The sequence below is a fragment of the Thioalkalivibrio sp. XN279 genome, assembly GCF_011089885.1.
In the GTDB taxonomy this organism is placed as follows: domain Bacteria; phylum Pseudomonadota; class Gammaproteobacteria; order Steroidobacterales; family XN24; genus XN24.
Map to the genome: position 1 here is coordinate 341,219 of NZ_JAANBD010000025.1, position 115,343 is coordinate 456,561.

Here is a 115,343-nt window from a genome sequence, read left to right on the forward strand (position 1 = left end):
CCGGCGACAGGTCGAGCCCCGAGTCCTTCGACAGCGTGCGCGAGCCCACGGGCTGGCCTTCACGCAAATAGCGCTCGACCAGCACCTTCAGCAGGTGCCGGGCGCGGTCCGACAGCTCAGGCTCGACGACACGGTTGGACATCCGGATCAAGTAAGCAACGCAAAAATTCCGGCGTCAAGGCGCGGTTTTGCGGCTGGCCCGCCCGGGGCGCTTCGTGCTACAAGAAACGCGCCGCGCCGATGCCACGGAAAACCCATGAGCCGCAGCTTCAAGACCATCGCCCTGACCGGCAAGTACCGTGATCCCAGAGTCGGTGACTCGATGCTGATCCTGGCCCGCCACCTGGCTGCGGCCGGCGTGCGCGTGGTGCTGGATCCCGAAGTGCGCATGGATTTCCAGGAGGCACCGGTAGAGACATTGCCCGAGACGGAGCTCGGCGCGGCCGCCGACCTGGTCATCGCCGTGGGCGGCGACGGCACCATGCTGTATGCCTCGCGTCTCGTGGCTGGGCGCGACGTACCCCTGCTCGGCATCAATCGCGGCCGCCTGGGCTTCCTCGCCGACATCACGCCGGGCGAGATGCTGCGCCGCCTGGACGAGGTACTGGCCGGCGACTACGACGAAGAGCACCGCCTCATGCTGGAGGCCGTGATCGACAACGGCGACGCGCCGCCGCGTCGTGCACTGGCGCTGAACGACGTCGTGCTGCAAAAACGCGACACCGGGCGCATGCTCGACTTCGAGAACTGGATCGACGGGGTTTACGTGAATACGCACGGCGGCGACGGGCTGGTGATCGCCACGCCCACGGGCTCCACCGCCTACGCGCTGTCGGGCGGCGGACCCATCATCCACCCGAACCTGGATGCCATCACCCTGGTGCCGATCTGCCCCCACACCCTCTCGGATCGTCCCATCGTGGTGCGATCCGACGCCCGCATCGAGGTGCGCGTGCTGCAACGCCCGGACACGCGCGCGGAAGTGGCCTGCGACGGCTTGCCCCTGGGAGAACTCGGCTCCGGCCAGCGGCTGAGCGTGGCGGCCGCGAGCGAGCGGGTGGTACTGATCCACCCGCGCGGCTACGACTATTTCCGCCTGCTGCGCTCCAAGCTGCACTGGGGGCGCGGCAGCCAGAGCCGTTTCGACGGTAGCCCGGACGGCTGAGCATCATGCTGACCAGCGTCTCGGTCCGCAATTTCGCCATCATCGACCAGGTCTCGCTGGAGCTGGGACCGGGCCTGACCGTGCTCACCGGGGAGACCGGCGCCGGCAAGTCCATCCTCGTCGACGCCCTGGGTCTCGTTCTCGGGGACCGGGCGGACGCCGGCGCCGTGCGCCATGGCGCGGAGCGCGCCGAGATCACGGCCACATTCGAGCTTGCCGGCCTGCCCGAAGCGGCCGCCTGGCTGGAGGAACACGAACTCGACGCCGACGACGAGTGCGTGCTGCGCCGGGTGATCGGCGCCGAGGGACGCTCGCGCGCCTGGATCAACGGCGCACCCGCCACGTTGCAGACGCTGCGCGAACTCGGCGAAATGCTGGTCGACATCCACGGCCAGCATGAACACCAGTCCCTGGGCCGTGCGGCCGCGCAACGGGAGCTGCTCGACGCGCGCCTGCCGGACAGCCGCCTGGTCACAGCGGTGCGGGACGCGTGGCAGGCCTGGCGCGACGCCAAAGAAGAGCGTGACCGGCTGCGCGGCGCGGCGCGCGATCGCGAACAGCGTCTCGACCTGCTGCGCTACCAGCATCGCGAGCTGGAGGCCTTCGCGCCGGAAGCCGGCGAAGCGGGCGGCCTGGAGACCGAGTATTCCCGGTTGGCCAATGCCGGCCGCCTCGCCGAGGGCGCCGGGGGCGCGCTGGAGCTGGTGTACGAGGGCGAGCATGGATCGGCGCACGGCGCCGTCAGCCGCGCCGCCGAGATGCTCGCGACGCTGCTGCGCCTGGACCCGCGCCTGGCAGCCCCGCAGCGGCTGCTGGCTGAGGCCGAGATCCAGCTGTCCGAGGCCGCCGCGGAACTGCGCAGCTACGTCGGCGACCTTGAAATGGACCCCGCCCGGCTGGATGCCGTGCAGGAGAGGCTGGAGGGGCTCAAGAGCCTCGCCCACAAGCACCAGGTCGAGGCGGATGAGCTGCCGGCACGCCGGGACGCCCTGGAGCGGGAGATCGAGGAACTGGAACAGGCCGAGGTTCGGCTGGGCCGTGCCGATGCGCAGGTGGCCGCGGCCGAGCAAGCCTATCGCCGGGCCGCCGCCGCGCTGGGGGCAGCCCGCAGTGCCGCTGCCGGGAGTTTTTCTGCACAGGTCACTGCACTGATGCAGCAGCTCGGCATGCCCGGCGGCCGCTTCATGGTCGCGGTCGCGCACGACCCGCAAGGGGCCTGCCAGCCGCAGGGCCTGGACGACATCGAGTTCCGCGTCACGGCCAACCCGGGCCAGCCGCCGGCGCCGGTGGCGCGGGTAGCCTCCGGCGGCGAGCTGTCGCGCATCAGCCTGGCGATCCAGGTGGCCGCCAAGACCGCACGGCCCATCCCGGTGATGGTGTTCGACGAGGTCGACTCGGGCGTCGGCGGCGGCGTGGCGGAGATCGTCGGCCGGCGCCTGGCCGAGCTCGGCGCGCGCGCCCAGGTGCTGTGCGTCACTCACCTGCCGCAGGTCGCGAGCCAGGCCCAGCATCACCTCAGGGTGGCCAAGCTGACCGACGGCGAGACCACGCGTACCACGCTCAAGGCGCTCACCGAGGCCGAGAAGGTCGAGGAACTGGCGCGCATGCTCGGCGGGGTCGAGATCACCGGGACGACCCGGGCCCACGCCCGGGAGATGCGCAAGCGCGCGGCGCCCGGCGGCGCGGACTGAGACCCGGCGCCGGCCCGGAGAGATCAGGCCTTGGCCGCTTCCTCGGCCTCGCGGGCGGCGAGGTGGGGGCAGTCTTCCTTGATGCAGGTGCCGTAGATCACCAGCGAATGGTCGGCGACGGTGAAGCCGTGCGCTGCCGCCGCGGCCTCCTGGCGGGCCTCGATCGTCTCGTCGACGAACTCTTCCACGTGGCCGCACTGCTGGCAGATGATGTGGTCGTGGTGAGCGCCGTCATCCAGCTCGAAGACCGCGCTGCCGCCTTCGAAGTTGTGCCGGCGCACCAGGCCGGCGGCTTCGAACTGGGTCAGGACGCGATACACGGTGGCGAGCCCGATGTCGGCCTCGGAATCCAGCAGGAACTTGTACACGTCCTCGGCGCTCATGTGACGCTCCGGGTGCGCCTCCAGGATCTCCAGGATCTTGAGCCGAGGCAACGTGACCTTGAGACCGACCTTCCTGAGTTCCTTGGATTCCATGCGCTGCTCCAGAAGAATTCGCACTTGAGATTGGTTATTATTGCCTACTAATACCCGCCGTCCAAATCGTGGCTTTCCATGACACAGCTCCCCCGTCTCTTCCTGCTGCTCGCCATCGCCCTGCTCGGCGGCTGCAGCGCCCTGCAGGGCTTTTCCTTGAAGCCCTATCGCATGAACATCCAGCAGGGCAACTACTTGGAGGCGGAGGCGGTCGACCAGCTCGAGGTCGGGATGACCGAGAGCCAGGTGCGCTTTCTCATCGGCACCCCGATGATTGCCGACCCCTTCAATGCCGACCGCTGGGATTACGTCTTCTTCTTCAAGGTCGGGCGGACCCGTAACGAGGTCGTCAGCAGGCTCACGGTCTGGTTCGAGGACGGCCGCGTGGTACGCATCGACCGGCCGGAATCGCTTGAGGACGCCGAAGAGGCCCGGCCCGAATTCGACGCCTGAGGCTCAGTCCTCGTCCGCCCCGTCGCGCCCGCCCTTCCCCATGCTCTTGCCGGCAGCCGCCAGCTCACGGCGCGCGGCGCGCGGATCCGCCAGCAGGGGGCGGTAGATTTCGACCCGGTCCCCCGCGTTGAGCACGCGATCAGGCTTGCACAGCTTGCCGAACACGCCCATCCGGTTCTTGCCCAGCTGGATGTCGGGAAACTGCTCCTCGATGCCCGAGAGCCGGGCCGCCTCGATGGCCGTGGTGCCGGCGGGGACCTCCACGGTGAGGATCAACTGGCGCTCCGGGCGCGCGTAGGCGACCTCGACCTCGATGGTCTCCTGCGGTTCCATGCGCGCTCAGGAAGTCGTGATGCCGAAGAAGTGGAGCAGGCCCGTGGCATGCAGGAACACCAGCAGGACGGCTGCCGGCGCGACCCAGCGCGCCAGGAAACGCCACAAGCGGTAGGCAGTCCCCGTGCCCAGGTCCAGCTCCTCCGCGGTCGAGTTCTTGCACATCACCCAGCCGGCAAACACCGTGATGAACAAGCCGCCGAGCGGCAGCATGATGTTGCTGGAGAGATGGTCCAGGTTCTCGAACAAAGTGCGGCCGAACAGCTTGATGTGCTCGAACTCGTTGAAGCTGAGGATGGTGAGGAAGCCCAGCGCCCAGATGATGACGCCGATCACGGTCGCCGCGGCTGCGCGACTGCGGCCGTGGGTCTCGACGCTCCAGGCCACGGCCGGCTCGATGAGACCGATGGACGAGGTCCATGCGGCGAAGGTCAAAAGGACGAAGAACAAGGTCCCGAACAGGTGCCCGCCGACCATGTTGCCGAATGCCAGCGGCAGGGTCTGGAAGATCAGCCCCGGGCCGGCGGCCGGATCCATGGCATGGGCGAAGACGATGGGGAAGATGGCCAGGCCGGCCAGCAGGGCCATGGCCGTGTCCGCGATCACCACCGAGATCGAGGTGTTGGTGATGGAGGTGCCCTCGGGCAGGTAGGCGCCGTAGGCCATGATCGCGCCCATGCCGATGCTGAGGCTGAAAAAGGCCTGGCCCAGCGCGGCCAGCATCGCCTCGCCGGTCAGCTTGGAGAAATCAGGCTCCAGCAGGAAGGCCGCGCCGGCACGGAAGTCGCCGTTGATGATGGCGTAGCCGAGCAGCGCCACCATCAGCACCGCCAACGACGGCATCAGGAAGCGCACCGCGCGCTCCAGCCCGCGCTCGACGCCGCGTGCCACCACCCACACGGTGATGATCATGAACAGGGTGTGCCAGAACGCCAGCACTTTCCAGTTGCCCAGCATGCCGCCGAACAGCCCGTTCACCAGGTCCGCGTCCGCGCCCTCGAAGCGGTTCAACGCCGCATGGGCGATGTACGACAGCGACCAGCCGGCGATGACGCTGTAGAAAGAGAGGATAATGATGCCGGCGATCACGCCCATGATGCCGACCAGCGCCCAGCTCGGGCGGCTGCCCTCCTCCTCGCCGACGATGCGCATCGTGGCCACGGGGTTGCGCCGGCCGCGACGACCGATGAGGATTTCGGCCATCATGATGGGCAGGCCGATGAGCGCCACGCACAGGAGATAGAAGAGGACGAAAGCGCCGCCGCCGTTCGCGCCGGCCACGTAGGGGAACTTCCAGATGTTCCCGAGCCCCACGGCGGAACCGCTGACGGCAAGGATGAACGCCATCCGGGACGACCAGAGGCCGTGGAGCGAGGTACGCTTGGCCATGGCGCGAAATCACCCTGCGCTTTCAAAGGCGGGCGATTTTGGATTAAATCCACGCCCCCGGCAACCGCGCCGTAACCGACACTGCCGCCGCCGAGGATACGACCAGACACACCATGAGCAGCAAGAACAAGAAAAGCGCGTCCGGCGACGGGACTTCGACCATCGCCCTGAACAAGAAGGCGCGCCACGACTATTTCATCGAGGAAAGCCAGGAAGCCGGGCTGGTCCTCGAAGGCTGGGAGGTGAAGAGCCTCCGCGCCGGCCGGGCACAGATCGCCGAGGCCTACGTGGTGGTGCGCGGCGGCGAGATCTGGCTGGTGGGGGCCAACATCACGCCGCTGACCTCAGCCTCCACCCATGTCCACCCCGACGCCGGCCGCAGCCGCAAGCTGCTGCTGCAACGGCGCGAGATCGACCGCCTCGTCGGCGCCGTGGAGCGTGCCGGGTACACCATGGTGCCGCTCAAGCTCTACTGGAAGCGGGGCCGGGCCAAGCTGGAGATCGGCCTGGCCAAGGGCAAGAAACAGCACGACAAGCGCCATGCCGAGCGCGACCGCGACTGGGAACGCCAGAAATCCAGGATCCTCAAGCACGCCGGCTAGGCCGGCAGGTGCCCCACCTTCACATAGATCGTGCAGCCTTCGCGGGTAAAGGGGCGATGCTGGCTCATGGACGGCGAGCGGAGCCAGCTGCCGGCAGGATATGAGCCGTGCTCGTCCTCGAAAGTGCCTTCCAGCACCAGGATCTCCTCGCCGCCGAAATGGGTGTGCGGCTTGAACACCGTGCCGGGCGCCCAGCGCACCAGCGCCACGTGCTCGGTCCCGAACTCGTGCAGCGGCATGACCGAAAGCCCGTCTACAAGGCCCGGCAGCCACGGCTCCGACCGGGTATCGATGACCTTCTGCACCAGGTCGGCAGGGTCGAACTGCATGAGCTTCACGAACAGCGTGCAGCCCTCCTCGCTCCACGGCGCGTGCGAGGAACCGGGCGGATTTCGCACGTAGGTGCCGGCCGGGTACACGCCCCGCTCATCGGCGAACGTGCCCTCCAGCACGAGGAACTCCTCGCCCCCGCCGTGGGTGTGAGCCGAGAACCGGGAACCCGGTGCATAACGCACGATGCTGGTGGCGCGGGCCACCTCGTCGCCCACACGGTCGAGCATGAGCCGTTCCACGCCCGGCAGCGGCGACGGCACGAACGCTTCGTCACCGGGGCGAACGACGGCGCGGTCGCCAAAGTCAGATCGAATATCCATTCCTAAATAATATCTCTATGAAATAGTAAGTTCTGCCGTTTTCTTCATGCTCACTATCCGATCTCGCCGACGTCCTGACCAGGCCGCACCTGCGTCGATACCAGCTGTCACCGGTAAAGATCCGCCTTGTCCGGCTTGCCCCAGGCCTCGTAGAGCGCCACCAGGGCCCCGGCGGTTGCAGCGACCCGCACGCTGCCTTCGCCGTCGGCCAGGACCGCCGATTCATGGACCGCCAGCAGCAGCGGCTCGGCCTCACCATAGCGCTGCCGGGTGACCAGCAGCCCGCCCAACGCCTGGCGATAGGCGGCAAGCCCCGGGCTTTCCTCAGCAAAGGCCCGCTCGGCGATGGCGAGCGCGGTCCGCAACTCCGCTTCGGCCTGGTCGAGCTTGCCCCCGAGCTGCAGCACGTAGCTGAGGCTCCGGTGACCCGAGGCCACGTCCGAGTGGTCCGGGCCGTAGGCTCGCCCCATCCTCGCGACCGCGTCCCGGAGCGCCGCCTCGGCGCCCTCGAGATCCCCGGCCCTGCTCAGCACCATCCCGCGGTTGTGCAACGTGCGCGCGACCTCGGGGTTGTCGTCGCCGAGTCCCTCGCGGCGGATCGTGATCACCTCCGCGAGGAGCTCCAGGGTGCGATCGATGTTGCCGAGACGATAGTGGACGTTACCGAGGTTCTCGAGGGCCCTCGCGAGCTCCGGGTGCTGCGCCCCGCCGAGCCGGCGATCGAGCTCGACGGCCTCCTCGAGAATCGGTTGCGCCTCTTCGAGCCGACCCTGGAGCATGACGAAGATGCCGAGATTGTTCAGCGCCGAGGCGGTCTCCATGGTGTCCGCGTCGCTCACCGCCCGCCGGATCGCGATCTCCCGGCGGCTCAAATCCTCGGCAAGGGCGTAGTCCTGGTGGGCGATCTGCGCCAGGACCGCCTTGGTCTGGTAGCACGCGGCGACCTGGAGCGACCGCTCGCCATGTAACGCGAGGCTCATCGCGAGGGCTTCCTCCGTCACCCGCTCGGCCTCCTCGTACTGCCCGGCGTCGGTCAGCAGCCGGCCGAGGAAATCCAGGGTCGTCCCGACCTCCGGACTCGGATCACCGAACACCCTGCGGCGAAGCTCGAGCAGCTCGTGCGCCTGAGCGATGGCCTCGTCGAAGCGCGAGTCCCGCCAGCCGAGCTGAGCGAGGGCCGCCAGCGTCTCGATGGTCTCCGGGTCCTCCCGGCCGAGAAGCCGGGTGCGCATATCCGCGGCCGCCTCGAGCAACGGCCTCGCGCGGTCGTAGCGCCCGAGGTTGTTGTAGGCATTGCCGATGGTGTGCCGCACCTCCGCCTCGACCCCGGGTTGCCCGACGAACGACAAGGCGATCTTGTCGGTTGCCTGGTCGAGCGCCTCGACCACGGAGACGTCGTAGCCCGCCCCCCACGGGTTGGCGGCACTCAGTGTGTCCCGCATGAACTGGTTGACGGCCCGCACCTTGGCCGCCTCGGCCTGGGCCTCCGCCCGCTGGCGCTCGGCCTCGCGCTGCCCCTGGATCGCGGCGACCGTGAGCACCGCCATCACGGCCACCAGCGCCAGCGACGCGCTGGCGACACCCAGCAGCCAGCGCTGTCGCCGGGCCGTCTCGCGCTGGACGAGTGCATCGAGGGGCAGCCCGGTGAGGCCGGCGACCAGCTTCAGCTTGGCCATCCGTTTCCCGTCGGCACCGGGCCGCAGGTCGGCGGCCACCGGCTCGGTGGGGTTGCCGGTCAGCTGCCCTTCAGCATCCAGCCTGAAGCGGAGCGCCGGGGGAAAAACCCCGCAGGTGTCGCGTTCGCCGGGGTCGCCTGTCGCGATCAGCGCGAGCACTCGGGCTTCGCCGTGCATGGTCTTGAACAGGCGGACTTCCTCGTTCACCCAGCGGGAGCCCGCGGCATCGGGTGAAGCGATCACGATAAGGAACATTGAATCCGCCAGCGCCTGGCGCAGCGTGTCCGACAGGTCAGCCCCCGCCGAGATCTCGTCACGGTCGCGAAAGATCGGCGTCAGCCGGGCGGGGACCGCGCCGATGCCGGTCTGCTCACCGACCAGCCGGGACGGCAGCCGAAAGCGCTCCAGGGCGCGATGGAGCCACTGGGCCACCGCCTTGTCCGCGTGGCTGTAGCTGATGAACGCCCGATAGCGCCACTTGTGAGCCATGCGCCCTCCTTCGCGCTCAAGGATCGAACGGCAGCCCCCGGCTGCCGGTGCGAAAGAACAATTGCCTAAAAAATAGATACTTCAGTGGGTTTCTTAACGCCAGGCATCAGGTCCTGACCGCCCTTTCCGACGCCCGGTCCACGCCCTTCCCCCGGTGCGGAGGCGCGCAGGCCCAGCCACAATGCCAGCGCGCCCAGCCCGAGCCCGAGCGCCGCCACCACGGCGGTCGGCAGCTCCCCGATGCTGCGGAAGGCCGCCTGCCAAGGCGCCCACCCCGCGAGCCACTGGAAGGCGATGCTGGAAGTGACGAGGAACAGCGCCGCCATCAGGAAGGGCCGGCCATGTTTCGGCGCCTTCCAGTAAAGGCCAAGGGCGATGGCGAGCCCGATCGCGTTGCCAAGGTGAACGCCGATGACGAACAGGTGCATGTCTTCCGGACCGCGGACCTGCAACCCGGGGACGTAAAAATTGAACAGCCTGGAGGCGATCGGCGTGGACAGCAGCAGGACTGTTGCCAGCAGGTAGCGGGCGTGGAGCTGGACTCGGCGGCGGTGGCGCAGCGCGCCGTAGTAGAAGCCGGCGAAAAACAGCACCGCCAGCAGGTCGAGCAAGCCGAGGCCTGCGCCGAAGACCTGGTAGAACGGGTGGCCCGCAAAGGTCTGTTGCGCCATCGACTTCAACACCAGGAAGCCGCTGCCCAGAAACAGGGGCGCGAGAACGAAACTGCTCCGCCCGGCCGCCCGGTGGAGGGAGCGCCTGCCATGGTGAATCGCCCAGCTTTGGGCCATCAGCATCAGTAGCCACAGAGAGGCCGTGATGCCGTGGGCATGAAGTGTCCACGGCACCTCGCCGAGGCGGGAAAAATAGCCGGGCCAGAAGGCCAGCCCGACCAGCGGAATCAAGGCCAGCAGGTACCAGTGAGCGTGTGGATACGGCATCGCTCTCTCCCCTCCACGTGGTTCCGGTTATTGTTTTTCTGCTGCGCGAGGCTTGAATATAGGCGCCCTCCTGCCACCCCGCCAGCCGGCCCCGATTGCTGGCGCGGCGGGAACCTTCAGCGTAGACTGCCGGTCTTACAGATCACTGGGGGCGACATGGCTTCGACGTGTGTCGCAAAACCCGGGGTGCATGCCGAGGTGCAGGGACCTCGTAAAACACTTTGCAAACTTTAGTTGCCAACGACGACAACTACGCACTCGCCGCCTAAAACCCGGTAGGGTGCCGTCTGACTGGACGCGTGCTTGTGAGCACCAGATTTCAGGCGTCATAACTCACAAGATCGCCGTGAAGCCCGCCCGGGGCGGAGCGGTTAAATTTCTCGAGGGATCGCCGTCTGTTTTCCCTGTCCGTCGGGTAGCAGCCGGTTAAAACAATAGACGCGAATAAGCATGTAGACCTCCGGGCGGAGGGCTCGCGGACGCGGGTTCGATTCCCGCCGCCTCCACCACTTACCAACCTAAGCCGCTGATTTTATTGGCGGCTTATTTTTTGGATTAGGCTCCAGAAGGCTGGATTCGGCTCGGTTTTGTCAGCATTTTGTCAGCCTCAGCAGAGGAGTAAGTTGCTGATATTTTGGCCGGCATGGAACCTCGGGGTTGGATTTTAGTCAGCCTCATCCACTTGAAGTCCAGCGCAAAACCGGCACTCGGCTTTCGCCGCCCACCAGTTCCGCGCCCGCCAAGTGCCTGGCTTCGTGATCTGCGGAATGTAACAGACGTCTGGTTCGTAGCTTGACGGCCACTCGCCTCTACTCTTTATGTATCCACGACATACGGCGATCTGGTGTCCCATAGATCGGATCGTTCCATCCCACCTCGTTAACTCGTTGATTCTTAGAGGCTCCGGATCCGGGATTGGGACGCTCGGCTCGGAGCTGCTCTCCCACCACCCGACCTACAGCAAAATCCGATAGTCACGGTTGTCCGCGTCGCTCGACTTGATAATCCGGTACTCCATTCCGCTGGCCACGGCGATCTGGTGGGCAAAGTCCTTCTTGGCCTGGACCACCGCTGCATCGATTTGGTTGTCGGCTTTGACCTCGACGATGACGTACTTCTCTGTACCATCAACCTCTTGGCGCAAGAAAACAAAATCAGGGTAGTAGCTGCGCACCGTCCGCGAGTCGGGATCGATGTACTGGATGAAGAAGTCGGACTGGCCATGGGTTAGCATCCCAGTGAAATAAATTTTCTTCACGCGCTGCTCACGGAGGAGATCCCAGAACAGCTGGTTCTCCGACCCGGAATCGAAGCAGTATGTATCTAAGTGGAAGCTCTTTGCGCGCTCCTCGTCCTTGATCACGCGGTCACCTCGGCGGACAATCTTGTCTCGGGCAGCGGTGACCTCGTAGTAGCCGTTAGACGGCACCTTAATCAATTCGACCTCATGCTCTTCGGTCTGCTGCGTCTCGTCCAGATCATAAAGCTGTCGGAACAGGCGAGGGATTATCTCGTCGTACAGCAACTCGTTGAACTCATTAGTCATCGCTACTAGTTCGTCCGTTCCTTCCTTGGTCGAGTCGAGCAGCTTCTCAAGCTCCAATGGGCTCCGATTCAGGTAGCGAGACACCTCCGCGACGAGGGTCATCCTGGAAAAGGTCCGCTTTTCACGAACAGCAGTCAGATCGAATGTTTGGCTAGCCGACGCGCGGGGGGCATCGGCGGCGACGAAGCCCTCCCACTGGGTTTCGATGAGCCGGTACTTCTCCACCAGTGCATTCCACACGTCACTGTCGGACCGGTCGAGCCCAAGTGCCTGACCTGGTTTAAGCTTCTTTTCGCGCATGACGTACTGCTTCCGGACGCGCACCAGCTTGATCTTGACTGACGGCTCGACCACGCGCACTTCGACGCGCTCCTTATCCTTGCCGGTCTTCTGTAACTCGTCCGCGCTTATACGGAAGTTCTGCTCCAGCTCGTCGTTGAGCGTGTTGAGGTTGGCTTCCGAGAGGAAGATGTGGCCGGTGTGCTGGGCCTGGCCAATGGCGCGCAGGCAACGCATCGTGGCCTGCAGGACAAACACCTTGGACTTCGGCTCGCGAAACAGGCCCACGCCGAATAGCGAACGGCAGTTCCAACCCTCACGCCCCTTGTTGACCAGCAGGATGAACTGCTTTTCAGAGCCTTCAGTGTCGAGCCGATTGAACTCGCGGATGTCGTCGTTGGTGGTGAGCTTATCGTCGCCAACGTTGACTAGGATGCGCGAGCTCGAGATGCCGTGCTTGAGCAGCGCGCGCTCCACGGCCGGTTTCAGCTCGCTGGTCAGCTCGTCGATGGTGGCGGCGAAGAACGCCATCTTCGGGGAAAGCCCCTCCGGCCGCAGCCCATCTGTTTCGTTTAGGAAACTCTCGATGGCGATGTCGACAAACTCGTCGGTCCGGGTGTTGGCGTAGCCGTGCAACGTCACCTTCTTGAGGTAGGCCTTGTCGATGGCCTCTTTCAGGCCGTAGGCGTAGACCACCTCGGGCAGCACCTCGCGCCCCACGTAGGGCGTGCCGGTGTAGTTGTAGCAGGCCACCACGCGCGTGCCCGCCGCACTCAGGCTGGCGGCGAGGATGTCGATGGTCGTGCGCAGGCTGGTGTCGGTTTCCTTCGCGCCCAAGCCCATGTCCTTGGCCAATGCCTTGCCGAAGGCGTGGTGGGCCTCGTCCACGTAGATGCCGAGCTGTTCAAGCCGGCGCAGCTTCTCAAAGCGCTGGTTGGTGGTCAGCTCGCCTTCTTCTTCCGGCTGGTCAAAATTGTAGAGGTCGGCGGCGTCGGCATAAACGCCGGTGGCCGCGAGGCTTTCGCCAGTCGCGCCGAACAGCTTGTCGACGGGGGATTTTTCCTTGTGCTGGCGCTTGAGGATGATCTTCTGCGTGTTGGAGACGATGATGTTGAAGCGCGAACGATCCAGCGTATCCAGGGAGGTGCCTGCCTCTTCTAAATAGTGGAAACGCAGGTGGGTGGTCAGGAAGTTGACGTACTCCGGCGGCACCACACGCGTCAGGTCGAACGACTCTATTTCCTTGAGCGAATGCAGCACCGTCTTGTCCGGTGCGAAGACCAGCGCGTTGTGGCAGTAGCGCGCATCCTTGCCAAACTTGTTGCCCAGCAGGAACTCATAGAAAATGCAGGTCGCCATGAGGATGGTTTTGCCAGTACCCATCGTCAGCGCGAAGATGTAGTTAGGGTAGACGCGCGAGTTTTTGCGCATCGCCGCGAATACGGCCTTGTATTGATCCTGGGTGATCTTGTCGAACAGGCCCACTTGCCCTGCACTGCCCGACACCACGCCGCCTTCCGCGCGATCTGCAAAGCGGCCTTGTTTTGCAAACCACTGCTCGAAGATCTCCTCGACCCTGGCGTTGCCGAGGAACTCCTTAAGAAAGACATAAATTTCCAGCGCCTCGAACTGCGGCTGGCGCAGGAAGGCCTTGGGGTTACGCTCCGGATTGTTGAAATCAAGGAACTTGCGCGTCAGCTCCTTGTAGTGCGTGCGGATCGTGCCCCGGTTGGCTTGGTAGAACTGCCAGAGGAACTGGAAGAAGGCGAAGTCGAGCGACGCGCTGACCGCCTTGGGCTTGCGCTTAGTCGTCATGGCTCACGCTCCCTTCCCACGACTCGGACAGCAGGTCGGTGATCTTCACGCGGATGGTGCCCGCATCCTGCGGCACCGTGTACGCGCCCTTGACCAGAGCGTTCTTGCCAGGGATGTCCACCACCGCCGGCTGCAGCACTGCGCCGTCGTAGTTCCAATCGATCAGCACCGCCTCGACCAGCTCTTTCCAGTCCTCGACCGATTCCTTCTGTAGCGAGAGTTTCTGCAGCAGGTTCATGGGGTAGAACTTCTCGATGCGCAGTTCGCCCTTCTTGATGGCCACCATGGCCTCCGAGTCGCGCTTGAACTCCAGATCGGCTTTGTCGCGCAGGATGTCCACCACCTCTACGTCGATCTTGAATGGCTTCGCAGCCAGTTCCAGTTGCGCGGCCAAGTCAGGTTCGTGGCCCATGCACACGAGGGTGATTTTCTCGACCGAGCGGTTTGGATTCTCGTTGTGGCGGTGCTGCCACGCCTTTTGGTCGAAGTTGTGGATCAGTTCGTTCAAATCGGCGCGTGTCGCGATGCGGTTTACGGGCATGATCTTAACCATGCGCCCGTCCTTCTCGCCGTCGAACACGGTGCTGAACTCTAGTTTCTGCACCTCCAATGCCTCGATCAGCAGTTCCTTGGCCTGAACAGGATTGTGAAAGATGTCGTAGTGGTTGACGTTGTATAGCTCGAAGCCGGTAAATTGTTTGGTCGCGCCACCAAGGGCTTTCTGGCGCAGGCCATCGGCAACGCCGATCAGGCGCTTGGTGGTCGTCTGGATTGCACCAAGGTTGATATCAGCGCCGATGAAACGGCGACCGAGCTTCATGGCTACGGCTTGAGTTGTCCCGGAGCCCATAAAGCAATCGAGAACCGTTGCGCCAACTGCCGAAGACGACTTGATGATCCGCGCCAACAGCTCCTCAGGCTTCTGAGTCGGGTAATCCTCGGACTCTGTAGAGTTGCTGGAAAGAGCTACAAAGTCTGTCCAGATCGATTGCAACTCCACACCGGGCATGTCATCCGAATACTGGATGGCGTTCGGGCGGCCCTGCCCATCCTTCGCCCACCGAATGCGGCCCTTCGCCTCAAGTTCGTCGAGCGCTTTCAGCGGGCTCTTTTTGGCATCATCGGACAAAAGGTGTTCGAGAAAACTCGGCACTGCCCAGTGCCTTCCTTTTCCAATCGAACCGGGGTTCAGTCCTTTCCAAGTCGCTCCAGACTCACCGCTACGCAAACCTGGTGCTGTGATTGGACTCTCGCGGTAAAGTCGTCCCGAGTCATCGGGCTTGAAGTTTGACTCCAGGTACTCCTTGCTGTATGGCGTGTACTGCTGATCCCAAGAGAACGTGGGCGTCTTTGTGTAGAAGAAGATGGTGTCATGAATGTGGTTGTAAGCGCCACTTCCCGATCGTGCAGTAGTCCGCCTCCACACAATTTCGTTCTGAAAGTTTGACGCACCGAATACCTCATCTAACGCGATTTTGAGGTAGTGCGCTCTTCGATAGTCGCAGTGGACGTAGATTGATCCCGTTCCCGAAAGCAGTTCACGCAACAGGATAAACCGCTCATACATGAACTGCAGATACTCGTCGTTAGTCCAGATGTCTCCGTACTGCTTGTCCTCAAATGAGACGTAGTCAGATGCGGTACTTTTTCCTCGTACCTTGATGGTTCTGCGGTAGTCAGCGCCGGAGTCAAACGGCGGGTCGATATAGACGAGATCAACTTGTCCCCGAAACTCCTTCAGCAGGTGACTCATCACCTGCAGATTGTCGCCCCAGAAAATCTTGTTGCGCCAGCCATCCGCCTCCTCGCCGTGGACTTCCTTCAACTGCGCCGGGTAGTACTGCGTCGAGGTGAACGGACGCTTGCCGCGCCAGTTGAGCATCGGGTAGCCCTTGATAGGTTCAAACTCGTACTTCTCGACGTTGGTGGTGCCACCGTCGGACGTGGACAGTTGCAGGGTTTCCTGCGCGGATGTGTTCTTGCTCATCAGTCGTTTTTCCTGAACTTCCAATTCTTGTTGTCGCAGTAGGCACGCATGTCGCAGCTCTGGCACAGCTTGGCCGGGCGTGCTTTGATCTGGTAGTCATGCCGCTCGATACGCGTGACGATATCGTCGAAGCGCGCGATGGTCTTGCCAATGGCGCGGTCGTCCTTGCTGAAGGAGACGTAGGGGTTGCCGCCGTCCTCGCCAGTGTAGTAAAGATGCATCCGGCTGACCTTTTGGCCGGTGCGCTCTTCCACCAAATGAGCGTACACTTCCAGCTGGCTCTGGTACTGACGCAGGCGATCCCGATCCTTCTCCATATCGGGCTTCTTCTCCGACTTAAAGTCGATGATCTCGACCGTGTCATGCTCGCCACGAATCAGGTCGACGCTGCCCTTGAGGATATACTGGTCCTTGATCAGCGAAATCTCGACCTCGGCTTCCTTGATGCGACCCCAGTTGCCGTTCTCGCGCTCGTAGTAGCGCAACACGTGCAGCAGCGCCGCCTGCTGCGAGGATGGCGCAAGGTAGACGCGCTCCTTCTTGGAGATCATCGCGTAGTTTGCCGAGAACCAGCCTTTGATGGCGTCGAAATTGATGGTGCCTTCCTCGCCGCGCAGCACGGTCTTGTGGATGTCCTCGATGGTCTGGTGCACCAGCGTGCCGAAGAGCATCGGGCTCTCACGGATGGGCGCGAACTCCAGATCCTTGAAGAAGCGATACTGCTCGGCGCAGTTCTCGAACACGTTGATGTGCGAAGTGAAAGAGTACTCGCGCTTGAGGTTGATCTGCTTGACGGCCTCGAAGGTCAGGGCTGAAAGATCGATGTCACGCCAACTGGGGAGCTCGTAAAACAGGCGCTCGAAATACTTCGACGGCGACTTGCCCCGGCCTTGCTTTTCCTGCGCCGCCAGCACGAGCAGGTTCTGCGCACGCGAAAAGGCCGTGTAGAACAACCGCCAGAAGTCGAAATTCTTGATGTGGTCGAGCGGCTCGAAGCGTCCCTTGGACAGGTGGCCACCATCCTCCAGGAGGACATCCAGCGTGCTGTACTGTTTGCGCGGCACCGCCTCCAGCGAGCCGCACACGACCACCGGGAACTCCAGCCCCTTGGACTGGTGAATGGTCAGGAACGAGACGCAACCCTTGGGCGCGTATTCGGCTTCGTCCTCGTACTCGCCGATGCCGCCGTCCCGCAGGAAGCGCAGGAACTGGTTGAACAGATCACGCAGATTTTTTTCCAGCCACTCGGGGTTGAGCACGCTGACAAAGTGCAGGTACTCGAACTTGGTGAGCAATTTGGAGAAGGTCCCAAGGTTGCGCGCGGCGCGCCCTTTGTCCACGCCTTGCACAGCCTCCTCAGTGAGGAAGTGCGAGAACAGCGGGAACTGCAGCAGTTGGTAGAACAGTCCGGAGAAGGAGTAGTCGGTGTTCTGCGTGAGCACGGCGTGGCGCTTGGCCAGCGGACGTGCCCAGTCCAACAGCGGTTTGTTTTCCGGTTTGCGCAGCTCGTCGATGAAGGGCTTGAAGCACTGGTGGTCGTAAAAACCCCAAATGGGCAGCGTGACGCCTTCGGCCCATGCCCGCACCTTGGGGAACTGCGGGAACAGAAAGATCAGCGCGCCGATCATCAGGCGGATCTCCTCGCGCTCGAAAAACATGTTCGAGCGGGGGGAGAACACGGGCACGCCCTCGGCTTCAAGGAAACGTGCGAGCGCCACCACCTTGTCGTTCTTCACCGAGCGGAACAGGAAGGCCGCCTGATTCCAGTCCGAGAGCTTGCCGGATGCCTTCAGGCCGTTGAGGAAGGCCAGCACCTCGGCGTGCCAGTTGGTGCTGTCCCCGTTGTCGTTGCTGGCGGCCAGCCGCACCGCCGTGGGCATGTCGAGAAAGTCGTCCTCGCGCGGGACGATCTGCTTAGCGAAGCGGAAGACGCGTGTGCCGTCGTCCCAGGTCTGTTCCCGCATCCACTCGTTGTAGAAGCGGATGATGTCCGGGTGTGAGCGGTAGTTGACGGTCAGTTTGACCTGCTTGCATTGGCCGTCGTCGAACAGCGCGGGGAACTCCAGAATGTTGCGGATAGTGGCCCCGCGAAAGCGGTACAAGCCCTGGTCATCGTCTCCCACCACGCACAGATTGCGGCGTTCTCCGGCGAGCAGTAGGAGGATGCGTTCCTGGATGGTGTTGGTGTCCTGGTACTCGTCCACCATCAGGTAGTTGAGCTTGTCGCGCAGCTGCGCCAGCACCTCGGGTCGCTTCTCCAGTAGTTGCAGCGCCTCGTACTGGATGCCGGAGAAGTCCAGAGAGTTGTGCTCGTGCAGCAATTCCTGGTATTTGGCAAAGCAGGCGGCCAAGGCACGAATTTCCGGCTCTGGAGCCGCCGCCAACGTGGCGACGTCAAGCGCCTCCTCGCTGACCTTGTTGACCCACTTGAGCAGGTTCTCCGACTGTGCCCATCGGCCCGTCTTGTCATCGCACATGACGAGCTGGGCGTCGGGCAGATCGCGGAAGTCCTTGATGTGCTGGTAGATGAAGTACTGCTGGTCGAACTGATCGAACAGCGTGAAGCTGCGCTTGAGACGGGTGAACTCGCGGAAGTCCTGCAGCAGCCGCAGGCAGATCGAGTGGAACGTGCCAAGGTACATCTCGTTCAGGTTGAACTTGATGCCCAGATCGCTTAGCCGATTGGAGATGCGGGTCGTCAGCTCACGCGCGGCCTTGTCGGTGAAGGTGACGACGAAGAGCGACTCTGGCGCGACAACCTTGTGCGTGATCAGGTAGACGACCCGCTCGACGAGCATGAAGGTCTTGCCGGAGCCGGGCCCCGCAATGATGAGCACCGGGCCATCGGTAGCGAGGATGGCCTCAAGCTGTTGTGGGTTAGCCTTTGACTGGAGGGCGGCGGCGCTGCTGGTCATTCCGCCCGCTCGTCGTCATCCACCATCGCCCTGCCGATGCGGCTGGCGATCCACTTGTCCAGGTCGCCGCGTCGGAAGCGCCAGGTGCCGCCCAGCTTGAATGCGGGAATCTTTCCGCTCGATGCGAGGCGGTAGACCGTGCGCTTGCCTGCCTTCAGGTAGGCGGCAACCTCGTCAATCGTGAGGATCTCATCCGGCTGGTCGCTCATCGGCTTTCCCATGTCATGTGTGCTGCGCTTGGTTCCTGCTATATGCTGTCATGATATTCCAAACTTATGCAGACTTGAGCAAACTTGGCATCAAGATTGGTGCCTGACCCAGAGGGAGTGCCCGTGGCGTCGAACTACGAAACAATTTGCGAGGAGAACCGGGAAAGCTACGGCACAAAAGGCGCTCAGAAGTCTGGGAAGCTGGCCGCTGGGCTGTACGACGACCGCACGCACTTCATCTTCGAGTTGCTGCAAAACGCCGAGGATGCCCTCGGTCGGCGTGGCGAGTGGAACGGATCACGCAAGGTTACGTTCACACTAGCCCCGACCCGCCTGACGCTCTCGCATTTCGGTAAGCCGTTTGACGAGGCAGACGTCCGAAGCATCTGCGATATCGCCGAAAGCACCAAGAACGAGTCCTCCATCGGCCGCTTCGGCCTCGGCTTTAAGTCCGTCTACACCGTTACTGATCTTCCGGAGATTCACTCTGGCGATGAGGACTTCTCGATTGAGAACTATGTCTTTCCGAAGCGGTTGACACGTTCGGTGCGCGCGGCGGACGAGACGCAGATCATCCTTCCCCTTAAGCCGGAGGACGCGAGCGCAGCGCAGGACATCACGGCGGGGTTCCGCCAGTTGGGCCCTAGCGCACTGCTGTTCCTGCGCCACATTGACGAAATCAACTGGAGCGTCGAGGGGGGCGCGTCGGGGTTCTATCTGCGCAACACTCCGGAATCGCTCGGTCCCAATGTCCAGCGCATCACGTTGATCGGCAACGAGGATGATCGGGAGGAAGTGGATCAGAACTGGCTGGTGTTCCACCGCGACATCTTTTCTGCCGAGGGGCACAAGGTAGGACGCGGGGAAATTGCCTTCTCGCTGGTTGCGGTAAAGGACACCCCTGGTCGCTGGGCAGTGCAGCCGCTGGCCAAGTCGGCGTTGGTGGTTTTCTTCCCGACGGTGGTTGAGAGCCACCTGGGCTTTCTCGTTCAGGGGCCGTATCGCACGACGCCAAGCCGCGACAACATCCCGCCCGGTGAGCCGTGGAACCTGCATCTGGTCAAGGAGACCTCCAGCCTCCTGGTGGAAGCGATGCGCTGGATGCGGGACAACGCATTGCTGGATATCGCGGCGCTGCGCTGCCTGCCGCTTGACCGTGGGAAGTTCCCAAAGGGGTCGCGGTTTGCGCCGATGTTTGACGCCGTCCGGCAGGCGCTTCAGGACGAGGAACTGCTTCCAACCTTCGATGGCGGGCATGTCACCGCCCGGCAGGCCAAGCTGGCGCGAACGCAAGAATTGCGCGAGCTGTTCAGCCCGGGACAGGTTGCGGCGCTGTTCGGTTCGGAGGCTGCCGCCTGGTTGTCAGGCGACATCACCCAGGACAAAGCACCCGAGATTCGCCAGTACCTGATGCGCGAACTCGACATCGACGAGATCACGCCGACAAAACTGGTATCGAGCCTTACGAAGGCGTTCCTTGAGGCGCAATCCGACGAGTGGGTATTGCGGCTGTACGAGTTCCTGAGCGGCCAGGAGAGGGCACTGCGTCGCCATCTGGACACTATTCCGCTCATCCGCCTCGATGACGGGACGCACGTCGTCGCTCGCGAGAACGGAAAAGCCAAAGCCTTCTTGCCCGGCACCATTGCCACCAGTTTCCCGACGATGCGCCGCGCGGTGTGTGCGACACCTGAGGTTCGCTTGTTCCTTATATCGCTGGGCATCAGCGAACCTGATCCGGTGGACGATGTTATCTGGAACCTCCTGCCGAAGTATCAGAAGCAAGAGGTGGATGTGGGCGACGATGCCTACGCCTCCGATATAGAGCGCATCCGTGCAGCTTTCAACACCGACTCAGCCGCGCAGAAGGAAAAGCTCCGGTCCGCCCTGCGCGATACCAACTTTGTTATGGTGGTCGACACCGGTGACGATGAAGCCTATGTCGCTAAGCCTAGCGAGGCTTACATCGCGACCGACCGCCTGCAGCAGCTTTTCGCAGGCGTGCCCGACATCTTCATCGTCGACAACGAGTACGACTGCCTGCGCGGTGAAGAGATTCGTGACTTGCTGGTGTCGTGTGGGGCAAGCCGTTACCTCATTCCTGAAGCAGCACGATCGGGACTTGGGAATTCCGAGAAGGAGCAGATTCGCAGAGAAACAGGCCTTGAACGTGCGAGCTGGGAAAACCAGCCAGAGGACTTCACCCTTCGCGGACTGACAGAGCTGCTGGAGTTTTTGCCAAAACTGCAACCCAAAGATGCCGCAGCCCGAGCAAAGGTGCTCTGGGAGGCCTTGGCCGATCTGGAGGCGCGCGGCACTGCTGCCTTCTACGGATCCTACAAGTGGGGCTATTTCCACGAGGCAAAGACTGCTCGATTCGATGCCTCCTTCGTCCGGACGCTCAACCCGGTCGCCTGGGTGCCGAATGCCGACGGCGAACTTGTGCCTCCTGGGCTCGTCGTGTTCGATACCCTCGGCTGGAAGCCCAACCCGTTCCTGCAGACCAAGATCACCTTCAAACCACCGATCATCGATCAGCTTGCCAAGGAGGCAGGCATCGACCCGGCCATTCTCGATCTGCTACGAAGAGACCCCGCTATTGTAGCCGAGCTTACGTCCCGACTGAGCGCGAATCCGACGCCAGAGACCGACGAGCCGCTCGATGGCGACGTGTACGACGGTGCAAAAGATCTTTACGGCGATGATATGCCGGATATCCCGCCGGGCACCCCTGATCCGGACGATGGTGAGGGCGTGGGTACGGGTGCAGGAGGTGGTGGCCAAGGGCGCACTGGTGCGGGGGCTTCGCGCGGGGTTAGCCAGGGCGATGGGAGTGGCCACGGTAGCCGCGGAGACAAAGGCGGTGGCAAAGGCGGCGGGCAAGGAAAGAGGACACCCGGCCATGCCGGGGGGCGGCTGTTCATTTCCTACGTCGGCACGCACCCCGATGATGATGGCCCCGACCCCGATGGCCTCGATCAGGCAGAACGGATGGAGATCGAGGGCAATGCAATCGATCTGATCATTGGTCTTGAGCCAGGACTGCACCGCACGCCGGAAGGCAACCGAGGTTTTGACCTCTTCGAGGCCGACAGTAGTGGCAGGCAGATTCGATGGATCGAAGTGAAGTCGATGACGGGCACCTTGGAAGATCGCCCCGTGGGACTGTCACACACGCAATTCGACTGCGCGCGTAAAAAGGGCGATGCGTACTGGTTGTATGTGGTCGAGCGCGCAACCGATCCGGCACAAGCCCGCGTGCTCAGAATTCAGAACCCCGTTGGCCACGCCCGGACATTCACATTCGACCACGGCTGGCGCGAAATAGCACGAACTACTCCGGCCGGTTGATGTACCAGTCGGCCAAATTATCCAATTCACGCCCTAAAGGCCAAGGCGTCGCTATCTGGCTCAGGCTCGGCAAATGGACGCGGTTCAGTTCCGCGTTCCACCTGACACCGCTGGAGTTCAATAAGTCCTTAACCGCAACCCATCCAGGCGATCTCCTCGAGAACGGTCCGACAATCGGCAGGCAGATCATATCTTCTTCTGAGATATAGGTTTCGACACCGTTGGGATGACCGGCACGTTTGATGATCCCGAAACACAGGTTACCTGTACATTGATTTCTGTACGCCGTCCTCGCTAAGCCCATCTGAACTCACCTGGGACATCGACGCGCCCGTTGCTGCCATGGTATCCAAGCGACATGGGTCTAACGTTGCCGCAGAAGGATTCAGCGAAGTACTTCAGCAGGCGCGATTCGCGCAAAACGGCGATGTCATGCGCAAGGTGACCGATCACCTCCTCCGACACCAGAACGACGAACTTCGCACGTGCACGAGATGCGATCACGTTGAAGCGATTGAGGCTCATCAAGAACTCGTCCTCCTCGGCGATCTGGTCCGGGTCGCCGAGCGAGTAGGACGCAATAATGATGTCGCGTTGCTGTCCCTGAAAGCGCTCGACGGTGTCGACCGACTCGCGGATCGCTTCTGCGAGCGCACCCGTCGCGCCGAAAACCTGCAAGAGCCGCGTAACGATCAGCGCTTGCTGAGCACGGTGCGGTGTGACGACACCAACTGCCTTTCGGAAGAAATCAATCGCCGAGTAAGCCGTCGTCGTGGGCGGGATAGGCTGGCCAGTGCCCGCGTCGTTCTCGTTGCGGAGCTGATCCGCCATTTGGCCGTGTAGCAACAAAAGCATGGACGCGACGGCGTCCGCCTCGAAATCGTTCCGCTGGCTGCTCCTGCCGTCCTCATAGACGAAGCACACTGCGGGCCGAGATGGGTTGAGAATGTCCGCCCACTCGTGCGTCCAGAACAGGCGCGCATCCCAGGTTGCAGGCTGTGCAGTAGGGGTGGGCGAAAGGAAGTTCAGCTCTAGCGCGGGTGAGTGACTCGTCAGCGTCGCTTGGTATCCGGACTGGCGAGCCAGACCCACAATGCAGTCGTTCGAGCGGTAATTGACACTTAAAGGGCTCTCGGGAATCTGGTGTAGCTCCTTCCAGAAGCCGTAGATGGAACCGACGAAATCCTCGAGTCCCTTGGGTGCCTCGGCCTGCTGGATCGGCGAGAGCTGCAGCGGGTCGCCCGCGAGGACAACGCTGCCGCCGTTGGCGATACTAGCGATGGCCAAGATAGAGTGGGCCACGTCCATCTGCGACGCTTCGTCGATGAGAATGAGGTCAAAGAATTCGCTGGTCGCTCTCCCGTTCTCGGTTGTCAGGAGGTTGTGCACTTGCTCCGACGTCGCACCGACAACGACGACTCCATTCGGCTGCTGAAGCCGCGCGCGCAGCGCTCGCAGCACAAGCGAAGGGACGCCTTTGTTCAGTTCAAGGTCGATCGTCGGCGCGATGTTGCCCGGGTTCGCTTGGTAACGGGAGCGAACACGGAAAACATCGCACGCGCCCGGCGCGAGCGCTGCGAGATCGCGAGCGATCTCGAGTAGGACGTTGTCGATCGCCGTGTAGGTGAACGCCGAGACCAACACACGGAAAGGCCGGTTGCTTTCGAGTGCCTCGAGGACCGCGCCCACCGCGATCGCACGCACCGTACGGCTCTTGCCGGTCCCCGGCGGCCCCCAGACCAGGCGCGCCCGATGCGTGAGGGCATCCTGCCATGCCTGCCACTGCCCGTTGTTCAGGGTCAGCCCGTGCGTCGTGAGCTGCGCCCGGACGTTCCCAAGGCTCCGCGAGACCACTGATGTCGCTAGCGTGGCGGGGCTCCACAGGAACTCGGCGGCCGGGACCTGTTTACGCGAACGACGAGCGCGCGCCCCTGCCTGCCCCGTAGCCCTCATCACAAGCGGTTTGCTAGAAGCGATGGTCGGGTTGCCGATGGCTTTCAGCGTCACGTCGAGCTTCTTGGTGAAGAAGTCGTTGTGGACCGGGTCGAGCACGACATTCTGCTCGAGGTTGACCAAGCCCGAGGCTTGGAACTCGTCGAGAGCCGTGGGCCAGTTCAAAGCGGAGGCGTCGAGGGCGATGAGGCCGTTGTTCCGGTCCAAGCCCGCGATGGTCACGCACGTCAGATCTTCAACGAGCGCGTGCCAGTAACGTTTGCCGAGACGCTGGTTCACTGTCGCGTCGAAGGCCGTGTTGCGTACGACGCCCGCGATCTTGCGGTCAAGGAGGCCCGGCGCGTTCTCGGGCACGAGCGCGAACGAAAAGTCTCCGACCTTTGCCTTCACGTCGTGGGAGTCTGGCGAGAGCAGGTACACGCGTCGACCGACCTGCGGCACGAGCCCGAGTCTCGCGAGAGCGTCAGTTTCCGGCTGGCCGACGAGACGCTGGACCAGCCGGGCACTTCGGAACCGGGCTGCGCGTTCGTGCGCGGGCATCGCCCGCACATGCTGTACATCGAGTTCCTCGAGCGCCTTGCTCAGCTTCGTGAAGGCGAACCAGAGCTGGCCATCGGAGCTCGTACTCGGCTGACGAGACGGGGGGCCAATCTGGATCACCGGCGCGCTCTGCGTCAGGCGAGGCTTCAGGTCGGTCTCTAGCCGCTGTGCAACGGTCTCAAGGGCGGACAGTCGCTTTTTCACAGTCTCCACGTAGGTCTGCATCTGCTGTTGCCAATGCCGCGGCGTCGTGATTCGGGACCAGATCTCGTGTGCGCGCTCAGACGGAATCTGGTCGCTTAGCGACGTCGCGAAGAGTGGATGGACGTTGAATGTCGCGACGCTCGCCGGCAGCGACGGCTGGTGGTACAGGCGAGCGACCTCGAAGAGGCTGTAGTAGTGGGGAATGGGCGCTGCCAGCATCGAACGGATCACGTCCCGAACGATCGTGATCGGAGACCGGCGCACTATGGAATCGGGGTTCTCCAGCAGCTCCTCGGGCGGGAATAGCCAGGCTAGGTAGCTGAGGTTTTGGTTCGCGAGGATTGCCTGCAGATGACGCCCGATTACTCTTGTGAGGTGGTCGTACTGCAGAGAGTCCCATATATAGACCTGCAAGCTCGTCTGGTAGTCGGGGCGACGCTGAGGCGTGAGCCCCGCGAGGAGCGGGTTCTGCAGCGTCCGCGCGTCCTGCGTCTGACACCACTGGATGATGTCGTGGATCTCCTGCAGGAAGGCGAGAAGCTCGTGCTCCTCGGAGGCGAGGTCGCGGTCGATGACGATGCGCGCGTTCGACCGCCAGGCTCTGTTCTGCCGCGGCGAAGTCAGCGGCGACTGAAACGCGCGCGGTTCGTGCCAGAATGCCTTCAAGCCGAACGCAACGGTGATGGCGCTTCCGATATCGAAGTCGACCGAGAGAAAGATGCGAAGGTCCGCCCATTTCGGCATGGACGCAGATGAGCCCGTCTGAGCAGGGATCGTGACGGTGCCCGACTGAAGCGACGACGCACGGCCCGCGACGACCGTGCGCGTCGCACGCAAGGTCTGGTGCGTATCGAACACGGGGTCCGTGCCCAAGCATTGCGCGAGCGATTTGACGTGCCCAACGCCGGCCTGGTTCAGGCTGAGGCGCGCGCCCTGCGACACGAATGCGACGCGGCTCAGGTGGTCCTGGGATAGGGCGAGCGGGAGGCAGTGGTTGTCGTGAGGGGCCACCTTGGGATCGTGTTGACTCGGAGGACGATCCTCCCCGAGGTACTCACAGAACGAGCAGCGGTTGTCGACGTGGAATTCAAGCGCACTCCAGTGGCTGGCGAGCGCCCTCGGCAGGTCGGATTGGAAGAAGCGTCGGACGCGGAATGCGAAGACCTCGAATGGCGAGGTCTCGAGGTCCTCCTGCATCGCAGCCCAGAGCTGGGCGGTTGACGGCGTAACGCCCTGCCGCTGGGCCTGACGGCTCGCTTGGACGAGCTTCGAGGCCTCGTGGGTGCCGGGCCACACGGCGGCGTCGGGGACGACGACAAACTGCCCGGCCAGCCCCTGGTCATGGAGCCATCCGGCTAGTGCCATGCTGTAAAAGGCGACCTCGGCAAAGTACGCTGGCGATGGATCGGCGCTCAGCTTGATATCGATGATGCGAAGCTGCCGCCGGGCGTCCCCCGAGGGCAGAGACGAAATGCTCCCGTCCGCCGAAATGAACGAGGGGAACTTGGCAGCGGGCAGAACCTCGATGATGTCGGGGCGCAGCTCGCTGTACTGAAGCGAGTATTGCGTGGCGTGACCGACGACCCCTAGCGCCTGCTGGAACGTTTTCCCGATGCTGAGCGTCGACTCGACTATGAACTTCGTCGGCGTCGTCTTCGAGAGGTGCGCTGCGAGCTGGATCTGCTTATACCGGACCTGACCGCTCTGAAGCGTGTAGGCTGATCCGACGATCGATTGGGCCCCGAACGTCTGCGTGAGATCGTGGAGCTTCTCGGCCTGCCACTCGTCGCCTGCCCTCTGCACCTGCGGCAGCCCTGGCCGAGGCGACTGCGGGTACGGCATCTGGAGCTGTGCGCGCTTCTGCGCGTAGTCGTTGTTGTCGGGATAGAGGTTGAACGCCAACTGCCGAAGACAGTTCGTCCTTATGAACTGGCTCAGCGAGTGCTTCCCAACAACGGGTTCGGTTCGGTTCGGCATTTCGTCTCCGATTTACTGTCCGGCAGCAACTTCGAGGGCATTCCGAAGGCGAATGCCTTGGGCGTCGTCAGCGTGGCCGTAGAGGCCCAGACTTGCGCCAACGAGCGACGCGCGGAACAAGTTGGCGAAGTCGGCGTCGTTGAACGGAAGCCTATCCTGGCGGCGGAACCGATCGCGCCAGCGACGCGCGTTGGCGCGCGCGGCGGCGATCTGTTCCTTGCTTAGGTTCTCGATCGGAGTCGTGGTGGGGCGCTTGCGGAACACGAGGACCGCGTCCCAGAGGCTCGTACCGTCGTGCGTGTGCAGCCCCATACCGGCCTCGCCGGGCATCGGGAGTACCTGCACGGGCTTCAGCCCGCCAAGCGCGAGCGCCTTCGCCATCGCGAGCCAACCCTCGGTCGTGCTGTGCCGGAACGTGAACGCGAGGAGCCCGTGCGGCTTGAGGACGCGACGGACTTCGCTGAAGGCCTCGCCAAGGTTCGCGGCGAACTCCTCGACGCTCTCCTCATTGTTTCGGCGTGCACTGAGCGCCCGCTTCACGAGGATGCGGCGCTTCGCAGCCTCGGGCACGAGCCCCATGTGCTCGAGCCACGGCTGGAAGAAGTCCGACAACTCCGAGTACGTGATGTTGTCGAAGTACGGCGGGTCGGTAAGCACCATGTCGACGGAGTTCGACTCGACGAAGGTGAGCTCGCGCGCGTTACCGCTGAACACTCTGGGTGCAGTCGTCGGCGCCACGGCCTCGACTTCGCGGAAACCGCCCCAGCGCGCGGGCTCCTTCGGCGCCTTGGCGAACGCCGACGCACGCAACACTTGACGGATCGCGTTCGGGAAGGTGCCGCGGCCCGTGCCCTCGAGCCACGGGTTCAACTCGACGGGGCGAGGCACGTGCCGGAACGCCCTGATGCTGAAGAGCGGCGTGAGACGTCGCCACCCAGCCGCGTAGGACGTGAGCATGCAGTTCGTCGTGAGATGGTTGCTGAACGCGAGCCCGAAGGCGCGGCGCTGGTCTTCGGAGAGCTTCTTGATCTCACGCGCAAGGCGACCGAGGTGGAGGAGCTGGCGATCGTTAAAGAGCTGGGACCACCGCCGGTAGCCGTAGTCAGTGAGGCGCGTGTCAGACCGGTACTTGTCCTCAATGCCGTGGAGAGGCAGGAACTCTGGGTCGGCCTCGATCTCCTGTCGGAGCGCCTTGGTGGCTCGCGCGACAGCCGCTTGATGAGCGGCGGCGGCCTTCAGGAAGACACGCTCTTTCATCGGCACGGAACGGCCCGTTGTGCGGGGGGTCGCCTCGATCGCGAACAAGCGCCACGTCGGCGGCACCTCCGTCTGACGCCCCAGTTTGATGAGCGGTGTCCGCTTGTCGCAGTGCGGGCAGGTGTACGTGCCGCTCTGCACGGGCGCTGAGTTGAGCACCGTCTTCGTCTCGCACGACGTGCAGGAGAAGCTCTTATGGATCGCCTTCAGCGAGTGGGGTTCGTGACACTTCCTGCAGAACGCCCACCGCTTCTGGCCAGCCTCCTCGGCGAGGATGTAGTTCGGATGAGCCTCGCCGACCTTCTTGCACGACGGGCACGCGACGATTTGGACCCAGAAGTAGTGGACAGCGGTTAGCTGCGTGCCGTCATGGCCCTTCACGGCATACAGCGGTGCGAGCTTCTTGCCGACGCGCTCCTGGAGTGCGCACAGCGTCGGAAGCAGGTCCTCGAGAGTCGCGGCGGTAAGCTCGGCGGTCGTGACCGCGCAGGCGATGGGGTCGACGTCGACACCAATCGCCGATGCCCCGAGGCGTGCGGCCTCGACGACCGAAGTTCCGCCGCCGACGAACGGGTCGAGGACGGTGACACCCTGAAGGTTCCCTGTCTCGTAGTACGCCTTCCAAAAGTCGGCCGTCGGCTCTGAGATCGCGCCGATGAGCACGGCGCGGAACGAGCACCCGAGGCGCCTTGCGAACCACTTGTGGATCTGGTAGATCGGGCGCGGGCGGCGTCCTTCTCGAGCGGCGAATGCCGCGAGAGACGAGAACGGAAGAGCCCCAGCCTCCAAGAGCGTGCGTTTAGGGAGGCGAGAGTGAAGCGCTACGTTGGCCACGAGATGTCCCAAGAATCATTAAGAGATCTGCTGTCATGGAAGCTTAACTGCCCAACGCTCCGAATGAGCCGCGTTTGACGGCGACCGACCGGAGCGGCGGGAGGGAGTAATCAAGCGTCGGTCTCCATGCAAATTTTATATTTCAGGTAATGGGGTGAAAGTCCAGTTTAAACTTCCGAAATTCCTTCTCGAACGTGGCAGAGTCCAATCCCGCGAGCTCCCGAAAGTCACCAGATCTATGAACTGCCCAGACGGCGCCCCCGTCACACTCCCTGTTTCCGCTGCTTCTCGCAACTTCGGCATCTACTATGTGCACCCATTTGCGTGCCCAGCGTTCACCAACCCAAGCTACCTCGGACGTGCTCGCCAAACCGGGGCACTCCACGCACCTTGTCCCGGTGAGCGCGAAACCTGGGGCACGTCAATCGAACACTGGCGCTAGGTTACTCGCCCTAGAAGCTCTGCCGCCCGCCGGTGGAGCTTCCTCCATGGTCCGTTCTGAACGCGTTCCGTACGGTTGAGTAGTACCCTTAGCGTCTCCGGACCCAAGGCATCTAGACAACCATCGTTTACCTCCGCCCACCCATTCGGAAACGAAGCGGGCTGGTAGATCTCACATAGAGCCACATTGGCCAATCTTTCAGCTGGATCCAGTTCGCACCACTCCTGAACCAGCCGGGGCAACGGATGAGCTCGTCTAGAGTCAACGACCTGCTCCCATCGCCTCCTGGCCTCTTCCGCCTGAACTCGCTCAGCCTGGGCAACCCTCTCTCGGTTTCGCTCGACGCGACGCTGCCACCGCAACCGGTCTCGATTGTCCGCCTCCATCTCGACACGTCGAGCCCGCTCGATTTCGACCGCTTGTCTACATGCTTCGTGGAGTGCTGCCTTAAGCCGGGTGAGTTTATCCGAGCTAAAAGGATCTCCAGAGAGGAGGCCCAGTGCGAACCGTGCGAAATCCGGCATTGCCGGACTCACGAATTGGGGCGCTACGATTTCGCAAAGAAACTCCGCACCTAGCTCAGCATGAACGAAAGCCGCCAGTTCTTTAGCGGTCTTTTCGTCGTGGGCATCGATGCTTTGCTCAAGAGCCGGCCGGAAGTACTTCCTGACCCGACCAGGCCGAGGTGCTGCAAGCAAGTACGCAGGCAGTGCGGCCCGGTTATTCACATGCAGATTCCTGGCCACCTTGGGACCACGCAATGCCATTCCACCGACGGGAAGATTTCCCCGACAAAGGGCTTCAATGGCCTCACGTGGAACTCCCTGTTCAGCGCTCAAGAACTCGAGCGCTCCCCAAATGGTCGTCTCCAGGAGTCGACTAAGCTTCGTCTCGGCGTTCCTGACACCAGACTCCGGGGAGTCGACAAAATTTGAGCCACTGTCCCGGACCGAGGCCAAGACGCAAGCGGTCGAGCTATGTAGCTCCCTGACAAGTGAGTCTAGGATCGGCACCCACTCCACGGCGGATTGACGCGTCGGCCTCTGATTCCTCGCCGAGTGCGCGGTCTCGACGAGTTTTCCTACTACCGCAATAAGGACCTTCGCAATGATCCATGGGTCTCCTGCGTAAAGGCTAGCGAGCCGATCTGGAGTCCGAGCACCAACGAAAAGTCGCGACAATAGGAAATCAAGTACCGGCGCCCCATCGGGATATGAGAGGGCCCAGCGTCGAGCGAGGGCGATCAAGTCACTCTTGTCGCTTGATTCGTCGACCAACACCCGCACGAATCTTTCGACCAGGTGGTCCGGAATGGTTGATGGGTCGACGGCGCCAATTGCCGCGAAGAACTCGCTTTCTGAGCAGGACGCCCGGGTTCGCTTTAGTAACTTGTCCAGGGTGCCGGGCCCAACGCAACATGGGCACAATTTCTCGGCAACCAAGAGTGCCGTATGGATTTCCGTGGTGATCCTTTTCATCCGACTACCCTTCGTGGAGCTCTCTAACATTACCAACCGGCCCAAACTTTGACCGTGGCAAGCGGCTCAGTTAGTATGCACCGGTGTGCACCGGTACACAATACAGCATGGGGACCCACTTATGACGCGACTTGGAGAGGCCATACGCTCAGAACGTAGAAGTTTGGGGCTATCGTTGAGGAAATTAGGAGATCTTTCCGGGCTCAATCATGGTTATCTGAGTCGCGTCGAACGCGGTGTAGTCCGACCCAGCCGCGAAAAGATCATTCGTATCTCCGATGCTTTTGTTCGTGCAGGGGACTCGCGGCTTGCAACACAGGAGCGAATCAGGCGCAAGATGCTGGTGGCGGCCGACTTATGGGACGAGTTTCTTCCCGACCCAGACGACACGAGAAACCGATTCGCTGCGTTACTCCGGCGTGAGGGATATCAGGAAAAACAGATCGAAGCTGCTTTAGCATCCGTCTCACCCCAAACGATGAGCCGAGTTTTATCCGGCGAAGAACGGATTCAGAAATATCCAGTATCAGCCCTTACCAACCCGGAAGCGAAGTTGGACCTCTCTCAAGAAGCTGTTGTCATCCCGGACTTTTCGTATACGTTTGGGGCCGGGCTGCGTGCTCAAATCTTGGTTTCAGGCGAGTTGACCGACGAACAACAGCGCGTGCTGGAAACAGTCGCCAAACTGATCCATCAAATCCTGCCCCGACCGTCTTCCACGACCAGGAAAAAAGAAGCGCCCTAGATTCGGGATTCGCCCCACCGCGTTGAGCGCAGAAGTGTTTCGGGTCCAGAGACGACCTTCCTTTTCTTTAGAACGATAGCCGCTATCCGCGCACCCGCACTGCAAAGCCTTCGCGACACATAGAGGCGATATCCGTGCGAGTCACCTCGTATGTCAGGGGCTTTCCCTGCGGCCGGCGCCAGCCTGTCGAACCCATGTGGTCGTGGAAGTCCGCCACCGATATCTCTCCCATTCTGGCAAGCTCGTGCCAGAAATCATGAATCGGCTGGTATTTGTACGAAGAAGAAGGTTTACGTGCCGCCCTGATCACGGTGTCTGGTCTGAGAGGCGGTTGCCGCCCCCCTCCGCCTGCACCAAGGCCTTGTGCTACGGCAGGAATCTCTGAATCTGTGTCGACCGGAGTCTCATCTGGCACCTCAGGTCTCTCAGGTTGGCGACCAAATGCCGCCCCCAGCCATTCGGCCACGCGCTGCCACTCCACGTTCGACACGCGTGCTCCAGTGGGATGAATGATGCCCAAGACGGGGATCCCACAGGCAAACCCTGATGCGGCAATGCGCCGGCCTCCGGTTCCCGTGATTTGGCTCTCGGAGACACCAACCACCTGATCGAAGACCCCCAAGCCAAGAGCGAGAACGCGTCGTGGTTGCAAAACGGCCATGAGTTTCTCGCACTCGGCACTGCAATAGGCCTCAAGGTCTCGCCTTATGGATGCCGGATTGTCCTGCCATCCCAAGCCGGTCGGATGACGCCCCAGGCTCTTGCTCTTGAAGAACAGCCGGTTGGTCCCGACTGACTGCGCGAGGGCGCCCGGGGCGCCTGCCGACTCGAAGAGCGATCGCAGCCGGACAGCCAGCGGCCAGTGCTTCGCCAGGTACTCGTTCTTTCTTGGCCAGGTAAGCACCTCCGCATCGTAAAGATCGCTGGTGTTGAAGCCCGGATTGCTCCCGATAATCATCAACTCTGGGTTCGCGACAGGAGGCCCGTAGAGGATGCTGTACCGGCACTCCCAGGTCGCATACCGGCCCTCCAGCCCTCGCCACAAGGTATAGGTGCGCTGGTAGAGGTCGGTGCAGTACTCACCCAACATGCTGCTGTCTGTTCTCATCTATATGGAAACCTCGTTGAAGTCATGGGATCCGACTCATTCAATCGCTTCCTGCGGGACCGGCCCTAAGTTCCTGGGAGCAATCGAGCCCAATTAGTTCTGTGGATTCAAGGAACGTGGAATTGCTTCAATCCCGCCAGTTATTCAACCTGTCATGCGCCACATGACGTTGATCGGTTCTTGGCTTGCAAACGCCGGCCCGGCGCCAGCTGTCGTCTGAGGTCGCGCCCGGCGGCTTTGCCATGCGCGCTGCTAACGTGCTGCAAGAGGCGTCGAAGTGTATGCACCTTACGTCCGCATATGGGACAACATGATTTAAAGTGAGCCCGCAGCAGGTGCTGCTTGTACTTCCTGCGCCCCACGAGACTGTGACATGCCCGACATCGAATGAGTGTCTCTGGTCGCTTTTTTCTAAGTGTCGGTGGATCCTTTGGTGGATAGAGAATCGCGAATTTCTTGGCATGGTCCGGATAGAGCCGGGTCAGATCAGGGGAAATCGCGATCCGAGCAGGTTGCTCAGGCATCTTCGCCTTGTCCCAGCGATTCTGCTTCTCGTGATCGAGCTTGGTCATAAAAAAGTCCTCTCGATGCGGCGAGCATCAGCTAAATTCTGTATCACCTACGGCACGGGGAACCCCTGGCTAATCATCATTCACGTCCGATGTCGCGCAACGCCTTTCTGATGGCTTTGCGAACCTGCTGCAAGTCGGCGCAGAACAATTCTTTCGCATTGATACTTTTGCCTTCCTTTCGGTACGAACCGTCTTGCCTGAATCGCTTCAGGGCTCTCTGTGCTCGGGTCTCCACGTCGCCGGCTCGGTCCGTTTGGAAGCTCGCTTCAAGCACCCAGTCCACGGCTCCGCCATATTTCTCTCGCGACAAAAGCTCAATCCGGGCCCGCGGATCCACCGCCGTTCCGACCTTTCTGCATGCCAGTTCTGTAGAAAACGCCACGTAGACAAAGCCGGGGGAACGGTGCCGTCTCGTGTAGCCGAGTGAATGCGGATTGCACTGAGCGCACTGGCCACCCGACACTCTCAGTCGGTGCCCAAATGCCCGACATGGCGCTCCGGCGATGCTTACTAACGCGTTCGTTGACCGCATTCGCTGCCTCCATTCAGTGCGAGGCAATCCACTCAGATCCTCGATTGAAGAAGCTGGGATGCCGTGATGAGCGATAAAATCGCGCTCGATCTTGTTCAAGCGAGCCATCTACTTGCCCTCCGTGACGAAAGTCTTTTGATCCATCAGTTTTTGGTACGACGTCGCCGTCAGGCCGCTCCGAATGCCAAGGACCTGTGCTAGCCACTGCACGAGACTTGCCCACTCAAGTGCGGCCAGATGCCTGGCGTGGTCGCTCAGATCGAGATCATGGAGCCACGTGACAATCCGCACCTGCCCGTCAAGGAAAATGGCTCTCGCATGCCCCGACCGCGTGGGAATTTGCACACACCCCCTCCCCTTCACGAGCGCCCCGTCAACTAGAGGCTGAAAATGCGCTTTCATGAAGAAGAGCGCCAAGAGTGCGGGTTTCAGTTCATCCGCCCATGCGGCGACCGATAGCTTTTTTCCCCGCGTTGCGAGCCGCTCCAACGCATGGGCAGTGATGTGAATCCCTGTGGATGTCGCCATGGACTGTCGCGTGCGGTAATCAACCGAAATCATCTGCAACACCAGCCCTTGGGGTCCTGTGGTCTCAGGTAACGGCTCTAATACCAAGTGGTCGATACGAGCACGTCGTCCACTTGAGACCACAGTGGCTACGGACAACGGGCCGGATGTTCTTTGGAAGGTATTAAGCCAGTACTTCGTCCAGGGTCGGCGCCGGACCGGCGCCCGCCGTGCGGAGAATGTGGAAAGACGCTCAGAAAGCTGCCGCCTCGCTTCGGCACATTCGGCTCTTCGGATCCCACGCGCGTGGGTAGGGGTGATTACGCCATACATAGTCCGCACTCCCAGAACAATGTGATGAGTTCTGGGTTACTAAACGTAGATCGCGGGAAAACATCAGGACTTTGCCTGTCCAAGCCCAGCCGAAACCGGTCAGATGGGGAGCGCCGGGACTGTTTTCGTCCCGGCGCACGTCGACAGCAGCGGCATTACCTTATTGTTTTAATTGGTTTTTTCTGGAACAAGCAGAATCTCGACCATGCCATCATGCGGCTGGACATCGAAACCGTTCGTTCTTAGGGCTTCCAGGTAGGCATCGTGCGCCGGGACACGTAGCAGGACGCGACCATCCGAAAGTGCCTGAACCGACACTTCGGGCAGGGCCGGCGCTGCTTCCCCGGTTTGAGAACCGTCAGGTCCCCTACCCGCCCCGCCGTTGCCGCGCGCCATCCATGGCGAACCTGCTGATTCCAACTCATCGCGCAAGTAGCGAGCGGCTTCACCAGGGTCAGGCACCGGCAGCACCAGAGCAAACTTGCTCACCAAAGGACTCGACTGTACCGCTGGCTCTGACTCGGTTGAGGCTGGGGTCTTTTCAGAGACCTGCATGGGAACAAGCGGACTGACCAATATCCCGATCGCGCCAATAGTCGCAGCTAAACCGACCACGGGGGGCCAAATTGTTCTGCGGTGCTGGACCCTGTTCTTTCGCTCTCGAGCAACGGCAAATTGGATTCGCTCCAGGGCCGCCGGACTCGGCTCGGGGACAGACCGGTCCATACGTTCTGCCCTCCGCCGAATTGCATCGCGAACTGCACTCGCGGCTTGCGCATCACCGCTCGCAAGCTCCGTCGTTGACTGGCCCCTAAGCACCTTTAGCCAGTCATCAGAAGTCTTGTTATCCGGGGAGGTCATACGGGGTCAGTAAGCAACGACAGGCAGGGTTGAAGAAAATCTTTAAGCTTCCGCCGACATTGGCTCAGGTATTCAGTCGTCGCGCGAACGGTGCGCCCGATCTGCTCCGAGATATCTGACATGGTATAGCCCTCAACCCAGAGCGTCAGTGCGTAAGCACTCTCAGGCCAGACTCGCCCGAAATATTCCAAGCCATTTGCCACGCAGTCTCTCAATTCGTCGCTCTCGGTCAATGATTCCGGTCTGAGCTCGAGCCGGTCAGGTTGGGAAGCGACATCGTCGGAGACTTGATCGCCAGCCTGCTCGAACCGGCCCGCTCGATGGCGATGATAGTCATATAGACAGTTACGTGCGATGGTCCAGATCCAAGCCCGTGCCGTGCCTTGTTCAGTGTAACCCGATGCCGATCTATAGATCTTTAGGATGGTTTCCTGCAGCAGATCTTGAGCATCCTCGCCACTCACCCCATGGTGCACGAAATACCTGAGCATCCTGCTTGCATACTGCTCGTAGAGGTTCTTAATCGCGAGCTGTTGCTCCCGCTTCCCGCGACAAAGAGCGGCGATAATCTCCGAGTCGGTCATACACGACTACCATATGTGAACCATGCAATTATTGCTCGGTCCGCTTACAGATACTATCCGTATCATTTTCAGGGACTATCACCGCGGAACATCATGAGCACGTCCTACGAAATACCCGTCGTCATGGATTGGCCGAAGGGCTTTCGGATACGGGTCCGGCTTTTCATCCTCTCTTTCCTTGCATTGGCGACGCTATCCCCTCTATCCGCCGGGGGCACAGTCCCGCCTGAACCTGTCGGCGACACGGCCCGGAGGCTTTACGTATCAGGCAACCCGATGCAGGCCATTACTATTTGGCAGGATGAGCTTGCATCACTGCTGGAAAACGAGCCGTCTCTGGAGGATATGGGGTTTGTGCGAGAGCTGGCTGAGACCTGCACTCTCGCCCGCCATGTACATTGCATGCAAAACATCGTCCGCTCGATCCAGAAGGTACAGCCGGCATCTTTCGGGGACCAAGACAAGCTGCTCTTTTTAACTTTGCGGGCGTACGTGCTGAATCTCTTTACTCTGCACTTTGCCCCCCACTCACAGATAGAAGGCGCACTTGCTGCCCAACCCGCCAGCATCGCCGAGGTCCTTTACTCTGATCCTGGTCTCTACATTGCGGACCAGTTCGTCAAGAGCCAAATGTGGCTTTCGCTGGGACGCACAGAGAATGCCGAGAAGGCGGCGGATCGGGGGCTGCTTGCCCTTGCTGCCCTGAAGCCTTCGGCCCGCAGCTTCCGCCAGTACGCCTATCTGCTCGCCACTGCTATTGATATTGAATTGAGAGCGGGGCGCCTGGTCGAGGCCGATGGCTTGATGCACGCGGCATTGCCCCTCCTACACCAGTACGCCTCCGCACCTAGCCTTGAGTACGCACTCCTCAAGGCGATGGAATCAGAGCTGAACTTCGCGATGGCCAGGCCAGATGAAGCCGCTTCTGATGCCCAGGAAGCAATAGATGGCCTTGGAGCACTCGACATTCCCGCCTCACGGTTCACGGATCGGAGAATTGTGCTACGCGCCATCCAGGCAGGTGCCTGCGTGATCACTGGCGCTGAGCCAGAGTGTCTGGAGTACAGCCTTGGTGCGATGCGAGCAGAACGCGTTCATTACGGACCGGCGCCGCCACCCGACGAACCGGATCACTTTGAGAGCTATATCACGCCCATCGAGGTCCTCGCACGGGGTGTCTCCGGCACGCTAGAAGATGCGGATGCCGATTGGCGGAATCGGGCGTGGACCGTGCTCCATAGTCCTTGGCGATTTGACGTCGATCTCGAGCTCTCAGCAGCGAGATCCGTGGCCATTGGAATGCTTTCCGCCGATGACCCTTCCTTCGACCATGTCAGCTACGCCAGACAAGCCATAGAGACTTTACGCCAGAGCATTAGCGAGGTGCATACGATCACTCCCGGAATCCTGTTTGATCCAGGGCTGTATCGAAAATTCATCGCCATCGCGAGTGCCAGCCTGCTTACTCAGAACAGGACCGCGAGGGGTTTAGATGCCGAGCTTGTGCTTTATGCAGTGGAGTACTCAACACGCGGCCTGCACTCACGGCAATCCGATGCACTTGCAGAAATCGCCGCCGCAACGAACTCCAACGTCAGGAAATCTGTGCATACCGCCGCACGTCTGAGATCCAAGCAATCCCACGTTATCCGCCAACTTATCGCGAGAACTGTTGATTCACATGAATCACCTAAAGGCACAGGGGCACCTGAGCCTCTCGCGTTGGATTCCGTCAAGTATTGGTCCCTGGCCGACACTACGTTAAACCGGTACAAAGCTGCCGAGACTCTGCTTGCGAGGTCTGATTACCAAGAACTTCCCCTCGTGCCAAATATGACGGACCTTCAAGCGCACTTGAAACCGGGTGAAGTTCTTCTTGCATTGGGTCTGGCGCCGGATGGAACGATGAATTCCGTCTGCATCACGGAGGATGACGCCACAGCTATCCAATACCACATCGATCACGAGCAGCTCGCGAAAGATCTCAATACACTCAACTCCGCATTGGTGGCCGATCATCCGCCTAGCCTCATGGCCGACAGTACGTACCCCGTGCAGGAGGCGATAAGGGTCTACAACGCGATACTCAAGCCACGGCGACATGGTCCCGCTCAGTGTATTGAACCAGGGATGACAGTGTTCATCGCACCGTCTGCCATGTTCGCAAATGCTCCGTTGGAGGCCACGCTAGCCTCGGAGCCACCCAGGGACAATTTCGGCTGGCTTTTGGGCGAAGCGCCCTGGGCTCTACGAGAGAATAGTTTTGTCTATGTCTATTCGGTTCGTGGCTTCCTTGCCCAACGTCGTATTCTAGAAATCCCAAGAGTTGGAACGGGAACATTGCTCTCGATCGCGGACCCCGCTCTCGATGGCTCCCTGCCGTCCGGTTCGGAAGCTTTGGCGTCAATTACACGTCGAGCGTCTCCGAAGATGAGCCAAGATGGGCTGGCCGCACTAGCCCGGATCCCAAACACTGCGCGAGAAGCACAGAACATCTACAACTTGCTGAGCAACCGGGGCAAACTCATCGTCGGTCCAGCAGCGACAGAAGAAGCCTTCCGCACAGATATCTTGAGTCGCTATCAGTATCTCCATTTCGCCACCCATGGCCTGATCAGAAACGATGGCGGAGACCTTGGTGAGTCGGCACTGGTCCTAACCCCCGTTTCAGAAGCCAATCCTTGGAATGACGGACTTCTAACCGCATCCGAAATAGCCGACCTGAATCTTGCTGCAGATATCGCGGTGCTCTCCGCATGCAATACCGCGAATGTCGATACTGAGTATTTCAGTTCAGAGATTCAGGGTCTGACCACGGCTTTTGCCACCGCCGGAGTACCTGCTGTCCTCGCGTCTTTCTGGCCAGTAGAAACTTTCGCCTCAGAAACGCTGGTAACTTCCTTCTTTACACATTTCACGCAGTCCGATCGGTCTGCTGCACATGCGCTGACCCGTGCCAAACTCGAATACCTGGAAACTAGCAGGCGGGCGCTACAACATCCTCGACACTGGGCGGCATTCGCGATGCTAGGTGATACGTTCCGGACCCACGCACCCGAGGCACGCCCCTCGACCTTAACGACCCTCCAGGAAGAGGGAGCGGTTCTGGAAATGGCAACGGTCACCGGATCTGCAGACCTCGTGGCAAGCACGGTGTTGGACCGGGGCATCGTGCATCGCATTGGTCCCTCACTGGATCTCACGGAAATACTGAAAGACATTGCCCCTCGGGGGGTAACGACAACGAGCCAGGATGAGACCTTCGTGTTCGGCGCCGATGCGGCCACACTTCCGCAGTCTCTTACCCCGGTCATTCGCCGAGTCTATTCCGCGAACGAGGAGCTTTTAACTCAGTCTTTCCAACTTCAGACGAAAACCGGTTTGGCCAACTCAGTAGCCCAGGGCCGCGATAGAACCATCGCTGTCCTGATCGTTCAGAGTGTTGCAAGTCCAAAGCCTGACCAGCTTACAGATAGAAAATTCAGGTTCTTGGTCGAACTCGTGAAACCCGATGGCCGGTCACCGGAACCGCATCAATTGGCGTTGACCACCCATTACTCTGACGTGGCAGCCGCCAAGATAAGGGCCTCTTCGGACTACATCCTGGTTTTCGTAACGCCCCGAATGCCGGAAATCAACGAAGACGCGCGCAGTCTAACGTCGTTGAATACGCTTACGCATTGTGCGCCCCCCCTCTCGACACATCTTGTTTGGCTCAGTTCGGACGGGGCCCAGATGCTGGCTCAACACGTGCTTGAGGACGTGGCGGTTCAGGATGTCATCACAACCGAATCTGGCCAATTTATCGCAGTTGGCAAAGAGATGTCGCAGTGTGGCGTGAACGATACGCTCGTGATGGGCGAGCTATCACCAGAGTCCTCATCATGGCGGAGGCTTGTCTTGGATGAGGCACCCGGTTACACGATTTCCGCCAAGTTCGCCGGGCCGATCGAGAATGGCCACCTACTTCTGGCGGTAACGCGGGCTACCGCAAGAGTCTCTTCCGAGGTCTTGTTCGCCCAGAACGATACCGATTGGCGCACTCCGGATATGCCGTACGCACGGCCATGGATTGCCGAGTCCGAGGTCTTTTGTATCGCACCGGATGAAGCGCCCCTGAACTCACTCTCTCTGAGTTCAGGGATTGGTGTCTCCGGGCTTGCGATTGCGTCCCGAGGTAAGGATGTCTTTGTCGGAGGCAGCCTTAACGCTCGCCCGTTCGTTTTGGGCACGGTGGCGCCCTGCCACTGAGTTTTGGAGGCATGGCTACAGCTAACAGCGAATTGGACGCATTAAAGCTCACGGAGCTGACCTCGAGCCGGCTGGCATTCGCCAGATCGTCCTCCCCCCAGCGCTTGTCTCAAATGATCTGCTCTTCCGTAAACCTCGACTTCTTTATGTACTCATCTTTGGTTGGAGGACCCAAGAAGCCAGCTTCGTCCAGTTCTAAGATGGCGTCGAAAAGCGGGGGGACGTCACCGATAAAAATCGGACTACGAGCACCACATTCTCGAGCGGCTTATCTAGGGGTCTTTTCCCGCGGCAGAAATACCGGGTTTCCCGCGTCGCGCATGGCTAGGAGTAAGGGCGCACGGCCCGCTGCTACCTCAATTCCCATCACGAAAGATGTTGAATCGGGCTGCTTGATACTCACGTAACTCCCGAAACGCTTGTGCAGATGCCCCTAGGTAGGCCTCCCGCAGTCGGGCCTTCAACGCCACCTTCTCCCTCTCAACTTCACGAAGCATTTCTTCCCGCATCTCCTCACGATGAAGGCTTTCGTCCACGAAATTAAAAGCGGCGTCAGTTCCTAGCCATGTGGCGGCCAATAGCACCGGAACGCAGATGATGGCGTAAGGGCCGCACGCTAGACCTGCAGCACCACCGGTGGTCATCGTGGCCGTCCTTGTCGCACCTTTGGCCGCAATTGCAGACATTGCGCGTTTCATCGCCAACCCATTGACCATTCTTGCGCCCATTCGGCCATTCAAACGCGTACTCAGAATGCCTGCGCCCACTCCGATCCCGACCAGCGACTTATTGAGATGATCCTCCAGTCGCGCAGCGGGCTGCTGCAGCTCGACGCAGCTGGCCTCTTGGATCAGTCGATCGACGACAGCATCGTGTCCGCTATAGGCCGCCTTCACTGATGCCTCGAACTCGCCACGGATTCCGTCCGCAGCATCTGCAATTGCTGGTGCCAATGCATTACGCACATAGGAATCCACCTTCGAGGCCATGTATCTGTCAAACGCATCGGATTCCATAGCAGACGCGGCAAGGTATCCGAGCTGCGCATACTGCCCCTCAATACTGAAGTTCCAATCCAGGAAGCTATCGACTGCCTGCTCAGTTCGCTCGAAAGCAGCGTCTATGCGCTCATCGAGCAGGGCAAGGATTCGTGCATCAAGCTCAGCTTGCCGATTGACAAGCTCCTCTGAGGCGCGTTGGGACGCGGTTTGGACGCGACTTGAACGACGCGCTCCGCAGGGGTCCGTAGGAAGAAGCTGGGAAATTCCTAAGTTCCCTGAATCCGGCCATTTCGGCAAACGTGTACCGCTGTCATGTAGACCATAGAGAATAGCCAGAGCTGCGCCGAAGCCCATTAGCACTGCTCCCTTCGGAACCCAGCGGGCCTGCGTGTCTAGCTGCACCGTCGATAACTTAGAAAACAGCACGACTATTCCAAGGAAAACCTGCCAGACCGCGCCAAGTTTCAATGCCATCCACGCGAACGCTAGTCCGGACGCCAAAAGAAGCGCGGGCCCCTTTGCGACGGCGCTGGCGAGCTGGATCGCATGCCATACCCCAGCGGATATCGCACTATCCAGGCCCAACAACCAACCCACGGGAGCCCATTCGGCCGCCCGATATCCCTTCAGGTAGGCCGCTTGGAGGAGATCCGGCCAGGACAAATGACTCGACACCGGGACTTCTACCCAGAACACCTGCATCAACGCGACCACGAGCGAAACTAGGGCAAGGTTGGACCAGAATGCGATTCGCAAGATCACTGCAAGCCGGTACTCAGGCGCTACGTCGTGACCCCAAAGCCTTGATGCGATCCCGAACACCAATAGGAAGCTGGGGACGCTCACAATGATGACTAACCATTCATGGAGATCAAGTTGTGCCGTTAAAAGCAGCGCCAGGAGCGACGTGAACAAGGCTGTGAAGATCAGTCGAACGCGAAGCAGGTTCCCACGCCAGAACCATCGCCGAAAGCGGCTCTCTTCAACCGTGACGTGAGAAAGGAATGCTCGACGATTGAGGACACAAATTGGCACAAGATACTGATAGACGAGGCAGCCAAGCAGCATGACGACGGCCCCCACCGTCATGGGACTCATGTCTGAGACCGGGTAGGAATGCAGTAAGCCCAATGCGGTCGCGATTCCGAAGAATGAACCTAGCCAAGGATTTACTTGGGGTTTCGCGATATCTTTCGATTTAGAGGCCATGGTCATTGCTCCCCCAGATCCTGGATGACGCTGGATGCTGTCGCGCCGCGGTCGTCGAACGTGCATTCAGGACTCTTCCGATACATCGGGGCGTTCGATGATGTATTGCAGTCCTTGGTAGCAGAGCCAGCCGGTGCCCCCTACGGCAACCACGCCACCGGCAATCGCCAAAGGCACCGCCCACGCGGGCGCCGTGCCGATTCCAAACACCGCGAGCGCGGGGCCGGCCCAGCTGCCAATCGCCGCCCCTCCGACTGCGAATGGGATGGTTCCCGGCATCGCGATTCCACCAGTGGCTATGCCCACGCCGGAACCGACCATGGCGCCGGCGCCGCCGCCGACGGTAGCCCCTATGGCGCTGATCTTTGCCGTTGACAATACGGGCCCCGCTGCGGCCGCAAGGCCTTTGATCGTTGCCGCAATGCCCACAACAGACACTGCACTCGAGCCCAGAACTCTTTCCTTCTTGTTCATACAATTTCCCTCTTTTGTGGCAGACCCAGTCCGTAGATTCGATCGCGTTGTCGCGCTTTACGCGGAACGTTCAATATCCAACTTCTTTAGTCCGACGCTCCTCGGAGTAATCGCAATCAAGAAGATGGCCATCAAGACAACCACCCGCTGGATCAGGATCAAGCTGGTACTCAGCCCGAAGCGAGCGCCGTAAAGCAGCAAGAAAATGGTCTTAGCGCAGAAAAGCTTTGCGAGCACTTGAGTTCCCCTTTATCCGTTTTGTTTCCCGTTTTGAACTCGCCCTTCCCAGCGAACTCCTTCGACGAAAGATAAGGCGACATACACATCAACGATCCACCTCGAGAGCTTTTTTAAACTTCTATGAGCAGCGGAAGGAACTGAACATATTCGTCAATTGAAACGGGTCCCCCATCCGGATTTTTAAAAGCCCCTTTGGATGAGCGAGATCAGGACGGGGGCACAAGACAGGATGATCCGGCTTGCGAAAAACGTGAGTCCTTGGAAAAAGGTCCCGACGCAAATCAACTAGACGGCCAAAAAGGTCTTTTTTCAGTTTTTTATAGATCCGAGACATGAGTGCTTCACGCCGGCGGCTTTCGAGGGACGTGGCCGTGATCTCGCGCCCCTGAGCACCAGGGGGTTTTCGGATCAAAAAGGCAGAAAAAGCACTCCTCCGTTGACGAAGTAGCTGATATATTGAGCTTTCGCTACACAAGGAGAGTAAGCATGTTTCGGGCATCCATAGAGGCAGCCGAACCGGCCGCGATGCCAACATGGTTAGCTGAAGAAAAGGCATCAGGGATGATTAGCTTGTGCCTCCAGTCCGCGTTGGTATTCGGCAGTGACCGACGCACACCGGTTCGATTCCGCCCCATAGTCCAAGTCAGGCGTAATGGTCCGCTAAGGGCCGTACTACCGTGTACGACCAAGAAATCTCGGACATCGACTGATTTCTTCGCTTTGACGCCTGACAAAACATTTTGGACCCGGCGTCGTAGTGACGGTGAAGAGAGCAAGGCCTATTTCCGCTACGAAGTAATCGACCCGTCTGCCGTCGGGGCCAGCATAGGGACGCTTACTCAAGGTGGGCGTATTGAACTGATGCGGTGGCTTCAGGACTGCCACACCAAAGGCCCCTGGCATGAGTAGCCTCGACTCTGAGCTGGCGCATTTGTGGTCGCAGCGCCATGCTCATGACCCTCGCGTGCTAGAGCGTTTGTGCACGCTGATACAACAGCAGTTGATCAGTTTTAGACCACCAAAAGAATTTTCCCAATTGCAGAGCCTCGATGGGTTGCCAAGCCCGGCTGACCGGGCGCGCCAGTACGTTCAGGACTTTCTGCTCGATAAAGTCCTGACGGGTAAAGGCGATACAACTTGTGAGAGCGTACGGGCGCTTAAGGTCTTCTACCGGAGGTATCTCATTGATGTCATCCGATCCCATCGCACACGCGGTAAGTACCTCCAGAGCGATACGGTGGAAACTAGCGGTGAGGTGAGTGTAAGCATTATCGAGAACACCGCTGCACCCGAATCCAACCCAGACTTCGAGGAACTGGAGTCGCTAAACATCAGGGCTATGGACGTACGAGATTCCGCAAGGCGATTCTTGGAACAACAGGAATCGTGGGTGCAGGCATTCCTCGCCCTTTCCTACTGTCCGGGTTCCGATTCCGGCGAGACGATGCAGGCTTTGGCGCGACGCCTAAATGTTCGTTCGTATGCCTATAAGGCCGGCAAATTGGGATTCAATTGGCACGGCGAGTCACCCGACGCATTCTTTGAGGAGACGCTGGTCGGGCAATGGATCGTCGGTCTAGGTATCCCCATTACGCGCGATAATCGAGCCGCTGTCCGTGATGCCTTGAAAATTCTTTGCCAAGAGTCGTTATTGATAGCATCGGACCAGGAGGGCGTGCAGCCGTGACCGGAGAATCCAAAGGCTATCGACTATCGCCTCCCCTGGCGTGGGTCAAAAGACGACATCTGGGTCTAAGCGACGCGTTGATTGAGGGCGTTCAAAATGGTCGTGTCCCGCCGGAGATCGCCGCGGCGGCGCGCAATCACCCAGATTGGCAGGCCTACGCTACTGTTGCATCTGAAGAATCTTCCGCCGATGAAACTGCTTCGGAACCCTCATCGCCTCTACCTGCGGCTGTTCGGGACCGGATCGAGCGTTACGGGCGGTTGCGTTCCGCAAACTTCAGGTCACCCCCGCGACCCGGACAAATCATCTCAGTCGATACGCTGAATGTGCCAGCGGGTGTGTCACTGCCGGCATTTATGGGCTCACCGGTGTATGTGCTTCTCGATGGGCCAAGCGCGGAAGTCAATGACATCTGGTACGGCTGGATTGCGTCCGGCGAGACCGACTATGCCTGTGCGTGGGACTTGATCCTCCAAGAGTCCGATGGACCGTTTGATCCTGAAGCGGGGATGATCCAGGTATGGAATCCAGTGTGGGCCTATCGCCCGGAGGTCGGTCGCGTCGTTGGGGAGCTAAGCGTGGAGCGCCTGCGAGCCGTTAGAGCACTTGCGACGGATTTTCTAAACGACGATCCCACCACGGCGACGACAGCACGTCCAGGTCGACTCGCACATCGTTCCCTTAGCAATGGCGTCGAGGTGATCACCGGAACTGCGATGGGCTCACCTGACGATCCCCGATGGGAATATCAAAGTATCCTCTTCGAGGCCGCTGAGGCCGTCCGCGAACCAGCTAGGATCGCGCTTCAACAGAAGGCCGCGTCCGAGAATCAGTTCGGGGACACCCTTTGGACATGGTTGCGCCATGTCTTCGACCAAGTAACCGCAACATTCCCTGACATGGTTTTGACACCGCAACTCGCGGTGCCGATGAGCTCCGATGCATCAAGCCCTCCAGATGACTCCTTGGAAGGCGTACTACTGGTATGGTCAGGCCGGGCGCGCATTCGCGTGTTACCGGGGAGTTCACCAGAGCAAGGACAGCTCGAAGTCGAAGCGATTGAACACCTTCTGATCGTCCAGATTACGCGAGATGACCAAGTGCTAGATCGCATCGACATTTCTCCAGGCGCGTGCGAGACACTTGCCTGGGAGGGTCCGGCAACCTTGTCACTAACCGCACTGGGCGAAACAAGATGCGTCCATTTTGCGTCGAGAGACTCCCACGAATAGTGGCAACCGATATAACGACGCCTTTCCTCGCTTTACGGATCACACGAACCCGCGAAGGGTTCTCATGCGCTTACCTCACCAATACCGCCAATAGCGGGACTCGCACAGTCGACGTAGGAAGCCTCGCCGACCTTCCAATTGCTTTGCGGTCTGCTATCGATCCCGGTTGGGCAGAAAACCATCGGGGATTACTTCTCTTGGATGGCAATTCCGTTCCCACGGCGTTCGACTTTGAATGGGAAGAGGTCGACTGGGCCGGACTGCCTCTGAGACAACAGGCAACCGTCGTCCGCGGCCATCGTTGGACAAGCACTCTTCCAAGCACAAGCTCTGGCTCAATTCGTTGGCTGAACCTTTTCCCGGGTGATGAATACGAGTTCCGGGAGCTTCAGCCTTGGGTTAGTTCGGGTCGCCTCAGACGAGCCACATGGCATGGACTCGGACGCGATTGGCATGGCTGCGTCGAAACATTCGTGGTGGCACATGGCGACCGGCGCGGCATACTGGATCGCGATGGCTTTCCTGTTAAGTGGCCGGAGTTACTCCCAATCCCTCGACATATCTGGCTACTCGCTTGCGCAGAGGGCAGTGCAATATCACTTCTCGCGCAGAACTTCCTTCAGAGAGGCGCCGACTCAGTGGTTTGCGCAACATGTCGCGTGGATGCTCCAAAGATGGCGCGGATAATCGACGCACGCATGCGGGCTCGTGATACAGATCCGGAAGCCTCCCCCATTCAAACGGTCCTCGCCATGGGTCGCGAGATTAACTCATCCGAAGCTGGTGGAGTCTTCTCCCTCACATTGTGGGGCGAAATGCCATTAGACACCGGTAGCGGCGCCCCTTGGAATCATGCGCACTGGCAAAGATGGAACGGTAGACGTCCGACAAAAGCCTTGGATGACCGCCATACTGCAGCCGACTTTGCCTCTGCCATGGATTCATGGCGCGCGGATTGCCTTTGGCCTGTTACCGAACAATCACTTCATCCGGCGATGATCTGGGCTGCCGAGCGATATGACCACCAGGCTATGCTTGAGCTTCGCGGACGAGCGCCACTTGACTCGACGGCTGAGTCCCTTCGGGCGTATGCCAAGGACGCACGCCGTACCGGAGATTACAGACGCGCAATGGACTATGTGACAACCGCATTGCGTGACCGCCCGCCATTGCCCATAAGCAAGGACTTGTTTCTGCTACGCGCGAACATCCTGATCGATATGAATCTTCCCAATGCTGCCCAAAGATCCCTTGATGAGCATGAGGACTGTGCTGATTCATCCGACGACGAGGCCACGAGGATCGCAGACGAAGCGAAGCGTTTGGATGCCCTTGCACGCGTGTGCATTCGGCTCGGGCGGCCCGACCTGGCTCGGGACAAACTGGAACGAAAACTGTCTCTGAGCTCTTCCGGCGCATTGGGACAGGACCGCCCTCGAGTACAGACAAGCCTGCTTTACCTCTTGGCATGGAGCCTGCTGACAGCGGATGGCGGACTTCAGGCGCGTCGAGCACGAGCAAAAGAACTGGCTCAATGGGGCATCAATTTTCTTCGCCCCGAGTCCGTTGCCAACACACCAGAAGCCAATCACGACAAACTCTATCTCGCGCGGGCTCTAGCCGCCTACGCTTGGGCAAGCGGTGATTACGATATCGCGCGAATGCTGGCGCCATGGAGGCATTTTGCTAGAGAGCGCCTTGGCGATGTCGATCCCGGCCCATGGAGTTACATAATCCACTTCGGCCACCTGATGGCAGAGCGTGATCCCTCTTTAGTACACGAGAGCGATTATCAGCGTGCCCAAGACGCCCTGAAGGAGGCACGGTATGACCTCGAGTCGGCGATCTTCGCCACCCTCGCCGAAGACGTGATGACACGAGACACCATGTACCGGCGATTCAACACGCGCCGCAAGGCTCTATTACACGATGCCACGGACGAGGTGACGACTGCCGAAGCAGAACAGCGTGCCGAGACCGAGCACGCTGTCCTATTTGCCACGAGGGAACATATTACGGAACGCATGGTGATGACGGGAGTTTTGCCGCTGTGACGATGGGCCAGCTTGACCCCTACTCCGCTGATGACGACAGGACAGTTCGCGAACTCGGCGAACGCTCTGTCGTAGCCAATTTGACAAGCGCCATGCGTTTGCCCGAATTCCTATTGGACGGCTATGGGCATGATGCGGCATTCGTCGACATCCTCCTGGGTTCTAATGAGGTACTCGCGATCAACACCGATCGCTCCGGCATCAATATTGCCTACAAACTCGGCCTCGCGGGGCCCGAGTGCATCGGGGATCTCGGAATCTCGCACGCGGTTAGCGACATTGTTGTAGCCGGCGGCACACCACGAGCGATAACCATTGGACTGCTATTGCCCCCGGAAACAACGATGGGATTCGTTCGCGGCGTAATGAGAGGCGCTGAAGTCGCCGCCGAACGTTATGGCGCGTCAATCGTCGGCGGAGACACTAAGCAGAACCCCAAGTTCGCGATCGTTGTTACCGCGATCGGCACGGTATTACGAGATAAGCGCCTGGGGCGGTCCGGCGCACGACCAGGTGACGCACTCGTCGTGACAGGAACTCTCGGGTCTATGCTTCTCGGCCGGATGACACTTCGCAATCCCGTAGAGATCGACGACGATACCCGCCTAATTCTCACGAACGCACTCGTAGAACAGCGTCCGCCTTTCCATCTCGGCCTTGCGGTCGCCAAATCTGGGATCGCCCATGCGGGAATCGACATCAGCGACGGCCTACCGGGTGCGATACATGCGATTTGCGGCGCCAGCGGCCTCGGCGCCTTAGTCGATGAGGATCGAATCCCGCTGCATTCTCGCTTAACAGGGATCATCAAATCGTCTGGCTTGACTCCACTAAGCCTCAGTGCAGCCGGCGGAGATTGGCAGTATCTGTATTCCATTCCTACTGGCCAGTTGGCGACCCTGAAGGAACTTGCTGAAGTAGCGGGGACGGCAGTTACGGAAATCGGACGAGTTATCGAGCGACCTATCCTCGCGGTCCGAACGATTGATCGGGAGTGGCGCGAACTCAAGCGGATTGAGCATGACAGCTTCGCTGATAGCGCCACAGGCGGCGGCCATTTCGACAATATCAGCCCGCAGATGTCTTGCGTCGGAGAGCTGCTGGACGAACGTCAATGTGACATTCTTTTCGGTGTCAATGCTTGACCCAGCTCCACTATTCAGGACCGTTGATATGCAGGAGGCAGTGCAGCGAATGGATTCTCACAAATCTCTGCGCGTAGTGCGCACACAAACGATTGGTGAATGCTGGTTACGATGTATCCGAAATGTCCTTGACTACGGAGAGCGGCATCACGACCAGGACGTCGAATTACTAGAAGTCCTTGGACTAGCTCTCGAGATCGAGCGACCGGCTGAATCGGATCCAATAATTGATGCATACAGCGACAAGACCGTGCTCGCGCGAACCCTGGCAAAGTTCGCAAAGGGGGCCTCCATGCCCGATCGGCCCTTCACCTACGGTGAGCGAATCTACGACATGATGGGTGTCGACCAGTTCGAGTGGATCGTCTCGCGGCTAGAAAGGATGCGAGAGACCAAGTCGGCTACGATCGGCCTGCTAATCCCCGGAAGCTCGTCGCCGAACTTGCCCTGCCTTACGACCATCGATGTAAAAATCCGAAAAGACAATCTCGATCTACAATTTTTTTTCCGTAGCCAGAACATCTTTGGGCGGCAGTATGCGAACCTCGCTGCACTCGCTCGATTGCAATTTGATCTCGCCATGCGATGTGGCGCGGCCCCCGGCATGTTACGCGGATACGTCGCCTCAGCGCATATCTACGAATTCGACCTTGAGGAAGCACACCGTATTTCGCGCGGTGACATGCTGCGGATTTCTGACAAATACTATTCAAGCGGCCCTGCTTCGGTGCGTAGCCAAGCATAACGTGCAGAGGATGAAAAATGCAGCGAAGAGAAGTGAGCCTGTCGTTCGAGAGGTACTGCTAACTCTCGTTTGCCACCTGCCCCGAGTCGATAGCGAAAGACCATCTTTCTTTACTGCGGTCGAACCGAGTGACCAACCGCACATCAAGTATTTGTCCAGCGGCGAGCGGATGACCATCAGGAGAGACTATGGCTGAAGGCAGGAAAAAGATGTCCGAATCAAACGCATCATTTTCGGCAAACCCGAAACTACCCTCTGGGTGAATCCACTTTATATGGACTTTCCACCTTCGAGCTCTCAATCGCCTATCTACACCTGCTCGTTCGGTTATATCCACAAGATCCTCTAGAAGGAATCTCGGCTCGCGTCCGCGTTTCCCTGAAGAAGATCTGCTTTTCGTTGGTAGAACCGAAATGCCCGTGCGCAGCCCTGGCGGAATATCCTCCAAATTGATCAATCCGACTTCCAAGGCGCTAGCAAGCTGTTCGCGAGACGACTCATAGAGGAGTCGTGTGAGATGGTGCTCATCAAGATCGCTCCTCCCGACAACGCGACATCTGGCCAAGCGGATCGCGTTCATGACGGACATCCTTGCCAATATGGCACGGAGCCGTTCGCTATCACCGCGGATCTCTCGGGGGCTTACAACCCGTTCACGCACCAAGATGCTCAATAGGCGTAGAGAAAGTCTCGGATCATCAGCGATCCGTCGGAGCTCCGCCCGATAATTCGGTAACATCCTGCGCACATTCTCTCGGACCTTCTCACGTTCTGTTCGCAGTATGTCGATCAGATCAATCTCTAACTGTGCGCCTGTCGCCTCGCTTATGGCATTCTCCCAAGTCGAAAGAAAAGACTCCGCGGATATCTTTCGTCTTCGCCGTAGCGCACACAACTCTGCAACTTTCGCAACGGACAGCACTTCTGAAATGGACGGGCGTGGCTCGACCTCAACGAGCAGGCGTTGTGCAGCGCTCAGATCTTTGGACCAGGATGAGCCCCCTGAGAGGGTATCCGGTAGAAGCTCTATCCATGGGAAGCGACCGCCAGACACGAACTCCTGGAGAAGGCGTAGTCGCAGGATGCCGGACTCATGTGAGCTAGCCGAATACCAAAACGCCCCGCTACGTAACGTAGATCTCAAGTACGGCGAAATCGGATACTTGGGTGGCAATCGGGCCGCCACCGTGATCTCCATAGTCTCCTGTGAAACGTCCTCTCCCCGAAGGGCAAGGAGCACAGCATGCGTCCATGGATCACCCTCAAAAGGCATTGAAGCGAGACGCTTTACGTCGCGTGTAGCGACGGTCGTTATCAATGGGTCTAGCTTCCATGCGGCAACCATCAAGGCATCAGATGGCTGACCAATGAGCTCAAAAGCAAAAGCCAAGACCATTCCCCAGTTGGAGCGGCCGGTTACCGAGTAAACTTCTAATGACGTGGAATCGAGATCTTCATGCCGTGCATACAGGTACTCGGCACATAGATACTCTTGAATCGTTTCGTGCCAAAAGCCGACCGAACGTCCCGTTTCATCCCGAGTGAGGAGGAAACCCTGCGCCATTTGGTCGATGAAGCGATCGTCATCTCTACCGAGGATCGGGGTCAGAAGGCTACGTGCTAGATCAATACCTAGGGTGTTCCACCCGCGTTGGCGAGTCCGGAATGCCAGCAATGATAGAGCATCGATCACCTGCTCTTGCGACCAGGGGAATACCCCTCCACCTATCCGCGCCTGGTTCATCTCGCGGCGGCACCAGATCTCAAGAAAGCGACGATAAAGGGCGGCTCGACCCGTCGGAATATCCCTGGATTCCCGAGCAATTTCAGCGACGATTCGCAGTAGTATCGGACTGCCCGAGATCAAGTCGCCGCCAGGTTGTCGGCGCAGTTGCTCCAAGACGTCGGCAGCCAGCCCGTGATCTAGGAGATAGGCTGTTAGAAATTGAAGTTGTTGGGTCGAATCCATAGATCGGATTTCGACGCGTGGCACTTCTAACTGCTCAACATCGCTCGTCGATCGGGTGGATATATACACCCGTGCATCCGGATACTCGACAAGCATATTGGAAAGTTCGTTGCGACAATTCTCGTACAATGAGTCCGGACATTGGTTAAGGGCATCAAGGTAAAGGACGACCTGACCCTCTGCGACCCCAGCTGCTAGATACTCCCACTCGACGCCGCTGCTCCTTTGCAGCAGGCCAGCTAGTCCCTCCGTAGAGTATTGGGCGAGCGATGCAAAAATTGGCCACGGTCGCCCGCGCTCCCATTGCTTCGCATTACGCAAGGCAAGGATTCTTAGGCAGGTGCTCTTCCCGGACCCCGCCTCCCCAATCAGAACCGCGCGGTGTTGCCCCTCTAGCAGGCCAATGACCGAGCCACGAGATAGGTCTTCCTGCGAAGCCCTATGTCCGATCACATCCTGGCCGCCGGCAGAGGATGGTCTTGCCTTTGGCTGGAGCCATTCTTCATCTAGCTCTGGTATCGGGGCCTCAGCGTCGATACGACGCTTCCCGGATGGAATCTCTCTCAGGACTCCTTTGAGCGGTGTGAAGAAATCTTCAAACGGGGAAAGTTGTCTCTTTACTCTCTCGAGATAAGGGAAGATCTGCGTTTCCAGTTCGCCAGCTCGGCTGGGGCCCTGGAGTCGCACAAGGAACTGATCCCACAGCCGCTGCGCCTCCGGTGCGAAGTTTTCGGGAGGGTCGCTGTCAGAAGTTTCAACAACGGGATCCTCAGGCGCCACCCCACGTACCTGACCAACGCTCCCGCGCCTACGCACATAGACAACTGTTTCAGATCGATCGTGTGTCGTCCTCTTAACCAATATGTGGGGAAATCCCGGAGGTCGGGGCTTGACGAGAATTGCTACGACAACACGGTCCCCACAGAGAAACTCTTCGAGTTCGATCGACCTTTCATAGAGGCCAGGATTGACCACCTCGATGTGTCCTTCCGTGCCGGTCCTCCAACCTCGCGCCGGATGTAGTACCTGTTGCAGGACTACGTCCCGCCGGAACGCCTCAGCTCCGTGGCGGTCACGCTTTCTGTCGGGATCACTCGCCTCGATTCCGACCGGCTGTCCGGAATCATCGACCCCGAGCAGCACGACGCCGCCAACGGTATTGGCCAGGGCGATCACCGCCCTGGCAACGTCCCATCGGTAATCGTGTTTGTTCTCAGGCGCCTTGAAATGCCCACCTAAGGGATAGGTGGCCGCCTTGAATTCTAGCCAATCCCTCTCGCTCCCATCCGCAAGTGCAAGCAGGGCGGCGAGACCACCGCGGGGGTGTTTGAGAACACGGCTTGCCAGCTGGCTTGCGGTTACCGGCTTAACCATCTCTTTTACCTCCGGCCTGCTCCGTGGCCTACGGCGCCAGTCGCTCTGAGCGATTCATCCGGCCTGCAACTCTGGCTGGTTCGTCTGGCAATCGATATTACGCGATCCCGGGTTCAGAAGGGGACCCTTAGCCGATCCTTTCGACTATATCCCCGATCAGTCCCAAACGCCCATGGCATATGGCTGCCTGCAACTTCGACCCTTGGAGCCGCGCGTTTGAAATTCGTCCCAGTTCCATCGTTAGAAAAAGCAAAGCGAAAACACGGAAGACTCCATTGGCACGTAATCATATGCTCAAAAATCCGATCAGCACCCTCGCCGGCCCGTGTCGTTCAAATTCAATCGTAGTGAACTGGCACATCACTGAAGCCTGCAATTATCGGTGTGATTTTTGTTACGCGAAGTGGGTCAAGCCCAAGCAACGAGAGCTAATTCACGACGGCCGTGCCACACAACTCCTCCTGGAAGAGGTCCACAGCCTATTCTCAAATTACGGAACGACCGTTCGCCTGAATCTAGCCGGAGGTGAACCTCTGCTATACCCCGATAGTTTGATGTCGTTGGTAACAACAGCCAAGAAGATTGGCTTCGATGTATCCATAATCACGAACGGGAGCCAGTTGGACCGTACTTTGCTGGAATTCCTGGCCCTTCATCTGAGCATGATCGGGGTCAGCATCGACTCCGGGGAACTCGACACCAATCTTGCGATTGGCAGGGCTGACAAGCGTAATGGATCTTTACGGTCAAGCACCGATTTCAGAAACATCTTCGAGCAGGCCCGCCGAATTAACCCGGACATTAACCTGAAGGTAAACACGGTGGTCAATTCGCTCAATTGGAAAGAAGATATGAACGCCTTGATGGCGTATCTGCAACCCCAGAGATGGAAGGTTCTTCAGCTGTTACCCACCTATAGCCCCAAACTCGCAGTGACGGCTCGGCAGTTCACGGAATTTGTCGAACGCCACGCTAACCTGTCGAATGTAATGAATGTCGAAGATAATGAATCGATGACTGAGTCATACATAATGATCGACCCGATCGGCCGCTTCTTTCAGAATTCACGCGGGGCCGACACGCAGTATCGATACAGCCAGCCAATCCTGTCGGTTGGGGCACGAGTCGCCTTTTCCGAACTCGTTTGGAACGCCAGAAAGTTCGCTTCCCGGTACGCGAATCTCAGCGCTTCACAGAATCCCATCCGGCAGAAAACTCACTCACGGATCGGCTCAGCAACAGTCAGCCCGAGACAATCACCCCGAACCTTCTAAGTATTAGTTGGTTTGATCAGGGAGATCTGATATCCAATGAGCTACGAGCTGGCCCATGCTTCTGAATGTAAAGCGATTTCACCAGAGGCGAACATGATGCGTGCCCTGATCTTTGTACTCTTCTGCGTCGTCGCTGTGCCCACCGTCCATGCAGATGATGATGACCCCGTCCTCGCCTTCTCCGTTGGCGGCTTCTCTGGCGATGACACGAGCGGCATCGCCGTGGGCGTGTACTCCCTGCAGCCGAATCGCCTTGGGTGGTACGTGAACGCCACGATCTCTTCCTTGATCGAAGACGACGAGTACTTCAGGCCCATTCCTGGGGACATCCGCGTTGACAGCGATACCGATTCCATTACGCTCAGCGTTGGCCTGACCTGGTCCGTCAGCAGAGTGACAACCTACTTCGGAGCGGGCTTCTCCAGCGTGGGGCAGTACGGCCTTTACCGGACCCCGAGCTTCTCCTACTGGTACGAGGAGAGCACTGACACCAAGGGCAACTTTAACGCCGGTTTACTGTTTGGCCTCTCCCAAAGCATCGGCCTGGATGTCGGGGCGAACAGTGCGAACGAGGAAGTCACGCTGGGTCTGAACTGGCGGTTTTGAGAAGCGACGTATAGATATGGGTTGCGACAATCTGCGCGTCGTGTCATGGCCGACCAAAGTCTATACACCGGTCGGCCCGAAGACACGAGATCGGTGGAGGGATTCATTGAATGAGTTTGGTGACATGGAATTGATGCCGGGTCTTTTGCCGGTACCGCGTAATCCGAACCATGCGTGATGTGGGCTACCCTCAAACTACCCAAGCAGCCCGACTCGATTGAGACCGTATCCAACGCAAATGGCCGACGACACGCCTAGCCTCCGCCTCCGCAATCGGGCGCGGCATGCCACCATCGAATTCACTGACGGCAGCCCGTTCCTCGAATAGCTCGCGCTCGTCGTCAGTGAGGCCCCCTAGGCTTTCCAATAGACTCCCGTCCCAGCCGCAACATTAGTCACATTTACACGATGCGAGGGCTGCAGGATGCCGCGGGTGATGGCTCACAGGATGATCCACATGCGTGGCATCACCCATTATTTGCACCGGACTAATGAGCGAGCGCCACCCTGAACGCTGCTAGGGCGATGGGTTGGCCGATTTAGCTGAGAGTCCGTCATCTGATCTTGACCCCAAAATGGGCTTCCAATAGCTTCGATTCGTGATCCTTCAAACGGCAGCACCATCAACGCTATGTCCCACACTTCCACTGACGATAAGCCCTTGAAGTCGACGGAGACATTTCGCCTACAAATCTGAAGGATCGGGGACGAAGTAAGCGTGCTGTTGCCACCCGAACTCCTCAAGACCGCCAACCTGGGCCCAGGCGACTATGTGGAGATCTAAATCCGGGGGCACACCATCACTGCATTGCCGGCGATTCCACCTCGCCTCTCCCTTGACCAACTCCTTGCTGAACACCCCTACGAACTAAACAAGACTGAAGAAGCAATAGCCTTTGAGCAGGCCCCGCCAGTAGGCAAGGAGATCATTTAATTTTCATCTGGCCCGCCGCGACCTCGAGGCCCGGCATCTCCCACCTGCTTCTCGGCATCCCAGGTTTCTAGACCCGCACTCGATTCGTATCTGATCGAGTATCGGCGAGCTGGGCCACGGGCCCGCCCTGCGCCATTCAATTATTCCGAGTCCGCCTGCCACTTCCTCTAGCGCACCCGTGCGGAGATCTGTGTCTTCTCGCGCATCAGCGCCGTTCCGGTGGCGCTGCACGCCAGCCATACAGGTATACCTGTATACCGTTACGGTACTGTGGATAAGTCCATTTCGATGGGCTTGGCAATACTTTCGACAATCCACATTATCGAAAGTATGGCGAGAGCGCTGTGGTTCTAAAGCTTACTATCCCTGGCGGCGCCCGAAGCACAGCTGTTCCCGTATTGGCCTGCCCCGGCTTTCGCGCACACCCTCTTCAGGTGTCTGTGAAACCCGGGGCAGGCCATGTGGACCTTCCTGGGTGTAGCTCGTCTGGCATCGAAGTCCCGAACCTTACTTTTCTGCAGCGAATGAAAGCCGAATCCTAGGCCCGGACTTGGGAGAAGCTCAGCGGAAAAGTACTTATTTCTCTGAATGTGGGAATCTGGTCACATTAGCGGACGTTCGCTCCTAGGAATATTCAAAGTCGTTGTGTCAATGAAAAGGCATCACATCGTCTTAATTCCTCTCACGCGGCTAGTTAGCCGCCAGTTTGGACAAGCTTAGATCAAGGAAGACCAGTGAAAAATCTACTCCTCGCCGTCGCTTTTGTTTTGGTATCAGGCTGTGCTTCGATTACCAACGACCCGATGGTGCCGGTTGCGCTCTCATTCAGTAACGCGTCGAGCGGAAAGTGCGACCTCTCGAATAAGAGGGGCTCCTGGTCGAGCTCCATTCCCAATACCGTCAGCATCAGGAGATCGGATGACCACCTTCAATATCGGTGCCGCACTAAAGCAGGTGAGGAGGTAACTGGCTCGATTCCCAGCACAATGGGTGGGAAGATCGTCGCGAGCGCCGTATTTCTGGATTTCGGTATCGTAGATTCGATTACCGACAAGCACAGAGAGTATCCGGCCAGCTACGTGATTCCAGTGCCGGTATCTGAATGATCTGAGGCTTGAGCTCGGGTGGCGGAGAGAGGACTTTCTTCTCGGCACCCGCCTCTCTCACCGCGGACCTCCCGGGTTGCACCCACGCACACGTAGAGATGGTTCGGCCGGTTCGGACAATGCTCGGACGCACTCGGACCTCGCTCTGCCCAGAATGCCGATTGACACGACGGCGCCTGGCCGGCTTCAGAGCTTTTTTCGCACCACCTCGCCGAGGATGTGCTTATCCAGGGTCAGATCGGCCACCACGCGCTTGAGGCGGGCGTTCTCGTCGCGCAGTTGCCGTCACTCCCCGCAGCTCGGTCAGGTCCAGCTTGCCGTACTTTTTCTTCCAGACGTAGAAGCTCGCTTCGCTGACCCCCAGCTGCCGGCAGACATCCGCGACCGGAGTGCCGCTCTCGGCCTGGCGCAGGGCGTAGGTGATCTGCTCCTCGGTAAATCTCGACTTCTTCATGTCCTCGTCTCCCGTTGGAGGACCCAAGAAGCGAGCTTAGTCCAGTTCTAAAGTGACGTAGAAAACTGGGACGACGTCAGTTCACTTAACACCCGACATCTTTTCCGAGAAAGTCTGGCCAGGTCGTGAAGTCAGGATATCCGCCTGACTTCCTATTGTTTGGATTACGTCTGATATTAGCGAGCCTTGGGTCTGACTTTACCGCTCTCTCAAATTCTGCCCGTGAACGGAGTCCCATTGGCCGGACTATGCGACGAGCTTCCTCGAACGGCAGGAATTCACCGCGCTCTCGCTCGTGGAAAAACATTGTGAAATTAATGCCGTAAGTCTGTCGGATTGACGCTGGCGCGCCATCAGGTAAGCGTCTAGCTTTATGTGCTTCGATATACTGACTCTTGGTGGTTATGCCCAACTTGCGGCAAATTTGACGCAGCTTTTGCCAAGGTATCCGATTGCTCTCGCAGCTCCGCACGGCTCTCTTGTGCGTCCGATTAAGTTCGTCCTCAACCTTCTTCCTGAGACCTTTTTTACCGAGCAGATTATATAGGTCACGGTGCTGGGGCGACTGGAAGTCACTAAGCCTAACCAAGTCATTTTTCTCCGCATAAGCCAAGAAATCAGATACTGCCCAATCCTCACCCAGCGGGCGGCTGCTCACATCGTAACGGATACTTTTGTCGACCTTGATTGCAACTCCAATGCTTCGGAACTGTTCGACCACATGGGCAACGAACGGGTAGAGGCTCTCCATTCTGTATATTTCTGCCTCGATTTGGACCAGGGGTAGTTCGCGCCGACGATACTGCTTGATCTTTCGCTCACGTTTCCGCAGATATCCTGAGTACCATTTGGGAAGCACTTCACTGCGCTGGCGGTAGCCAGCCTCGGACACAGCCCAAACTTCAATAAAAAACGTTGAATCTAGCAGGCGGCCGTCCGCCTCGCGTGCCCTGCGACTGTCGGCCCATGGCAATAAGGGATGCCGTTCGTAACGAAAGCCAGATACATGCAGAAGATTGAATACGATCATTTCGGCTCGGCTGTCGTAGGTTAACCCGTCCATTCCTCGCAGCGCTTCCCATTTTCCGCTTGATTCCATTTGTTTGCGCAATTCGTCAAGCACACCCAACTTTCTAGCGTTCGCCACCGCTGCAACGTATCCAAGGTTGAAGTCCGAGTAGCAGTTAAACTGGCTCGCGATCTCAATCCATTGATCCATGGATAAGTTCGCCCATTTCACGGGCGGTCGGCGACCGCCCTTATCGACGAAAATCCTTCGGACAGCAGGGCGGCTTGCAACCTCGTGGTAAAGTTGAATATCCGAGCGCTGAATTACCGAGATCGAGCCGTAGTCTTCGTCCTCCAGCAACTTCGCTAATTCTGCATCCGTCAGAGCGCGGTACTGGTCACGACGAGAGATATGCTGGCGTATTGGACGCTTCTTCGGCGCAGTCTCAGCGCGACAGGGCCAGCAAAAATGGCGGCCGATATGATTAGTCAGGGAGCGCTCTCGCAACACTTGGTAGAGGGGCCCGTCCGACTTGGACAGCTCCGAAATCCCTTTGCACCCCAACTTTTGGGCCAGCGCAATCGCGAGAGCCACGAGCTGATTGTTGGACATTGCATTGTATTCACCATACCGACCACCGCCACCGACTACGGAGAGCCAACTCTCTATCTCGTTTTTCTCTTTTAGTACTCTTGCCAGTGCTGGATCGCTTCGCGCAAGGGCCGCAACGGTCCGCTCTCCGGTATCGAGTGCCGCAGCTCGACGACCTTCAACGGTCATCTTCTTAAATCTATCCAATTGCTCTTCGATCTTCACAATGGAGCGCTCCTGCTATCACGGATGCCGTTGAGTCCAAGGATCAGGCTTGCTCGAACGCCATGGGACCCACACTGCCAGGGGTCACGACCAAGCTTTCTGGGGTGCCGTAATTTTCGCGCTCACTGAAACAAGGTGAGATGATGAAACTGGAGATACTGAAATGGCCCGAAGAAGCTTCAGTGGGTTGACCGTACGCCCGCAATCGGAGCCATGCGTGATGTGGTATTTCCCTTTGTTGAAGGTCACCCCGCACTCTTGCCGCTGCGCGCGCCGATGTCAGTGGTGCACTCGCCCCATAGGGTCGATACCGATCCGCGAGCTCGCTCACGGTAATCATCGGCAAGAACGTATCACCCTCATAGCGACCTCGCCGGAACTTAGCCACGGTTCAGTTCCTCGGCCGATGCGGCAGCACACCGACGTTCACGCCGCTCACGGGCCTCGGCGAGGCTGTAGATCTTTGCGGGTCCCAAGGCCGGCATCAGCACCTCTCGTGTGGGCTTCACGGGAGCGGCCGCAGGTTGCCGGCCCCGACCGGCGATAGGCATATCCGCATCATTGATGCCAAACGACACCAACCACTTCCACGGGTCCCGTACGAATACGGCAAATGGGATCTCGTAGTCGAGCAGGTTCGCACGACAGTAGATCTCGCCCCAATAGTTCAAGTGCTCATCGGTCAGGTGCATTGCAGGGATTCCTTGATCAGCTGGACCTGATACCAGCCTCTCACGGAACCGGAATTACGCAAGCGCGCCTGAATTCTATGGGTTACGAAAAATCCGTCCTGCTACGCATGGAGCTTTCATGGCTAAAGCGTCGCATCCCTTGGCGACCATCACTGAGCTGGTTACGTCAGCCTCGCCCAGCCTTTTTGGCTTGCCAAATTTGAAGATCCACTTCGGTTGTCGCGGCGGCCGGACGAGACGGTCGCTTGCCTGATTCCCGATCAGTGTGACCTTGGTCTGGACACTTTCGTCAACGGCCAAGGAGCACACAGCATGTTTGATGACGGCACCACAAATCCTGATTCCTCGGACGGCCAGGAGCCGATGCCCCTCAACACTGAGTCACGCTCGAAAGAGATGCCCCTCTCGGACGAGGACATTGCGGCCAATGCGCTGATTCTCTCGATCGCTTTCTCCACGCGGCGGCTCAACGCGTCGGCCCTGACCCTGACTGACTATCCCGAGGTGGCCAGGTACTACCGCCCGGAACTCAACGGCGGGATTCCTGCCAGTCGCATCCCGCGGTTTCTTGATCTGCCAGTCGTCTGGGCTTGTGAGGCTGTCCCCGGCGAAGTTCATCGCTGGAAGGCGATGCCCCAGAACTTTACACGGACGGTGCTCAAGGCGACCCACCACGCTGGACCCTGGATCTCACCCGAATCGGCTCCGGGAAAGGCCTCTCGCTACGGGGCGCTGCGTGACCAGGGCCTGTCCCCCACCCCGGGCTGCCCCGGTTGCTCCGGCCGGATGGCCACCGAGGAAAACAACCTCTTGAGCGCCTATCCGGAGGTGGCGAAGTACTGGGACTACGAGCGCAACACCTACGGGCCGGAGGTTTACCTGCCCCGCAGCCTTTGCGAGGTTCACTGGATCGATCCGGATTCCGGCCGGCGCTCCACCGCATCGATCGTCTCCCGGACCCAGCGGAACAAGATCGGAACCAACCGCCAGGACTGTGGGCTGGAGGCCACCGAGACCAACAACCTCGCCCTCCTCCATCCCGACGTCGCGGCACGGCTGGTGTCGGACGCCGACGGGCATCCCGTGGATCCTGCGACGGTGTCACCGCACTCCAATCGGATGATGACCTGGCGCTGCCCGGATCCGCGCCATCCGGACTTCCAGGCGGTCGTCTTCGCCGTGGTCCGGGCAGAGACAGATGGCTCCCGGACCCATGGGTGCCCGGCATGCCGTGGCTTTGTCCTCGCCCCAGGGTGCAGCCTGGAGGATTTCTACCCAGAGATCGCTGCCGACTACGAGCGGGCCGGCACGAATCTCGTCCCCGCCAGCGAGGTCATTCCGGGCACCAACGCCGACGCCAACTTCGCCTGTGGCACCTGCGGGCATCATTGGTCGACTTCGGTCCACCAGAGGACCCGCATGGGTCAGGGGTGTCCCGCCTGCTTCGGCTCGGCCGTCACGCCCACTAACAATCTCGCCGTCCGTTACCCGGAACTCCTCAGCGAGTGGCATCTGGACAATACCGTCCAGCCCACGGAGTTGCGGCCCGCCTCCATGCAATCGGTGCTGTGGTGCTGCAAGAGGAACCGCGCCCACGTGTGGCGGGCCAAGCCCGCCGACCGGACCCGCAAGGATTTCGGTACGGGGTGCCCGCACTGCGACACCTCGGGAGTTTCCAAGTGGCAGGTCGAGTTCTTCTCGGCGCTCAAGGAGCATCTGCCCACGTTGGAGTTCGAGACGGAGGATGAACGGCCCGACGCCTGCCTGTTGCCAGGAACCGCATTCGTGTTCGATGCAATCCTGCCCGAGCACCAGATCGCCTTCGAGTACGACGGTTACTTTTGGCACAGCGAGCCTGAGCATCACGATCGCGACCGGCGCAAGAACGCCGAGGCCGAAGCCCAGGGCATCACGGTGATCAGGATCCGTCTGGGCCTTGACGCCATCGGCCCGTACGACCTCGTCGTTGGCAAGCGTCCCGAGGTCTCACTTTGGATCAGCGTCCTTATGAAACAGATCCACAATGCGATTAATGCCCGGGAGCAAACCTGCTGAGACGCAGCAGCGATCTCACGCTGACGTGAACCCCTAGCGCCCCGTCTAAGAGGAGCAGATCATGTATCCGATCCGTGCGCCGCCTGGCAAGAAGGTTCCTGGATATTTTTTTGAAGACATTCACGTTGCAGATGGTTCTCCTACAGAGCGCCTCCGCGCTTACTGGGCTTATCGCCACAGCAGTCCATCTGGGCACGCCGTGTCAACGTTGTCGGATTGGCGTCAGGGCGACGCGAGCAACGCCTCGGCCCCAGGCTCGAGGAACAGGTGGGCGTTGCCTTTGTTAAACATCATCGGCGGCTTGGTCTCACTCTGCGGGGCATAGATCCACGCCCATGCGGGGAGGTTGGCACTGAAACGCTGTAGGAAGTCGTGGTCAGAACTGATCGGCAGCGGCTGCGGCTTGTAGCCCTCGCGTTCGATTTGGATCGAGGGACCATAGATGGTGCCCGTGCGCTGGTTTTCCTTGTCGCCGTACTGCCAGTTGCGCCACATCCACACCTCATTGCCCGCCAGGTCAGTGGAGCGCACTGGGTCGCGAGGGAGCACCAACGCGTAGCACTTCCGGCCATCGCCCGGATCGACACACTCCTCGGGGCCAGAGACCCTATACCCCGTATAGGATTTCTCATGGACCTGGATGTCCTCAGGCAACGCGGCTAGCATCGCCTCCGTCAGGATGCGCTGCATCTCCTTGCGCAGCTCGTTAAACGTCTCGAAGCTCTTATCGTCCCCGGGGCGCAAGGGGTACCAGATAATCACCTGCGGCGTGCCGGCCGGGTGGTCGCGCGTGGGCGAGTACAGCAACAAGCCCAACCCGAAGGTCATCAAGCCGTCAAAGTTCGTGACGTCCACGCCCCGGAACGCGGCTGTCGCAGAGCCGCCTACGGTAATGCCCAGGCCTACCGCGTTGATGCCGACATTCAACGCATCATCGAGCTTCATATAGTCGGGGTTCTCGATGATCTTGGCGAGTTGCTCTTCGGTGACATCGAACAGCGGCCCACGCTCGGGATGCGTCAGTCCCGTGAACAGCGCCACCTGCAGCGCCTTGCTGCCCTCCGTGGCCTGGTGTACTGGCTCACGCGTCGGGGCAGTCATGCAACCGACAGCCAGGAACAATACCGGTATCAAGCTTAAGATGCGCATCCAGTCCTCCATGAGCGGCGGCAACGTCAATGTTTCATCGCCTTAGCAATGAGCCAACAATGCTATCGGCGGCCGGATTTCTAACTTAAGGTTTCTTCTCCGACACTGCCGGGTTGATGGCATCTCCTGCGGGCCTTTTCCGACCGCATGTTCCATCGGTATGGCCTGAATGGCCTCATACCGACTCAGCCCGACGGACCTCTGCGGTGTGGCGGTTTGTTGTCCGAAAAAGAATCCAATGACCACCACGGTTGGGGCCGGTCTAGTGCACTTGCTTGGATGGCGCAATTCCGAGGCCCCATAGGGGTCGGGCACAGGGCATAATCGCAGCCATGCATCTCATATATCGCGCGATTGCAGCTTTCTGCCTTGTCCTCCTCGCCGGCATTGCAGCGGCGTCAAGCCCCCACGGCAACGTGGAGAATCCGCGTCCCGGCTATCTCTACGGCGAAGTGGTCAAGATTGCCGACGGCGACACCCTCACCCTGCTCACCCCTGCCAAGGAGCAGGTGCGCATACGCCTCGCTGAGATCGATACGCCCGAGCGCGGGCAGCCGTACGCGCAAAAAGCCCAGGATGCGCTTTCGAGATTGGTCTGGGGCAAGCCACTTGCGGTCCGGGTAGTGGACACCGATCGATATGATCGGACCGTGGGACGGATCTATGTCGGCGAAATCGACGTATCCGCAGAAATGGTCCGCCTCGGAGCCGCCTGGGTTTATCGACGCTACGCGACCGATGCGAGCTTGTTTGACCTGGAGGCCGAAGCCCGCGAGGCTGGACGAGGGCTTTGGGGCTTATCCGAGGCAGAGCGCGCGCCCCCATGGGAGTGGCGACACCGAAACTAAACGCTGGGCTCCCAAGGGCTCTGGCCTGGGTTCTGCTAAATAGCGGCCATGGGCTCGCACTTCAAGCTTCGGTTGGTTTCGCCCGGCGCCCCGCGCGCTTGGTGCTTGTTCTAACCGGTGGCATGGAACCTACTCCGGAATTACCCGTAGCTGGGAGTTTTCGCCAGAGTCTCGGCCGAACCTCATGGTAGGCCACGCCGCAGCAAGGGCAGCGCCAGATATTAGGATCGATCTCCACCGGCTGGCAGCCGTCAGGGAAAAGGTCGCGTACTGTATCAATACAGGATCCACAGATCATGTGGCTCATTCTCACGGACTCGCAGACGTAGCGCACGACAACATATCTCGCCAATTCCGCAAGAAATTGCAGCAAACCTCGTGCCGCCATATCGATCATGCAGCGGACATCTCTGCCCCACGCACAGACACATCGCGCCCCAACAGGCTCGAATTCGAGATGCTTCGCTTCCCTACTCCACAGAACCCGATGACGCCCTGACTAAATAATCGCGAACAATTTCCGCCTGTCCATCCGCCACGAGTTCTCGTGGGGATTTCGTGCCAAGATCGGGGATAGGCGTGTCGAACCATCGCAGCGAATGATCCCGCTGACCCCTATTGAGCCAGGTGGCCAAGCCGATGATTTGCTCGGCCTGCGCCTCTGGAGTTGCCGCCATGGGGCACTCCAGCACTGGCGGGACAGCTGTTCCGAAGCCCGATCCTTGCTTCGGCCGTGGCCGCCAACTGACTTCCACGGACCCATCCGGCATCTCTGTCTTCAACTCCGCGAAGTCGCGCAAGGCAGCCTCCAGGCGAGCATTCGCGGGTGCCGCTCTCCCCATTTGTTCGACGAACGACGAGAAATCCGCTGGCGTGAGAATGATTTTTTCGGCCATCCCCAATTGGCTCCTTCGAGTGCGGGAACCATATTTATCGCACAACATCCCTTCCTGCCATAAGCTGTCTCGCGCTTCTCGCTAATCTTGCTGCAGCGCACCTTCAAGATGAAGCACGACCGTGGTCAACCCAAAAACTGAACGAGCACAGCCATGCCAACTATCAGGACCAACCTTGGTGAAACGTTTTCTGCTGAGTGTGCGGAACAGATCTTTGCTCTGCTCAGAGCCGACACATGGTTTCCAGAAACGAGTCTCCCAGAGTTCGCGCATGCGCTGGCTCGACGCGCATCTATTCAGGTTGGGGCCGACGTTGAGTTCACTGGCGACTATGAAGCGCTATTGAGGCGACTCGAAGAGGTCGGGCTCGTGACGCGGCTTGAGCTCTAACGAGTTACCCGGGCACTCCAATCATCGCGTGGAACTGCCCCGCCATACCCGGGGCACTCCACGATACGCCCCGGCGCGGTGGGGACATCGATCGACACCAGTAAGACCAGATCTGAGTGAACGCTTGCGCAACGACAGGATATACCCGTCCTTATAAACATTGGCGCTGGGACTTTCATCGGCTAGCATCCAGTGGCACGTGCATCGCCAGCGAGATTCAATCCACCCATGCCGCCCTCCGCTCCAAAGTCACGCCTGCCACGATCTGCGCGGCCTTTCCGCTTAGAGATCAGGCGGATCGGGGCAGGCGTGGGAGTCCTGTTGCCGGCGGAGCTGCTCGATGCCGCCAATCTCCGTATTGGAGACTTTCTGGGAGCCGAGTTGCTGCCTGGACAGATCATGCTCTCCAAGACCCGGCAGCCCCCTCTCACCCTAGAACAATTGGTGGCCGAACATCCCTGGGAATTGGATAGGAGCGAGGACGCGAGGGCATGGGAACAGGCCCCGCCTGCCGGCAAGGAGATCATCTAGGGCATCCCATGCCACCGGTCGGTGGGTAATGCTAACTGGCCAGAACCGTGCATCCCCGGCCGGCCAGGACCGTCACCATGGTGAGCGAACTTGGGACCTGTGCCGTTCGCCCTGGAGTCGCGACGTGTCCGAGCAGTCAGCCGTGGGGCGGCTAGCCCTTGAGAATGGGTCTTGTTTCTCGAATTTAGCGATTTTCGCTAGTTTCCCGAATTTCGATATGTATGCCACTGTCGAGGGCACCACCCAAGACATGGCTTCGCCCTGCCTGCGGCCCAGAATCCCCGACGGGTAGTTGTGGGCATGTTGAGCACAAGTCTCCTGCGCCCGGCCTCAGCCGGTGCGCGGACGAATAGCCGGCCGTCGCCCGCCCCTGACCATTTGCGCCGAGCCGGCATGCTCAGCGCTTCGGCCAGCGATTGACGCTGCCCTGACAGCCGCTCGTATTCTTGGATCGACAGCAGAACAAACTGCACGTTGCCCCGTTGAGTAATAAATACCGGGCCGGCAGCTGTGGCCCGCTTCGCTGCGCATGGGGTTTTAGCCAGATCCCGACTGGTCATGTAGATCTTGCTCATGTTCCGCCTCTCAGGATCCGGCTCGAACGGCACTGAGCTACCCCGTTCAGTGCGCGGATCGGGCTCAAGACCCACCTTAACTCTTGTGCTTGAGCCTCCACTGGCAGGACTGCGCACTATGCAGGCGATTCTAACCGCTCGTTCGGCAGCCTTGGCGATTAGAGCCGTAGTACCCCGCGACCATCTCTCGGACCTGAAACACCCGACGAGCGGCCTTGGAGAGCGGCTTGGGCCGTAGGGCTCATGCCCTGAGCCACAACACCGCCTATAGTGGCGCCAATCATCAAGAGAGGATCGGCTATGGGCAGTGAAGCTCTCGCCTTATGTGACTGCGGACTGAGGGCCACCAGCCTGATCGGCGGTGGGTTCAGTAACTTTCATGAGACCTGCCTGTTCCCGGCACTTTGCCGTGGCTGTCACCAGGTGGTGGAGGTCAACCTGTTGCAGCCGCCGCTCAGTTGCCCGGAGTGCGGCGGCCGAGAGGTCACACCCTATACCGACCCCAGCCTAGCCAAGGGCGATGGCAAGGATGAAATGATCACGTGGGGTGAGCACAATCTGACCAGCGGCCACTACCAGTGCCCTGCCTGCGGTGAATTCACGCTACGTTTTATGCCCAGCGGGCTGCTTTGGGACTGAACTGGCTGAAAAAGATATCTGAGGCGGGGTCGACAACGCGCAATCATGCCAGCACTTTCTCGATCAATAGAGGACAACACTCTGGACGGCACGATCAGCTTGCTGGGCGGCCAGAAGACGCTCGGGCGCCCCGTTACAGACGACTACCAGGCCCACGACCTTATCGTCGCCGGGCTGCCTGTGCGCGCAGCTCTGCAACTCATCAGTTCGCTTGACCTCCTCCCGACCGACCCGTCTTGGCCGCGCCCGCTCGGAGCCAGCCGGACCACTGTCGCGCGATGGAAGAACGCGCCCGCCGCCAGCCGCTTGAGTCGTACGCACAGTGCCCGGACTTGGGTCCTCGCCGCCACGCTGATACGGGCAGCCCGCGTGCTAGGGTCTCAGCGTGATGCGGAGAGATGGCTCATGGCACATATTCCTGCACTGGACCACCGCCGCCCGGTGGATCTCCTGGCGACCCCGATGGGCGTGAAGCTCCTGGCGGATCATCTTCTTCGGCTTAAAGAAGGCGTCTATACATAGCGCGCAGTAGGCATCCCGTCCGCGCGCCTACACATTAATATCCGGGCCTCTTAAGACTCCCCGTCGAACCGTGCCGGAACGGAAGGGCGACCTCCAACTCCCCGGCTTCGCTTCTCCCCTTTTGAATTGCGCCAAGGCCCATGGAGTTCTTTGTCCCAATGTTGCCTCTTGCCTCTCGACTTGACGTAGCGCTCAACGGTTAGCCAGTAGTCGTATCGGGTCGCACTCTTGTGCTTCGCCAACCCATGCTCTAGCACCCAACGCAAATGTTTTACCTGCCAGCGGTAATGGCTTCTGATACCGAACCGCTTCAGAATTAACTCCCGGACCTTCTTGATGCGCCGCTCATGACCATCCTGGGTCGACTCAGCACCGGGGCAGCAGCGCGTGATTAAATCATCTTCTTTCATGCGCATCGCCCCCCGATAAATCTGGGGCAAAGTTGCTCGCGGCGCCCACCGTAATAAGCGGTCGTAATTGATGGACGGCGGTGTCCCAGTTCGATGGAGACGCGCATCCTCGCCTCACGATCCGCATCCTTCCCCGCGGTGCGTTGGCCACCGGCCATCACCGGAGCAGGGAAACCAGATATCTGCTCGTAGCGATCACATGCGTACGCTGCCCTTAGCTCGTGATATCCATCGATTCCAAATTCCTTCAGAACCTTTCGAGCACGCTGCACCTCACCCAACTTGAAGTGTTTGTAACGCTCCGCGGGGTCTAATAGGTTGCACGACCCCATGGGGCGAACCGAGATCGCGAAGTCGATAGCGAGTTGCAACCGTTCCGTGAGTGGGATCTGCCGCCTCGGAACGATTCCCCCTTTGGTTCCATCGACCACGCGGATACTCCCAGACGGCGCCTCACTTAACCACCGATCGAGATTGGCCAGACAAAACTCCTCACGCCTCAGGCCACCATACCGCGCCAGCCCAACACCAGCGGCGACGCGTGACAGTCCCTCGACCGTAAGTGCCTCGATTAGCGATTCAATGACCGCGTGATCCATACCATCCGGCGGGACTGTGCGAATGTAGGTTCGTGAGCCAGAAAACTCGCTCGGAGAAATCCAGAACTGATCGCTGCCTGTAAGGACCTTGAACACCTGGTTTGAAGCAGATAGATGGTTCTGCGCCGTTCCGACAGCGACCTCCGCCTCCTGAACCTCGTCGCGTTTATGCGCACCATATTCCTCAAGCGTAAGCTGCGGGTCGCCGCGGGCGAGGTCCCCGATACCATTCTCCTTCGCCCAATTGAAGAACGGTGTGGCGCTGTAGATGAACCTCTTCTCCGAAGGAAAGCGGTCCGGGTCCGAGCACGCCTTGTAGGCACGCCGGACTGCAAACCGTATGCTCTTCCCCCAGCCGAAATTCCTCTTCGCCTGGTATCTGCCAACCACTACTCAACCTCCTCGGGGAACTACCCCGGTCAAAAAGTCACTGCGTCATGTCCCATGGACTACACGCGCCTAAGTGCGCCTTCCGCCACCTCGCTCTCGACGACTTGATTGCATTGAGCCAGCTTCGGGCTGGCCTCCGTGCGGAAAGCCCCATTTTGGAAATATCTCGGCATGGGTATTGCCTGGGCTGTAACGCCCCTGTTGACTTACGTGCTCGCGAGCTTTGCCCTTCGGGCGGCGAGGTGCTCGGTATCGGGTTGCTGGTTGGCGACTCGATGTGCAACGTCGTAGGCATGCCTTGCGCATGCCCAACTTGGGGAATAGCCGCTCACATTCTTCACGAGATACAGCCCAAGGAGACTGCCGCACAGCGCCCTATGAAGATGAAAGCCTATTCCTTGAGTTTTAGTTACGAAGCGTAGTGGGCTTGTTTTAGCCCTAATGCACTGTATCTAAAACTGTTTTTTGCCCTTCTTCAATTGCCTCAGTGTTTCTACTCGGCAGCAACAAAAGAAAAGCACGACCGCGTATGCATATCGGAACGACCGGACGGACACCATTCAGCAACTCAAATTTGCGCAGTGGCGCATTCAGCTGCGGAACATAGGATCCATCTGACGACCCGATTGAGCGGACCTAGTGGTATTGCACCACCAGCACGATCGGCATGAGACGCACCAACGCGATGTACGAGGGGTGAACCGTCCACGGTGATTACTCACCGTGGACGAAACCAACCTCATCGTGCAAGCGCGAGAGTTAGTTTCAGTCTGATATTGCCTGGCCACAACAACACTGCGACCAAAGCGAACGGGGTTGAAGGCTGGTTGAGTTTATAGAGGCCAGCTACCTCTTTGGTAAAACCGTTGGGACAACACGTTTAATCAGTCTCGGGGGCTGACCCTGATGTCCCGTCAAATCTTGGCGGACACTGTAATCCTCTTGCCCCTCAAAATCCCGGTAATTCGTCCCAGTTCTCAATCAAGGCTAAGAGTAGTGGCGCTCTTAGAAGCAAATTCCATCCCTATCGAGCTTCACTAGACGTTTTCTTTGGCGCTAACCGCCAACACGGTGCGCTTTTCTGAGGACCTAGCTATTCGTCCCGACGGCCCACCCCCATGGCTGCCCTCGGAGGGGGTCGCTAATGCCTGCAGAAAATGCAGTTTATCGCCCTGTCAGAGGCCCGCCCTGCCGGCATTCTGAGCGTAATGGCGTCGTCGCGAGGCACATCTGAAACGGAGCCATGAATCACCCCATTGGGGTAATGGTCGGTCTGCATCGCCGCTCGATTGCGTTCGGCGATGCCCGGAGTGACCCCTTGGGGACACCTCGGAAGAAGGCTCCCACAAGTAACAACGTTTTTTTGAGGAAAATTTAATGTTCATCTTAGGTATCGATATCGGCTACTCCAATCTGAAGCTTGCGCACGGGCAAGCCACTGCTCCTGAGCCCTATATCTGGACCTGCCCTTCTGGTGCGGCACCGGTTGAAGACTCCGTGCTTTCATCAGGCCGTAGCCAGCGCGGCCACCACGTGTTGGTCAATGGCCGCATCTGGGTCGTCGGGCACTCCCAGCATGGCCTTGTCACCACATCCCAGCGCAGCCTCAACAACGACTACACCGAGACGGACGCATACCGTGCCCTGTTCCACCTCGCCCTACTACGGACGGGAGCGGATCATGTCGATCGTGTTGTCACCGGCCTCCCTGTCAGTGAGTGCCTCGAACACGGGCGGATTCAGAATCTGGAGGAAATGCTCGCAGGCACTCACGAAGTCGCTGAAGGGATGCGGATATCTGTGGGTGAGGTCAAGGTGGTTCCTCAGCCCGGCGGATCCTTGATCCTGGCATCGAGACGGAGGGAACTCTCGCAGTTTATCGAGACAGGCTTTGTCTCTGTGATTGACCCGGGGTTCTTCTCCACCGATTGGCTCACCTTAGATGGCGGGCGCATCGTCGAATCCCTCTCTGGCACGAATATGCGCGCTGTTTCAGTTGTGCTGCAGCGAGCTGCTGAGCTGATTCGCCAGTCGGAGGGCAGCCGTCCTCCTCTCGAAATGCTGGAAGATGCGGTTCGGAACGAGAAGCCGACCATCCTCGTCGCAGGCCACCACTTCGACTACCGCCCGCTACTTGCGACCGCAGCGCAGGAGGTCGGAGTGGCGTCGATGAGCGAGATCACCCAGAACCTCAGGGTGGAGACCCGTCGACTTGACATGGTCATCGTCACAGGAGGCGGAGCAGCCATCTATCGACAGATCCTCGAGACGGTCCTGCCCAAGACCCGCATCGAGGTGCTTGACAACCCGGTGATGGCCAATGCAACCGGCTTTTGGCTCGCAGGTCACTAACCATGATGGTCGTCAAGCTAAAGATCTCAGATGGCTCGTGGCCGGAGCTGGCAGCCGAACTGGAACGTCTGCCGTCATCTCAGCGAGCGCAAAGGATCCGGATTCTTGCCCATATAGGACTGATCGTATCGAAGAACGGAATTTCAATCGTTCAGGGCGCGCCGAATCCACCAGGGCTCGAGACGCCAACAAGCAAGCCATCAGACGCCGCGAAAGAGCAGATTCTGGGCTTCGGAAGGCCGACCAAGCTTGGTGGCCATCAGCCATGACGCTCCTGTCGAGAAAGCGAAGGCCGGCTTTGCATCGCGCTCGCTTATCTCGGACTTGCGTTTCCGAGAACTTCGGTAGCCTGAATCTGATGGAACTCATCGTTCGGTCGGATTCCGCTCTACTTTATACAGCCACGTGCAACCATCACCGAGCGTTGCCTTTGCGTGAAAGAGGAACTGCCAATGCTCGCTGAGAATTTCAGGATTCCCTTACCGGGCAGCCGCGATTCGCAGCGGTGCGTTGACCGAAGCGACCTAACTAACTGCTCACCCAGAATAGTCGGTCGAGGACCAGGAATTAGGTCCTCCATCAACCCGTTCAGTTGGGCATTACGCATCGCGTCCCTTCTTACGCCCGATACAGAGCATGGGCTGAAACACGAAACCAAAAGGCGGGAGCGGATTCCTCTTGGTGAACCTCACGCGGCCGTCACGGGAAAAGTCGCTAAGGTTGCACCGCGGGCCGCATTGAGACTAATGCGTGCGGAAATTGCTGTTTATTGGCAGGTAGGACCCTTGAATTCGCCAGAAGCTTGTAGCTCAAGACTTCGGGTTCGCCCCGGATTCGCTACCCGGAACTAACCCGTGGAATTTGAGTTATGACGCTCGCTGCAAGACTTACTGCTCGTGCCAGACAAAGACAACCTGCCAGAGATCAGGAGCAATCTAAACGGGCGTCACATGCCGCGCCTCAGGCAGCGAAGGATCAACGACCCGATGGACGTCAATGCCAGAACGTATCCCAATTCCCAAGCCAGCATGTCGACATCAACACCAGGGGGGCCTCAGCCCGCGGCATCCCGAACGCGACTGGTGGTCCAGCTCATTCGGCGGCGGAATGGGTCCGTATAAATAAGTTCTCCGAACTCACGGGGTACTCCGAGGCAGCCGTCCGGACGAAGATTCAACGCGGAATCTGGAGGATGAATGTGATTTGGCGCAAAGCCCCCGATGGTCGAATTCATATCAATCTGGAGGCGTTCTACGCATGGCTAAGAAGCGAGGTGTAAGGCCCGCCAGTGACACCAGCATAGAGATCGACTTCATGTATCGCGGCATGCGTTGCCGCGAGCGGATTAATCTTGAGCCCTCGAAAGCGAACCTGAATCATGCATCCTTGATGCGGCGACGCATTCTCGATGAGATTGCATTGGGCACGTTCGAGTACGGCGCGCACTTCCCAGACTCGCCCCGTGCCAGATCTCTTGCTCGCAATCCGTCCTCCGTGATTACCGTGGGTGAAGCCTTGGAGGCGTACTTGGAGGACAACCGAACCGCTTTGGCCTACTCCACATGGCTGGATTATCGGAACTCGATCCTAAACCAGCTTATCCCAGCCCTAGGGCATCTAACCCTCGATGAGCTAAAGAGAAGTCACGTCAGGGAGTTCATCAGCAACAAAGAAGCCTCTCCGAAGCGTTTGAGAAACATTCTTATCCCCCTGAGAGCGGTGCTAGCGGAGCTGGCCGAGGATGAGTTCATAGCAGTTGATCCACTGGCCGGCTGGCAGCCGCGGTTTCCTCGCAGAGATCGAGAGCTCGACGAAGATGCAAGCGACGTCATCGACCCGTTCAGCCTCGAAGAAATACGAGCGATCGTTTCGGCAGCCGGTCCCGGATGTCGGCACATGCTCCAGTTCGGCTTTTGGACAGGCCTCAGAATCAGCGAGTTAATCGGTCTACGTTGGAGGGACGTGGAAGACGAGCGAGTCTCAATCCGTATGACACGCGTTCGTAAAAGGTTGAAGGACCCAAAAACAACGCGTAGTCGACGCATTATCACCCTTTTGAAACCAGCAGCCGACGCTTTACGGGAGCAAGCATCCTTAACGAATCGCGATGGCACGTGGGTGTTCTTGAATCCTGATGGCGGCCACTGGCTAACCTCTGATCAACTCAGAAAGCGCGCGTGGAAGCCCACGATCGAGAAGGCCGGAGTCCGATACCGGTATCCCTATCAGATGCGCCACACGTTTGCTTCGATGATGCTAACTGCCGGAGAGAACCCTGCGTGGGTATCAACTCAGATGGGGCATTGCGATTTGGCGATGATATACAAGCGTTACGGACGATGGATTCCCGACAATGCTCCCAAGGCGGGAGCTCTTGCCGAAGCCAGATGGTAGCCAAATAAAGTGGTATGTGTTGCCACGCCCGACTACCGGGCCCTGCCTCGGAAGTAGTAGTAGGCCGGAGAGTACGACTGTGTAGCTTCGCTCCGCCGATTGGGATTCCGGTCCTCGGAGTAGATCGGAATAGATATGGAATCAGTGCGTTTACCCAACACTCCGTCTCTTCTATACCGCGTGCCGTAAAGCAGGAACGAAGCACGATCCTCGTCCATAACGACATGTGCATGAGTGACTCTTATGCGGACAGTGCGGCCTTGTTGTTCCGTTACCACGATATCACCCGGACTTACACCCAGCAGTTGCCGACAAATAGACTCCTGTTCAGCCTCGATACCGGCTCGCCAATTCTCTAGCTCATCTTCTAGATTACGCCACGCCTCTTTCGCTTGGGTGATTGGTCCAGGTCCGTTCGCGCCGGCCCAGATCCGCTCGAACAGTGCCACTTCATCAGCGGGAACTGCATCTACAACATGTCCTAACGCGTCGCTCATGATCGACAGCACTTGTTCGGCACGGCACAAAGCATTCAATCGCTTCTCTACCAGGTGCCCAGACGTATAACTGACTACCGTCGGAAGCCTCTTATCAGGACTTGGCTCGGGAATGAGATCAACCGACATGAGGTCGGCAAGCTTCACCTTGTTGGTCTCGAACCTCTCCTCCTCGCCCACCTGATATCCGGATCGGTCACGACGACAGTCGAACCAGACGGAACTCCGGGACACACAAATCTTTGCTTGAGCTCTGCCATCCGAAAAAGGCGATTCGAGGTAGTTGACCACCCAGGCATGCGCGCCACGATTAAGATTCGCACTCACGTGACTAAGCTCGAAATCCCGAGCGAGCTTCGCCATCGACGCGAGACGCTGTTGCACGTCCGCCGTGAGTCGGAGGAGCAGGATCGGCCCCCCATCCCTCGAATATGCCTTCGGAGGGCTTCGCCTAAACGCGATCACCTGCTCTTGCGTGTGGGGCAGGAGCTTCCCTACCAAATTGGTCATACTTTGGGTGGTTCCGCGGCTGGGCCCCTTTCCATCGTTCGCACGCTTGTACCAATGCGTGAACCGCCCTTGCATGAGCAGCAAGAGGTCGGCCAGCAGTGCGGGCGTCGCAGAAATGATGCCGTTGTATGCAAACCGGATTTCATCCGTGCGTGCGCCAGCGGGATCGAGTTCTTTCAGCGCACGCGCTAAGAGCCCCATCTGCAACTCTGTCAAAGGGATTCGCGCGGCTCCTGGACGACGGACTTCTCGCCTTCGACGTTCGCGAATCTCCCTTTCTGTTTCCTCTAGAAACGAGACCAACGGTGGCTTCCGAGGCGTCTGTCCGGACGATACCCGGGCCCAGTATCCTCTCGGAGGCTTCGGCACTTGGAGGCGTCTACAGAGCTTGCCTAGAGCGACATCGGACATACCGAGTGACCGCGCTACCTCGGTGGCTGGTCGCTCCCAAACAAGCGCGAACAGTTCTTCACGCGAGACCTTCTTGCTTTCCATCTGTCTACCGTGACCGTGATTAACGGGGCCGTGGTCACCCATCCCGATGGTAAGACGGCGTAACTTGCGGAAAGATGGCCGCACTATAGATTTTCTATACTATGCGGGCGTGTGTTTCTAGAGTGCCGCCCCCGATACCGGGCTCAAAGCGACTGGGTCATCCGGTTCATGGCGTATCGGCTTTTTCTGTCAGCTTTCTGTCAGCGCCGACGTCTTTTTACTTATATACAATAGGTTACGGACCTATTTCGCGGGTTCGATTCCCGCCGCCTCCACCAAATGATGAAGGGTCGCTCCGCAAGGGGCGGCGCTTCCCGCCGCCTCCGACCAATCAGGCGTCGACCTGTCCAGGCACGACCAGGACAGGGAAGCGGCGCGCGGCCAGCACCTCTTCGCTGACGCTGCCGAGCATGCGGCGATAGAGCATCCCGCGGCCCTGCGAGCCGACGACAATCAGGTCGGCCGACCATCGGCTCGCCTCCTGGATGATCGTCTGCGCCGGCAATCCCCGGACCAGCAGCGTGGAGCACGCGATGCCGCTGGCGCCAAGCTCGCCGGCCAGTCGATCGAGCAGTTCGCGCCGGTCCCGCAATTCCTCGGGCACAGGCTCTTCCACCTCTTTGCGGGAGAGCTGCCGGCCGAGCATGTCGGCCTCGCGGGGAGCGACGTTAAGGAGCAGCACTTCCGTGGTGTCGGTGTCCGCGAGGCGGCGCACCATCCCCACGACAAGATCGGCGAAGTCTGAACGATCAACGGCGGCGACGATTCTCATCCGGTATTACTCTCGGCCCGGTCAGGCATGGCGGGCAGTGTGGCAGTATAAAACAGCTTCCTTGCAGGCTGGCGTCAGAACGTCCAGACCACGCCCACGCTTACCAGCGACACGTCGGTGTCCTCGACGTCGAAGTATTCGTACTCGGCACGCACCTCCGCCGAAAACAGGCTGAAACGGGCGCCGATGCCGTAAGCGGGGTCGGTGCCGCTGTCGCTGCCGATCCGGGTGTCATCCAATGACAGGTCCGCGGACCAGTCGATGAAGCCGGCCTTGGCGAACACGCCGACCGGGCCCAGCTCGACTCCTGCCAGGCCGAACACGTCCCAGCCGGTCAGGTCGAATTCGACGTCGCTGCCGGCGATCCGGTCGGATGGGGCGCCGAAGTCGACGTAGCCGCCCTCGATGGCGAGGTCGATGACGAAAGCATCGATATTGAACCCGGCGAAGCCCTTCCAGGCGGAGGCACCGTCGTCGAATTCGACCGACCCCTCGCCGGCATCGGATATGTCCCCTTCCAGGAACGAGCGGCCTAGGCTGCCGCCGAGGTAAAAGCCGGAGTCTGCATACGTCGGCGCCGGGGTGGCCAACAGGACAGCGACCAGCAGCGCCGTGGCGGGTACGCCGGATCGGCGGGTGAGCTTGAGAGTGGCCGTGTTATCCATCTGCGGGGTTCCATGTTGCGGAATGACGGGGTGCGCCGGGGCGTCGTGACCGAGCCGTTGCCGGAGTTCCTAGAAAACGAGGGTTACAGTAATATGTCAAGCATGTTTCGCGATTCGATCCGCGGACGCCGGATTCAGGCCCTCGCCCCCAACCGCCACCCTACTCTGCATCGTCCCCATGGCTAGCCTGCGCGGCAAACTTTTCTTCCTCCCCCTATGCATCGTGCTGCTGGCGCCAGGCGCCGGAGTTCCCAGCAGTGCGCTGGCGCAGGCCGGGCCCGCACTCGCCGAAGGCGAGCGCTTCTCCCGGGACACCGTCATCGAACAGGCGCGACAGCTTGCGCAACAGCCCTTCGCACGGCCGCCGCAGGCGCCGGAATCGCTGGCGCAGATGGATTACTCCGAGTACCGCAAGATCAACTACCAGCAGGACGCGGCGGTCTGGGGGAGCTCGCCGACACGCTTCTCCGTGCAATTGTTCGCACCGGGCTACCTCTACCGCGACCTCGTGGATATCGAGATCGTCGAAAACGGCAGGAGCCGTCCGCTGGTGGTCGGGGAAGATTCCTTCCTCGTGCCCGATCCGGAACTGGCGCAGCTGCTGGCGGAGATCGGGAAGTACGCCGGCTTCCGCCTGCATTACCCCCTGAACAGTCCCCACTACGCGGACGAGTTCCTGGTCTTCCAGGGCGCCAGCTATTTCCGCGGCGTGTCGCAGGGCCAGTCATATGGCCTGTCGGCCCGCGGCCTGGCGATCGACGTGGCTGGCCCCAAGGGCGAGGAACACCCTATCTTTCGCAAGTTCTGGGTGGAGCGTCCTTCGAGCAGCCAGGACTCGATGGTGGTGCACGCCCTGCTCGACAGCCGGCGCGTGACTGGAGCCTACCGTTTCGGGATTTATCCAGGTGCTCCGCTGCGCATGGAGATCGAGGCCACCCTGTTCCCGCGCGAAGACATCGAGCACATCGGCCTTGCGCCACTGACATCGATGTTCATGCATGGCCCACTGGATCATGCCGATGTGCCCGACTACCGGCCGGCGGTGCACGATTCCGAGGGGCTGGCCATCAGGCGCGGCAACGGCGAGCGCATCTGGCGCCCCCTGGCCAACCCGCGCACGCTGCAGATCAGTGCCTTCATCGACGAGAACCCCGCCGGTTTCGGACTCGTGCAGCGCGCACGCGACTTCGGTCACTACCAGGATCTCGAAGCCCGTTATGAGCGCCGCCCTTCCGCCTGGGTGCAACCGCTGGGCGACTGGGGCAAGGGCCATGTGCAACTGGTCGAGATCCCGTCGAACTCGGAAGGCAACGACAACATCGTTGCGTACTGGCGCCCGGCGCAGGGCCTGCGCAAGGGGGAACCTTTCTCCTATGCGTACCGCCTGACCTGGCCGGAGGACGTCTCGCCGAGCCCCGGGCTGGCGCGCGTCGTGCGCAGCGCCGGCGGGCAGAAGCTGTTCAGCGAGCTGAAGGAAGTGATGATCGACTACAGTGATCTGTCCGCGAAAGCCGTGGAGGACAGCGTGGTTCATGCCAGCATCTCGCGGGGGCGCATCGTTGAGTCCCGCGTCCAGGCCAACCCGGCGGTCAATGGCGCGCGCGTCTTCCTTAGCCTGGAGACGGACGATCCGGAGACTGCAGAAATCCGTGTCGACCTGAAACGGGGTGACCGGCCGCTGGCGGAAACCTGGCTGTATCGCTGGCTCAATGAGTACTGAGCGCGACGCAACAGCAGCAGCAGATCCGGATGCCCCGCTGTTAGCACTGCCGCAGGAAAGCCCGCTGCCCATGCCGCGGCGGTCCCTGCATGAGCCGCGCCAGCCGCTGCGCGCGCGCACTTCGTGGGGCGCCCGGCTGAGAGTCGCCCTCGCGCGCGCCTACATCACCGCAGCCACGCTGGCGCTGGCGGGCTACGGCACCTGGGAAATGCATGGCGTGCTGAGCGTCGGCTCGATCACGCCTTTGCAGTGGGTCTTCCTGGTGTTGTTCGGCATCAACTTCACCTGGATCTCCTTCGCCTTCGCCCAGGCCACGCTCGGCTTCGCCCGCAGCCTGCTGCCGCGGCTGTGGCGGGTACCCGAGCACCAGGGCGAGCTGCCGTTCAAGACCGCCATCCTGCTGCCGGTGTACAACGAGTCGCCGCAGCGGATCGCCGCCGCCATCATGGCCATGCGCGGCGAGCTGGCCGCGCGTGAGCCCGGCAAGTACGCCTTCTTCATCCTCAGCGACACCAACCAGGCCGATGCCTGGGTCGCCGAAGAAGCCGTGTTCCGCCCGGTGATCCTCGAGGCCGACGCTGCCTGCCCGGTGTTCTATCGGCGCCGCGGCAACAACGCCGAGCGCAAGGCCGGCAACATCGCCGACTGGGTGCGACGCTGGGGCGGTGATTACGAGGCCATGATCGTTCTCGACGCCGACAGCATCATCAGCCCCGATACCCTGGTGACGCTCAGTCGGCGGATGGTCGCGGCTCCGGGAGTCGGGCTCATCCAGACACTGCCGCGCATCGTGCGTGCGCGCAGCCTCTACGGGCGGGCGCAGCAGTTTGCCAACCAGTGTTACGGCCCGATCTATGGCGGTGGGCTCGCGGCATGGCATGGCCTGTCGTCCAACTTCTGGGGCCACAACGCAATCATCCGCACCCGGGCGTTTGCCGAGTCCTGCTCCCTGCCGCTGCTGCAAGGCAAACCGCCCTTCGGCGGCGCCGTGCTGAGCCATGACTTCATCGAGGCCGCGCTGCTGCGTCGCGCCGGCTGGGGCGTTCGCTTCGACGTCGATCTCCAGCAGAGCTGGGAAGAGGCGCCACCGTCGCTGGTCGACGTGCTGGTGCGGGACCGACGCTGGTGCCAGGGCAACCTGCAGCACAGCCGTTTCCTGTTCGCGCGTGGCCTGACGCTCACGAGCCGGCTGCACCTGCTCACCGGCATCATGGCTTATGCCAGCGCCGCGCTCTGGCTGCTGCTGGTGATCGTCGGCCTGGTGATCGCAGTGCAGGCCAAGTTCGTGCGCCCGGAGTACTTTGCCGAACCGTCGCTGTTCCCGATCTGGCCGGTGTTTGATTCCGCGCGCGCCCTGCAGCTGTTCGTGGTTTCCATGGCCGTGGTGCTGGCGCCCAAGGTCTTCGGCTGGTTTGCGGCGCTGGTCAACATCCGCCTGTGCCTGCGTTTCGGCGGGCCGCTCCTGCTGACCCTCAGCACCCTGTTTGAAACCCTGCTGTCGGCCTTGTACGCGCCAATCCTGATGTTCACCCAGACCCATGTCATCTGGGGTGTGCTGCATGGCAGTGACAGCGGCTGGAAGCCCCAGCGCCGCGACGACGGGACGCTGGGCTGGGCGGCGGCCGCGCGTGCCCACCGGGCACATATGCTGCTGGGCGTGACCCTGGCGCTGATCGCCTGGGCGGTGCACGAAGCGCTGTTCCTGTGGCTCTTGCCCATTACGCTCGGCCTGGTGCTGGCGGTGCCGCTGAGCTGGGCCAGCGGCGGCACCCGTCGCGGCAAGCTCTTTGCGGCGCTCGGCCTGCTGCGGGCGCCCGAGGAGAAGCGGCCCGCACCCGTGCTGGCCAGGCTCCAGGCCGAACTCGAACGGCAACCTGGCCTGGGCGACGAGAAGGCGCTGACACGGCTGGCCGAGGATCCGTCCCTGCTGGCATGGCATCGCGCCCAGCTCGCTCCTGCCACGGGGAAACCCGCCTTGGCGGACTTCAACGCAGCAACAGTGACCGCGGCCTGGAAGGCCGAGCATGCAAACACTCTCGATGAATTGAACCAGTGGCTGGATCCAGCCGAGACGCTCGCGCTCATCAACCGTCCGGATGGGCTTGACCGCCTGCAGTCGTTGCGCGACAGCTAGCCGACTTCTGCGGGCGCTGGCCTATCAAGGACTAAGGCCGTGAGGGTGCGACAGCGTACAGACCTCCTGATGTAAAGAGCAGACTGTGAAGCAGCGTACCGCACTCTTCACAGGACACAGTCATGTCTCGACAACCCCTTCCCTTGCAGGCGATCCGCGGATTGCCTGTCTTCATTGCGCTCGCCGCTGCAGGTTTTCTTGCTCTGGCAGGTTGCGCCACGCCACCCCTACCGCCGACCGAGCAGCTGCAGGCCGCCGAGTCGGCGATCTCAAACGCCGAGCAGGCCCGAGTCGCTGACTATGCGTCCGCCGAATTGACCCTGGCCCGCGAGAAGCTGGCCCTGGCCAACACCGCCGCGCGCAACGACCAGATGGTGCAGGCCGAATACCTCGCCGTCGAGTCGCGGATGCACGCCGAACTTGCGTTGGCCCGGGCCGAGGAGCTGAAAGCCAAGGCTGTCAATGACGACATGAAGCAGAGCATTGACACCCTCAAGCAGGAAATGCAGCGCGCCGCAGGAGGAAGTCAATGAACCGCTCACGCATATCTTCAACCCGTACCGCGCTCCTCATCGCCGGCTTCTTTCTGCTATCGGCCTGCGCCACGGCGCCCAAGCCACCGGAAGTGCCGCTGGATTCCCGCGTGAAGCTGACGGCGCTCCAGTCCAACCCCGAACTCGCCACCCGCGCGCCGGTAGAAATGAAGGAGGCCGAGGCCGCCGTCAAGGCAGCCGAAACGCCTCGCACGGATGATGAGGCCTACGCTGCGCACCTGCTGTTACTCGCCGACCAGAAGGTGGAAATCGCCCGCGCGCGCGCCCAGAGCCGCCTGTACGAAGACCAGCGCCAGGCGCTCAGCGAACAAAGCGAGCGCGCCCGCCTCGAGGCCCGCACGCTGGAAGCCGACCGCGCCCGCATGGATGCGACAGCGGCACGCGCCGATGCGGCCAGCGCGCGCGACGAGATCGCTGCCTCGCGCGCGACACGCCAGGACCTGGAACGCCAGATCGCGGAGCTCAACGCTCGCGAGACCGATCGCGGCCTGGTCGTCACCCTGGGCGACGTACTGTTCGCGACGGGCAAGTCCAACCTGATGGGGGGCGCCGGGGCCAACCTCGACAAGCTGGCGGCCTTCCTCGGCGAGTACCCTGATCGCACCGTGCTCATCGAAGGCCACACCGACAGCGTCGGCAGCGAGGCGTCGAACCAGCTCCTGTCACAACGACGCGCAGATTCAGTTAAGTCTTACCTGGTCAACCGCGGCGTGCAGGCGAATCGCATCAGCACGGCCGGGTTGGGCGAGGGCTCTCCGGTGGCCAGCAACGACACCGCCACGGGGCGCCAGCAGAATCGCCGGGTCGAGGTGATCATTTCGAACACCACGCCTGTCCCCTCCCGCAACTAATTGTCCGCGCCACGCCGAGGCCCGCCCGGCCTAAAGCCGGGCCGGCTCTTTCTCCCCAACCACCAACAACTCCAGGAGCATCTCATGGACAAGCACCAGATCAAGGGCCAGATGCACAAGGCCAAAGGCAAGGTCAAAGAAGTGACCGGCCGCACCATCGGCAACGACGAGATGGAGCGCGAGGGCAAGGTCGAGCATGCCAAGGGCTCCGCTCAAAAGGCCTACGGCGACCTCAAGACCGACGTCAAAGAGGTCACCAAGTGAGCCGCGCCGCCGCTGATCTGCCGCGCAGCGGGGCCGCCATCAGCCAGCCGAAGCTGCTGAGCGCCACCACCATCACGGGCGACGACGTCTTCAATCTCAAGGACGAGAAGCTGGGCACGATCGAAGACATCATGCTGGACATGGAGAACGGCAAGATTCGCTATGCCGTGCTCTCCTCCGGAGGATTCCTCGGCATGGGGGACCGCCTGTTCGCGATTCCCTGGAGCGCGATGAAGATCGACGCCCTGCACAAGCGCTTCACGCTCGACGTGGATATCGAACGCCTCAAGGCGGCGCCGGGCTTCAACAAGGAGGCCTGGCCCAGCTGGAGCGATCCAAGCTGGAGCGCGAGCGTCGACGCCTATTACCGGACGATTCAGCCCGGCACCACCCCCAACCGCTGAATGATCAGCCAGGAAGATTCACATGATTGAGAACACCAGGGCTAGCGCGACCAACTCGGGTCCCGTTGGCGGCCATACGACGACGGCAGGGGTGGACCGCCTCGCCGCCGGCGCCCACAGCGGCATTCACACCGCGGCAGAGGCGGCCCACCGGGTCGTCGACAGCGCCGACGAGGCGGCCAATCACGCCACCGACGCGATGGCCAGGGCCGGCAACAAGGCCGGCGTGAAGGGTGAGGAGCTCTACGCGGCGGGGGCCGGCTACATGCGGGATCATCCCGTGGTCACGCTCGGCGCGGCGGTGGCAGCAGGCTACTTGCTGAGCCGGTTGCTGGCCACGCGCTAGCGCCACGCGCGGGATCCATGTCCCTCCACAGTGACACCCCCCCGGTGGCGACGCACGACGCCTCAGCGCCGCCACCGGATTTTGGCCAACACGCCGCCAGCCTCGCGAGCGAGGTGCGCGGGCTGGTTCATGACCACATCGAACTGGCCACCCTGGAGAGCCGCCTGTTCATCGTCCGCGTCTCGAGGATGGGGATGATTGCAGTCTTCTCCGGCCTCGTGCTGGCCAGCGCATGGCTGGCTCTCGCCGGTGCGGCGGCCTTGGTCCTGATTGATCGAGGTATGGCGCCGCCCATGGCCATGACGCTGCTCGCCCTCGCCAACCTTGTGCTCGGCCTTGGCGCCTGGCTGTTGCTCAGGGCCACCGGCGCTCGGTTGGGCTGGCCAGCCACTCAGCGCACCATCAGGCCACCGCCCCCATGTCAATGAAATCGCGCATCCGGCAGGCTGAGCGCAGCATCCACCTGCGGCGCGCTCGTTTCCGCTTCGCCCTCGGCGGAGTGAGGCACTCGGTCGGCAAGCGCATGGTATCGCCTGGCGCGCTGATCGCAGCGGGCCTGTTCGGCGCCGCGCTACACCAGGACCGCCGCCTGCAGGGCTTGCGGCTGCTGGCCTTGCTGGAAGAGGTGAATGCCGGGCTTCGGCTGTTGCTCAAGTTGGTGCGCTATGCAACCGACACGACGCGCGCGAAGGAATAAGCTGATTTCTTCAACACCGAGAACAGAGCGATAAACATCATGACCAATTCCCTCTACCGCAATACGCTCATCGTCGCGGGTATCGCCGTCGCCCTCGGGCTCGCTGGCTGCGGCAAGAATGCCGCAGAACCCACCGCAGATACGACCCGAAACTCGACCGTAGCTGAGGCTGCGAAAACCACGGGCGAAGCCGCCAAGGCGACCGGCGCGGCCGCCACCCAGGCCGTGTCCGACACCTGGATCACCACCAAGATCAAGTCCGTTCTGCTCGCCGATCCCGACGCCAAGGGTCTCGATGTGAATGTCGATACCAAGGATGGCGTGGTGATGTTGGAAGGCGAGCTGGCAACCCAGGCCGCCGTCGATCACGTCACGGCGCTTGCTGCGGACGTGGAAGGCGTGAAGCGTGTCGACGCCACGGCGCTGACCGTCGCTCGCCCGTAAGCCGGGCAAACGCATCCGGGGCACGGGACAAGCATCCGCGCCCCGGCTCTTTGGCGCACGGCCACTGCTACAGCCAGTAGGCCACGACGCGCGCGAACCGTTCCTTGATGCGCAGCCATACTGACCGGCGCCGCCACTCCGCAAGCAGGATCTCCTCGGACTCGGCCAGGTCTGCCGCGAACATCGCGTCCATCTGCCCGGCAAACTCTCCGCCCAGCACCACCGCGTTGATCTCGTCGTTATGCAGGAAGCTGCGCAAGTCCAGGTTGCTGGAACCTATGGTGGACCACACGCCGTCGACGACTGCGGTCTTTGCATGCATCACCGCACCCTGTCGCTCGTAAATCCTCACTCCGGCCTTCAGCAGTTTCGTGTAGTACGAGCGGCCGAGGTGAAAGATCGCCGCGGAATCCGTGTGGCTCGGCAACACCAGCTTCACCTCAACGCCCCGTTGTGCCGCGCCGGTCAGCGCCTTGAGCAGTACCGGATCGGGCCCGAAGTAGGCAACCGTCACGTGAACCTCAGCCTCTGCGCGCATGATTGCGGACACCAGCGTCAGGTAAATCGGGCTGGCCTCGTCCTCCGCCCTGCTGCCTATGGCGCGCACGATCTCGTCGCCTTGTGCGGACAGCTCGGGATAGTAATGCCTTGGCTTCGGCGGAGCCTCTGCCTGCCGCGTCCAGGTGTCGAGGAAGAGCCGCTGGAACTCCGCCACGACGGGCCCCTCGACCATGATGTGCGTGTCGCGCCAACCCTCGTCGTTTTCCGCGGCACCGGGCTGTATTTTGCCCGGTGCCGGCTTTCCTGCGGGTGAGCTCGAATAGCTCTGGCTGATATTCACGCCCCCGATGAAGGCGGTGCGACCATCGACCACCAGCTGCTTGCGGTGATCGCGGTTGTTCATCTGCCAGGTCTTTGGGTTCTTAGCCAGCGGGTTCACCGGATTGAACTCGAGCACCGCGATGCCGCCCTCGCGCAGGTCCTCAAAGAATGATTCCGGCGTCAGCAACCCGCCCACGCTGTCATACAGGATGTTGACCTGGACCCCGCTCGCCTGCTTCTCGAGCAACAAGTGGGCGAACTCCTGGCCGAGCTTGCCGTCGTCGAAAATATAGGTCTCGAGATTGACGTGATCGACAGCGGCGCGGATCGCGTCGAGCATCGCCTCGTGCGTATCCGGACCGTTCTGCAGCAGCGTCACCTTGTTGCCGAGCACCAGCGGGCTGCCGATGGAGATTTCCTGCTCGTAGGCGAGATGCTTGCGCAGCATGTCGGGTGCGGCATTTTCGTCTTCCAGCTGCTGGAGCAGCTGCTCGCCACGCACTTCAGATAGGACGCCGCTCCCTCCCTGGAACAGCACCTCAGTGGAAGACGTCGGGTCCAGTTCGGTGCTCGGCAAGACCGCGCAGCCGGCCAGGCTCAGCAGCCCGGCCGCGATCTGCACGGTCCAACGCGCCGTTCTACAAAGCGCGCCGGCCATTGATGAGCTGCAACAGGACCATGATCACCGCGATCACCAGCAGCACGTGCACGAACCCGCCGATGGTGGTTCCGGAGACCAGCCCCAGCAACCAAAGCACGAGAAGAACAACAGCAATTGTGTACAGCATGGTCAGCACTCCGTTGGATGAGCCGGCGGCAAGAACTGTTCCGTGTGCCGAACTCACAACTAAACCCTATTCCTTTGCAGGACCGCCTTCTGTGCGGTGTAACACCGAAGGGCCGGCATGGCCAGGCCGGCTCGGTGCGCCAGCGAACTGAACTTCCGACGCCAATCCACGATGCTGAGTACGGGTGGCGAGTTGCCACATCACCGCAGCGCTGGGCGCTGTAAAGGAATAGCTGATGAACAGAGTTCTGCATCGAATGAGATTTATCCTCGCCGGAACGATTCTCACCCTGGCACTCGGCGCCTGCGCGACCGCACCGGTCTCCGTCGAGGGCAAGGCAGACATCGAGAAGGATGCCGCCACCACGCTGGCCGCGGCCAAGGCAGCCGATCCGACGCTGGCTCCGGTCTTTGACACATCCGCCGGCTACGCGGTGTTCCCGAGGGTCGGCAAGGCCGCAGCGGGCGTCGGCGGCGCCTACGGCAGGGGCGTGCTCTACGAGCAGGGTCGTGCAGTGGGTTACTGCGACCTGACACAGGCCACCGTGGGCATGCAGCTCGGTGGGCAGGTCTATTCCGAGATCATCGCCTTTGAGACAGGGAAGGACGTCGCAAGCTTCAAGGAAGGCGGTTTCCGCTTTGCCGCCCAGGCCACCGCGGTCGCCCTGAAGTCCGGCGCCGGCGCCAACGCGACCTACACGGACGGCGTCGCCGTTTTCACCATGGACGAAAGCGGGCTGATGTACGAAGCCGCCGTCGGCGGACAGAAGTTCAGCTACCAGGCCAGGTAACACCGGCCCACTGGAGATTTACATGGACGCTTTCAAGATCCTCGCGCTCATCCTGATTATCGGTGGCGGGCTGGGACTCGCCTACGGCGGCTTCAGCTACACCCGGGAGACGCATTCGACGGACATCGGTCCGGTGCACCTCGAGATGAAGGAAGAACAGCGTGTCAACATTCCCCTGTGGGCCGGCCTGGCTGCCGTGATCGGTGGGGGGCTGATCCTCGTGGTGCCACGCAAGTCCTAAAGGCCCGGACCGCACTTGCTCGCGCAGGCATTCGCCTCGTCACATGCAATTTCCCCTGCTGCGGCGAGTTCACTGAGTGCCTGCGCGAGATTTTCGCACGCGGCGCGGAACCCCGGCGCGAGCTCCAGTGCATGGCGGTAGGCGGCTGCCGCCGCCGTGACGTCGCCTTGCAGGTAGCGCACATTCCCCAGCGCTGTCCATGCCATCGGTTCATCCGGCCACCGCGCCACGGCCGCTGCATAGCCCTCGGCGGCCAGTTCCAGATCCCCCGTAGACTCGAAGGGCGCCACCGCGCGCAGCCAGCCAAGCACATCCGCACTGGCGGGCGGCTCGCCAGCCTTCACCACGACCATTGCCCAGCGCCCGCCACGATCCCAGCTGGCCAGGAACGGCACCGCCCCGCGCTCCTCGCGGCGCGTAGTGCCGGAACGGAGCAGGAACCTCTCGGCTGCGGGGTCGAAGCCTACCAGCACGGCGTAATGCCAGACCGGCCAGCGCTCGAGGCGGAGATTCTGCAGTAACAGCACGGGTTGCCCGCTGCGCAGCTCCATCAGGATGGGGGCGAGAGTCTCCGGCAGCACGTAGGGGACGCGCCCTTGGCTGCGCGTCGCCACGATCATCTCCGCCTGCAGGCTACCCTTGCGGTCCGGCACATAAACGCGCTGGACCAGCTGCTGCGGCGAGACGTCGATGCCGCTGTGCACGAGCACGGTGGCGAGCGCCGCGGGGCCACACTGGTATTCATCCTGCGGGAAGAAGGGAACCTGGTCGAGCTCGACCGGCAGTCCGGCCTCGCGTAGAACCTGGCGCTCGGGGCCCACGGCACATGCGCTCAGCACAAGCTGAGCGATGGCGACTAACATGAGAAGGTTGTGCGAGCGCACGCCGATATGCGACCAGCCCGCAGCAGCGCCTGGCGCTGCTGCGGCCGTCGCTACTCCGCGATCAGATTCGGCTGAAGATGTTGATGACGCCTGTCACCTCGAGAATGAACAGCACCACGAATACCACGCCGATCACGGCCAGCACGTCACCGCCGGCCGGGGCTGTTTCCATGCTGTCGGCCAGTTGCCGGAGCTCGAGGTCGGACATCGTTGCCATCCGCTCCCGGACCATGTCGGGCGACACGCCCCAGGCCAGCAGCTGTGCCTCAACTGCCTCTCCCGCAAGCACCACGTCGATCCGGTCCAGCGTGTGCGAGCGAGCCTCCTCCGCCACCATCTGCTCCGTACCCACGATCCCCGCAGCGGCAGGCATCGAGGTCACTAGCATGGCTGCCAGCGTGAGGGCGATTACGACACTGTTTCTGTTTCTCATTACCCGACTCCTTGGAGATTACCGTCACCTGTGCCAGGCGTCGTGATTGGCGCCCGGATCGCAGCCACTGGCTGCATTCTCCGGCTTAGGTTAATCGCGAGGCGTACCCGCGATCTGTGCGATACCGCGCTTAGTGCGGTCCGAATGACCATTGACAGCGCGAGCCCGCGCGAAGCGGAAACCCGCCTGGCGGCCGGCCTTGGCCTGGTACATCGCCACATCGGCGCGTCGCATAAGGGCGTCGACGTCATCGCCGTGGTCGGGGTAGAGGCTGATTCCAATACTGCCACTGATTCGCACGGGACGACCCTCGATGACGTGTTCAGCATTAACAGCCGCCAGGACTTTCTCGGCCACATATGCTGCGTCCTGCCTGCACTCGATCTCCGTCAAGAGGATCACGAACTCATCGCCGCTCCGCCGGCATACCGTATCGCTCTCCCGCACGCAGGCCTCGAGACGCCGGGCGACGGCAACAAGAAGCTGGTCGCCGAATTCATGCCCGTGCAAATCATTGACGTCCTTGAACCTGTTCAGGTCCATGAACAAGAGAGCGACCTGCTTGTGGTGGCGATGAGCAAGGCTAAACACCTGGTCCAGTCGCTCTTTCAGCAGCGCGGTGTTGGCCAGCCCGGTGAGGTGGTCGTGCCGGGCCTCGTGACACATCTGCTCCGACATGAGACGGGATCGAGCCACGTCATGGAAGACGATGACGGCGCCGGTCACGGCCCCGTCGCGGTCGTGAATGGGGGCTGCAGAATCCTCAATCCCGAGCTCGGTTCCGTCGCGCCTCTGCAGCAAGCAGCCCATCGCCAGGCCAACGGTACGGTCTTCCGCGACGGCGCGCTCAGCGGGATTCGCTGCGGCAGTGCGCGACACCCCATCGATGATCTGGAAGACTGTCCCCAGCGGTTGGCCCAGCGCCTCCTCCCGCGACCAGCCGGTCAGGCTCTCCGCCTCCAGGTTCAGGTAGGTGACGGTGCCGGCGAGATCCGTCACCAGGACGGCGTCGCCAATCGAGCCGAGCGTCACCTGGGCGCGCTCTTTCTCGGCGAACAGCGCTGCTTCCGCCTTGCGCAGCACGGACTCGGCCACCTTCCGCTCCGTGATGTCCTCCACCACCAGGAGGACGGCGGTGGATCCGCCCTCCCCTTGCACGTTCGAGGCATGCAGCTGGGCCCACACCATGCCGCCGTCCGGCCGCTGCAGGCGGACTTCAGCGTGGAACGCCTCGCCGGCCGCGACGGCGTCCCGCCACTCGTGGTTGACGCGTTCCCGGTCGTCCGGGTGCAGCGCGCCGGTCCATGGCGCCCCGCAAGCCTGTGCATGGGCGAGCCCGGTGATCTCTAGGTACGCCGCGTTGGCGTAAATGCATCTGCCCGTCCTGTCGGACAGGCAGATGCCCAACGGAGAGAACTCGCATAGCCGGACGGCCAGCTCCGCGCCAAAAAGTTGCTGCTCTTCGCGATGTGCCGCCATTCCGGTTGTGATCACCCTGCCGTGTTCGGACTCAGCGCCTGCGGCCCACGCGCATACCAGCGGCAGCGAGCAAGGAAAGGAAACCGCCAAGAGCGAACCACGGCAGCACACCGGCCGTCGCGGGCAACGTGGCGGCACGCGGCTCCACCGCGGCGACACGCGTTGGGGCTGGCGGGGCTGGCGGCTTCACCACTGCGACCTGGTCGACCGGCGCCCCGGGCTGGGTCACGAAGCCATAGGTCCCTTCCGGGACATACAGGTTGACGAGCTGGTCGCTACGCAGCTGCGAGAACGGCGTTGCCCGGTCGTCGATGTAGGCCACCTGGCCGGTGGCCGGCTGCAACGTCACTTCTTCGACGTGGCGATCGCGGCTGTCGCGGAGGCTGAAGGACACCGTGCCATCCTGCTCGACGCGCAGAAACTTCGCCTCGAACCGCGCCCAGCTCTCGCCGCTCGCCATGACGACTTCGCGGCACGCTTCAATCAACCTCGGGTGGTTGCTTGTCATGTCCGCGTTCCAGTCCACCTCTGCGCAACTCTTCGCTTGTTCGCGTTCCTGCGGGAACGGCTCTTGCTGTGCCCCGGCCACGCTGAGCAATGAGGCGCTTAACGCCATTGCCGTCAGGCAGCTAAGTGCCTTGGTTTGCATAACCTTCATCACGTTCTCCTTGTTTACATGAGCTCGTCGGCCACGGTCGCTCGCACGACGTAGCGCTGTGGCGCGTTGCCGACGAAATAGAAGGGATAACAAGTCACCAGCGTGAGCATCGGCTCGCCAGTATCTTCGAGCACATACACGTCGCCGGGATCCACGACCTCGAGGGCGTTGATGCGATAAACGAGGACCCGGTCAGGCAGCGCCAGCTCCAGGAGGTCACCGATCGCCACGTCCTTCAGCCCGCGGAAATGGGTATCGCGATGCGCCGCGATGCCGACATTACCCGCAGCGCCCGGAAATGCCGTGCCCTCGACCAAGCCTGCTCCCCGGCGGAGCACCTGCTCCGTGGTGCCTTGGTAGACGGGCACTTCCAGCGCGATGCCGGGAACCCGCAGCACGGCAATCACGCCCCCCGGGTCCTGCGCCACGCCTGCAATTACTGCGGCGGGCGATGTGGCTGCTGCTGTAGCTGTAGCAGTGGCCGCAGCTGACACAAGCTGCATCCTGGCGGGCACTAACGCTCCTGCTTGCGCTTCGCGTAGCCACTCGTCGGGTGCAAGTTGCTGCACTTCCGCGAAGGAGGCCAAGCCTTCCCGGCGCTGGTGCTCGCCCCAGTAACGATTGCCGAAGTACAAGGCCAGCAACGTCGTGCCGAGAATCCACAGCAACATCTCTGAAATCTTCATCTTCTTCGCATGCTACGAGTCGCATCTCCTGGTAAGTCTTTGCAAGTGTCGAACAGGGGGCTTACGCCTGTCTGTACACAAGCGCACATAGCGCAGGAACGCGCCATGGTGGGATGCCGTCCGAAAAGGGATTAGAGGTTGTGCGCCGCAACCGGATGGCCGCGCCGCGGCCGCGTCCACGTCAATCGTCGCGGCGCGATACCGTGAAAGGCAACAGGCGGTCGGTTTCTCTTTTCACCACCGCATAACACTCGCAGCACAGGCTCTCCAGCCGGGGCCGGTCCAGCACCGTTATGTGGCCGCGGTGATACTCGATGACGCCCTCGCTCTGCAGCTTGCCGGCAGCCTCGGTGACGCCTTCACGTCGCACACCGAGCATGTTGGCGATCAGTTCCTGGGTCATGGTCAGCCGGTTGTCCGGCAGGCGGTCCAGCGAGAGCAAGAGCCAGCGGCACAACTGCTGGTCGATCGTATGGTGCCGGTTGCACACCGCAGTCTGCGCCATCTGCGTGATCAGGGCCTGGGTGTAGCGCAGCATCAAGTGCTGAAAATCCTCATGGCGGTCGAACTCTCGCATGAGTGCCCGACCCGGTAGCCGGAAGGCGTGGCCGCCACTCTGCACGATCGCCCGGCTCGGCGTGGATTCGCCACCCATGAAGAGCGCCACGCCGACGATTCCCTCGTTCCCTACCAGCGAGATCTCGGCAGAAGCGCCATTTTTCATCACATACAACAAGGAAACTATTGATTCCGTGGGGAAATAGACGTAGCGAATTTTATTCCCAGACTCGTAAAGCACCTTGCCCAGCGGCATCTCGACGAGCTTCAGCTGCGGCGCGAGGCGCTCCCGCACCGGCTCCGGAAGGGCGGCCAGAAGCAAGTTCTGTTGTGTTACACGTATGGCAGTCATGCGGCAGCCTGATGACCAATCTGGGCCAATACTGCTCGAATTATAGCCAATATGTGCGGTACCTTACCGAGCGGCGATGAGACGCTCGACGTACCAGGCGCAGGCTTACGGGCTCAGTGCCGCTGGCGTGTCTGAAATACCTCGTAGCACTCGCAGGACATCGCCTCCAGGCCATTACGATCCAGGACCCGGACATTGCCGCGCGTATAGTTGATGAGCCCCCGACCCTGCAGGTCCCCGGCCGCAATCGTGATGCTGCTACGCCGCACGCCGAGCATGTCCGCCAGGTCGCTGTGGGTAAGGTAAAACCGACCATCTGCCATCCGGTCCGCGGCAAGCAGCAGGGCCCGCGCCAGGCGCTGTTCGATCCTGTGATAGCGGATACATCCTCCGACCAGCGAAAGCTCGACGAGCCGCGTGTAAAGGTAGCGGCTAATTATCTTCCGTAACACCGGTGAAACCTGTATCCGCCGCCGCAGGTTCGGCGCCCTGATGCGCAGGGCGCTGCCCGGCGCATGCACTACGGCCTTCATCGGAACCGTATCGATACCGAGCACCAGCGTCGCCCCGAGCATCCCGTCCTGGCCGATCAACGCCATGTCCATCGGCTTGTGGTCATGCAGCACCGATACCAGCGAGACCAGTCCGCTGGTGGGAAAGTAGGCGTGCCGGTATGGCGTATCGACGTCACACAGGACGTCGCCGGCTCGCATCGCAAATGGTTCACACAACGACAGGAGCTGCTTGCGCTCCCCGCGCGGCAGGCTGGCAACCAAGGTATTTGCTTCCGAGACCGGGGACTGGAGCGGGATGTTGGCCACATGAGCTCCTTCAACGCGGCAATGGCCAGGCAGGCACGAAGAGCACATCGTGTCACCTCGATCAGAGCCAGAGTGCTTGGCATCCGTTGCCGCTGTCTGTGCGTCGCCGCACGAAGCCGTCACCCAAGCCGGCCGGCGCGCACACGGCCTCAGTCATTCATCTCGGTGCTGCGACGGCCAGCCGGCACGTATGGCAGCAAGCGGTCGGTCTCCTCCTTTACCACCGCGTAGCATTCACAACTCAAGGCCTCGAGTTTCTCCCGATCCAGCACCTTTATCTGCCCGCGGTGATAATCGATCACGCCCAGCCGCTGCAGCTTGCCCGCCGCTTCGGTGACGCCTTCGCGGCGCACGCCCAACATGTTGGCGATCAGTTCCTGGGTCATGGTGAGTTCACTGGACCTGAGGCGGTCCAGCGACAGAAGCAGCCAGCGGCAAAGCTGCTGGTCGATCGTATGGTGACGGTTGCACACTGCGGTTTGGGCCATCTGCGTGATCAGCGCCTGCGTGTAGCGCAGCATCAGCACCTGCAAGTCTCCATGACGGTTGAACTCGTCCTTGAGCCGTTGCCCCGCAAGCTTGTAAGCATGCCCGGCGCTTTGGACGATCGCGCGGCTGGTGGTGCTCTCTCCGCCCATGAAGACTGCGATGCCGACGATCCCCTCGTTGCCCACCACCGAGATCTCTGCCGAGGCGCCGTTCTCCATCACATACAGGAGGGAAACGATGCAATTCGTCGGGAAGTAAACCTGTTGTGAAGACTGGCCCGACTCGTAGAGCACCTTGCCCAACGGCATGTCGACCAGTTCAAGATGCGTCCGGAGGCGGAGCTGCGCTTGGTGCGGCAAGGCCGCCAGCAAGTGGTTCTGCTCGGGGGCAGGAATGAGGGCCATGGGAATTCCATTGCGATGCTACCGTGCAAGAACGCTATCGTGTCAGCTGCGCCCCTTCCGTTCGATACCGCACAGAGGTGTGGCCTGGGTTCCGCGGAGGTGCGGTTCCAAGCAGTGCACCATCCGAGTGCAGCGAGATGCAGGCGCCCGCAAGCGATGCAGGTCGGGCGCAACCGGCCGCTAAGGACGAATAGCCTGGATCAGCGCATGGGCCGGATAGCGCCCTGGGTTCACCGCAGGTAATGCTGTTTGGCCTGCGGCCTGCGCCGTCACCAGTTCGAGCAACGCTTGTTGCTTCGTGCCAGGCACCGGGGTGACCAGGTCACCAGCTGCGGCAGCCGCCGCACGCGCCTTTGCCGGATCGTTATTGGCAGCACGATCGGCGGCCTCCATTGCATGGATCGCGAGCCAGGCCGTGGCGGCGCCCCGCTCGACATCCGCACTCCGGCTCGCGCCGAAATCCGACTGGAAGCGTGCCAGTCCCGCGCGGGCCTCAACAGTGCGGCGCTCGCCGAACAGTATTGCAACCTCCATCCATCGTGCCTGCATCAGCAAGCTGATCGTCCAGCGTCGATTGGCGGGGTCGCTCGACGTCAGCTCGAGGGCATTGGTGAGCGCCCAGGCGTTCACGCCACGGGCTTCGGCCCATTGGCCGTCCAGCAGCAAGGCTTCGGCACGAGTGTTGGCGGCGGACGTCGCAATGTCACGCCACAATGAATTGGCAGGGTCCTGGTCGAGTAGTGCCTGCATCTCCACGAGCGCATCGCGGGCACGTGTCGCCGCCATCACAACCGCGCCTTGCGCGAGGGCATTCGTCGCAAGCGCATCATGGGCACGGGCCATGGACATGCGCACGCTGCTGTTGCGCGGATCCGCCGCCCGCAACGCCGTCAGGATCGTAAGCTCGGCCATGCGCTCAGCCTCGGCCGCCTGGGAATTTCCCGACTGGAAAAAGGCGTCTGCGAGCCAGGCGCGAGCCTGGCTGCTGTCCCACAAGGCCGAGGTATCACCCGGCGCCTCCGCGGCCAGCTGGTCAGTAACTGCAACGTAGCGTTGAAACTGGGTAATGGCGTCGTCGGGGCGCCTCAGGTCGAGGTAAAGTGCCCCAAGGCTATTGGCGGCATAGCCAGTTTCCAGTTTCCATTTCGGGTTGCTGGGGTCGGTGGCCAGCATACGTTCGGCGAGCGCGGCATACTGGCGGAATCGCGCCTCTGCGATGTCCCAGTCTCGCCGCTGCCAGGCGACCTGGCCGACATAGAAGACACTCTGGGCGTGATCGAACATGCGGTCCGGGTTGTCCGGGTCGCGCGCCAACAACTCGGCGGTGGACTCTTCGGCGGCAGCATAGGCTTCGAGTGCCGCCGTCCCGTCGCCATTCAGTTCGCGCACTTCGGCCACCAGCATGAGGGCGCGAGCGCGGCGGCCCAGTGCATCGGCATCAAGGCTCGCCGGGCGCTGGCCCTCATAATAGGCAAGCGCTCGCCGGCCGACCGAATCCAGCACATCGAGCCGGCCTACTGGCTCGAGCTTCTGTCGCAGGTCGGTGAGCATATATTCGACCAGGCCGTCGGCCTCGGCTCGCTGCCGCTCGGCTTCACGCTGGCCCTGGATTGCCGCAACCGTGAGCACGGCCATCACCGCCACCAGCGCCAACGAGGCACTGGCGATGCCCATCAGCCAGCGCTGTCGCCTGGCAGCCTCGCGCTGGACCAACGCATCGAGCGGCAGCCCGGTCAGCCCAGCCACCAGCTTCAGCTTGGCCAGTCGCTTGCCGTCGGCGCCGATGCGCAGATCGGCAGCGACCGGCTCGGTCTCCCGATCCGTGATACGGCCCTCGCGGTCCACCTGGAAGCGCTGCGCAGGCGGGAAGAAACCGGTGATGTCGCGTTCACCCGGATTGCCAGCCGCAATCAGCGCCAGCACCCGGGATTCGCCGTGCATGCTCTTGAACAGGCGAACTTCCTCGTCGACCCAACGCGAGGCAGCGGCGTCGACCGAGGCGATCACGATCAGGAAATCAGAGTCGGCGAGCGCCTGGCGCAGGGTATCGGACAGGTGACCCGCAGCCGAAAGCTCGTCACGGTCGCGGAATATCGGGGTCAGCCGGGCCGGCACGGGACCGATGCCGGTCTGTTGTCCGACCAGTCGCGACGGCAGCCGATAGCGCTCCAAAGCGCGATGCAGCCATTCGGCGACCGCCTTGTCGGCATGACTGTAGCTGATGAACGCCCGGTAACGCCGTGTGTTGGCCACGCACTCTCTCCTTGTCGCCAAGCCTCCCGAAAGCGATGCCAATGCCCGCAAGGCAGCATAAACCATGTTTTCCGAATCACACGACCGTGCCGGATCCGGCTCGAAAATCGCGCACGACTCCGGCAAAGTGTGCGCCGACCCGGCGAACTGGTGCGCACCGGGGTCCGAGACCAGCCAGGAGTCTGCAATCGATGTCCGACAGAACCCACGGAATTTCTGCCCTTATCGGCATCATGTTTGCCACAGTCCTGCTGGCAGCGGCTGCCCCCGCCGACGCCCAGCCCAGCTGGCCTGACGGTGCGCCCATGCCGGAAGACTACGACTGGGTCCGCCTGACCTCCGACGAATGGCTCAAGGGCGACGTCACCGCCATGTACGACAACGAACTGGAATTCGACAGCGATGAGCTCGGCGTCCTTATGCTCGACTGGAGGGACGTCAGGGAGCTGCGCAGCGCGGAAATTCTCCAGGTGCGGGCTACCGGCGACCGCATCGGAACCGGCCGGGTACTCATGTCAGGGGGAGCCCTGGAAATCATGGATGCGGGCATGACTTTTCCCCAGGACGAGATCATCAGCATCACTGCGGGGGAACCCAAGGAGATCAACTTCTGGGCCATCAAGGTGTCTGCCGGCGCCGCCCTGCGCGAAGGCAATTCGGACCAGCGGGACTTCTATGCGAGGGCCTCCGCCACCCGACGAACGGTCAAGAACAGGATGCGCATCGACTACCTGGCCAACTATGCCGAGACCAACGACATCGAGACGACGAACAACCACCGCGCCAATTTCTCCTGGGACCGTTTCGTTACCGACCGCTTCTTCCTCAGGCCGGCCTTCGGCGAGTATTTCCGCGACCCTTTCCAGAATGTCGCCCATCGCATCTGGCTGGGCGCAGGCCTTGGCTGGCAGATCCTGGATACGTCGACCACGTCCTGGGAAGTCTTTAGCGGCCCTGCCTACCAGGCCACGCGGTTCGACGCGGTGGAACCCGGGGAAGACGATTCGGTAGGCAGCGCCGCCTTGGTCGTAGGCACGTTCTACGAGCGCGAACTGACGGACTGGGTCGATTTCAATTACGAGTATCGGTTCCAGTTCACTGATTCGCAGAGCGGCAGGTACAACCACCACATGATGGGCAGCCTGGAGCTCGAGTTGACCGAAAGACTCGATCTCGATCTCTCGCTGATCTGGGACCGGATCGAGGAGCCGCAAAGTGACGCTGACGGCGTCCTGCCGGAACAGGATGACTGGCGCTACGTGGTGGGGCTGGGCTGGGAGTTCTGAGGCGTCGCGCTCTCAGGTGATTTCCAGGCTGTAACCGTAGTGCGCCGCCAGCGGCCGGAGGTGGTCCAGGTAAGGCGCCAGCTGCTCGCGGTAGTGCACCCATCGCCCCGCCGAGCGCTGGTGGATCGGCTCGGCGACCTGCTGGTAGCTGGCCGAGCGCACCGGGGCCCGCCCGGCCAGCCGTGCTGCGGCATCGAACATGCCGGCCACCGGTTCGAGCCCGAGGGACCCGCACACCACCGCCATCTCCGCCTGCGGATCCGCCACCAGGTCCTCATAGCGCGTGTACTGCAGCCGCAGGGGCACCAGCTCTTCGAGGCGGCGCCACAGGGACATGGTGCGCACATACATGCCTGCACTCCCCTGCAGCGTGTCGAAGTGGATCGAGGCCTCGTTGACCGCATAGGCCTGCATGAAGTTGCTCAGCACCGCATCGCAGGGATGACGTAGCGCAAACAGGATGCGGGCGTCGGGAAACAGGCGATGGACCAGGCCGGCGTGCATGAAGCGCAGCGGCAGCTTGTCGACGATAAGGCGCGCCCGGCGACTCTCGAGGTAGCGCTCGGCTTCCCCGCGGTACAACCGGCGTAGCTCGGCGAGTCGTGCCTCATCCAGCGACTCCAGCACATCGGGATAGCCCGGCTTGCCTGTGCGCAGCACATCGATGACCCGTTCCAGCGTCGGCCTCTCGTCGATCGAGACGACGTCGGGGTGCGCGGCAAGCATGGTCTCCAGCAGCGTCGTCCCGGAGCGCTGGAAGCCGACCAGGAAGCACAGGTCGGCGCCGGTGTCCCCGCCCGGCTCCTCGTTGTGCGGATGAGCCCCGGGCGCACCGCGTTCCAGCCACTGCTCCAGCTCGCGGCATTCGCGGTCGAACGCCCGCGGGTCGACGCCACGACGGCGCACGTTGCGGGCCAGCAGGCGGTTGCCCTGCTGGTAAGCCTCGAAAGCCTGGTCGTAACGACCGGCGCGGTCCAGCGCGATGCCCGCTTCGAAACGGTGTTGCTGGGCGAGTCGCGCCGGCAAGGCACGGCCAGCGAGTCCCTTGAGCAGCGCCAACGCCTCGTCCAGCTTTCCCTGGCGCCGCTTCAGCCGCGCCAGCTCCAGCTGCATCGCCGGATGCGCCGGGTCGATCTGCCGCGCCTGCTCCAGCGCCGTGGCCGCGGCGTCCAGCCGGCCGGCCTGCTCATGGATGCCGGCGATTTCCACCCAGGCCTCGATTTCCATGGGATCCAGCGCCAGCGCCTTGTGCAAGGCGTCCAGCGCCTGCTCGTTGTCATTGCGCTCATGCAACAGGGCGCCGCGATAGAGCCACGCCAGCGGATGATTCTCGTCCATGCGAATGGCGTGCTCGAAATACTGCATGGCCTTGCCCAGTTCGCCGCGCAGGTGCAGTGCCAGGCCGGCATTGAGCAGCGCATCGAGATTGTACGGCTCACGCTTGAGGACCGACTCGAGGCAAAACAGCGCCGGATCGACCTGGTCGGCCAACAGCAGGGAGATGCCGAGATTGAGCTCGGCCACGACGCAGCCGGGCGCGAGCTCGACGGCCCGGCGGTAAGCCTTGATGGCCTCCTCCAGCCCGCCCGTCGCCCGTAACACCAGCCCGAGGTTGGCCCAGGCTTCCGGGTAGTTGTCACGCAGTTCCACCGCCTTGCGCAGCGCGGAAACAGCCTGCAACGACTGGCCCGCATTGTGGAGCGCCCGGGCGAGATGATTGTGCGCCGTGGGGAGCTTCGGGTCCGCCTCGAGGGCCAGCGTGCATTCCATCAATGCGCGTTCCGGGTCCCCCTGCAGCAGCGCGATCACCGAACGGCTCACATGAGCTTCGGGATCGCGCCCGGCGGCCAGCTCCCGGCTCACCGCCATGGCCTGCTCGCGCCGCTGTTCGCCGAGGCACAACTCGCGCAGGCGCACGGCGCAGCCGGGATCGGCGCTGAAGCGCTCCAGCAGTGCCGCGGCTTCCGCGCTGCGGCCGGCTGCGATCAGCTGGTTGGCTTCGTCCAGGGCGGGGTTTACAGGCATTTCTTGCGGTCCGGTCCGTAAAGAGGCGACGTGCCGGCCGATATTGTCGGCCAACACGTCGCGGAATACGACCCGCTCAGGCTCGCGCGGGCTGGACGCTACGGCACCTCGATCGCGCCGATATCGCCGCGGACACCTGCAGGCCGCGGCACGCCGCGCTGGTCGATCGCCGCGAGCTCGGCAAACAGGCGCTGCTGCCTGGCGAGCAGCAGCGTGATGCCGGGGTTCTCTGCCAGCGGGCCGGACGAGAACAGGGCATCCCACGCAGCGTCGCCGAGGGTCTCCGGTCCCATGCCCGGGACCTGCGCCTCGAGCAATGCGGCGTCGAGGCGATGCCAGAACTCGATGTACGGATAGTTGTAGAGTTCGCGCGGCCAGGTCACTGCCGGGCCGAACCAGTGCGTGTCGGCCAGCGTGAGTATCGGCTGGCCGGCCGGGTCCAGGTAAGGCTGCAAGCCCGGCGCCGCCGGATCGATATCGACCGCGCCGAGCAAATTCTCGAACTCGCTGCGGAACTGGCTGGCAAAGCCAGGCAGGCCGAACCGGGTTTCTATCCTCGCCAGCATGATGGCGAGGAAATTGTCCACTGCACCCGGTGCCACTGCGTACTCGCCTACGATCTCATCCAGCCCGTAGCTTCCGGTCGGGACCTGGTTCAGGGCCAGGTCCCAGGGCCGATAATGCAGCACCGCGTAGTCCGGCGCATCCACACCCACGGAGCGAATGACATCGGAGCGCACGATGCCCGAGGGCCGCTCCACGACTGCGTCGAGTTCCACCCCGTCCATGTCGCCAACCTGCGGATAATGCCGGCGCGACAGCGAGGCCCACGTCGGCTCGCCGACCGGGACCAGCATCTGGCTGAAATCGATCACGCCGATGCGGTTGTAGCCGAGGCTGCGGAAGTAGAAGGCGGAGCCGGTGAATACGTCGTGCGCATAGCTCGTGCCGCCGATCTCGTGCACCGTGTTGCCGGCGATGATGGAATGGCCGATGAAGATGTCCTCGATGCCGTGGGCATTGCCGATGGTCGCAGCCACGCCGCCGGCGAGGTTGCGCTTGCCGAGGTCGTCCGTGCGCGCAACGCCGTACACCTCGTTCTCGACCACGGTCACCGCCTCGAGCGCCAGGTAGCCATTCGAGACGTACACCCCGCCGCCGCGCCAGTAGCCGGTGGCGAGCACGAAGGGCGGCAGCCCCGGCGCCGGCTCGACCAGGTTCTGCGCCACGGTGGTGTTGCGCACATGCAGCAGGTTTCGCTTCCCGATGCCGCCACCATCGGAGTAGATGCCGCCGCCGTAAGTGAACAGCCCGCTGATGCGGTTGCCGGTGACCGCCGAGGTCTCGATCAGGGAAGTGTCTGACGCGACGTCCCGGCCGCCGACGGAGAACACGCCACCGCCGGCGGCGCCGCCGCCGAGCACCGAGTTGCCGCTCACCACGCAGCGCTCCATGGTGACGATGTCCGCGTAGACGCCGCCGCCGAACGCACCCCGGTCCCGCGACGGGTCGAAATCGCCCTGCACGTGGTTGTCGTAGATGCGGCAATCGCTCAGCCGTGCGCGGCCCCAGACGGCGACGCCGCCGCCCCGGGCCAGCGTCCAGGGCTGGTCGTCCGGGTTGCCGGTCGAGATGTCCTCGGCGATGTTGACGCCGCCCGTGATGGAGACGTTGCGCAGCGTGAGGTCGCCGTAGACTGCCAGTACCCGCGCCGGATCCAGGGTCCCGCCAGTCCAGGCGATGGTGATTCCGGACGCCAGGCTGGAGGCGTCGATGACGACGCTCTTGCGCGCATAGAGGGCCGAGCGGCCGTAATCTCGCTCGAAGTAGCCGACGAGATAGGAGACCGGACCACTCGGCTCGTCCCGGATGCCCATCACCTCGCCCTTGAGGATGCTGTGTGCCTCGCCGACGATGGTGAGCTCGATGGTGCCGCCGTCGAGCGCCGGGTCGAAGCGGATCGCCTGGCCGCTGGGAGCCTGCGCGAGCGCTGTCCGCAAGGTCGTGGCGCCGGCAGGCGCCGTGTCGTCGTCCAGCAAGGTGTCGACGACCAGTGCCGAGGAGGAGACGCCGCCGCTCCCGCCGCCGCCACAGGCAGGCAGCGTGGCAACTGACAGGGCGACTCCGGCGACCGCGATCCAGGCGAGAAAACGTTGTTGCTTGTACATGGGCGAGCCTCTCTAGGGAGAGATGTTCCCTGCAGATGTCTTAGAACACCCAGCGCCATCGCGCAATCCGGACTATTCCTGAGGTGGACTCGAGTTATCTGACCTAATGCACTGATATTACATAACACTTTCTGACTTGGAGGACCCGCAGGGCGCCCAGTTACACGTCGCCAGCGGCGCCCAGCAAGACGGCCACGGCAAGCCGTGCGAAGCCTGCGGCGCCCGGCACCCCGCGCCCCGCGCTAAGACAATCTTCTTCAGCATCACGCCTACTCCAGGCCACGAATCGGCCGCAGTTGCTCCCAGGCATCCCACTGCATAAAGTGGCGGCACCCGCACCCGCACCCGCCACCGGACGCCGCCCCATGAGCGAAAAGCTCGAGCAAGCCGCCTTCCTCATCCTGCTCGCCCTGGTCACAGGCGTGTTCCTTTGGCTGCTCAAGCCCTTCTTCGCGCCGCTGCTATGGGCGTGCATCATCGCTGTGCTATTCCACCCGATGCAGCTCTGGCTCGAGCAACGCTGGGGCCAACGTCCGAACACCACCGCCCTCACCACGCTATTCGCCTGCGTCGTGCTGGTGGTCATACCGGTGCTCCTGCTGCTGTTCTCTTTCCTGCAGCAGGGCCTGTCCGTCTTCGAGCAGATCCAGGCCGGCGAGCTCCAGCCCGGCAAGTACATCGACCAGGTGCGAAACGCCTTCCCTGTGCTGCAGGGCCTCCTCGAGCGCTTCGACATCGACATGAGCACGGTGCGCGACCGGGCCGCCAGCGCTGCAGTCGCCGCCAGCCAGTTCCTCGCGCGCAATGCGCTGGCGGTCGGCCAGGGCACTTTTGGCTTCGTGCTCAAGCTGGCGTTGATGCTCTACGTGGCGTATTTCCTGCTGCGCGACGGGCGCAAGCTGGTGGAGCAGCTGGTGCATGCCATCCCCCTGGGCGACGAGCGTGAGCGGCTGCTGTTCCAGAAGTTCGCCGAAGTTGCGCGAGCCACCGTGAAAGGCAATCTCCTGGTCGCCCTGGTGCAGGGCATGCTCGGCGGCCTGATCTTCTGGATCCTCGGCCTGCCCGCAGCGCTGCTCTGGGGCGTGGTGATGACGGTGCTGTCGCTCATCCCCGCCGTGGGCGCGGGGCTCGTGTGGTTGCCGGCGGCGATCTATCTCTACGCCGTCGGCGACTGGATCGCCGCCACGGTGCTGATCGCCTACGGCGTGCTGATCATAGGCCTGGCCGACAATATCCTGCGCCCGCTGCTGGTGGGCCGTGACACCAAGCTACCCGACTGGATGGTGCTGCTGTCCACCCTGGGCGGCATCGCCATGGCAGGCATCAACGGCTTCGTGGTCGGGCCGTTGATTGCCGTGCTGTTCGTCGCCTTCTGGCAGATCTTCAGCCGGGAGTTCAATCCGCAGCGCGAGACGCCTGCGGAAGCGACGGAGAAATCCGACTAGGCGGCCCCGATCACCAGCCAGAGCTGGAAAGCCAGCACCAGGCCGGTGCTCAGCACCCCGGCCACGGGCAGCCACACCGGCAGTCGCAGTCCTGCGCCGTCCCAATCCGGATCGCGGCGCTTGATCACCCACAACGCCACGTTCAACGACCCGAACACCAGCAGGATGATCGCGCTGGTGACCTTCGCCAGCGTGGTCAGTGGGAACAGCACCGCCAGCAGCATGATCACCGCCGTGATCAGCGCTGTGGCCCTGAGGGGCGTACGCGTCCGCGGACTGACTTTGGCGAGCCACGCCGGTGCCGGCGCTCCCGCGTCCCGCGCCATGCCATAGACCACGCGCGAGGCCATGATGATCTGCACCAGCGCCCCGTTCAGCCCGGTGAGCAGGCTGACGATGCCGAGACCCGTGGTTGAGTACCAGCCGTGCCCTTCGACCATCGCCGCCACCGGGGTGTTGCTCTCGGCCAGCGCCATCGGGCCGATCGAAGCCACTGCGACCAGCGCGACCACGACGTAGAGCACGATGGTGAGGAGCAGGCTGATGACGATGGCGCGCGGGAGAGTCCGGCGGGCGTCCTTGACCTCCTCCGCCATGGTCGCCATGTCCTCGAAACCGATGAAGGCGTAGAAGGCCAGGAAGGCGCCGGAGAAGATGCCGACCCACGCCGTCGCTTCGAGCGGCGGCATGAATTCCCGCCACTGCCGGGCGACATCGACCAGGTCCGCCTCGGCCACCACGCCCGCATACAGCAGTGCGCCCACCTCGATCAGCGTGATGACGGAGACCACCGCAACCGACTTGCCGATGCCCCACGCGGCTACCGCGCCCATGCCCATAACCAGCAAGACGATCGCCGGTCTCTCGGGCACCACGACGAAATCCTGCAGGAATCCCACCGTCGCCACGGCCAGCGCCGCGGCCGACACCACGCCAGTGAGGATCATCAGCACCCCCACCGTGCGGGCGAGCCAGTCGCGACCGAAGCCCTCCTTGATGTAGCGCACCGGCCCCGAACTGTCAGGGTAGCGCGAGGCGAGTTCCGCGATGGCGAGGCCGCTGAGCAGGGCCAGCACCCCCGAGCACAGCATGGCAACGGGGGCAAACAGCGCCGCCTCGCCCGCCACCTTGCCCATCAGCGCATAGAATCCCCCGCCCACCATGGTCCCGAGTCCGTACAGGACGAGGAACGGCAACGTGACGATGCGCTTCAGCTGCGATTGTCGTGTCATCGCACTCCAAGCATAGTCGTTGAATTCATCTACTAGACTTGGGGCGAGGAAGCAGAACACCGAGACCGATGAGCAAGCGACGTTTCGTCATCCAGAAACACGACGCCTCCAGCCTGCACTACGACTTCCGGCTGGAATTCGGTGGCGCGCTGGTGTCCTGGGCCGTGCCGAAGGGCCTGTCCACTGACCCCCGCGACAAGCGCCTGGCGATCCAGGTCGAGGACCACAAGCTCGATTACATCGACTTCGAGGGCGTGATCCCCGAGGGCGAGTATGGCGCGGGCACGGTGCTCGTATGGGACACCGGCACCTACCGCAACCTGCGCGCGGGCAAAGGCGGCGACAACACGGGCATGGAGGATGCCCTGGAGGATGGCCTCCTCGAGATCTGGCTCGAGGGCAAGAAATTGCGCGGCGGTTACGCCCTGAAGCGCATCGAGGGCGGCAAGAAGCCGAAGTGGCTGGTCATCAAGATGGACGACGAGGAAGCCGATGCCCGCCGCAAGCCGACCAGCTCGGAGCCGAAGTCGGTCCTCACGGGCCGGACGCTGAAACAGGTCGAGGCGGCCGCCGAAGATGAGTGAATGGCGCGACAGGCTGTCGGATGAAGAGCGCGGGAAAGTCCGTCGCAAGGCGCTGCCCGACTGGACTGCGCCCATGCTCGCGACCTTGACCAAGAAACGCTTCTCCTCACCGGACTGGATCTACGAGCGCAAACTCGACGGCGAACGCTGCCTGGCCTTCCGCAGCGGGCGCAAGACGCGTCTGCTGTCACGCAACCAACGTGACCTGGCAGATACCTATCCCGAGCTCATTGAGGCGCTGGACACCCAGGTGCCGAGCGGCACGATCGTGGACGGCGAGGTCGTGGCCTTCGACGGCGACGTCACGAGCTTCTCGCGCCTGCAGCAGCGACTCGGCATCACCGATCCCGAAGAGGCCAGCCAAAGCGACGTGAAGGTCTACCTCTATCTCTTCGACGTGCTCCACCTGGAAGGCTACGACGTCACCGCCCTGCCCCTGCGCACCCGCAAGGCGCTGCTGCGGAACTGCACGAAGTTCGCCGACCCACTGCGCTTCACGGCCCACCGCAACGAGTCGGGCGAAGCCTACTACGCAGAAGCCTGCGACAAGGGTTGGGAAGGGGTGATCGCCAAGCGCGCGGACGCAGCCTACGTGCATCATCGCTCGCGGGACTGGCTGAAGTTCAAGTGCGTCGATCGCCAAGAGTTCGTGGTGGCCGGCTATACCGATCCCAAGGGCAGCCGCAACGGCTTCGGCGCCCTGCTGCTGGGCTACTACGAGGGCAAGGACCTGGTATACGCCGGCAAGGTCGGCACCGGCTTCGACGATGAACTGCTGGAGAGTCTGGCGAAGCGACTGCAATCGCTGGCGCGCAAGACCTGCCCCTTCAAGGCCTCTCCTCGCCACGCGGGATCGGGCACCCACTGGGTAACCCCGAAGCTGGTGGCCGAAATCGCCTTTACCGAGTGGACCGGCGACGGCCGCCTGCGCCATCCGCGCTTCGTGGGACTGCGACACGACAAGCCCGCTGGCAAGGTCGTGCGCGAGGAGCCTGCCTGACATGTCCCGCCTGAACTTCGGCGCCTACAGCTTCGAGACCTCGAACACGGACAAGGTCCTGTTTCCCGACGCCGGCATCACCAAGGGTGGGCTCATCCGCTATTACCGCGCCATCGCCCCCGTGATACTTCCGCACCTCAAGGGACGCCCGCTGACGCTGCATCGCTTCCCCGACGGCATCGACGAGGAAGGCTTCTACCAGCAGCAGGCGCCCGACTATTTCCCCGACTGGATCGCCACGCGCCACGCCGCCCGCGCGGATGACGGAGCGCAGGGACCGGTCGAGCACATCCTCTGCAACAACGAGGCGACGCTCGCCTACCTCGCCAACCAGGGGACGATCACCCTCCACGGCTGGCTGGCCTCCGTGCCGAAACTGCGCACGCCGGACAAGCTGGTGTTCGACCTCGACCCGCCGGGCGAGGACTTCGAGCCGGTGCGCCAGGGCGCCCGCTGGGTCGCCGCCCTGATCGAACAGCTGGGCCTGCAACCCTTTGTCATGACCACGGGCTCCCGCGGGCTGCATGTCGTCGCGCCGCTCAAACCGGACCTGGGCTTCGACGAGGTACGTGACCTGGCGCGGGCCATGGCCGACTGGCTGGCGGCGCAGCATGCGGAGGAACTCACGGTTGCGCAGCGCAAGAACAAGCGCCGCGGCCGGCTGTATCTCGACGTGATGCGCAACGCCTACGGCCAGACCAGCGTCGCGCCCTACGCCGTGCGCGCACTGCCCGGCGCACCGGTGGCCGCGCCACTCGCACTGGATGAACTGGGCGACAAGCGCCTGCATCCGCAACGCTGGCACCTCAAGAATATCCTGCGACGCCTCGGGCAGAAGGATGATCCATGGCAGGACATTCGCCGCCACGCAGGTTCGGCCCGACGGGCGCGGCGCGAGCTGAAGCGGCTGTCTTGACCAGCGGCACGGGCACCGAGGCCGTCACGCGGCAGAGACCGCCTCGGACTCGCCCATGCGCGGGACCAGGCCGGCGATGCTGCCCACCAGCTTCGCGAACGGCACCAGGTGGTGCGCCACCAGCAGTATGCCCGAGGTCAGGATCGCCACCGACAGCTGTCGCTGCGGGTCGGCCCAGGCGAACTTGTTGATCAGGCCGACGTGGCCGAAGGCCTCCCGGCTGTGCGGCCCCCATAACCCCACCGGCGTATCGCCGAGCATCAGCCCGGCGCTGTAGCGCATCGGCAGCAGCAGCGTCCTATCGAAGCTGCGGCCCTCGACTTCCCGCACGGCGCCGGCAATGGTATCGGGCCGGCAAATACGGCGACCGCGCCAGGTGCCGCCATTCAGCATCATCTGGAAGAACGCGGAAACTTCCGCCGCGGTGCCGACGAGGTTACCCGCCGGGATGATGGCGTCGTGGAAGCGCGGGGCGTTGCTGATTTCCTCGATCGACTCCATTTCCGTTCCCAAAGCGCGCCGAATCAGGGCATTCAGCACCGGACCCTGGCGCGGACCGGTGGCGTAGCTCAGCGCCAGCGCCTCGCGATGCTCAGGCCGCGCGCCATAGGTAAAGTATTTCATTCTCATCGGCGCACGGATCTTGCGCTCGAGGTAGGCATCGATGTCGGCCCCGGTGACCGTGCGCAGGACGCGCTGCAGCACGAAACCGCCGGTGATGGCGTGGTACGCCAGCTTGGAACCGTCGGTGATGATCGGCTCAGCGGCGCACAGCAACTCCCAGGTCGCGTCCTCGTCCCACAGCGTTTCAATCGGCGTGTCGCTGGGCAGTCCGGGGATGCCGCCGCGATGCGCAAGCACCTGGTGCAGGGTGATGTTCTCCTTGCCCTTGCGCCCGAATTCCGGGTTATAGAAGGCCACGGGACGGTCGAGGTCGACCAGGCCGTCCTCCGCGAGCAAGTGCATCAGGAACGCGGTGACCGCCTTGGAAGCGGAGAACAGGCACATCGGCGTGTCGGGAGACGCGACGACGCGAGTGGCATCGGCCCCGTCGTGCGGACCGTTGCCGCGCGCGTGGCCGATACTGCGTGCCATGACGACCTTGCCGCGATAACGCAGGTTGATGGTGATCGCCGGGTGGACACCGCTGCGGTACACCTTGATGACCTCGTCCCACACCCGGTCCAGATCGGCGCGGCGCAAGCCCGCTTCTTCGGGGGCGACCTCCTTGCGCACATCGATGCGGATGACCTTGTCTAGGTCGTCCGGGACTGTGCTTAGGCGCAGCATTTTCCGGCGGAGGAAATCCATGGGCACTAGAAGCAGTCACCGGGCACGCGCACCCAGCCTTCCATCAAAACGCGCGCGCTGCGGCTCATGACGACTTTCTCGACCTTCCAGTCGCCGTCGGTTTCGCTGACCGCGGCGCCGACCTTGAGCGTGCCGGAGGGGTGGCCGAAAGTGACCGCGGCCCGCTCGCCGCCGCCGGCCGCCAGGTTGACCAGCGTCCCCGGGATGGCGGCCGCCGTGCCGATGGCCACCGCGGCGGTGCCCATCATGGCGTGGTGCAACTTCCCCATAGAAAGGGCGCGCACGTTCAGGTCGATGTCCCTGGCGTCGATCGCCTTGCCGCTGGAGGCCGTATAGCTCGCCGGCGGGGCGACGAAAGCCACCTTGGGCGTGTGCTGGCGCGCCGCCGCCTCGGCAATATCCTTGATCAGGCCCATCTGCACAGCCCCATGGGCGCGAATGATCTCGAAGCGCGCCAGCGCGGCCGGGTCACCGTTGATCGCCTCCTGCAGCTCGCGGCCGTCGTAGCCGATGTCGGCCGCGTTCAGGAACACCGTCGGGATGCCGGCATTGATCATGGTCGCAGGGAAGGCACCGATGCCCGGCACTTCGAGCTGGTCGACGATGTTCCCGGTGGGAAACATCGCATCGGCGGCGTCCACCGGGCTGATGAAATCCACCTGGACCTCGGCCGCCGGGAAGGTCACGCCGTCGAGCTCGAAGTCGCCGGTTTCCTGCACAGCCCCGCCCTTCATCGGTACATGGGCCACGATCGTCTTGCCGATGTTCTGCTGCCAGATGCGCACGACTGCCGTACCGTTCTCAGGCACCCGCGCGGGATCGACCAGCCCCATGCTGATGGCGAAGGAGCCCACCGCCGCAGTGAGGTTGCCGCAGTTGCCGCTCCAGTCGATGAAGGGCTTGTCGATCGAGACCTGGCCGAACAGGTAATCGACGTCGTGGTCCGGCCGCGTGCTCGGGCACAGGATCACCGTCTTGCTGGTGCTGGACGTGGCGCCGCCCATGCCGTCGGTGTGCTTGCCGTACGGGTCCGGGCTGCCGATCACCCGCAACAGCAGCCTGTCGCGCGCTTCGCCCGGGACCCGTGCCGCCTCAGGGAGGTCGCCGAGCCGGAAGAACACGCCCTTCGAGGTGCCGCCGCGCATGTAGACGGCGGGAATGCGGATCTGCGGCGCATGGCTCATGCGGCGGACTCCAGGAAGTCCTGCGCGAAGCGCTGCAGCACGCCGCCGGCTTCATACACTCGCACTTCTGCCGCCGTGTCGAGGCGACAGGTGACGGGCACACGGGCCGTCTCGCCGTCGGCGCGATGGATGACCAGCGTGAGCTCTGCGCCGGGCGCGATCTCGCCCTCGACATCGAAGGTCTCGGTGCCGTCGAGCCCCAGCGTCTTGCGCGTGTCGCCTGGCTTGAACTGCAGCGGCAACACGCCCATGCCGACCAGGTTGGTGCGATGGATGCGCTCGAAGCCCTCGGCCACAATCGCCTCGACGCCGGCGAGGCGCACGCCCTTGGCGGCCCAGTCGCGCGAGGAGCCCTGGCCATAGTCCGCGCCGGCGATGATGATCAGCGGCTGTTTGCGCGCCATGTAGGTCTCGATCGCCTCCCACATGCGCATCACCTTCCCGTCGGGCTCGACGCGCGCCAGCGAGCCCTGCTTCACCTCGCCGTCCCCGACCGCCATCTCGTTGATGAGCTTCGGATTGGCGAAGGTGGCGCGCTGCGCGGTGAGGTGGTCGCCGCGGTGGGTGGCGTAGGAGTTGAAGTCCTCTTCCGGCAGGCCCATCTTTGCCAGGTACTCGCCCGCCGCGCTGCTCGCCAGGATGGCGTTGGAGGGCGAGAGATGATCGGTGGTGATGTTGTCGCCGAGGATGGCCAGCGGGCGCATCCCCTTAAGGGTCCGTTCGCCGGCCAGCGCCCCCTCCCAGTAAGGAGGCCGACGGATGTAAGTCGATTGCGGCCGCCAGTCGTACAACGGGCTTGCCGCCTCCTCCACCTTGCCGAGGTCGAACATCGGGATGTACACGCGCCGGAACTGCTCCGGCTTGACGTACTCGGCGACGACGGAGTCGATCTCCTCGTCGGACGGCCAGATGTCCTTGAGCGTGATCGGCTTGCCATCCTTGTCCGTGCCGAGCGCGTCGCGCTCGATGTCGAAGCGCACCGTGCCGGCGATGGCGTAGGCCACCACCAGCGGCGGCGAGGCCAGGAAAGCCTGCTTGGCGTAGGGATGGATACGGCCGTCGAAGTTCCGGTTGCCCGACAGCACCGCCACCGCGTACAGGTCGCGGTCGATGATCTCCTGCTGGATCTTCGGGTCCAGTGCGCCGGACATGCCGTTGCAGGTGGTACAGGCGAAGGCGACGATGCCGAAGCCCAGTCGCTCGAGCTCGGGGAGCAGGCCCGCCTCCTCCAGGTAGAGCTGTGCCACCTTCGAGCCTGGCGCAAAGGAGGACTTCACCCAGGGCTTGCGCACCAGGCCGAGTTCGTTCGCCTTGCGCGCCAGCAGGGCCGCGGCAACCACGTTGCGTGGGTTCGAGGTGTTGGTGCAGGAGGTGATCGCGGCGATGATCACCGCGCCGTCCGGCAGCAGGCCCTCGGCCTCTTCGGCACGCGCCTCATCGAGATGCCCGGCGACGCCGCGCTCGGCCAGCGCCGACGTAGGCAGGCGGCGGTGCGGGTTGGACGGACCCGCCATGTTGCGTTCCACGGTGGACAAGTCGAATTCCAGCACGCGCTCGTACTCGGCCGCCTGCATCTGGTCCGCCCACAGGCCGGTGACCTTCGCATAGCGCTCCACGAGCTCCACTTGTTCCGGCTCGCGCCCGGTCAGCTTCAGGTAGTCGATGGTCTGGGCGTCGATGTAGAACATGCCGGCGGTGGCGCCGTACTCCGGCGTCATGTTGGAAATGGTGGCGCGATCCCCGATGGTCAGGGTCGCGGCGCCTTCGCCGAAGAACTCCAGCCAGGCGCCTACCACGCGCTGCTGGCGCAGGAACTCGGTGATGGCCAGCACGATGTCCGTCGCCGTGATGCCCGGCTTGCGCCGGCCGGTGAGCTTCACGCCCACGATGTCGGGCAGGCGCATCATGGACGGATGCCCGAGCATCACGGTCTCGGCCTCCAGCCCGCCGACGCCGATGGCGATCACGCCGAGGCAGTCCACGTGGGGAGTGTGGGAGTCGGTGCCGACGCAGGTGTCGGGGAAGGCGACGCCGTCGCGCACCTGCACCACCGGCGACATCTTCTCCAAGTTGATCTGGTGCATGATGCCGTTGCCGGCCGGGATGACATCCACGTTCTTGAACGCTGTCTTGGTCCACTCGATGAAGTGGAAGCGGTCCTCGTTACGCCGGTCCTCGATGTCGCGGTTCTTGCGGAAGGCGTCCGGGTCGAAGCCGGCGGCCTCAACGGCCAGCGAGTGGTCCACGATCAGCTGCGTCGGCACCACCGGGTTCACCAGCGCCGGGTCGCCGCCCTTCTCCGCAATCGCGTCCCTGAGCCCCGCGAGGTCCACCAGCGCGGTCTGGCCGAGGATGTCGTGGCACACCACGCGGGCGGGATACCACGGGAAGTCCAGGTCCCGGCGTCGCTCCACCAGCTGTCGCAGGGAATCGGTCAATGCCTCCGGCTCGCAACGGCGCACCAGCTGCTCGGCCAGCACTTTCGAGACATAGGGCAGCCTGTTGTAGCTGCCGGGCTGGATGGCCTCTATGGCCGCGCCGGCGTCGAAGTAGTCGAGGTCGGTGCCGGGGAGATGCTTGCGGTAGTTGGTATTCATGTTGGCCTGGAGCGGATCGCTGGACATGGGTAATGGCAATCGATTATAGCCCTATGGCCGGCGCGCCAAGAACGGCGCGGGCCCCGGCACGTCGCATTCTGAAACCACCTGGCAACAATCTCCCGGACCAGAGGCCGCCTGATCCATGAACCCCCTCATCTACTCCCTCGATCTGGCCGGCACGTTCGTGTTTGCATTGTCGGGCGGGCTCGCGGCGGCCCGCAGCCGGCTCGATCCCTTCGGCTTCGTGGTCATCGCTATCGTCACGGGTCTCGGCGGCGGCACGCTGCGCAACCTGTTGCTCGACCTCCACCCCGTCACCTGGGTTGCCGACCCCATGTATCTCGGCGTATGCGTCGCCGCCGCCCTCATCAGCTTCAGCTGGGCGCGCTCGCTGGAGTCGCGTTTGCGCTGGCTGCGCATCGCCGATGCGCTGGGCCTCGGCCTGTTCGTGGTCGCCGGCACACAGCTGGCGCTCACCGCCGGCACGCACGGCGGGATTGCAGTCATGATGGGCGTGACGACCGGCATTGCCGGCGGCATCATCCGTGACGTGCTCTGCAACGAGGTGCCGCTGGTGCTGCAGCAGGAAATCTATGCGCTGGCCGCCTTGGCCGGGAGCGTGGCCTACGTGCTGCTAGAAGCCGGCGGAGCCGGGCCGCTGCTGTCCACAACAGTGGCCTTCATCCTGTGCGCCGGCCTGCGCCTTGCGGCGATCCGCTGGAACCTTTCGCTGCCCCCATATGGCGGCGGGCGCATGGGTTAGAGAACGACCGCTTGCAATATGCTTGCAGCAATCTTGGCGCGCTGCACGTCGCGATTGTAGGATTCACGAAAATTTTATCGATCCAGCGGGTCCGCCTGGACGATGTATGAGGGGGAACAATTGAGCACATCGACACCTTCCGGACCCGAATGGAAACGCGTTGACGCGGTGTTTTCGGCGCTGCTGGAGTTGCCGGAGGCCGACCGGGAAGCCGCGCTTGTCGAACTGTGTGCCGGCGACGAGGCGCTCGAGTCGGCGGTCCGGCGGTTGCTGGACGCGGAGCGCCGCAGCGCCGCCGCCTTTGCAGCCGCGGTGACGTCCATGCGCCGCATGGCGGAAAGCGCCACCGACGGGAACGAAGCCGAAGCGGCTGCGCCGGGCGTGCCCGAGCAGATCGGCCCCTGGAAGCTGACCGAGCGCATCGGCGCGGGCGGCATGTCGGTGGTGTGGAAGGCCGAGCGCAATGACGGCCAGTTCCAGCAGACCGTGGCGATCAAGCTGTTGCGGCGCTGGATCGACGACGAACAGACGGTGCGCCGCTTCCGCGCCGAGCGCCGCATCCTCGCCGGCCTCGAGCACCCGAACCTGGCGCGGCTGCTCGACGGCGGCGTCGTCGGCGAGGGCTGGCCCTACTTCGTCATGGAGTACGTCGACGGGCTGCCCATCACCGAGTACTGCGACCGGCATCGCCTCGACCTCGATGCGCGTCTCGCGCTGTTCGCCCAGGTGCTCGAGGTCGTGGCGTACGCCCACCGGCGCCTGGTGGTCCATCGCGACTTGAAGCCGTCGAACATCCTCGTAACGCCAGAAGGCCGCGTGAAGCTGCTCGACTTCGGCATCGCCAAGGTGCTGGACCCCGAGGCGCTGCACGGCCCGGACAGCGAGCTCACCGAACAGGGCGGTCGCCCCATGACGCCCGCTTACGCCAGCCCCGAGCAGGTTCTGGGTGAACCCATCACCACGGCCAGCGACGTCTATGCGCTCGGCGTGCTGCTCTACCAGCTCCTGACCGGATGCTCGCCCTACCGGACGCCATCAGACCAGCCGCTGCGGCTGCGCAATGCGGTTGCGCAGGAGCGTCCCGCAAACCCTTCGGCGCGCGTCGAGGACCAGACCGACGGTTCCGACCCCGAAGCCCTGGCCGCACTTCGCGACAGCACGCCCGCACGCCTGGCCCGCCGGTTGCGCGGCGATCTCGACGTCATCTGCCAGGCGGCGCTGCGCAAGGAGCCGGAACAACGCTATCCGACGGTGGACCAGCTGCGCGCGGACCTCGAGCGGCATCGTCGCCGGCTCCCGGTATCGGCCCGCGCGGGCAACTGGCGCTATCTCGCCGGGCGCTTCGTCCGCCGCAATGCCTGGGCCGTCGCGGCCGGCGTGCTCATCCCGGCGGTGTTGTTCATCGGGCTCACGCTGCACGTCGAGCGCCTGGCCGTCGAGCGCGACCGGGCGGAGGCGGCAGCGGCGCAGGCCGAGCGCGAAGCCGCCAAGGCGCGCCAGGTCACGGACTACCTGGTGGAGCTGTTCGAAGCCGCAGATCCCGCAAGCGCCGCCGGTCGCGAGATCACCGCGATCGAGCTGGTGGACCGCGGCATCGAGAGGGTCGAGGCACTGGACGACGACCCGGCGCTGCAGGCCGAGATGTTCCAGGCTCTCGGCAAGGTCAGCCATGCGCTGGGCCGCTACCAGCAGGCCGTCGACCTGATGCTGAGCGCCCTCGCCGCGCGCGCGCAGGCGCCGCAGTCGGTGTCATTCGACCGCGGCGAACTGCTGGCGGACCTGGGTTTCACCTATTTCCAGCTCGGGCGCTTCGAGGAGTCAGAGCGCTACAACCGCGAGGCGCTGGCAGAGATACCCGAGGACGCGGCCCTGCGCCGCGCCCCGGTGCTGACCAACCTCGGCATCGTGCACATCATCACCAGCCGGTACGACGAGGCGGAGCGCCTGCTCGCCGCTGCCGTGGCAGCGCACGAGGCCGGAGCACCCGCTTCCGCCGAGCATGCCACCACCCTCAATGCGCTCGGCGCCCTCCTTTCCCGCCAGGGCAAGCACAAGGAGGCGATCGCCGCGCTCCAGGCCTCCGCGGACATGCGGCGCGAACTGTTCGGCGAGATGCATCCAGCGGTCTCGGTCTCCCTGGGCAACCTCGGCAGCGCGCTGAACGAGTCTGGCGATCCGGCCGCCGCCGAGCGAGTACTACTCCAGGCCCTCGCCATCGACGAACAGGTGCTCGGAGAGGAGCATCCCAGCTTCTCCGTGCTGCTCAGCCAGCTGGCGGCCTCACGGCGCGCGCTCGGCGACCCGCAAGGCGCGATCAGCTATCTCCAGCGTGCGCTCGCCATCCAGCGGCACCACGCCGGTGAGGATGGCGTGAACCCCACCATTCCCTACCTGCTCAGCGGCCTTGGCTCTGCGTACCTGCGGCTGGGCGAGTGGGCCGAGGCCGAGCCCTACCTCAAACAGGCCACGGCCATGGGAGAGCAGGTATTCGGGCCCGAAAGCCGGGAGTTTGCCGTCGACACCGCGCAGCTTGGCATAGTGCGCCTGCGACAGGAACGGCCCGAAGAGGCCGTGGCCCTGCTGCAGCGAACACTCGAGATCTATGGCGCACTCCTGGAGCCTGACCACAGGCTCACTGGCGGCGCGCTGCGGTATCTCGCAGAAGCCCAGTACGCGCAGGGTCATTCAGAGGAGGCGCTGGCCACGGGCAGGCGCAGCCTCGAAATCATCTCGCAGGCCGACGGTGTCAACCCAGAGCACCTGGCCGAGCTCGAACGCTGGCTGGGCGACATTGCCGCCGGCGTCGACCCGGGGCCGCTGGCGCTGCCCTACGAGTGACCGCCGGGCCGAGTGCCTCCGATGGCCCGGCGTCTTTCAGCCGCCGGACCCTGGCCCGATTTAC

Annotated in this window: 88 protein-coding genes, 1 other RNA gene and 2 pseudogenes (2 of these 91 running past the window's edge); 43 read left to right on the forward strand and 48 right to left on the reverse strand. The window is 61.8% G+C overall.

The genetic code is table 11. The annotated features are described in order from the left end of the window. Positions 1–142, reverse strand: partial view of a heat-inducible transcriptional repressor HrcA gene (gene hrcA, locus G8346_RS06330; protein WP_166049280.1) — the 5' portion only. Its footprint begins 917 nt before the window's first position; 142 of the gene's 1,059 nt are visible here — the first part of the coding sequence; its start codon is at positions 140–142; the stop codon falls past the left edge of the window. 114 nt (positions 143–256) lie between these two features. Here hrcA and G8346_RS06335 point away from each other — a divergent pair, with 114 nt between their 5' ends. Together G8346_RS06335 and recN are read left to right on the forward strand one after the other, a co-directional pair. Then, on the forward strand, positions 257–1,165 hold the full coding sequence (locus G8346_RS06335; protein WP_166049282.1) for an NAD(+) kinase: 909 nt from the start codon (positions 257–259) through the stop codon (positions 1,163–1,165). Positions 1,166–1,170: 5 nt separating this feature from the next. After that, on the forward strand, positions 1,171–2,856 hold the full coding sequence (gene recN / locus G8346_RS06340) for a DNA repair protein RecN (RefSeq protein ID WP_166049284.1): 1,686 nt from the start codon (positions 1,171–1,173) through the stop codon (positions 2,854–2,856). 23 nt (positions 2,857–2,879) lie between these two features. Here the strand turns inward: recN and fur are convergent, their stop codons facing one another. Then, positions 2,880–3,332: a ferric iron uptake transcriptional regulator gene (gene fur / locus G8346_RS06345; RefSeq protein ID WP_166049286.1), complete on the reverse strand. Its 453-nt coding sequence runs from the start codon at positions 3,330–3,332 to the stop codon at positions 2,880–2,882. Between the two features lie 78 nt (positions 3,333–3,410). Between fur and G8346_RS06350 the strand changes: the two genes are divergently transcribed. Beyond that, positions 3,411–3,785, forward strand: coding sequence for an outer membrane protein assembly factor BamE (locus G8346_RS06350; protein ID WP_166049288.1), 375 nt, complete (start codon positions 3,411–3,413; stop codon positions 3,783–3,785). Positions 3,786–3,788: 3 nt separating this feature from the next. On the opposite strand, the gene G8346_RS06355 is transcribed toward G8346_RS06350, so the two are convergent. Together G8346_RS06355 and G8346_RS06360 are read right to left on the reverse strand one after the other, a co-directional pair. Further along, positions 3,789–4,118, reverse strand: a complete 330-nt coding sequence (locus tag G8346_RS06355) for an RnfH family protein (protein WP_166049290.1) — start codon at positions 4,116–4,118, stop codon at positions 3,789–3,791. A 6-nt stretch (positions 4,119–4,124) separates the two neighbouring features. Continuing rightward, positions 4,125–5,507, reverse strand: a complete 1,383-nt coding sequence (locus G8346_RS06360; protein WP_166049292.1) for a sodium-dependent transporter — start codon at positions 5,505–5,507, stop codon at positions 4,125–4,127. Positions 5,508–5,620: 113 nt separating this feature from the next. On the opposite strand from G8346_RS06360, the gene smpB reads away from it, so the two are divergent. Next, on the forward strand, positions 5,621–6,109 hold the full coding sequence (gene smpB, locus G8346_RS06365; RefSeq protein WP_166049294.1) for an SsrA-binding protein SmpB: 489 nt from the start codon (positions 5,621–5,623) through the stop codon (positions 6,107–6,109). Here smpB and G8346_RS06370 read toward each other — a convergent pair. The 3 genes from G8346_RS06370 to G8346_RS06380 all read right to left on the reverse strand — a co-directional run bounded on the left by G8346_RS06370 (position 6,106) and on the right by G8346_RS06380 (position 9,829). Then, on the reverse strand, positions 6,106–6,762 hold the full coding sequence (locus G8346_RS06370) for a cupin domain-containing protein (protein ID WP_166049296.1): 657 nt from the start codon (positions 6,760–6,762) through the stop codon (positions 6,106–6,108). The genes smpB and G8346_RS06370 overlap by 4 nt on opposite strands. A 107-nt stretch (positions 6,763–6,869) precedes the next feature. After that, the gene (locus G8346_RS06375; protein ID WP_166049298.1) at positions 6,870–8,927 is read right to left on the reverse strand and encodes a tetratricopeptide repeat protein; all 2,058 of its coding nucleotides are present in this window, start codon (positions 8,925–8,927) and stop codon (positions 6,870–6,872) included. Between the two features lie 65 nt (positions 8,928–8,992). Further along, complete coding sequence (locus G8346_RS06380) at positions 8,993–9,829, reverse strand: hypothetical protein (RefSeq protein WP_166049300.1); 837 nt, start codon at positions 9,827–9,829, stop codon at positions 8,993–8,995. Between the two features lie 183 nt (positions 9,830–10,012). On the opposite strand from G8346_RS06380, the gene ssrA reads away from it, so the two are divergent. After that, positions 10,013–10,374: a transfer-messenger RNA gene (gene ssrA / locus G8346_RS06385) on the forward strand. 446 nt (positions 10,375–10,820) lie between these two features. On the opposite strand, the gene G8346_RS06390 is transcribed toward ssrA, so the two are convergent. Genes G8346_RS06390 through G8346_RS06405 form a run of 4 tightly spaced genes read right to left on the reverse strand, consistent with a single transcriptional unit; the run spans position 10,821 to position 18,616 of the window. Beyond that, positions 10,821–13,505: a TnsA endonuclease N-terminal domain-containing protein gene (locus tag G8346_RS06390; RefSeq protein WP_166049302.1), complete on the reverse strand. Its 2,685-nt coding sequence runs from the start codon at positions 13,503–13,505 to the stop codon at positions 10,821–10,823. Continuing rightward, the gene (locus G8346_RS06395; protein ID WP_166049304.1) at positions 13,495–15,492 is read right to left on the reverse strand and encodes a site-specific DNA-methyltransferase; all 1,998 of its coding nucleotides are present in this window, start codon (positions 15,490–15,492) and stop codon (positions 13,495–13,497) included. Before G8346_RS06395 ends, G8346_RS06390 begins: the two co-directional genes overlap by 11 nt. Continuing rightward, positions 15,492–18,407, reverse strand: coding sequence for an ATP-dependent DNA helicase (locus tag G8346_RS06400; RefSeq protein WP_166049305.1), 2,916 nt, complete (start codon positions 18,405–18,407; stop codon positions 15,492–15,494). The genes G8346_RS06395 and G8346_RS06400 overlap by 1 nt, the downstream gene beginning before the upstream one ends. Next, on the reverse strand, positions 18,404–18,616 hold the full coding sequence (locus G8346_RS06405; RefSeq protein ID WP_166049307.1) for a helix-turn-helix domain-containing protein: 213 nt from the start codon (positions 18,614–18,616) through the stop codon (positions 18,404–18,406). Before G8346_RS06405 ends, G8346_RS06400 begins: the two co-directional genes overlap by 4 nt. A 123-nt stretch (positions 18,617–18,739) precedes the next feature. Here G8346_RS06405 and G8346_RS15085 point away from each other — a divergent pair, with 123 nt between their 5' ends. Next, on the forward strand, positions 18,740–21,967 hold the full coding sequence (locus G8346_RS15085; protein WP_166049309.1) for a sacsin N-terminal ATP-binding-like domain-containing protein: 3,228 nt from the start codon (positions 18,740–18,742) through the stop codon (positions 21,965–21,967). A 294-nt stretch (positions 21,968–22,261) separates the two neighbouring features. On the opposite strand, the gene G8346_RS06415 is transcribed toward G8346_RS15085, so the two are convergent. Further along, entirely contained in the window at positions 22,262–26,566 is a 4,305-nt protein-coding gene (locus G8346_RS06415; protein ID WP_166049311.1) for a bifunctional RecB family nuclease/DEAD/DEAH box helicase, read from the reverse strand. An 87-nt stretch (positions 26,567–26,653) separates the two neighbouring features. After that, positions 26,654–28,561 carry a DNA methyltransferase gene (locus tag G8346_RS15090; RefSeq protein WP_166049313.1) on the reverse strand — a complete coding sequence of 636 codons (1,908 nt, stop codon included), beginning with the start codon at positions 28,559–28,561 and terminating at the stop codon, positions 26,654–26,656. Positions 28,562–30,773: 2,212 nt separating this feature from the next. Between G8346_RS15090 and G8346_RS15095 the strand changes: the two are divergent. Together G8346_RS15095 and G8346_RS06425 are read left to right on the forward strand one after the other, a co-directional pair. Further along, positions 30,774–30,926 (forward strand): annotated as a pseudogene (locus tag G8346_RS15095) (helix-turn-helix domain-containing protein); the annotation flags it as partial. Between the two features lie 63 nt (positions 30,927–30,989). Further along, positions 30,990–31,397, forward strand: coding sequence for a hypothetical protein (locus G8346_RS06425; RefSeq protein WP_240901320.1), 408 nt, complete (start codon positions 30,990–30,992; stop codon positions 31,395–31,397). A gap of 82 nt (positions 31,398–31,479) precedes the next feature. Here G8346_RS06425 and G8346_RS06430 read toward each other — a convergent pair whose 3' ends face one another. The 5 genes from G8346_RS06430 to G8346_RS06450 form a co-directional block, all read right to left on the reverse strand. Next, positions 31,480–32,505 carry a hypothetical protein gene (locus G8346_RS06430; protein ID WP_166049317.1) on the reverse strand — a complete coding sequence of 342 codons (1,026 nt, stop codon included), beginning with the start codon at positions 32,503–32,505 and terminating at the stop codon, positions 31,480–31,482. Between the two features lie 648 nt (positions 32,506–33,153). Then, positions 33,154–33,708: a GIY-YIG nuclease family protein gene (locus G8346_RS06435; RefSeq protein WP_166049319.1), complete on the reverse strand. Its 555-nt coding sequence runs from the start codon at positions 33,706–33,708 to the stop codon at positions 33,154–33,156. 9 nt (positions 33,709–33,717) lie between these two features. Beyond that, on the reverse strand, positions 33,718–34,179 hold the full coding sequence (locus G8346_RS06440; protein ID WP_166049321.1) for a hypothetical protein: 462 nt from the start codon (positions 34,177–34,179) through the stop codon (positions 33,718–33,720). A gap of 438 nt (positions 34,180–34,617) precedes the next feature. Beyond that, complete coding sequence (locus G8346_RS06445) at positions 34,618–34,938, reverse strand: hypothetical protein (RefSeq protein WP_166049323.1); 321 nt, start codon at positions 34,936–34,938, stop codon at positions 34,618–34,620. A gap of 368 nt (positions 34,939–35,306) precedes the next feature. After that, the gene (locus tag G8346_RS06450) at positions 35,307–35,894 is read right to left on the reverse strand and encodes an RNA polymerase sigma factor (RefSeq protein WP_166049325.1); all 588 of its coding nucleotides are present in this window, start codon (positions 35,892–35,894) and stop codon (positions 35,307–35,309) included. Positions 35,895–35,987: 93 nt separating this feature from the next. Between G8346_RS06450 and G8346_RS06455 the strand changes: the two genes are divergently transcribed. Next, entirely contained in the window at positions 35,988–40,145 is a 4,158-nt protein-coding gene (locus G8346_RS06455) for a CHAT domain-containing protein (protein ID WP_166049327.1), read from the forward strand. A 356-nt stretch (positions 40,146–40,501) separates the two neighbouring features. Here the strand turns inward: G8346_RS06455 and G8346_RS06460 are convergent, their stop codons facing one another. Together G8346_RS06460 and G8346_RS06465 are read right to left on the reverse strand one after the other, a co-directional pair. After that, entirely contained in the window at positions 40,502–42,361 is a 1,860-nt protein-coding gene (locus tag G8346_RS06460; protein ID WP_166049330.1) for a hypothetical protein, read from the reverse strand. A 60-nt stretch (positions 42,362–42,421) separates the two neighbouring features. Beyond that, positions 42,422–42,829, reverse strand: a complete 408-nt coding sequence (locus G8346_RS06465) for a hypothetical protein (RefSeq protein ID WP_166049332.1) — start codon at positions 42,827–42,829, stop codon at positions 42,422–42,424. A 1,141-nt stretch (positions 42,830–43,970) separates the two neighbouring features. On the opposite strand from G8346_RS06465, the gene G8346_RS06470 reads away from it, so the two are divergent. From G8346_RS06470 to G8346_RS06490, 5 genes are all read left to right on the forward strand, one after another. Then, positions 43,971–44,756, forward strand: a complete 786-nt coding sequence (locus tag G8346_RS06470; protein WP_166049334.1) for a hypothetical protein — start codon at positions 43,971–43,973, stop codon at positions 44,754–44,756. Continuing rightward, positions 44,753–45,988, forward strand: a complete 1,236-nt coding sequence (locus G8346_RS06475) for a hypothetical protein (protein ID WP_166049336.1) — start codon at positions 44,753–44,755, stop codon at positions 45,986–45,988. The genes G8346_RS06470 and G8346_RS06475 overlap by 4 nt, the downstream gene beginning before the upstream one ends. Before the next feature lie 674 nt (positions 45,989–46,662). Continuing rightward, entirely contained in the window at positions 46,663–48,042 is a 1,380-nt protein-coding gene (locus G8346_RS06480; RefSeq protein WP_166049339.1) for a hypothetical protein, read from the forward strand. Positions 48,043–48,044: 2 nt separating this feature from the next. Next, positions 48,045–49,187, forward strand: coding sequence for a thiamine-monophosphate kinase (locus G8346_RS06485; RefSeq protein WP_240901355.1), 1,143 nt, complete (start codon positions 48,045–48,047; stop codon positions 49,185–49,187). Between the two features lie 28 nt (positions 49,188–49,215). Next, positions 49,216–49,932: a thymidylate synthase gene (locus G8346_RS06490; RefSeq protein ID WP_166049343.1), complete on the forward strand. Its 717-nt coding sequence runs from the start codon at positions 49,216–49,218 to the stop codon at positions 49,930–49,932. Between the two features lie 58 nt (positions 49,933–49,990). On the opposite strand, the gene G8346_RS06495 is transcribed toward G8346_RS06490, so the two are convergent. Beyond that, positions 49,991–53,275 (reverse strand): RNA-binding domain-containing protein, encoded by a 3,285-nt coding sequence (locus tag G8346_RS06495; RefSeq protein WP_166049345.1) that lies wholly within the window; start codon positions 53,273–53,275, stop codon positions 49,991–49,993. A gap of 290 nt (positions 53,276–53,565) precedes the next feature. On the opposite strand from G8346_RS06495, the gene G8346_RS06500 reads away from it, so the two are divergent. From G8346_RS06500 to G8346_RS06510, 3 genes are all read left to right on the forward strand, one after another. Next, on the forward strand, positions 53,566–54,549 hold the full coding sequence (locus G8346_RS06500) for a viperin family antiviral radical SAM protein (RefSeq protein ID WP_240901356.1): 984 nt from the start codon (positions 53,566–53,568) through the stop codon (positions 54,547–54,549). Between the two features lie 36 nt (positions 54,550–54,585). After that, positions 54,586–55,155 carry a hypothetical protein gene (locus G8346_RS06505; RefSeq protein WP_166049350.1) on the forward strand — a complete coding sequence of 190 codons (570 nt, stop codon included), beginning with the start codon at positions 54,586–54,588 and terminating at the stop codon, positions 55,153–55,155. 1,668 nt (positions 55,156–56,823) lie between these two features. Then, positions 56,824–57,195 carry a hypothetical protein gene (locus G8346_RS06510; protein ID WP_166049353.1) on the forward strand — a complete coding sequence of 124 codons (372 nt, stop codon included), beginning with the start codon at positions 56,824–56,826 and terminating at the stop codon, positions 57,193–57,195. Between the two features lie 189 nt (positions 57,196–57,384). Here the strand turns inward: G8346_RS06510 and G8346_RS06515 are convergent. From G8346_RS06515 to G8346_RS06525, 3 genes and pseudogenes are all read right to left on the reverse strand, one after another. Further along, positions 57,385–57,649, reverse strand: a pseudogene (locus G8346_RS06515) (transposase); the annotation flags it as partial. Positions 57,650–57,734: 85 nt separating this feature from the next. Then, positions 57,735–59,474 carry a hypothetical protein gene (locus G8346_RS06520; RefSeq protein ID WP_166049358.1) on the reverse strand — a complete coding sequence of 580 codons (1,740 nt, stop codon included), beginning with the start codon at positions 59,472–59,474 and terminating at the stop codon, positions 57,735–57,737. A 380-nt stretch (positions 59,475–59,854) separates the two neighbouring features. Next, a complete protein-coding gene (locus G8346_RS06525; RefSeq protein ID WP_166049361.1) occupies positions 59,855–60,166 on the reverse strand; it encodes a hypothetical protein in 312 nt (103 codons plus the stop codon). A gap of 312 nt (positions 60,167–60,478) precedes the next feature. On the opposite strand from G8346_RS06525, the gene G8346_RS06530 reads away from it, so the two are divergent. After that, positions 60,479–62,221 (forward strand): zinc-ribbon domain-containing protein, encoded by a 1,743-nt coding sequence (locus tag G8346_RS06530; protein ID WP_166049363.1) that lies wholly within the window; start codon positions 60,479–60,481, stop codon positions 62,219–62,221. Positions 62,222–62,443: 222 nt separating this feature from the next. On the opposite strand, the gene G8346_RS06535 is transcribed toward G8346_RS06530, so the two are convergent. Then, entirely contained in the window at positions 62,444–63,370 is a 927-nt protein-coding gene (locus G8346_RS06535; protein WP_166049365.1) for a hypothetical protein, read from the reverse strand. A gap of 332 nt (positions 63,371–63,702) precedes the next feature. Between G8346_RS06535 and G8346_RS06540 the strand changes: the two genes are divergently transcribed. After that, positions 63,703–64,218, forward strand: a complete 516-nt coding sequence (locus tag G8346_RS06540; RefSeq protein ID WP_166049367.1) for a thermonuclease family protein — start codon at positions 63,703–63,705, stop codon at positions 64,216–64,218. Positions 64,219–64,688: 470 nt separating this feature from the next. Here G8346_RS06540 and G8346_RS06545 read toward each other — a convergent pair whose 3' ends face one another. Then, positions 64,689–65,114: an antitoxin Xre/MbcA/ParS toxin-binding domain-containing protein gene (locus tag G8346_RS06545; protein ID WP_166049369.1), complete on the reverse strand. Its 426-nt coding sequence runs from the start codon at positions 65,112–65,114 to the stop codon at positions 64,689–64,691. Between the two features lie 1,796 nt (positions 65,115–66,910). Between G8346_RS06545 and G8346_RS06550 the strand changes: the two genes are divergently transcribed. Beyond that, positions 66,911–67,249, forward strand: a complete 339-nt coding sequence (locus G8346_RS06550; RefSeq protein WP_166049371.1) for a hypothetical protein — start codon at positions 66,911–66,913, stop codon at positions 67,247–67,249. Positions 67,250–67,294: 45 nt separating this feature from the next. After that, on the forward strand, positions 67,295–67,771 hold the full coding sequence (locus G8346_RS15100) for an antitoxin Xre/MbcA/ParS toxin-binding domain-containing protein (protein WP_166049373.1): 477 nt from the start codon (positions 67,295–67,297) through the stop codon (positions 67,769–67,771). Between the two features lie 406 nt (positions 67,772–68,177). Here the strand turns inward: G8346_RS15100 and G8346_RS15105 are convergent, their stop codons facing one another. Continuing rightward, positions 68,178–69,170, reverse strand: a complete 993-nt coding sequence (locus G8346_RS15105) for an integrase domain-containing protein (protein WP_166049375.1) — start codon at positions 69,168–69,170, stop codon at positions 68,178–68,180. Positions 69,171–70,547: 1,377 nt separating this feature from the next. On the opposite strand from G8346_RS15105, the gene G8346_RS06565 reads away from it, so the two are divergent. The 3 genes from G8346_RS06565 to G8346_RS06575 all read left to right on the forward strand — a co-directional run bounded on the left by G8346_RS06565 (position 70,548) and on the right by G8346_RS06575 (position 73,916). Beyond that, positions 70,548–71,522, forward strand: coding sequence for a ParM/StbA family protein (locus G8346_RS06565; protein ID WP_166049377.1), 975 nt, complete (start codon positions 70,548–70,550; stop codon positions 71,520–71,522). A 2-nt stretch (positions 71,523–71,524) separates the two neighbouring features. Further along, positions 71,525–71,791 carry a hypothetical protein gene (locus G8346_RS06570; RefSeq protein ID WP_166049379.1) on the forward strand — a complete coding sequence of 89 codons (267 nt, stop codon included), beginning with the start codon at positions 71,525–71,527 and terminating at the stop codon, positions 71,789–71,791. 988 nt (positions 71,792–72,779) lie between these two features. Further along, a complete protein-coding gene (locus G8346_RS06575; RefSeq protein WP_166049381.1) occupies positions 72,780–73,916 on the forward strand; it encodes an Arm DNA-binding domain-containing protein in 1,137 nt (378 codons plus the stop codon). A gap of 32 nt (positions 73,917–73,948) precedes the next feature. On the opposite strand, the gene G8346_RS06580 is transcribed toward G8346_RS06575, so the two are convergent. The 3 genes from G8346_RS06580 to G8346_RS06590 form a co-directional block, all read right to left on the reverse strand. Beyond that, on the reverse strand, positions 73,949–75,139 hold the full coding sequence (locus G8346_RS06580; RefSeq protein WP_166049383.1) for a hypothetical protein: 1,191 nt from the start codon (positions 75,137–75,139) through the stop codon (positions 73,949–73,951). A gap of 610 nt (positions 75,140–75,749) precedes the next feature. Beyond that, positions 75,750–76,190, reverse strand: coding sequence for a universal stress protein (locus G8346_RS06585; protein WP_166049385.1), 441 nt, complete (start codon positions 76,188–76,190; stop codon positions 75,750–75,752). Between the two features lie 74 nt (positions 76,191–76,264). After that, positions 76,265–76,855, reverse strand: coding sequence for an outer membrane beta-barrel protein (locus tag G8346_RS06590; RefSeq protein ID WP_166049387.1), 591 nt, complete (start codon positions 76,853–76,855; stop codon positions 76,265–76,267). 178 nt (positions 76,856–77,033) lie between these two features. Between G8346_RS06590 and G8346_RS06595 the strand changes: the two genes are divergently transcribed. The 10 genes from G8346_RS06595 to G8346_RS06640 all read left to right on the forward strand — a co-directional run bounded on the left by G8346_RS06595 (position 77,034) and on the right by G8346_RS06640 (position 84,269). Further along, a complete protein-coding gene (locus G8346_RS06595) occupies positions 77,034–78,575 on the forward strand; it encodes a glucan biosynthesis protein G (protein WP_166049389.1) in 1,542 nt (513 codons plus the stop codon). Further along, positions 78,565–80,709 carry a glucans biosynthesis glucosyltransferase MdoH gene (gene mdoH / locus G8346_RS06600; RefSeq protein ID WP_166049391.1) on the forward strand — a complete coding sequence of 715 codons (2,145 nt, stop codon included), beginning with the start codon at positions 78,565–78,567 and terminating at the stop codon, positions 80,707–80,709. The genes G8346_RS06595 and mdoH overlap by 11 nt, the downstream gene beginning before the upstream one ends. A gap of 122 nt (positions 80,710–80,831) precedes the next feature. Further along, complete coding sequence (locus G8346_RS06605; protein ID WP_166049393.1) at positions 80,832–81,242, forward strand: DUF4398 domain-containing protein; 411 nt, start codon at positions 80,832–80,834, stop codon at positions 81,240–81,242. Continuing rightward, complete coding sequence (locus tag G8346_RS06610) at positions 81,239–82,114, forward strand: OmpA family protein (RefSeq protein WP_166049395.1); 876 nt, start codon at positions 81,239–81,241, stop codon at positions 82,112–82,114. The genes G8346_RS06605 and G8346_RS06610 overlap by 4 nt, the downstream gene beginning before the upstream one ends. 84 nt (positions 82,115–82,198) lie before the next feature. Then, positions 82,199–82,378: a CsbD family protein gene (locus G8346_RS06615; protein WP_166049397.1), complete on the forward strand. Its 180-nt coding sequence runs from the start codon at positions 82,199–82,201 to the stop codon at positions 82,376–82,378. Then, the gene (locus tag G8346_RS06620) at positions 82,375–82,782 is read left to right on the forward strand and encodes a PRC-barrel domain-containing protein (protein ID WP_370520551.1); all 408 of its coding nucleotides are present in this window, start codon (positions 82,375–82,377) and stop codon (positions 82,780–82,782) included. Before G8346_RS06615 ends, G8346_RS06620 begins: the two co-directional genes overlap by 4 nt. A gap of 22 nt (positions 82,783–82,804) precedes the next feature. Next, the gene (locus G8346_RS06625; RefSeq protein ID WP_166049399.1) at positions 82,805–83,128 is read left to right on the forward strand and encodes a hypothetical protein; all 324 of its coding nucleotides are present in this window, start codon (positions 82,805–82,807) and stop codon (positions 83,126–83,128) included. A 44-nt stretch (positions 83,129–83,172) separates the two neighbouring features. After that, positions 83,173–83,556: a phage holin family protein gene (locus G8346_RS06630; RefSeq protein ID WP_166049401.1), complete on the forward strand. Its 384-nt coding sequence runs from the start codon at positions 83,173–83,175 to the stop codon at positions 83,554–83,556. Next, a complete protein-coding gene (locus G8346_RS06635; protein WP_166049403.1) occupies positions 83,547–83,825 on the forward strand; it encodes a hypothetical protein in 279 nt (92 codons plus the stop codon). The genes G8346_RS06630 and G8346_RS06635 overlap by 10 nt, the downstream gene beginning before the upstream one ends. A gap of 39 nt (positions 83,826–83,864) precedes the next feature. After that, on the forward strand, positions 83,865–84,269 hold the full coding sequence (locus tag G8346_RS06640; protein ID WP_166049405.1) for a BON domain-containing protein: 405 nt from the start codon (positions 83,865–83,867) through the stop codon (positions 84,267–84,269). Positions 84,270–84,336: 67 nt separating this feature from the next. Here G8346_RS06640 and G8346_RS06645 read toward each other — a convergent pair whose 3' ends face one another. After that, entirely contained in the window at positions 84,337–85,713 is a 1,377-nt protein-coding gene (locus G8346_RS06645) for a phospholipase D-like domain-containing protein (protein WP_206202611.1), read from the reverse strand. Positions 85,714–85,729: 16 nt separating this feature from the next. Beyond that, the gene (locus G8346_RS06650) at positions 85,730–85,879 is read right to left on the reverse strand and encodes a lmo0937 family membrane protein (protein WP_166049409.1); all 150 of its coding nucleotides are present in this window, start codon (positions 85,877–85,879) and stop codon (positions 85,730–85,732) included. A gap of 235 nt (positions 85,880–86,114) precedes the next feature. Here G8346_RS06650 and G8346_RS06655 point away from each other — a divergent pair, with 235 nt between their 5' ends. Next, positions 86,115–86,669, forward strand: coding sequence for a hypothetical protein (locus G8346_RS06655; protein ID WP_166049411.1), 555 nt, complete (start codon positions 86,115–86,117; stop codon positions 86,667–86,669). 22 nt (positions 86,670–86,691) lie between these two features. Beyond that, entirely contained in the window at positions 86,692–86,910 is a 219-nt protein-coding gene (locus tag G8346_RS06660) for a hypothetical protein (protein WP_166049413.1), read from the forward strand. Here G8346_RS06660 and G8346_RS06665 read toward each other — a convergent pair. From G8346_RS06665 to G8346_RS06705, 9 genes are all read right to left on the reverse strand, one after another. Then, positions 86,907–87,731, reverse strand: coding sequence for a PA2778 family cysteine peptidase (locus tag G8346_RS06665; protein ID WP_166049415.1), 825 nt, complete (start codon positions 87,729–87,731; stop codon positions 86,907–86,909). The genes G8346_RS06660 and G8346_RS06665 overlap by 4 nt on opposite strands. A 124-nt stretch (positions 87,732–87,855) precedes the next feature. Next, entirely contained in the window at positions 87,856–88,227 is a 372-nt protein-coding gene (locus G8346_RS06670) for a PA2779 family protein (protein ID WP_166049417.1), read from the reverse strand. Positions 88,228–88,317: 90 nt separating this feature from the next. Next, on the reverse strand, positions 88,318–89,706 hold the full coding sequence (locus G8346_RS06675; protein ID WP_166049419.1) for a diguanylate cyclase domain-containing protein: 1,389 nt from the start codon (positions 89,704–89,706) through the stop codon (positions 88,318–88,320). 31 nt (positions 89,707–89,737) lie between these two features. Further along, positions 89,738–90,364: a hypothetical protein gene (locus G8346_RS06680; RefSeq protein WP_166049420.1), complete on the reverse strand. Its 627-nt coding sequence runs from the start codon at positions 90,362–90,364 to the stop codon at positions 89,738–89,740. 14 nt (positions 90,365–90,378) lie between these two features. Continuing rightward, positions 90,379–91,050: a class D sortase gene (locus tag G8346_RS06685; RefSeq protein ID WP_166049422.1), complete on the reverse strand. Its 672-nt coding sequence runs from the start codon at positions 91,048–91,050 to the stop codon at positions 90,379–90,381. Positions 91,051–91,231: 181 nt separating this feature from the next. Continuing rightward, positions 91,232–91,960: a Crp/Fnr family transcriptional regulator gene (locus G8346_RS06690; protein WP_166049424.1), complete on the reverse strand. Its 729-nt coding sequence runs from the start codon at positions 91,958–91,960 to the stop codon at positions 91,232–91,234. A gap of 113 nt (positions 91,961–92,073) precedes the next feature. Next, positions 92,074–92,781 (reverse strand): Crp/Fnr family transcriptional regulator, encoded by a 708-nt coding sequence (locus G8346_RS15110; RefSeq protein ID WP_166049426.1) that lies wholly within the window; start codon positions 92,779–92,781, stop codon positions 92,074–92,076. Positions 92,782–92,930: 149 nt separating this feature from the next. Further along, positions 92,931–93,674: a Crp/Fnr family transcriptional regulator gene (locus G8346_RS06700; RefSeq protein ID WP_166049428.1), complete on the reverse strand. Its 744-nt coding sequence runs from the start codon at positions 93,672–93,674 to the stop codon at positions 92,931–92,933. Between the two features lie 180 nt (positions 93,675–93,854). Further along, positions 93,855–95,927: a toll/interleukin-1 receptor domain-containing protein gene (locus G8346_RS06705; protein WP_166049430.1), complete on the reverse strand. Its 2,073-nt coding sequence runs from the start codon at positions 95,925–95,927 to the stop codon at positions 93,855–93,857. Between the two features lie 191 nt (positions 95,928–96,118). On the opposite strand from G8346_RS06705, the gene G8346_RS06710 reads away from it, so the two are divergent. Beyond that, the gene (locus tag G8346_RS06710) at positions 96,119–97,213 is read left to right on the forward strand and encodes a YdiY family protein (RefSeq protein WP_166049432.1); all 1,095 of its coding nucleotides are present in this window, start codon (positions 96,119–96,121) and stop codon (positions 97,211–97,213) included. A 12-nt stretch (positions 97,214–97,225) separates the two neighbouring features. Here the strand turns inward: G8346_RS06710 and G8346_RS06715 are convergent, their stop codons facing one another. Both G8346_RS06715 and G8346_RS06720 read right to left on the reverse strand, forming a co-directional pair. Beyond that, positions 97,226–99,238 carry a tetratricopeptide repeat-containing sulfotransferase family protein gene (locus G8346_RS06715; protein WP_166049434.1) on the reverse strand — a complete coding sequence of 671 codons (2,013 nt, stop codon included), beginning with the start codon at positions 99,236–99,238 and terminating at the stop codon, positions 97,226–97,228. A 98-nt stretch (positions 99,239–99,336) separates the two neighbouring features. After that, complete coding sequence (locus G8346_RS06720; protein ID WP_166049436.1) at positions 99,337–101,406, reverse strand: hypothetical protein; 2,070 nt, start codon at positions 101,404–101,406, stop codon at positions 99,337–99,339. A 365-nt stretch (positions 101,407–101,771) separates the two neighbouring features. On the opposite strand from G8346_RS06720, the gene G8346_RS06725 reads away from it, so the two are divergent. Then, the gene (locus G8346_RS06725) at positions 101,772–102,851 is read left to right on the forward strand and encodes an AI-2E family transporter (RefSeq protein WP_166049438.1); all 1,080 of its coding nucleotides are present in this window, start codon (positions 101,772–101,774) and stop codon (positions 102,849–102,851) included. On the opposite strand, the gene G8346_RS06730 is transcribed toward G8346_RS06725, so the two are convergent. Then, positions 102,848–104,083 carry an APC family permease gene (locus tag G8346_RS06730; RefSeq protein ID WP_166049439.1) on the reverse strand — a complete coding sequence of 412 codons (1,236 nt, stop codon included), beginning with the start codon at positions 104,081–104,083 and terminating at the stop codon, positions 102,848–102,850. The two genes, G8346_RS06725 and G8346_RS06730, sit on opposite strands and share 4 nt — an antisense overlap. 68 nt (positions 104,084–104,151) lie before the next feature. Here G8346_RS06730 and G8346_RS06735 point away from each other — a divergent pair, with 68 nt between their 5' ends. Genes G8346_RS06735 through ligD (G8346_RS06745) form a run of 3 tightly spaced genes read left to right on the forward strand, consistent with a single transcriptional unit; the run spans position 104,152 to position 106,583 of the window. Continuing rightward, positions 104,152–104,667 (forward strand): DNA polymerase ligase N-terminal domain-containing protein, encoded by a 516-nt coding sequence (locus tag G8346_RS06735; RefSeq protein ID WP_166049440.1) that lies wholly within the window; start codon positions 104,152–104,154, stop codon positions 104,665–104,667. Further along, positions 104,660–105,667 (forward strand): non-homologous end-joining DNA ligase, encoded by a 1,008-nt coding sequence (gene ligD, locus G8346_RS06740; RefSeq protein WP_166049443.1) that lies wholly within the window; start codon positions 104,660–104,662, stop codon positions 105,665–105,667. Before G8346_RS06735 ends, ligD (G8346_RS06740) begins: the two co-directional genes overlap by 8 nt. A gap of 1 nt (position 105,668) precedes the next feature. Next, the gene (gene ligD / locus G8346_RS06745) at positions 105,669–106,583 is read left to right on the forward strand and encodes a non-homologous end-joining DNA ligase (protein ID WP_166049445.1); all 915 of its coding nucleotides are present in this window, start codon (positions 105,669–105,671) and stop codon (positions 106,581–106,583) included. 24 nt (positions 106,584–106,607) lie between these two features. On the opposite strand, the gene G8346_RS06750 is transcribed toward ligD (G8346_RS06745), so the two are convergent. The 3 genes from G8346_RS06750 to acnD are packed head-to-tail and all read right to left on the reverse strand — an operon-like array spanning position 106,608 to position 111,675. Further along, positions 106,608–107,873 carry a serine hydrolase gene (locus tag G8346_RS06750; protein WP_206202612.1) on the reverse strand — a complete coding sequence of 422 codons (1,266 nt, stop codon included), beginning with the start codon at positions 107,871–107,873 and terminating at the stop codon, positions 106,608–106,610. A gap of 26 nt (positions 107,874–107,899) precedes the next feature. Then, a complete protein-coding gene (gene prpF / locus G8346_RS06755) occupies positions 107,900–109,078 on the reverse strand; it encodes a 2-methylaconitate cis-trans isomerase PrpF (protein ID WP_166049449.1) in 1,179 nt (392 codons plus the stop codon). Further along, positions 109,075–111,675: a Fe/S-dependent 2-methylisocitrate dehydratase AcnD gene (gene acnD, locus G8346_RS06760; RefSeq protein WP_166049564.1), complete on the reverse strand. Its 2,601-nt coding sequence runs from the start codon at positions 111,673–111,675 to the stop codon at positions 109,075–109,077. The genes prpF and acnD overlap by 4 nt, the downstream gene beginning before the upstream one ends. Positions 111,676–111,820: 145 nt before the next feature. On the opposite strand from acnD, the gene G8346_RS06765 reads away from it, so the two are divergent. Both G8346_RS06765 and G8346_RS06770 read left to right on the forward strand, forming a co-directional pair. Further along, complete coding sequence (locus tag G8346_RS06765) at positions 111,821–112,441, forward strand: trimeric intracellular cation channel family protein (RefSeq protein WP_166049451.1); 621 nt, start codon at positions 111,821–111,823, stop codon at positions 112,439–112,441. A gap of 168 nt (positions 112,442–112,609) precedes the next feature. Further along, entirely contained in the window at positions 112,610–115,279 is a 2,670-nt protein-coding gene (locus tag G8346_RS06770) for a serine/threonine-protein kinase (protein WP_166049453.1), read from the forward strand. Between the two features lie 60 nt (positions 115,280–115,339). Here G8346_RS06770 and G8346_RS06775 read toward each other — a convergent pair whose 3' ends face one another. Continuing rightward, positions 115,340–115,343 carry the end of a hypothetical protein gene (locus G8346_RS06775; RefSeq protein ID WP_166049457.1) on the reverse strand. It continues 788 nt past the right edge of the window, so the window shows 4 of its 792 coding nt (coding positions 789–792); its start codon lies beyond the right edge, outside the window — the gene reads right to left on this strand; its stop codon occupies positions 115,340–115,342.

Coding starts and splice junctions, on each gene's coding strand:
- G8346_RS06335 (WP_166049282.1), top strand. CDS start 257: ATGAGCCGCAGCTTCAAGACCATCGCCCTGACCGGCAAGTACCGTGAT.
- recN (WP_166049284.1), top strand. CDS start 1,171: ATGCTGACCAGCGTCTCGGTCCGCAATTTCGCCATCATCGACCAGGTC.
- fur (WP_166049286.1), bottom strand. CDS start 3,332: ATGGAATCCAAGGAACTCAGGAAGGTCGGTCTCAAGGTCACGTTGCCT.
- G8346_RS06350 (WP_166049288.1), top strand. CDS start 3,411: ATGACACAGCTCCCCCGTCTCTTCCTGCTGCTCGCCATCGCCCTGCTC.
- G8346_RS06355 (WP_166049290.1), bottom strand. CDS start 4,118: ATGGAACCGCAGGAGACCATCGAGGTCGAGGTCGCCTACGCGCGCCCG.
- G8346_RS06360 (WP_166049292.1), bottom strand. CDS start 5,507: ATGGCCAAGCGTACCTCGCTCCACGGCCTCTGGTCGTCCCGGATGGCG.
- smpB (WP_166049294.1), top strand. CDS start 5,621: ATGAGCAGCAAGAACAAGAAAAGCGCGTCCGGCGACGGGACTTCGACC.
- G8346_RS06370 (WP_166049296.1), bottom strand. CDS start 6,762: ATGGATATTCGATCTGACTTTGGCGACCGCGCCGTCGTTCGCCCCGGT.
- G8346_RS06375 (WP_166049298.1), bottom strand. CDS start 8,927: ATGGCTCACAAGTGGCGCTATCGGGCGTTCATCAGCTACAGCCACGCG.
- G8346_RS06390 (WP_166049302.1), bottom strand. CDS start 13,505: ATGACGACTAAGCGCAAGCCCAAGGCGGTCAGCGCGTCGCTCGACTTC.
- G8346_RS06395 (WP_166049304.1), bottom strand. CDS start 15,492: ATGAGCAAGAACACATCCGCGCAGGAAACCCTGCAACTGTCCACGTCC.
- G8346_RS06400 (WP_166049305.1), bottom strand. CDS start 18,407: ATGACCAGCAGCGCCGCCGCCCTCCAGTCAAAGGCTAACCCACAACAG.
- G8346_RS06405 (WP_166049307.1), bottom strand. CDS start 18,616: ATGAGCGACCAGCCGGATGAGATCCTCACGATTGACGAGGTTGCCGCC.
- G8346_RS06425 (WP_240901320.1), top strand. CDS start 30,990: ATGCTGGTGGCGGCCGACTTATGGGACGAGTTTCTTCCCGACCCAGAC.
- G8346_RS06430 (WP_166049317.1), bottom strand. CDS start 32,505: ATGAGAACAGACAGCAGCATGTTGGGTGAGTACTGCACCGACCTCTAC.
- G8346_RS06450 (WP_166049325.1), bottom strand. CDS start 35,894: ATGACCGACTCGGAGATTATCGCCGCTCTTTGTCGCGGGAAGCGGGAG.
- G8346_RS06455 (WP_166049327.1), top strand. CDS start 35,988: ATGAGCACGTCCTACGAAATACCCGTCGTCATGGATTGGCCGAAGGGC.
- G8346_RS06460 (WP_166049330.1), bottom strand. CDS start 42,361: ATGACCATGGCCTCTAAATCGAAAGATATCGCGAAACCCCAAGTAAAT.
- G8346_RS06465 (WP_166049332.1), bottom strand. CDS start 42,829: ATGAACAAGAAGGAAAGAGTTCTGGGCTCGAGTGCAGTGTCTGTTGTG.
- G8346_RS06470 (WP_166049334.1), top strand. CDS start 43,971: ATGAGTAGCCTCGACTCTGAGCTGGCGCATTTGTGGTCGCAGCGCCAT.
- G8346_RS06480 (WP_166049339.1), top strand. CDS start 46,663: ATGGCGCGGATAATCGACGCACGCATGCGGGCTCGTGATACAGATCCG.
- G8346_RS06485 (WP_240901355.1), top strand. CDS start 48,045: ATGGGCCAGCTTGACCCCTACTCCGCTGATGACGACAGGACAGTTCGC.
- G8346_RS06490 (WP_166049343.1), top strand. CDS start 49,216: ATGCAGGAGGCAGTGCAGCGAATGGATTCTCACAAATCTCTGCGCGTA.
- G8346_RS06495 (WP_166049345.1), bottom strand. CDS start 53,275: ATGGTTAAGCCGGTAACCGCAAGCCAGCTGGCAAGCCGTGTTCTCAAA.
- G8346_RS06500 (WP_240901356.1), top strand. CDS start 53,566: ATGCTCAAAAATCCGATCAGCACCCTCGCCGGCCCGTGTCGTTCAAAT.
- G8346_RS06505 (WP_166049350.1), top strand. CDS start 54,586: ATGAGCTACGAGCTGGCCCATGCTTCTGAATGTAAAGCGATTTCACCA.
- G8346_RS06525 (WP_166049361.1), bottom strand. CDS start 60,166: ATGCACCTGACCGATGAGCACTTGAACTATTGGGGCGAGATCTACTGT.
- G8346_RS06530 (WP_166049363.1), top strand. CDS start 60,479: ATGTTTGATGACGGCACCACAAATCCTGATTCCTCGGACGGCCAGGAG.
- G8346_RS06535 (WP_166049365.1), bottom strand. CDS start 63,370: ATGCGCATCTTAAGCTTGATACCGGTATTGTTCCTGGCTGTCGGTTGC.
- G8346_RS06540 (WP_166049367.1), top strand. CDS start 63,703: ATGCATCTCATATATCGCGCGATTGCAGCTTTCTGCCTTGTCCTCCTC.
- G8346_RS06545 (WP_166049369.1), bottom strand. CDS start 65,114: ATGGCCGAAAAAATCATTCTCACGCCAGCGGATTTCTCGTCGTTCGTC.
- G8346_RS06550 (WP_166049371.1), top strand. CDS start 66,911: ATGGGCAGTGAAGCTCTCGCCTTATGTGACTGCGGACTGAGGGCCACC.
- G8346_RS15100 (WP_166049373.1), top strand. CDS start 67,295: ATGCCAGCACTTTCTCGATCAATAGAGGACAACACTCTGGACGGCACG.
- G8346_RS06565 (WP_166049377.1), top strand. CDS start 70,548: ATGTTCATCTTAGGTATCGATATCGGCTACTCCAATCTGAAGCTTGCG.
- G8346_RS06570 (WP_166049379.1), top strand. CDS start 71,525: ATGATGGTCGTCAAGCTAAAGATCTCAGATGGCTCGTGGCCGGAGCTG.
- G8346_RS06575 (WP_166049381.1), top strand. CDS start 72,780: ATGGCTAAGAAGCGAGGTGTAAGGCCCGCCAGTGACACCAGCATAGAG.
- G8346_RS06585 (WP_166049385.1), bottom strand. CDS start 76,190: ATGAGAATCGTCGCCGCCGTTGATCGTTCAGACTTCGCCGATCTTGTC.
- G8346_RS06590 (WP_166049387.1), bottom strand. CDS start 76,855: ATGGATAACACGGCCACTCTCAAGCTCACCCGCCGATCCGGCGTACCC.
- G8346_RS06595 (WP_166049389.1), top strand. CDS start 77,034: ATGGCTAGCCTGCGCGGCAAACTTTTCTTCCTCCCCCTATGCATCGTG.
- mdoH (WP_166049391.1), top strand. CDS start 78,565: ATGAGTACTGAGCGCGACGCAACAGCAGCAGCAGATCCGGATGCCCCG.
- G8346_RS06605 (WP_166049393.1), top strand. CDS start 80,832: ATGTCTCGACAACCCCTTCCCTTGCAGGCGATCCGCGGATTGCCTGTC.
- G8346_RS06610 (WP_166049395.1), top strand. CDS start 81,239: ATGAACCGCTCACGCATATCTTCAACCCGTACCGCGCTCCTCATCGCC.
- G8346_RS06615 (WP_166049397.1), top strand. CDS start 82,199: ATGGACAAGCACCAGATCAAGGGCCAGATGCACAAGGCCAAAGGCAAG.
- G8346_RS06625 (WP_166049399.1), top strand. CDS start 82,805: ATGATTGAGAACACCAGGGCTAGCGCGACCAACTCGGGTCCCGTTGGC.
- G8346_RS06635 (WP_166049403.1), top strand. CDS start 83,547: ATGTCAATGAAATCGCGCATCCGGCAGGCTGAGCGCAGCATCCACCTG.
- G8346_RS06640 (WP_166049405.1), top strand. CDS start 83,865: ATGACCAATTCCCTCTACCGCAATACGCTCATCGTCGCGGGTATCGCC.
- G8346_RS06650 (WP_166049409.1), bottom strand. CDS start 85,879: ATGCTGTACACAATTGCTGTTGTTCTTCTCGTGCTTTGGTTGCTGGGG.
- G8346_RS06655 (WP_166049411.1), top strand. CDS start 86,115: ATGAACAGAGTTCTGCATCGAATGAGATTTATCCTCGCCGGAACGATT.
- G8346_RS06660 (WP_166049413.1), top strand. CDS start 86,692: ATGGACGCTTTCAAGATCCTCGCGCTCATCCTGATTATCGGTGGCGGG.
- G8346_RS06670 (WP_166049417.1), bottom strand. CDS start 88,227: ATGAGAAACAGAAACAGTGTCGTAATCGCCCTCACGCTGGCAGCCATG.
- G8346_RS06675 (WP_166049419.1), bottom strand. CDS start 89,706: ATGGCGGCACATCGCGAAGAGCAGCAACTTTTTGGCGCGGAGCTGGCC.
- G8346_RS06680 (WP_166049420.1), bottom strand. CDS start 90,364: ATGAAGGTTATGCAAACCAAGGCACTTAGCTGCCTGACGGCAATGGCG.
- G8346_RS06685 (WP_166049422.1), bottom strand. CDS start 91,050: ATGAAGATTTCAGAGATGTTGCTGTGGATTCTCGGCACGACGTTGCTG.
- G8346_RS06690 (WP_166049424.1), bottom strand. CDS start 91,960: ATGACTGCCATACGTGTAACACAACAGAACTTGCTTCTGGCCGCCCTT.
- G8346_RS06700 (WP_166049428.1), bottom strand. CDS start 93,674: ATGGCCCTCATTCCTGCCCCCGAGCAGAACCACTTGCTGGCGGCCTTG.
- G8346_RS06710 (WP_166049432.1), top strand. CDS start 96,119: ATGTCCGACAGAACCCACGGAATTTCTGCCCTTATCGGCATCATGTTT.
- G8346_RS06715 (WP_166049434.1), bottom strand. CDS start 99,238: ATGCCTGTAAACCCCGCCCTGGACGAAGCCAACCAGCTGATCGCAGCC.
- G8346_RS06720 (WP_166049436.1), bottom strand. CDS start 101,406: ATGTACAAGCAACAACGTTTTCTCGCCTGGATCGCGGTCGCCGGAGTC.
- G8346_RS06725 (WP_166049438.1), top strand. CDS start 101,772: ATGAGCGAAAAGCTCGAGCAAGCCGCCTTCCTCATCCTGCTCGCCCTG.
- G8346_RS06730 (WP_166049439.1), bottom strand. CDS start 104,083: ATGACACGACAATCGCAGCTGAAGCGCATCGTCACGTTGCCGTTCCTC.
- G8346_RS06735 (WP_166049440.1), top strand. CDS start 104,152: ATGAGCAAGCGACGTTTCGTCATCCAGAAACACGACGCCTCCAGCCTG.
- ligD (WP_166049443.1), top strand. CDS start 104,660: ATGAGTGAATGGCGCGACAGGCTGTCGGATGAAGAGCGCGGGAAAGTC.
- ligD (WP_166049445.1), top strand. CDS start 105,669: ATGTCCCGCCTGAACTTCGGCGCCTACAGCTTCGAGACCTCGAACACG.
- G8346_RS06750 (WP_206202612.1), bottom strand. CDS start 107,873: ATGCTGCGCCTAAGCACAGTCCCGGACGACCTAGACAAGGTCATCCGC.
- prpF (WP_166049449.1), bottom strand. CDS start 109,078: ATGAGCCATGCGCCGCAGATCCGCATTCCCGCCGTCTACATGCGCGGC.
- acnD (WP_166049564.1), bottom strand. CDS start 111,675: ATGAATACCAACTACCGCAAGCATCTCCCCGGCACCGACCTCGACTAC.
- G8346_RS06765 (WP_166049451.1), top strand. CDS start 111,821: ATGAACCCCCTCATCTACTCCCTCGATCTGGCCGGCACGTTCGTGTTT.